The organism is Streptomyces sp. NPDC056128 (genome assembly GCF_042263835.1).
Classification (GTDB): Bacteria; Actinomycetota; Actinomycetes; order Streptomycetales; family Streptomycetaceae; genus Streptomyces.
In genome coordinates, this window is record NZ_JBHJVQ010000001.1 from 109579 (window position 1) to 223380 (window position 113802).

Annotated in this window: 101 protein-coding genes and 5 pseudogenes (2 of these 106 cut by a window edge); 56 read left to right on the top strand and 50 right to left on the bottom strand. The window is 72.5% G+C overall.

The features are described 5' to 3' along the window. On the bottom strand, window positions 1–465 hold the 5' portion of the coding sequence (locus tag ACFC1X_RS00560; RefSeq protein ID WP_376347446.1) for a DeoR/GlpR family DNA-binding transcription regulator. Its footprint begins 291 nt before the window's first position; the window shows 465 of its 756 coding nt (coding positions 1–465); it begins with the start codon at window positions 463–465; its stop codon lies off the left edge, out of view. 61 nt (window positions 466–526) lie between these two features. Then, the gene (locus tag ACFC1X_RS00565; RefSeq protein WP_376347447.1) at window positions 527–1162 is read right to left on the bottom strand and encodes a hypothetical protein; all 636 of its coding nucleotides are present in this window, start codon (window positions 1160–1162) and stop codon (window positions 527–529) included. A gap of 179 nt (window positions 1163–1341) precedes the next feature. Here ACFC1X_RS00565 and ACFC1X_RS00570 point away from each other — a divergent pair, with 179 nt between their 5' ends. The 5 genes from ACFC1X_RS00570 to ACFC1X_RS00590 all read left to right on the top strand — a co-directional run bounded on the left by ACFC1X_RS00570 (window position 1342) and on the right by ACFC1X_RS00590 (window position 5841). Beyond that, window positions 1342–2325 carry a hypothetical protein gene (locus tag ACFC1X_RS00570; protein ID WP_376347449.1) on the top strand — a complete coding sequence of 328 codons (984 nt, stop codon included), beginning with the start codon at window positions 1342–1344 and terminating at the stop codon, window positions 2323–2325. A gap of 87 nt (window positions 2326–2412) precedes the next feature. Beyond that, on the top strand, window positions 2413–3336 hold the full coding sequence (locus ACFC1X_RS00575; protein WP_376347450.1) for an ABC transporter ATP-binding protein: 924 nt from the start codon (window positions 2413–2415) through the stop codon (window positions 3334–3336). Then, complete coding sequence (locus ACFC1X_RS00580; RefSeq protein WP_376347452.1) at window positions 3333–4052, top strand: ABC transporter permease; 720 nt, start codon at window positions 3333–3335, stop codon at window positions 4050–4052. Before ACFC1X_RS00575 ends, ACFC1X_RS00580 begins: the two co-directional genes overlap by 4 nt. Beyond that, window positions 4049–5176 carry a sensor histidine kinase gene (locus tag ACFC1X_RS00585; RefSeq protein WP_376347454.1) on the top strand — a complete coding sequence of 376 codons (1128 nt, stop codon included), beginning with the start codon at window positions 4049–4051 and terminating at the stop codon, window positions 5174–5176. The genes ACFC1X_RS00580 and ACFC1X_RS00585 overlap by 4 nt, the downstream gene beginning before the upstream one ends. Further along, window positions 5173–5841, top strand: coding sequence for a response regulator (locus tag ACFC1X_RS00590; RefSeq protein WP_376347456.1), 669 nt, complete (start codon window positions 5173–5175; stop codon window positions 5839–5841). The genes ACFC1X_RS00585 and ACFC1X_RS00590 overlap by 4 nt, the downstream gene beginning before the upstream one ends. Window positions 5842–5850: 9 nt before the next feature. Here ACFC1X_RS00590 and ilvD read toward each other — a convergent pair whose 3' ends face one another. From ilvD to ACFC1X_RS00620, 6 genes are all read right to left on the bottom strand, one after another. Next, entirely contained in the window at window positions 5851–7497 is a 1647-nt protein-coding gene (ilvD, locus tag ACFC1X_RS00595; protein ID WP_376347458.1) for a dihydroxy-acid dehydratase, read from the bottom strand. Window positions 7498–7547: 50 nt separating this feature from the next. Continuing rightward, window positions 7548–8396, bottom strand: a complete 849-nt coding sequence (locus ACFC1X_RS00600; protein WP_376347459.1) for a fumarylacetoacetate hydrolase family protein — start codon at window positions 8394–8396, stop codon at window positions 7548–7550. A 43-nt stretch (window positions 8397–8439) separates the two neighbouring features. Next, window positions 8440–9801, bottom strand: coding sequence for a hypothetical protein (locus ACFC1X_RS00605; protein ID WP_376347461.1), 1362 nt, complete (start codon window positions 9799–9801; stop codon window positions 8440–8442). A 62-nt stretch (window positions 9802–9863) separates the two neighbouring features. Next, on the bottom strand, window positions 9864–10937 hold the full coding sequence (locus ACFC1X_RS00610) for an N-acetylglucosamine kinase (protein ID WP_376347463.1): 1074 nt from the start codon (window positions 10935–10937) through the stop codon (window positions 9864–9866). Window positions 10938–10970: 33 nt separating this feature from the next. Continuing rightward, a complete protein-coding gene (locus ACFC1X_RS00615; protein WP_376347465.1) occupies window positions 10971–12128 on the bottom strand; it encodes an SIS domain-containing protein in 1158 nt (385 codons plus the stop codon). Beyond that, window positions 12125–13417 (bottom strand): D-tagatose-bisphosphate aldolase, class II, non-catalytic subunit, encoded by a 1293-nt coding sequence (locus tag ACFC1X_RS00620; protein ID WP_376347467.1) that lies wholly within the window; start codon window positions 13415–13417, stop codon window positions 12125–12127. Before ACFC1X_RS00620 ends, ACFC1X_RS00615 begins: the two co-directional genes overlap by 4 nt. A 157-nt stretch (window positions 13418–13574) precedes the next feature. Between ACFC1X_RS00620 and ACFC1X_RS00625 the strand changes: the two genes are divergently transcribed. From ACFC1X_RS00625 to ACFC1X_RS00645, 5 genes and pseudogenes are all read left to right on the top strand, one after another. Next, window positions 13575–14375, top strand: a complete 801-nt coding sequence (locus tag ACFC1X_RS00625) for a GntR family transcriptional regulator (protein ID WP_376347469.1) — start codon at window positions 13575–13577, stop codon at window positions 14373–14375. Window positions 14376–14553: 178 nt separating this feature from the next. Beyond that, a complete protein-coding gene (locus ACFC1X_RS00630) occupies window positions 14554–14922 on the top strand; it encodes a low affinity iron permease family protein (protein ID WP_376347471.1) in 369 nt (122 codons plus the stop codon). A 121-nt stretch (window positions 14923–15043) separates the two neighbouring features. After that, window positions 15044–15598 (top strand): pyridoxamine 5'-phosphate oxidase family protein, encoded by a 555-nt coding sequence (locus tag ACFC1X_RS00635; RefSeq protein ID WP_376347472.1) that lies wholly within the window; start codon window positions 15044–15046, stop codon window positions 15596–15598. A 391-nt stretch (window positions 15599–15989) separates the two neighbouring features. Then, window positions 15990–19208, top strand: coding sequence for an RHS repeat-associated core domain-containing protein (locus tag ACFC1X_RS00640; RefSeq protein ID WP_376347474.1), 3219 nt, complete (start codon window positions 15990–15992; stop codon window positions 19206–19208). Window positions 19209–19651: 443 nt separating this feature from the next. Continuing rightward, window positions 19652–20511, top strand: a pseudogene (locus tag ACFC1X_RS00645) (IS5 family transposase). A gap of 15 nt (window positions 20512–20526) precedes the next feature. On the opposite strand, the gene ACFC1X_RS00650 reads toward ACFC1X_RS00645, so the two are convergent. After that, entirely contained in the window at window positions 20527–20901 is a 375-nt protein-coding gene (locus ACFC1X_RS00650) for a MerR family transcriptional regulator (protein WP_376347476.1), read from the bottom strand. A 68-nt stretch (window positions 20902–20969) separates the two neighbouring features. On the opposite strand from ACFC1X_RS00650, the gene ACFC1X_RS00655 reads away from it, so the two are divergent. Further along, on the top strand, window positions 20970–21305 hold the full coding sequence (locus tag ACFC1X_RS00655; RefSeq protein ID WP_376347477.1) for an EthD domain-containing protein: 336 nt from the start codon (window positions 20970–20972) through the stop codon (window positions 21303–21305). Between the two features lie 444 nt (window positions 21306–21749). Continuing rightward, window positions 21750–23045 carry a hypothetical protein gene (locus ACFC1X_RS00660; RefSeq protein ID WP_376347478.1) on the top strand — a complete coding sequence of 432 codons (1296 nt, stop codon included), beginning with the start codon at window positions 21750–21752 and terminating at the stop codon, window positions 23043–23045. Here the strand turns inward: ACFC1X_RS00660 and ACFC1X_RS00665 are convergent. Next, window positions 23020–24270 (bottom strand): glycosyltransferase family 4 protein, encoded by a 1251-nt coding sequence (locus ACFC1X_RS00665; protein WP_376347479.1) that lies wholly within the window; start codon window positions 24268–24270, stop codon window positions 23020–23022. The two genes, ACFC1X_RS00660 and ACFC1X_RS00665, sit on opposite strands and share 26 nt — an antisense overlap. Window positions 24271–24559: 289 nt before the next feature. Then, window positions 24560–25708, bottom strand: a complete 1149-nt coding sequence (locus ACFC1X_RS00670) for a pentapeptide repeat-containing protein (protein ID WP_376347480.1) — start codon at window positions 25706–25708, stop codon at window positions 24560–24562. A 245-nt stretch (window positions 25709–25953) separates the two neighbouring features. On the opposite strand from ACFC1X_RS00670, the gene ACFC1X_RS00675 reads away from it, so the two are divergent. From ACFC1X_RS00675 to ACFC1X_RS00685, 3 genes are all read left to right on the top strand, one after another. Further along, window positions 25954–26100 (top strand): hypothetical protein, encoded by a 147-nt coding sequence (locus tag ACFC1X_RS00675; protein WP_376347481.1) that lies wholly within the window; start codon window positions 25954–25956, stop codon window positions 26098–26100. Window positions 26101–26461: 361 nt separating this feature from the next. Further along, the gene (locus ACFC1X_RS00680) at window positions 26462–27184 is read left to right on the top strand and encodes a hypothetical protein (protein WP_376347482.1); all 723 of its coding nucleotides are present in this window, start codon (window positions 26462–26464) and stop codon (window positions 27182–27184) included. 21 nt (window positions 27185–27205) lie between these two features. Beyond that, entirely contained in the window at window positions 27206–27631 is a 426-nt protein-coding gene (locus ACFC1X_RS00685) for a hypothetical protein (RefSeq protein WP_376347484.1), read from the top strand. Between the two features lie 381 nt (window positions 27632–28012). Here the strand turns inward: ACFC1X_RS00685 and ACFC1X_RS00690 are convergent. Next, window positions 28013–28784: pseudogene (locus ACFC1X_RS00690) on the bottom strand (transposase family protein). 236 nt (window positions 28785–29020) lie between these two features. After that, complete coding sequence (locus ACFC1X_RS00695) at window positions 29021–29659, bottom strand: TetR/AcrR family transcriptional regulator (protein WP_376347486.1); 639 nt, start codon at window positions 29657–29659, stop codon at window positions 29021–29023. Between the two features lie 118 nt (window positions 29660–29777). Between ACFC1X_RS00695 and ACFC1X_RS00700 the strand changes: the two genes are divergently transcribed. The 6 genes and pseudogenes from ACFC1X_RS00700 to ACFC1X_RS00725 all read left to right on the top strand — a co-directional run bounded on the left by ACFC1X_RS00700 (window position 29778) and on the right by ACFC1X_RS00725 (window position 36041). Beyond that, entirely contained in the window at window positions 29778–30566 is a 789-nt protein-coding gene (locus tag ACFC1X_RS00700) for an SDR family NAD(P)-dependent oxidoreductase (RefSeq protein ID WP_376347488.1), read from the top strand. Between the two features lie 76 nt (window positions 30567–30642). Next, window positions 30643–31140, top strand: a pseudogene (locus ACFC1X_RS00705) (transposase family protein); the annotation flags it as partial. 1117 nt (window positions 31141–32257) lie between these two features. Next, window positions 32258–32608: a hypothetical protein gene (locus ACFC1X_RS00710; protein WP_376347490.1), complete on the top strand. Its 351-nt coding sequence runs from the start codon at window positions 32258–32260 to the stop codon at window positions 32606–32608. Window positions 32609–32906: 298 nt separating this feature from the next. Further along, on the top strand, window positions 32907–34019 hold the full coding sequence (gene rsgA, locus ACFC1X_RS00715) for a ribosome small subunit-dependent GTPase A (protein WP_376347492.1): 1113 nt from the start codon (window positions 32907–32909) through the stop codon (window positions 34017–34019). A gap of 28 nt (window positions 34020–34047) precedes the next feature. Beyond that, the gene (locus tag ACFC1X_RS00720) at window positions 34048–35517 is read left to right on the top strand and encodes a DNA-3-methyladenine glycosylase 2 family protein (RefSeq protein ID WP_376347494.1); all 1470 of its coding nucleotides are present in this window, start codon (window positions 34048–34050) and stop codon (window positions 35515–35517) included. Continuing rightward, window positions 35514–36041: a methylated-DNA--[protein]-cysteine S-methyltransferase gene (locus tag ACFC1X_RS00725; RefSeq protein ID WP_376347496.1), complete on the top strand. Its 528-nt coding sequence runs from the start codon at window positions 35514–35516 to the stop codon at window positions 36039–36041. The genes ACFC1X_RS00720 and ACFC1X_RS00725 overlap by 4 nt, the downstream gene beginning before the upstream one ends. On the opposite strand, the gene ACFC1X_RS00730 is transcribed toward ACFC1X_RS00725, so the two are convergent. Both ACFC1X_RS00730 and ACFC1X_RS00735 read right to left on the bottom strand, forming a co-directional pair. Continuing rightward, on the bottom strand, window positions 36038–36523 hold the full coding sequence (locus ACFC1X_RS00730; protein WP_376347497.1) for a DUF456 domain-containing protein: 486 nt from the start codon (window positions 36521–36523) through the stop codon (window positions 36038–36040). The two genes, ACFC1X_RS00725 and ACFC1X_RS00730, sit on opposite strands and share 4 nt — an antisense overlap. A gap of 84 nt (window positions 36524–36607) precedes the next feature. Beyond that, window positions 36608–37591: a helix-turn-helix domain-containing protein gene (locus ACFC1X_RS00735; protein ID WP_376347499.1), complete on the bottom strand. Its 984-nt coding sequence runs from the start codon at window positions 37589–37591 to the stop codon at window positions 36608–36610. Window positions 37592–39149: 1558 nt separating this feature from the next. Between ACFC1X_RS00735 and ACFC1X_RS00740 the strand changes: the two genes are divergently transcribed. The 3 genes from ACFC1X_RS00740 (at window position 39150) to ACFC1X_RS00750 (ending at window position 42497) form a co-directional block, all read left to right on the top strand. Beyond that, window positions 39150–40193 (top strand): protein phosphatase 2C domain-containing protein, encoded by a 1044-nt coding sequence (locus tag ACFC1X_RS00740; RefSeq protein WP_376347501.1) that lies wholly within the window; start codon window positions 39150–39152, stop codon window positions 40191–40193. 28 nt (window positions 40194–40221) lie between these two features. Further along, the gene (locus ACFC1X_RS00745) at window positions 40222–41964 is read left to right on the top strand and encodes a pyruvate dehydrogenase (RefSeq protein ID WP_376347502.1); all 1743 of its coding nucleotides are present in this window, start codon (window positions 40222–40224) and stop codon (window positions 41962–41964) included. 134 nt (window positions 41965–42098) lie between these two features. Next, window positions 42099–42497, top strand: coding sequence for an ATP-binding protein (locus ACFC1X_RS00750; RefSeq protein WP_352155120.1), 399 nt, complete (start codon window positions 42099–42101; stop codon window positions 42495–42497). Between the two features lie 49 nt (window positions 42498–42546). Here the strand turns inward: ACFC1X_RS00750 and ACFC1X_RS00755 are convergent, their stop codons facing one another. Further along, window positions 42547–43599 carry a DUF2637 domain-containing protein gene (locus ACFC1X_RS00755; RefSeq protein ID WP_376347504.1) on the bottom strand — a complete coding sequence of 351 codons (1053 nt, stop codon included), beginning with the start codon at window positions 43597–43599 and terminating at the stop codon, window positions 42547–42549. Window positions 43600–43879: 280 nt separating this feature from the next. Next, window positions 43880–44725 (bottom strand): (2Fe-2S)-binding protein, encoded by an 846-nt coding sequence (locus ACFC1X_RS00760; RefSeq protein ID WP_376347505.1) that lies wholly within the window; start codon window positions 44723–44725, stop codon window positions 43880–43882. Window positions 44726–44893: 168 nt separating this feature from the next. On the opposite strand from ACFC1X_RS00760, the gene ACFC1X_RS00765 reads away from it, so the two are divergent. After that, window positions 44894–45721 carry a GntR family transcriptional regulator gene (locus ACFC1X_RS00765; RefSeq protein WP_376347507.1) on the top strand — a complete coding sequence of 276 codons (828 nt, stop codon included), beginning with the start codon at window positions 44894–44896 and terminating at the stop codon, window positions 45719–45721. Between the two features lie 42 nt (window positions 45722–45763). Here ACFC1X_RS00765 and secD read toward each other — a convergent pair whose 3' ends face one another. From secD to ACFC1X_RS00785, 4 genes are all read right to left on the bottom strand, one after another. Beyond that, window positions 45764–48112, bottom strand: a complete 2349-nt coding sequence (secD, locus tag ACFC1X_RS00770) for a protein translocase subunit SecD (protein ID WP_376347509.1) — start codon at window positions 48110–48112, stop codon at window positions 45764–45766. Window positions 48113–48195: 83 nt separating this feature from the next. After that, complete coding sequence (locus ACFC1X_RS00775; protein WP_376347511.1) at window positions 48196–48582, bottom strand: hypothetical protein; 387 nt, start codon at window positions 48580–48582, stop codon at window positions 48196–48198. Window positions 48583–48640: 58 nt separating this feature from the next. Then, complete coding sequence (locus tag ACFC1X_RS00780) at window positions 48641–49297, bottom strand: response regulator transcription factor (RefSeq protein WP_125492314.1); 657 nt, start codon at window positions 49295–49297, stop codon at window positions 48641–48643. Between the two features lie 2 nt (window positions 49298–49299). After that, window positions 49300–50253: a HAMP domain-containing sensor histidine kinase gene (locus tag ACFC1X_RS00785; protein ID WP_376348501.1), complete on the bottom strand. Its 954-nt coding sequence runs from the start codon at window positions 50251–50253 to the stop codon at window positions 49300–49302. Window positions 50254–50593: 340 nt separating this feature from the next. On the opposite strand from ACFC1X_RS00785, the gene ACFC1X_RS00790 reads away from it, so the two are divergent. Next, entirely contained in the window at window positions 50594–50920 is a 327-nt protein-coding gene (locus ACFC1X_RS00790) for a TraR/DksA C4-type zinc finger protein (RefSeq protein ID WP_376347513.1), read from the top strand. A 37-nt stretch (window positions 50921–50957) separates the two neighbouring features. Here ACFC1X_RS00790 and ACFC1X_RS00795 read toward each other — a convergent pair whose 3' ends face one another. Continuing rightward, window positions 50958–51746 carry a hypothetical protein gene (locus ACFC1X_RS00795; RefSeq protein ID WP_122618767.1) on the bottom strand — a complete coding sequence of 263 codons (789 nt, stop codon included), beginning with the start codon at window positions 51744–51746 and terminating at the stop codon, window positions 50958–50960. Between the two features lie 161 nt (window positions 51747–51907). Then, entirely contained in the window at window positions 51908–53590 is a 1683-nt protein-coding gene (locus ACFC1X_RS00800; protein WP_376347516.1) for a PucR family transcriptional regulator, read from the bottom strand. Between the two features lie 287 nt (window positions 53591–53877). Here ACFC1X_RS00800 and ACFC1X_RS00805 point away from each other — a divergent pair, with 287 nt between their 5' ends. The 6 genes and pseudogenes from ACFC1X_RS00805 to ACFC1X_RS00830 all read left to right on the top strand — a co-directional run bounded on the left by ACFC1X_RS00805 (window position 53878) and on the right by ACFC1X_RS00830 (window position 61507). Then, window positions 53878–54768, top strand: coding sequence for an FAD binding domain-containing protein (locus tag ACFC1X_RS00805; protein WP_376347518.1), 891 nt, complete (start codon window positions 53878–53880; stop codon window positions 54766–54768). Further along, window positions 54768–55364, top strand: a complete 597-nt coding sequence (locus ACFC1X_RS00810; RefSeq protein ID WP_376347519.1) for a (2Fe-2S)-binding protein — start codon at window positions 54768–54770, stop codon at window positions 55362–55364. The genes ACFC1X_RS00805 and ACFC1X_RS00810 overlap by 1 nt, the downstream gene beginning before the upstream one ends. A gap of 2 nt (window positions 55365–55366) precedes the next feature. Next, entirely contained in the window at window positions 55367–57751 is a 2385-nt protein-coding gene (locus ACFC1X_RS00815; protein WP_376347521.1) for a xanthine dehydrogenase family protein molybdopterin-binding subunit, read from the top strand. A gap of 206 nt (window positions 57752–57957) precedes the next feature. After that, the gene (locus ACFC1X_RS00820; RefSeq protein ID WP_376347523.1) at window positions 57958–59415 is read left to right on the top strand and encodes an NCS2 family permease; all 1458 of its coding nucleotides are present in this window, start codon (window positions 57958–57960) and stop codon (window positions 59413–59415) included. A gap of 52 nt (window positions 59416–59467) precedes the next feature. Continuing rightward, entirely contained in the window at window positions 59468–60619 is a 1152-nt protein-coding gene (locus ACFC1X_RS00825) for an XdhC family protein (RefSeq protein WP_376347525.1), read from the top strand. Window positions 60620–60731: 112 nt separating this feature from the next. Further along, a pseudogene (locus tag ACFC1X_RS00830) lies at window positions 60732–61507 on the top strand (IS5 family transposase). A 4-nt stretch (window positions 61508–61511) separates the two neighbouring features. Here ACFC1X_RS00830 and ACFC1X_RS00835 read toward each other — a convergent pair. Then, entirely contained in the window at window positions 61512–62492 is a 981-nt protein-coding gene (locus ACFC1X_RS00835; protein WP_376347527.1) for an ArsR/SmtB family transcription factor, read from the bottom strand. Between the two features lie 89 nt (window positions 62493–62581). Here ACFC1X_RS00835 and ACFC1X_RS00840 point away from each other — a divergent pair, with 89 nt between their 5' ends. Beyond that, the gene (locus ACFC1X_RS00840) at window positions 62582–63898 is read left to right on the top strand and encodes an MFS transporter (protein ID WP_376347529.1); all 1317 of its coding nucleotides are present in this window, start codon (window positions 62582–62584) and stop codon (window positions 63896–63898) included. 109 nt (window positions 63899–64007) lie between these two features. On the opposite strand, the pseudogene ACFC1X_RS00845 reads toward ACFC1X_RS00840, so the two are convergent. The 3 genes and pseudogenes from ACFC1X_RS00845 to ACFC1X_RS00855 form a co-directional block, all read right to left on the bottom strand. Further along, window positions 64008–64454, bottom strand: a pseudogene (locus ACFC1X_RS00845) (transposase); the annotation flags it as partial. A gap of 110 nt (window positions 64455–64564) precedes the next feature. Further along, window positions 64565–65107 (bottom strand): GNAT family N-acetyltransferase, encoded by a 543-nt coding sequence (locus ACFC1X_RS00850; RefSeq protein WP_376347530.1) that lies wholly within the window; start codon window positions 65105–65107, stop codon window positions 64565–64567. Beyond that, on the bottom strand, window positions 65092–65904 hold the full coding sequence (locus ACFC1X_RS00855) for a hypothetical protein (RefSeq protein WP_376347532.1): 813 nt from the start codon (window positions 65902–65904) through the stop codon (window positions 65092–65094). The genes ACFC1X_RS00850 and ACFC1X_RS00855 overlap by 16 nt, the downstream gene beginning before the upstream one ends. Before the next feature lie 620 nt (window positions 65905–66524). On the opposite strand from ACFC1X_RS00855, the gene ACFC1X_RS00860 reads away from it, so the two are divergent. Continuing rightward, window positions 66525–66938: an ATP-binding protein gene (locus ACFC1X_RS00860; protein ID WP_376347534.1), complete on the top strand. Its 414-nt coding sequence runs from the start codon at window positions 66525–66527 to the stop codon at window positions 66936–66938. Further along, on the top strand, window positions 66935–67147 hold the full coding sequence (locus tag ACFC1X_RS00865; protein ID WP_376347536.1) for a hypothetical protein: 213 nt from the start codon (window positions 66935–66937) through the stop codon (window positions 67145–67147). Before ACFC1X_RS00860 ends, ACFC1X_RS00865 begins: the two co-directional genes overlap by 4 nt. Window positions 67148–67417: 270 nt before the next feature. Here ACFC1X_RS00865 and ACFC1X_RS00870 read toward each other — a convergent pair whose 3' ends face one another. Next, window positions 67418–68281: an endonuclease/exonuclease/phosphatase family protein gene (locus tag ACFC1X_RS00870; protein WP_376347537.1), complete on the bottom strand. Its 864-nt coding sequence runs from the start codon at window positions 68279–68281 to the stop codon at window positions 67418–67420. An 85-nt stretch (window positions 68282–68366) separates the two neighbouring features. Further along, complete coding sequence (locus ACFC1X_RS00875) at window positions 68367–68807, bottom strand: SRPBCC family protein (RefSeq protein ID WP_376347539.1); 441 nt, start codon at window positions 68805–68807, stop codon at window positions 68367–68369. A gap of 307 nt (window positions 68808–69114) precedes the next feature. Between ACFC1X_RS00875 and ACFC1X_RS00880 the strand changes: the two genes are divergently transcribed. Both ACFC1X_RS00880 and ACFC1X_RS00885 read left to right on the top strand, forming a co-directional pair. Beyond that, window positions 69115–70149, top strand: coding sequence for a glycosyltransferase (locus ACFC1X_RS00880; protein ID WP_376347541.1), 1035 nt, complete (start codon window positions 69115–69117; stop codon window positions 70147–70149). A 73-nt stretch (window positions 70150–70222) separates the two neighbouring features. Beyond that, a complete protein-coding gene (locus ACFC1X_RS00885) occupies window positions 70223–71476 on the top strand; it encodes a glycosyltransferase (protein ID WP_376347543.1) in 1254 nt (417 codons plus the stop codon). Here the strand turns inward: ACFC1X_RS00885 and ACFC1X_RS00890 are convergent. Both ACFC1X_RS00890 and ACFC1X_RS00895 read right to left on the bottom strand, forming a co-directional pair. After that, on the bottom strand, window positions 71408–72889 hold the full coding sequence (locus ACFC1X_RS00890; RefSeq protein ID WP_376347545.1) for a cytochrome b/b6 domain-containing protein: 1482 nt from the start codon (window positions 72887–72889) through the stop codon (window positions 71408–71410). The two genes, ACFC1X_RS00885 and ACFC1X_RS00890, sit on opposite strands and share 69 nt — an antisense overlap. Then, on the bottom strand, window positions 72886–73275 hold the full coding sequence (locus tag ACFC1X_RS00895; protein ID WP_376347547.1) for a hypothetical protein: 390 nt from the start codon (window positions 73273–73275) through the stop codon (window positions 72886–72888). The genes ACFC1X_RS00890 and ACFC1X_RS00895 overlap by 4 nt, the downstream gene beginning before the upstream one ends. A gap of 363 nt (window positions 73276–73638) precedes the next feature. Here ACFC1X_RS00895 and ACFC1X_RS00900 point away from each other — a divergent pair, with 363 nt between their 5' ends. After that, window positions 73639–77433, top strand: a complete 3795-nt coding sequence (locus ACFC1X_RS00900; RefSeq protein WP_376347549.1) for a WD40 repeat domain-containing protein — start codon at window positions 73639–73641, stop codon at window positions 77431–77433. 19 nt (window positions 77434–77452) lie between these two features. Here ACFC1X_RS00900 and ACFC1X_RS00905 read toward each other — a convergent pair whose 3' ends face one another. Genes ACFC1X_RS00905 through ACFC1X_RS00915 form a run of 3 tightly spaced genes read right to left on the bottom strand, consistent with a single transcriptional unit; the run spans window position 77453 to window position 78935 of the window. Then, a complete protein-coding gene (locus ACFC1X_RS00905; protein WP_376347550.1) occupies window positions 77453–77791 on the bottom strand; it encodes an Asp23/Gls24 family envelope stress response protein in 339 nt (112 codons plus the stop codon). Beyond that, window positions 77788–78402 (bottom strand): Asp23/Gls24 family envelope stress response protein, encoded by a 615-nt coding sequence (locus ACFC1X_RS00910; protein WP_376347552.1) that lies wholly within the window; start codon window positions 78400–78402, stop codon window positions 77788–77790. Before ACFC1X_RS00910 ends, ACFC1X_RS00905 begins: the two co-directional genes overlap by 4 nt. Continuing rightward, a complete protein-coding gene (locus ACFC1X_RS00915) occupies window positions 78393–78935 on the bottom strand; it encodes an RNA polymerase sigma factor (RefSeq protein WP_376347554.1) in 543 nt (180 codons plus the stop codon). The genes ACFC1X_RS00910 and ACFC1X_RS00915 overlap by 10 nt, the downstream gene beginning before the upstream one ends. A 193-nt stretch (window positions 78936–79128) precedes the next feature. Here ACFC1X_RS00915 and ACFC1X_RS00920 point away from each other — a divergent pair, with 193 nt between their 5' ends. The 6 genes from ACFC1X_RS00920 to ACFC1X_RS00945 are packed head-to-tail and all read left to right on the top strand — an operon-like array spanning window position 79129 to window position 83441. Continuing rightward, window positions 79129–79635, top strand: a complete 507-nt coding sequence (locus ACFC1X_RS00920; protein WP_376347556.1) for an Asp23/Gls24 family envelope stress response protein — start codon at window positions 79129–79131, stop codon at window positions 79633–79635. A 45-nt stretch (window positions 79636–79680) separates the two neighbouring features. Beyond that, on the top strand, window positions 79681–79866 hold the full coding sequence (locus ACFC1X_RS00925) for a hypothetical protein (RefSeq protein WP_376347557.1): 186 nt from the start codon (window positions 79681–79683) through the stop codon (window positions 79864–79866). Then, the gene (locus ACFC1X_RS00930; protein WP_376347559.1) at window positions 79863–80843 is read left to right on the top strand and encodes a DUF6286 domain-containing Asp23/Gls24 family envelope stress response protein; all 981 of its coding nucleotides are present in this window, start codon (window positions 79863–79865) and stop codon (window positions 80841–80843) included. Before ACFC1X_RS00925 ends, ACFC1X_RS00930 begins: the two co-directional genes overlap by 4 nt. Then, complete coding sequence (locus ACFC1X_RS00935; protein WP_376347561.1) at window positions 80840–81424, top strand: hypothetical protein; 585 nt, start codon at window positions 80840–80842, stop codon at window positions 81422–81424. The genes ACFC1X_RS00930 and ACFC1X_RS00935 overlap by 4 nt, the downstream gene beginning before the upstream one ends. Before the next feature lie 5 nt (window positions 81425–81429). Further along, the gene (locus ACFC1X_RS00940) at window positions 81430–82338 is read left to right on the top strand and encodes a YihY/virulence factor BrkB family protein (RefSeq protein ID WP_376348503.1); all 909 of its coding nucleotides are present in this window, start codon (window positions 81430–81432) and stop codon (window positions 82336–82338) included. Further along, window positions 82335–83441, top strand: a complete 1107-nt coding sequence (locus ACFC1X_RS00945) for a winged helix DNA-binding domain-containing protein (protein ID WP_376347562.1) — start codon at window positions 82335–82337, stop codon at window positions 83439–83441. Before ACFC1X_RS00940 ends, ACFC1X_RS00945 begins: the two co-directional genes overlap by 4 nt. A 104-nt stretch (window positions 83442–83545) precedes the next feature. On the opposite strand, the gene ACFC1X_RS00950 is transcribed toward ACFC1X_RS00945, so the two are convergent. The 3 genes from ACFC1X_RS00950 to ACFC1X_RS00960 form a co-directional block, all read right to left on the bottom strand. Next, on the bottom strand, window positions 83546–84328 hold the full coding sequence (locus ACFC1X_RS00950) for a trypsin-like serine protease (protein ID WP_376347564.1): 783 nt from the start codon (window positions 84326–84328) through the stop codon (window positions 83546–83548). Between the two features lie 202 nt (window positions 84329–84530). Further along, window positions 84531–87416 (bottom strand): AAA family ATPase, encoded by a 2886-nt coding sequence (locus ACFC1X_RS00955; RefSeq protein WP_376347566.1) that lies wholly within the window; start codon window positions 87414–87416, stop codon window positions 84531–84533. A 93-nt stretch (window positions 87417–87509) separates the two neighbouring features. After that, entirely contained in the window at window positions 87510–88346 is an 837-nt protein-coding gene (locus ACFC1X_RS00960) for a response regulator transcription factor (RefSeq protein ID WP_376347568.1), read from the bottom strand. Window positions 88347–88470: 124 nt separating this feature from the next. Here ACFC1X_RS00960 and ACFC1X_RS00965 point away from each other — a divergent pair, with 124 nt between their 5' ends. Further along, the gene (locus tag ACFC1X_RS00965) at window positions 88471–90141 is read left to right on the top strand and encodes an AMP-binding protein (RefSeq protein WP_376347570.1); all 1671 of its coding nucleotides are present in this window, start codon (window positions 88471–88473) and stop codon (window positions 90139–90141) included. Next, entirely contained in the window at window positions 90138–91754 is a 1617-nt protein-coding gene (lbuL, locus tag ACFC1X_RS00970) for a linear/branched/unsaturated fatty acid:CoA ligase LbuL (protein WP_376347571.1), read from the top strand. The genes ACFC1X_RS00965 and lbuL overlap by 4 nt, the downstream gene beginning before the upstream one ends. Before the next feature lie 6 nt (window positions 91755–91760). Here the strand turns inward: lbuL and ACFC1X_RS00975 are convergent, their stop codons facing one another. Then, window positions 91761–92777 (bottom strand): hypothetical protein, encoded by a 1017-nt coding sequence (locus ACFC1X_RS00975; RefSeq protein WP_376347572.1) that lies wholly within the window; start codon window positions 92775–92777, stop codon window positions 91761–91763. Between the two features lie 53 nt (window positions 92778–92830). Then, window positions 92831–93508 carry a hypothetical protein gene (locus tag ACFC1X_RS00980; RefSeq protein WP_376347573.1) on the bottom strand — a complete coding sequence of 226 codons (678 nt, stop codon included), beginning with the start codon at window positions 93506–93508 and terminating at the stop codon, window positions 92831–92833. Window positions 93509–93663: 155 nt separating this feature from the next. On the opposite strand from ACFC1X_RS00980, the gene gcl reads away from it, so the two are divergent. Next, a complete protein-coding gene (gene gcl / locus ACFC1X_RS00985; RefSeq protein ID WP_376347575.1) occupies window positions 93664–95448 on the top strand; it encodes a glyoxylate carboligase in 1785 nt (594 codons plus the stop codon). Window positions 95449–96302: 854 nt separating this feature from the next. Here gcl and ACFC1X_RS00990 read toward each other — a convergent pair. From ACFC1X_RS00990 to ACFC1X_RS01010, 5 genes are all read right to left on the bottom strand, one after another. Further along, window positions 96303–96914, bottom strand: coding sequence for a TIGR04222 domain-containing membrane protein (locus ACFC1X_RS00990; RefSeq protein WP_376347576.1), 612 nt, complete (start codon window positions 96912–96914; stop codon window positions 96303–96305). Between the two features lie 64 nt (window positions 96915–96978). Then, window positions 96979–97215: a hypothetical protein gene (locus tag ACFC1X_RS00995; protein WP_376347578.1), complete on the bottom strand. Its 237-nt coding sequence runs from the start codon at window positions 97213–97215 to the stop codon at window positions 96979–96981. A 427-nt stretch (window positions 97216–97642) separates the two neighbouring features. Beyond that, window positions 97643–99106 carry a catalase gene (locus ACFC1X_RS01000; RefSeq protein WP_376347579.1) on the bottom strand — a complete coding sequence of 488 codons (1464 nt, stop codon included), beginning with the start codon at window positions 99104–99106 and terminating at the stop codon, window positions 97643–97645. A 187-nt stretch (window positions 99107–99293) separates the two neighbouring features. After that, window positions 99294–100184, bottom strand: a complete 891-nt coding sequence (locus tag ACFC1X_RS01005; RefSeq protein WP_376347581.1) for a 2-hydroxy-3-oxopropionate reductase — start codon at window positions 100182–100184, stop codon at window positions 99294–99296. A gap of 52 nt (window positions 100185–100236) precedes the next feature. Continuing rightward, a complete protein-coding gene (locus ACFC1X_RS01010; RefSeq protein WP_376347583.1) occupies window positions 100237–101076 on the bottom strand; it encodes a TIM barrel protein in 840 nt (279 codons plus the stop codon). Window positions 101077–101214: 138 nt separating this feature from the next. On the opposite strand from ACFC1X_RS01010, the gene ACFC1X_RS01015 reads away from it, so the two are divergent. From ACFC1X_RS01015 to ACFC1X_RS01050, 8 genes are all read left to right on the top strand, one after another. Further along, on the top strand, window positions 101215–101490 hold the full coding sequence (locus tag ACFC1X_RS01015) for a hypothetical protein (RefSeq protein ID WP_376347584.1): 276 nt from the start codon (window positions 101215–101217) through the stop codon (window positions 101488–101490). Next, window positions 101487–101855 carry a helix-turn-helix domain-containing protein gene (locus ACFC1X_RS01020; RefSeq protein ID WP_376347585.1) on the top strand — a complete coding sequence of 123 codons (369 nt, stop codon included), beginning with the start codon at window positions 101487–101489 and terminating at the stop codon, window positions 101853–101855. The genes ACFC1X_RS01015 and ACFC1X_RS01020 overlap by 4 nt, the downstream gene beginning before the upstream one ends. Before the next feature lie 167 nt (window positions 101856–102022). After that, window positions 102023–102532 (top strand): 2-oxo-4-hydroxy-4-carboxy-5-ureidoimidazoline decarboxylase, encoded by a 510-nt coding sequence (gene uraD, locus ACFC1X_RS01025; protein WP_376347587.1) that lies wholly within the window; start codon window positions 102023–102025, stop codon window positions 102530–102532. Window positions 102533–102534: 2 nt separating this feature from the next. Further along, the gene (gene uraH, locus ACFC1X_RS01030; protein WP_376347589.1) at window positions 102535–102936 is read left to right on the top strand and encodes a hydroxyisourate hydrolase; all 402 of its coding nucleotides are present in this window, start codon (window positions 102535–102537) and stop codon (window positions 102934–102936) included. An 8-nt stretch (window positions 102937–102944) separates the two neighbouring features. Continuing rightward, entirely contained in the window at window positions 102945–103847 is a 903-nt protein-coding gene (gene pucL, locus ACFC1X_RS01035) for a factor-independent urate hydroxylase (protein WP_376347591.1), read from the top strand. Window positions 103848–103944: 97 nt separating this feature from the next. Then, complete coding sequence (locus ACFC1X_RS01040; RefSeq protein WP_376347593.1) at window positions 103945–105357, top strand: nucleobase:cation symporter-2 family protein; 1413 nt, start codon at window positions 103945–103947, stop codon at window positions 105355–105357. A 72-nt stretch (window positions 105358–105429) separates the two neighbouring features. After that, on the top strand, window positions 105430–106818 hold the full coding sequence (locus ACFC1X_RS01045; protein WP_376347595.1) for an 8-oxoguanine deaminase: 1389 nt from the start codon (window positions 105430–105432) through the stop codon (window positions 106816–106818). Window positions 106819–107061: 243 nt separating this feature from the next. Next, on the top strand, window positions 107062–108465 hold the full coding sequence (locus ACFC1X_RS01050; protein ID WP_376347598.1) for a nucleobase:cation symporter-2 family protein: 1404 nt from the start codon (window positions 107062–107064) through the stop codon (window positions 108463–108465). 46 nt (window positions 108466–108511) lie between these two features. On the opposite strand, the gene ACFC1X_RS01055 is transcribed toward ACFC1X_RS01050, so the two are convergent. Further along, the gene (locus ACFC1X_RS01055; protein ID WP_376347600.1) at window positions 108512–109951 is read right to left on the bottom strand and encodes an MFS transporter; all 1440 of its coding nucleotides are present in this window, start codon (window positions 109949–109951) and stop codon (window positions 108512–108514) included. Between the two features lie 98 nt (window positions 109952–110049). On the opposite strand from ACFC1X_RS01055, the gene ACFC1X_RS01060 reads away from it, so the two are divergent. Further along, the gene (locus ACFC1X_RS01060; protein WP_376347602.1) at window positions 110050–110451 is read left to right on the top strand and encodes a winged helix-turn-helix transcriptional regulator; all 402 of its coding nucleotides are present in this window, start codon (window positions 110050–110052) and stop codon (window positions 110449–110451) included. A gap of 15 nt (window positions 110452–110466) precedes the next feature. Here the strand turns inward: ACFC1X_RS01060 and ACFC1X_RS01065 are convergent, their stop codons facing one another. The 5 genes from ACFC1X_RS01065 to ACFC1X_RS01085 form a co-directional block, all read right to left on the bottom strand. Then, the gene (locus ACFC1X_RS01065) at window positions 110467–110889 is read right to left on the bottom strand and encodes an acyl-CoA thioesterase (protein ID WP_376347604.1); all 423 of its coding nucleotides are present in this window, start codon (window positions 110887–110889) and stop codon (window positions 110467–110469) included. A gap of 106 nt (window positions 110890–110995) precedes the next feature. Beyond that, window positions 110996–111646, bottom strand: a complete 651-nt coding sequence (locus ACFC1X_RS01070; RefSeq protein WP_376347606.1) for a hypothetical protein — start codon at window positions 111644–111646, stop codon at window positions 110996–110998. Window positions 111647–111696: 50 nt separating this feature from the next. Then, complete coding sequence (locus ACFC1X_RS01075) at window positions 111697–112296, bottom strand: histidine phosphatase family protein (protein WP_376347608.1); 600 nt, start codon at window positions 112294–112296, stop codon at window positions 111697–111699. Window positions 112297–112305: 9 nt separating this feature from the next. Further along, complete coding sequence (locus tag ACFC1X_RS01080; RefSeq protein ID WP_376347610.1) at window positions 112306–113565, bottom strand: ATP-binding protein; 1260 nt, start codon at window positions 113563–113565, stop codon at window positions 112306–112308. Beyond that, window positions 113562–113802: the end of a response regulator transcription factor gene (locus ACFC1X_RS01085; protein ID WP_376347612.1), read on the bottom strand. 422 nt of this gene lie beyond the right edge of the window; the window shows 241 of its 663 coding nt (coding positions 423–663); its start codon lies beyond the right edge, outside the window — the gene reads right to left on this strand; its stop codon occupies window positions 113562–113564. The genes ACFC1X_RS01080 and ACFC1X_RS01085 overlap by 4 nt, the downstream gene beginning before the upstream one ends.

Consider the following 113802-nt stretch of genomic DNA (forward strand, 5'->3'; position numbering starts at 1 on the left):
CAGGTGCCCCAGCAGGGACATCTCGCGGTGCCTCAGGTAGCCGCCGAGCACGACCGTCGTGACCGTCTCGTGGTGCGCGAGTTCGCCCGCGAGGTGGAGCGAGTTGGTCACCACCGTCAACTCCGGTATCCCGCCGAGCAGCGGGGCGAGCGCCGCCGTCGTGGTGCCGCCGGTGATCAGCACGGTGGCGCCGGGCTGGAGGTAGCGGACGGCCGCCTCGGCCAGTTGCCGCTTCTCCCACGAGGCCACGTCGGTACGGGCGGGACGGTCGGGCTCCACGCTCGACTGCTGGGCGACGGCGCCGCCGTGGGTGCGGTTGAGCAGTCCCTGGTCCTGGAGGTGGGAGAGGTCGCGCCGGATGGTGGACGGGCTGACACCCAGCCGCTCGGCGAGCAGGCCCACCTGCGCCACGCCGGCCTCGCCCACCATCTCCAGCAGCCTGTTGCGGCGTTCGGCGCCCAGCATGTGGTTCCCTCGTCCCTCGTTCCCAGGCCGTGGCGTGTACGGCGTTGTCGTGCAGGAAACCTTACGCGGACGGACGCGTCGACCAGGGGCGTACCCGTCCGAGGACCCCGTCACGGGGCTGCGCGGCGTCCAGGACGCCGAGCGCGGCCTCGGAGATCTCCTCGGCCGTGTGCCACCGCGAGCCCTCCGGCCGGGTCCGCCAGCCCAGCACGAGCAGCCGGCAGCCGGGGGTCGGTCGCGCGTCGGCGGGAAGGAGTGCCGGGCTCCACGGGCCGGCGTCGGCGTCCTCGCCCTCCGGTGCCGCGTGCGCGCTGGTCAGCAGCAGGACCACGGGGTGTCCCGGCGGCACGGCCTCGGTCAGGGTGCGCACGGTGGCCGGGGTGGCGAGGGGGCAGTAGAGCAGGGCGCCGGTGAACGGACTGTCCCGCGCGGCCCGCGACAGCGCCTCGCGCAGTCCGGGCGCCTCGTAGTCGCGGGCCAGCGGCCGTGCCGCGCCGCCGGTGCCGCGCTCCAGGTCCCGCAGGGCGGTGGCGTTCCTGGCCAGCGCGGTGACGGTGGCGCCCCGCGCAGTCGCCGTGCGGGCCGCGGGGAGCAGCGCGCCCGTCGCTCCCGCGACCAGCAGGTGCGGGGTGGCCCGGGGCGCTTCGGTGTTGCCGTTGCCGTTGCCGTTGCCGTTGCCGTTGCCGTTGGCGTCCATGAGTGCTCAGTCTTGGCCGTACACCCTCCTGATGCAAGCCACTCTGCGCATTTTTGCTTGTCTATGCTCATTGACGCGCGTTCCGGGGGTGTGCGACGGTGCCGACGTGGTGCGGGCGGTCAGCCGGCCAGGCGCACGCGCCACCAGATCCTTACGGCCGGCCGCGACGAGGACGCCCCATGGCAGCTGCCCCTTCCCCCTCCCTCACCAGCGCACCCCCGCCCCCGTCGCACGGCGGCATCGGCCTCGCCCAGGGCCGCTACGGCGAACGCGGCAACCTGGAGCTCGTGCTCTGCGACGAGGACGACGGCCTGTGGGTGCTGTGGCACAACACCGACCCCGAAGGCACCGGGACGCCCGAGGGTGCGCCGCCCCCCGGCGAGTGGAGCGGCGGCCTGCACTTCGCCGCCGGCCGCCGCTACGACGACATACGCGTCCTGCAGAGCCGCAACGGGCCCGATCACCTGGAGGTCCTGGCCCGCTCCGGCGACTCCGCGCACCGCCTGCGCTGGAGCCCGGAGGCCGCGTTCACGGCCGAGGAGCCGCCCCCGGCCCGCCCCTTCCCGGCGCTCGCGCTCGCCGAGACCGCCGACGGCGCGCTGTGGACCGTACTGTCCCCGGACCCCGGCACCGCGCCGGGCCGCCTGTACCGGGCCGACCCGGCGGGCTACCCGGACCTGGTCTGGGCCCCGGTCGCGCCACCCGCGCTCACCGGTCCGGACGGGCGGCCCCCGCACGCGGTGGTGCTGGTGGCCGCCCCGGACGCCACCCGCCCCGCCGTCCTGACCGTCTCCCGCACGAGCAGCCACTGGACGGGCGCCGACGGCGTCGCGTCCACCCTGCCGGGCGCCGAGCACGCCGCCGCGGTGCACGGCGCCGACGGCCCGCTGGTGTTCCTGTCGGACGGCGGCGCGGACCTCATCGCCGTCCGCCCCGCCACGGACCGCCGGTGGAGCCTCACGCTCCCCGGCACCGGCCCCGTCACCGCACTGGCGGCCACGCCGGTCCGGCACGATCCCCGGCGCACCGACCTGGTCGTCCGCCGCGGCGACACCCTCTGGCACCTGACCGACCACGGCCCGGGAACGGAACCGGCCGCCCGCTCCCTGGCCAGCAGGGTCCGCCGCGAGGACGGCGGTACGGGGCCGGTGCACCGGCGCTGAGGCCGGTGTGGTCTCCACCCTTGGTGGGAAGCCGGGTTTCGACCGTGGGTGGATGACGGGGAGATCACCACGCCGGAGGCTTCCGGTATGACTCGTTCACGCACATCCGTCGGGGACCCGGCGGCCATCAGGGTCGAAGGGCTGACCAAGCGTTATGGCCGTAGAACGGCTGTCGACGACCTGTCGTTCACGGTCGGATCCGGAAGGGTGACGGGGTTCTTCGGCCCGAACGGGGCAGGGAAGACCACGGCGCTCATGGCGGTCGTGGGACTGGCGCGGCCGACAGCGGGCCGGGCGTTCCTGCGGGGCACGCCGGTCACGAGGATCAGGCCCGACTCCCGCCTGCTCGGCGTGTACATCGAGCCGTGCGGGGCCCATCCCGGCCGGTCCGGTCGGGCGCACCTGCGGTCGCTGGCCGCACTGGCCGGACTTCCCCGCCGCCGGGTCGGTGAGGTCCTGGAGCTCGTCGGCCTGGAGGAGGCGGCCCGGGGCAGGGTCGGGAAGTACTCGATGGGCATGCGGCAGCGCCTCGGGCTCGCCGCGGCGCTGCTGGGCGATCCGGAGATCCTGGTGCTCGACGAGCCGGTGAACGGCCTGGACCCGCAGGACATCCGCTGGTTGCGCACGCTGCTGCGGGACCGGGCCGCGAAGGGCGGCACGGTCCTGCTCTCCAGCCACATGCTCAGCGAGGCGGCCCAGACCGTCGACGACGTGATCATGATCGACCGCGGCCGGCTGGTCCACGCAGGCGCGATCGAGGACCTCGAACGGTCCGGGGCGAGAGCGGTCGTCGTACGCACCGCCGAGGCCGAGCGCCTGTCGGCGCTGGTGGTCGCGGCCGGTGGCCGCACAAGGCGCGATGAGCCGGGCGGGCTGCTGATCGAAGGGCTCGACGCCACGGAGGTGGCACGGCTGGCCCACCGGGAAGGGGTTCTGCTGGAGGAGATCGTGCGGCGGACCGCGTCGCTGGAGGACGCGTTCTTCGGCCTCACGGGAGGGGCGGACCGTTGAGCCATCTGCTGCGAGGCGAACTGATCAAGACCATGACCACCCGGACCGTGCTGGGTTTCGCGGTGGGCGGGGTCGCGTTCGCCGTCCTCAACGTCCTGGCCGTCGCGGTGTGGTCGGGCGACCTGGACGAGGTGCCCGAGAAGCAGGAGGCCCTGTCGGCGCTGCCGATCCTGCTTCTGCTCTGGGGCTTGGTCGGTACCGCCGGGGAGTACCGGCACCGGACGGCCGCACCGGCGGCTCTGGTGAGCCGCCGTCACCGCGGGGTCGTGCTGTCGGCGAGAATCACCGCGTACGCCCTGATGGGCCTCCTGCTCGGTACGCTGACGACCATGGTGTCCCTCGGGCTCGCGCTGCCGCTGCTGAGTGACCACCCGGGTCCCGGTCTCACCGCGGGCGACGTCCTTGCCGTCGTGGCGGGCAACCTCGTGGCGTTCGTCCTGTCCGCGATCCTGGGTGCCGTCCTCGGCGCCCTGATCCGTAGCCCGGTCCTGGGCGTGGTCGTCCTCCTGATCGTGAACTTCGCCGTGGTCCCGCTGCTGTCCGGCGTCTGGGAATCGGGGATCAACCTCACGCCCTTCGGCGCGGCCGGAATTCTGAGCCGGATGACCCACCACACGACCCTGTCGGTGGCCGAGGCCGGATGGGTCCTGGCCGCGTGGACGGTCGCGGTCACCCTCGTCGCGGTCGTCGTCGAGCGACGGCGCGATCTGGCGTGAACCGGCTCCCTCGGTGGGCCCGGGCGGCGTACGACCTGCTGGGCGCACGCCGCCCGGCGCTGTTCGACCTCGCGCTGGCGGTGATCACGACCGCGGTGGAACTGGGGCTGCTCTTCGACGACGACACCCCGGTCGGCGTGATCCCGGTCGTGGTGACGGTGCTTGCCGGCTCCGTCCTGCTCCTCCGACGCCGCGCTCCGCTGGTGGTGCTCGTCGCGGCCTGTGCGGGAGCCGCGGTGCTCGTGCCGCTGGACTACTCGCCGGGCGGGGCGCTCGTCGTGGTCGCCCTCGCCTCGCTCGCCGACCTGCGTGACCGAAGGGTCTCGGTGGCGGCGCTCGCTCCGACGGCGCTGTTCCTGCTGCTGGCGAGCATCTCGTCGCTGCCCATCCCGATCGGCGCGTGGGCCCTCGGCTCGTACCTGCAGACTCGGCGGCGCTACACCGGGGCGCTGGAGGACCGCGCGGCCACCCTGGAACGCGAGCGCGAGCAACTCGACCAGATCGCGGCCCAGCGGGAACGCACCTCCATCGCCCGCGAACTCCACGACATCGTGGCCCATTCGGTCACCGTCATGCTGATCGGCGTGCGCGGCGCCCGGGACGTCCTGCCGACCGAGCCCCGGGTCGCGGCCGAGACCCTGGAACGGGTCGAGGCCAACGCGGAGCAGAGCCTGGCCGAACTCCGCCGGATCCTCGGCCTGCTGCGCACGTCGGACGACAGCGCGCAGTGGCGTCCGCAGCCGTCGCTCGACCAGCTCGCCGATCTGGTTTCCGGATACCGGACAGCCGGGATGCCGGTGCGGTTGGAGCTCACCGGCGAGGCCCGGCCGCTGGCCGGCGGCCTGGAGCTGTCGGCCTACCGGATAGTCGAGGAGGCGCTGACCAACGTGCTCAAACACACCGACCCCACCACGGTCACGGTGACGCTCCACTACGGCCGGACGCGGCTGGACGTCACGGTCGAAGACGACGGCGTCGGCCGCCACCCGCTCCCGTCGGCCGCCGGGCACGGCATCCTCGGGATGCGGGAGCGTGCGGCGGTGACGGGCGGCAGCCTGGACGCCCGCCGTACCGCCCGCGGATTCCTGGTGACCGCCCGGCTCCCCGTCGAGGACGCGGCATGACCATCCGCCTTCTGATCGTCGACGACCAGGAGCTGATCCGCACCGGCTTCCGGCTGTTCCTGCAGACCCAGAACGACCTCGAGGTCGTCGGCGAAGCCGCCGACGGCCACGAGGCCCTCACCCAGGCCGCCGCTCTGCACCCCGACGTGGTCCTGATGGACATCCGCATGCCGCGCATGGACGGTGTCGAGGCCACCTCCCTCCTGACCGCCTCCGGGCCCTCGCCCCGAGTGCTGATCCTCACCACCTACGACCTGGACGAATACGTCTTCGGCGCACTACGGGCGGGCGCGTCGGGGTTCCTGCTCAAGGACGCCTCCCGCGCCCGCCTGCTGGAGGCGATCCGCGTCGTGCACGCCGGGGAGGCCCTGCTGTCGCCGTCGATCACCCGCAGGCTGATCGAGGACTACGCCACCACCCGCACCGCGCCGCTCCGGCCCCCCACCAAGCTGTCGGCCGATCTCACTCCCCGGGAACGGGAGACCCTCCTCCTGGTGGCCAGGGGCATGTCGAACCCGGAGATCGCCGCGCACCTGGTCGTGACCGAGGCGACGGTGAAGAGCCACATCGGCAGCATGTTCGCCAAGCTCCATCTGCGTGACCGCGCCCAAGCCGTGGTGTTCGCCTACGAGAACGGCTTCGTCCTCCCCGGCAGCTCAGGCTGAGCCCGCGGGTCAGACGGTGACCGCGCCGTCCGAGGCGGAGCCCACCGTGGCGACGTACTTGCTGAAGACGCCGCGTTCCGCGAGGCGCTCCGGGCGGGTCCATGCGGCGCGGCGGCGTTCGAGTTCCCCGGCGTCGACGAGGAGGTCGAGGGTCTCGGCGGCCGAGTCGACGGCCACGGTGTCGCCGTCCCGTACCAGGGCGATGGGTCCGCCCTGGTACGCCTCGGGGGCGACATGGCCGATGACCAGGCCGTGCGAGACGCCGCTGAAACGGCCGTCCGTGACGAGCGCGACCGAGTCGCCGAGGCCCTGACCCACCAGCGCGCCGGTGATGGACAGCATCTCCCGCATGCCCGGGCCCCCGGCCGGTCCCTCGTACCGGACGATGACCACGTCACCGGCGCGCACGTGCCCGCCCTGGATGGCCTCGAAGCACTCCTCCTCCGAGTCGAAGACCCGCGCCGGGCCCTCGCGCCGGAAGTCGGCCCGGCCGCCCAGCTTGAGCACGCAGCCGTCGGGCGCGAGCGAACCGCGCAGTACGGCGAGCGCGCCCGGCCCCTTCACGGGCTCGGCGACGCTCGCCACCACGTCCTGACCCGGCGCCTCCTGGGCGTCGGCGGCGACGTCGGCGAAGGTGCGGCCGTCGACGAGGGTCACGTTCTCGCGCAGCAGCCCCGCGTCCCGCAGCCGGGACGCCACCAGCGAGGTGCCGCCCGCCCGCCACAGGTCGACCGCGGTGTGCGGTCCCGAGGGCTTGAGGCCGGTGACGATGGGGACCTGGCGGCAGATCGCGCCGATCTCGTCGATCGCCAGGTCGAGACCCGCCTCGCGGGCCACCGCCAGCAGGTGGAGCACCGCGTTCGTGGAGCCGCCCATCGAGGCGACCGACACGATGGCGTTGTACAGGGCGTCCCGCGTCAGGATGTGCGAGGGGCGCACGTCCCGGGCGAAGACGTCCAGGGCGACCTCGCCCACGTGCTCCGCGGCGGCCTGCTTCTCGGCGGCGACCGCGGGGATGTCACCGACGCCGAAGGGCGCCAGGCCCATGAAGTCGGCGACCGCGCCCATGGTGTTGGCGGTGTACTGGGCCGCACACGTGCCCGCCCCGGGACAGGCGTTGCGGGCCAGGTCGTCCACGTCCTCCTGGTCGAGCCGGCCGACCGCGCGCTCGCCGAGCGCCTCCCACATGTCCTGGATCGTCACGTCGCGGTCGCGCCAGCGGCCCGGCATCATGCTGCCGCTGTAGAGGAGGACGGCGGGGATGTCCAGGCGGGCCATCGCCATCATGGCCGCGGGCACCGTCTTGTCGCAGCCGACGATGCAGACCAGGGCGTCGAAGGCGTGCGCGCGGCCCATCAGCTCGATGGAGTCCGCGATGACCTCCCGGCTGACCAGCGACGCCCGCATGCCCGGCGTGCCCATGGTGAGGTTGTCGGACACGGCGACGGTGTTGAACTCCATCGGCGTGCCGCCCGCCCTGCGCACACCGGTGGCCACGTGCCGGGCGAGGTCGCGGTGGGTGAGGTTGCAGGGCATCGTGCCCGTCCAGGTGGACGCGATGCCCACCGTGGGCCTGCGCATGTCGTCGTCGGTCAGGCCCATGGCGTACAGGTGCGAGCGGGCCGGCGCGCGGTCGGGGTCGTCGGCGATGTTCATCGCGGTCCTCCTGCTGGTGGCGGGACGGTGGGAAGAGGGAGGGGGCGGCGTCAGCCGGTGAGGCGCACCGTGTTGCGGAGCCGGCCGACGTGCTCCACCTCGACCTCCACGACGTCGCCGTCCCCGAGCCACAGCTGCGGGGTACGGCCCATGCCGACGCCGTGCGGCGTGCCGGTGGCGATGACGTCGCCGGGGTGGAGCGTCATGTAGCGGGAGAGGTACGCGATGGTCTCGGCTACCCCGAAGATCATCTCCTTGGTGGAGCTGTCCTGGACGGTGGCGCCGTTGACCTTGGCGGAGATCGCCAGCGCCTGCGGGTCGGGGATGTCGTCGGCACTGACCAGCCACGGCCCGAGCGGGCAGAAGTCGTCGAAGTTCTTGCCGCGGAACCACTGCCCGTCCGAGAACTGGGCGTCACGCGCCGACACGTCGTTGGCGACGGTGTAGCCGAAGACGTGCTCCATAGCCTGCTCGGCGGTCACGTCGCGGGCGGTCCGCCCGATGACGACGGCCAGCTCGGCCTCCCAGTCCAGCTGCTCACTCGCCCCGCGGGGCACGCGCACGTCCGCCGTCGGGCCGGTGAGGCAGTGGGCGGTCTTCACGAAGGCGAGGGGGACCTTCGGGGTCTCCAGTCCGGTCTCGCGGATGTGGTCGGCGTAGTTGAGGCCGATGCAGACGATCTTCTGCGGGGCGGCGAGCGGGCTCAGCACCTCGACGTCGGCGAGCGGCACGCCCGGCACGTCCGCGGACAGCACGTCGTGCGCGGTGCCGTCGGCGATCAGGTCGCGGACGGCGTCGGCCATGAAGCGGTCGTCCTCCGCGACGACCGGGTAAGCGGTGTCGCCCTCGACGCGGGCGGCGAACACCCGGCCCTGGTGGCGGATACGGCTGATCTTCACGTGGTCTCCAAGGGGGTTACGGGGGACCCGCGGCGCGGATCGGTCAGGCGAACTGGGGGAGATGGGCCCGCTGGGCGTCGAGCAGCGCGTCCGTGAGGGCCACGGCCGCGTCCGGGTCGGTGACCGCGCCGTCGGCGATCATCGCCTCGACCACGAGTCCGCGGTCGCCCTTCATCGCGGCCTCCGTCGCCAGTTCCACCGAGGTCAGGCGGCGGGCCAGGATCGAGGTGAGCGGCGCCGAGAGGTCGGGGACCGACACGGGGCGCAGCCCGCGCGCGGTGGCGACCGCCGGGACCTCCAGCGCCGCCTCGTCGGGCAGCCCCGGCACCGAGCCGCGGTTGGGCACGTTGACGGAGAACATCTCGCGCCGGTCGAAGGTGATCGACCGGATGATCGCGATGAGCTGCTCCTGCTCACCGGTGGAGTTCTCGAACGAGGCGGCGTCCAGCGGGGCGTCGTCCTCGGCCTGGGCGCGCATGCCCTGGTAGCGGTCCTCGCCCCACTGGAGGATCTCCGGGACGGAGAACGCGTCGACGCCCAGCTTCTTGCCGTAGTAGTCGCCGCCGGCCCAGCGCTCGGGGAAGAACTCCAGCACGTGCCGGTCGTTGGCGGCCGGGTAGGCGCCGTAGCGGCGGAAGATCTCCCAGGAGAACGGGTTGTGCCACGCCTTGCCGTTCTCCCAGATGGCGCCGATGTCCGCCGGGTCGGCCGGTTCGGCCAGCTCCCGCTCCATCCGCGCGCGCACCCCGGGCCAGGCGTCGCGGCCGTTGTGCCGGAAGTCGTAGATGAAGGTGAGGTGGTTGATGCCCGCGTACAGCGTCGAGGTCTCCTCGAAGGGCAGCCCCGCGAACGCGGCCAGCTCCCGCTGCACGTGGTGCATGCCGTGGCACAGGCCCACCGGCTGGGCGCCGGCGTACCGCGTCATGGCCTGGACGTTGGCCGTCATCGGGTTGCTGTAGTTGAAGAAGAAGGCGTCCGGCGCGAGGTCGGCGATGTCGCGGGCGACGTCCACCATCACCGGGACGGTGCGCAGCAGACGCGAGATGCCGCCGGGCATCACCGAGTCGCCGACCGGCTGGTAGACGCCGTGCTCCTGGCAGATCTCGTGGTCCCGCTGCCACGCGGGGCGTCCGCCCACGCCGACACAGGTCACCACGTAGTCCGCGCCCGGCAGTTCGGTGCGCCGGTCGGCCGAGGCACGGACGGTGATCCGGTTCCCGGCCTCCCGCGCCTCGACCATGCGCCGGGCGAGCCGCGCGGCCACGGCCAGCGCCTCCTCGTTGACGTCGACCAGGCGGATCTCCCAGGACCCGAGGTCGTCCGCGGTGATCAGGTCGGCGAGCAGTCCGCGGGTGAACACGGCGCTGCCCGCGCCGATGAGGACGAGCACGCGGGTGTCGGACATCAGGGGGTTCCTTTCAGCGGGACCGCCCGGTGGTGGGGCGGGGTGAGGGAGTCTTGGCGGCGCTACGGCGCCGGTGGTCCTTCCGGTGACCGCAGTGCGGCGCGGGCCGTGTCGTCCAGCGGGGTGCCGGCCAGTGACGCGGCGTGGAGGGCGGCGCCGACCACGGGTTCGTACAGGGGAGGACGCAGGTCGAAGCGGGCGTCCAGGCGGGTCAGTTCGGCGCGGAAGGCATCGGCCACCGCCTGGGCCCCGAAGACCCCGCCCGAGTACGACACGGGGACCGGCTCGGTCGTGGGGAAGCCGAGCCGTTCCCGCGCCGCGTCGGCCAGCAGCGCCAGCTCCCGACCGGCCCGCGCGAGGATCGCCCCGGCGACGGGGTCGCCCAGCTCGGCGGCCTCGGTGACCCGGCGGCTGAGGGCGGCGACGCCGTCCCGGCCGAGCCCGCCGTACAGCACCCGGCCCACGACGTCGAGGTCCGAGCCGAGGCCCAGCGAGCGGCGCAGTACGTCGGCCAGCGGGCCGGGGGCGAGCCGGCCGTCGCTCATGCGGGTGAAGGCGTTCAGCCCCCGCACGGCGATCCAGTGGGCCGAGCCCTCGTCGCCGAACAGCTCGCCCCAGCCCCCGGTACGCGCGGTCCGCCCCGCCCGTTCGCCGTAGGCCATCGACCCGGTCCCGCTGATCACGTTGATCCCGGCGGCCAGGCCGAGGGAGCCGGCCCAGGCGCAGACCATGTCGTTGCCGACGCCGTACCGGGCGTGGCCCAGCAGGCGGCCGGGCAGCGCGTCGAGGGCCGCCGTCAGCGCGGGCGACTCCCCGTGCGCGGGCAGCCCGAAGAAGGCGTGGGTCACGTCCGCGGGGGCGACGCCGGACTCGGCGCACACCCGCGCCACGCCCTCGGCGAGCACCGGGTAGGTGCCGAACGACCCGTCGTCCCCGGCCTCGTCGGACGGAGAGGTGCCAGGACCCGTCGCCCTGGCACGGACCGTGCCCGAGGCGTCGACGAGACAGAAGGCGGTCTTGGTGCCCCCGCCGTCCACACCGAGGAACACGGAGTCGGGCGCGGGGTGCCGGGCGTCCTTCACGGGCTTCACGGGCTTCACGGGCTTCACGGGCTTCACGGGCTTCACGGGGGCCATGCGGCTCTCCTCTCCGGTCGCGGGCGAACGCGGTCAGCGTCCGGACAGCGGGTACACGGTGACGCCCTGCACGACGCGGTTGACCTCGCCGTCGGGGAAGGGGTTGTCGGGCCGGATGCCGCGACCCAGGGAGGCGTTCAGCGCCACCCGCTGCGCGCACACCACGGCAGGCAGCGCGAGCGCCGCGTCGTCCGCGTCGGCCATGCCCGGCAGCAGCCAGGTGCCGTCGTCCACGGGCAGGCCCTCGGCGCGGCCCGCCACGGCGACCACGCGCCCCGGCGGCAGGGCCGCCCGCATCTCCGCGAGGATGTCCAGGTCGTACCGGCGGGTGTACGGTTCGTTGGAGACGTAGACGACGACCGAGGTGCGGTCGGTGAGGAATGCCTTGGGCCCGTGCCGGAACCCGAGCGAGGAGTCCGCCCAGGACACCACCGCGCCACCGGTCAGCTCCAGGAGCTTGAGCGCGGACTCCCCGGCGAGCGCCTTGAGCGCGCCGCTGCCCAGGTACACCACCCGCTCGGGGGCGTCGGCGGTGAAGGCGTCGATACGGGCGCCGAGCGCGTCGCCGACGACCGCCCGCGCCGCCTCCGCCAGCGGGTCCACGCCGCCCTCGGGGCGCTGCCCGAGGACCAGCAGGACGGCCAGGAGCATGCAGCTCAGGCTGGAGGTCATCGCGAAGCCGCGGTCCTCGGCCTCCGGGGGCATCAGCACCACGTGCGAGTCGGACCGCTCCTGGTGCAGCCGGGCCAGGTCGCCCTCGGCGTTGCAGGTCACGATCAGGTGGGCGCAGGTGCCGAGCAGGGCGGAGGCGGCGGCCGTCGCCGCGGTGCTCTCCGGGCTGTTGCCGGACCGCGCGAAGGAGACCAGCAGGGTGGGCAGGTCCTCCCCGAGGCAGCCGTGCGGGTCGGCGACGATGTCGGTCGTCGCGATCGCGTCCACCCGCCGCCCGGTGTGCGCGGCCAGCGCCGCGCGCAGGATCTCCCCGGCGTAGGCGGAGGTGCCGGCGCCGGTCAGCACGATGCGCAGCCGGGGGTCGGCGAGCAGCGGGGCGAGGAAGGCGTCCAGCCGCGGCCGGTCGTCCGCGACGATCCGGTCGACCCGCCGCCACAGCTCGGGCTGCTGGGCGATCTCCCGGTGGGTGTGCTCCGCACCGGCCGGGGCGGCGGGGGCGGGGCTGAGGGGGGCGGTCACGCGGACTCCTTGATCAGGGGGGTGCAGGCCCGGTCGTAGTCGCGCAGGACGTCACGGACCCGGTCGATGGTCAGTTCGCGCGGGGTGGGCGCGAGTTCGCCCGCGCGGACCCGCCGGTACTGCTCGGGCAGGTGGGCGGAGAGGAGGGGCAGCGGGATGCCGGCGGCGTCGAGGTTGCCGAAGAGCGTGGACTGGGCCGCCGTGATCTCGGAATCCGCCCAGTAGTACCGGATCCGGTCGCTGTAGCTGTAGCGGCGGGCCAGGTAGCGCTCGCGCGTGTCGCCCTCGTAGTACCCCTGCCACCAGTCGGGCCGCTCCAGCATGCGGCGCTCGACGACGGCGGCCAGCCGGGACGCCCGGTCCGGGCCGACCAGCTCGTCCTCGATGGCCGCCAGCGCGAAGAGCGCCTCGCGCAGGGCGAACGTCAGGCCCGGGCCGACCTTGAGGACGGCCCAGTGGTCGGCCACCAGCTCGCCGAGCGCGGCGGCCGACTGGTAGTCGGTCGAGTGGGCCTCGAAGACCATGTCCGGCTCGCCGTCCAGGACCCGGCGCAGCCGGTCCGTCGCGGCCCGCCGGTAGCCGAAGACGCGGTGGTGGTCGAACTCCACGCCCGGCTGGACGACGAGCGCGAGCACCCGGGGCCAGACGCCGGACAAACCCGCCTCGGCGAAGGCGGCGCGGTGCCGCTCCAGCGTCGCCCCGGCGGCCGGCGCGGCGGTGGGCGGGACCTCGTGCAGCGACTCGTGCGCACCGCCGGGGACCGGCACCTCGGTGCCGATCACGTACCGGAGCCCGGCCGCCCGCGGTCCCGCCGTGCGCTCGGCCACGCGGATCAGCCGCACCGCGCGCCGGGCGACCAGGTCGTCGGTGAGCGGTACCGGATCGCCCGCGCAGGAGAAGCTGCAGTCCAGGTGGATCTTGGTGAAGCCCGCTTCGACGTAGGCGGCGACCAGCACCTCCGCCTTGCGCATGGCCTCCTCCGGGGGCAGGGCACGCCAGCGGTTGGGGCCGAGGTGGTCACCGCCCAGCACGCTCCGGTCCGCCGGCAGACCGTGCTCCGCGGCGATCCGGTGGACCAGATCGCGGAAGTCGGCCGGGCGCATGCCGGTGTAACCGCCGTCCTGGTCCACCTGGTTGGAGGTCGCCTCGACGAGCAGGGTGGCGCCGGTGGCCCGCGCCTGGCGGACCGCGGCCTCGATGACCAGGGGGTGGGCCGAGCAGACCGACGCGATCCCCACCGGGATCCCGGACTTCTGGTCTCGTACCAGTTGGTCCCACGGGCTCGGCATGGTGTCTCCGGTTCTGGTGCAGATGAATACGGGGAATACGGGGAAGTGGCAGGTGGTACGGGGTGTGCCGGGACGCTGGACGGGAGGCCCCGGTCTGCCGCGACCATACTGGTATTAATACTGGCCGTCAATGAACAGCATCTGGTATTGTACTGGTATGCCTACTGAGTCGCCGCTCCCGCGCGGCCTTCTCGACGCCGACGCGCTGCCGCTGTACGCGCAGGTCGCCGCGCGCCTGATGGACGACATCACCGCCGGGAGCGCCCGGGCCGGCGACCGGCTCCCCTCGGAACGCGTGCTGGCCGAGCGGTACGCCGTCTCGCGCGTCACCATGCGCTCGGCGCTCGCTGACCTCGCCAACCGGGGCGTGATCGAGTCGTCCCCGGCCCGGGGCTGGTTCCTCACGAGCATGAGTGGTGGCGGCGCGGATGCCGCCGACGCCCCCGCCACCCCGCCCGGGACGGCGCCCGGCGGCCGCTCCGTGCAGGGCTTCGCCGACCACGCGCTGCGCCACGGCCTCGCCGCCCGCACCCGGGTGCTGGCCTCAGCGGTGCGCCCGGCGAGGGTCCAGGAGGCCGAGGAACTGCGCATCGCCCCGGGCGCGCCCCTGTTCGAGATGCGGCGCCTGCGCTACCTCGACGACCTGGTGGTGGTCGTCGAGCACAACAGGCTGCCCCTCGCGCTGTGCCCGCGGCTCGCCGACACCGACTTCGGCACGGCCTCGCTGTACGCCACCCTGCGCACGGCCACCCCGGGGCAGTTCCCCCGCGTCGCCGACTACTCGGTCGAGGCCCGCCAGCCCACCCCGGAGGAACGGGAGTTGCTGGAGATCACGGACGTCACACCGGTCCTGGTCGCCACCCAGCTGGCGTACAACCAGGACGCCCGCCCGCTGGAGCTGACGGTCGCCATCTACCGCGGCGACCGGTACCGCTTCCGGGCCTCGATCACCGACTGAGACTGCCCGGCCGGGCGTCGCGGCACATGCGTTGGCGCCCTTCTCAAGGGGGAGTGCGCCGCCCGCACGATGAGTTCGACCAGCCCCTGGACGTCAATCACAAACTGGTCCGCCTGGTCCGCTGACCACCGGGTACGAGGACCCCACCGACACCCGGCGGCACCGAAAGAGGCGGCACATGACCCTGGAGCACCCGGCCGAACGCGGCGGCAGCAGCCGCGGCCCCTTCGAGCGGTTCGCCGAGCGGGCGTCCAACTTCACCAGCAGCCCGGCGTTCTTCGGGGTCTGCCTGCTCTTGGTCGGCATCGTCATAGGCGTGCACATCGCGAAGGCGCCGCTCACCTGGATGCTGCTCGCCGGCGAGTCCATGACCGCGGTCACCCTCCTGCTGCTGGCGCTGCTGAAGAACAGTGAGCGCCGGGCCGAGCACGCCGTGCAGCACAAGCTCGACGCCATCGCCGCCGCCCTGCTGGAGTCCCAGCAGGGCGAACCCGGCCCGGCCCAGCGCTCTCTGCGCACGGCGATCGGCATCGAGGAGCAGACCTGAGCGAGACGGGTGGCGTGCCCGGAGCGGGGGAGCCGACGGAATGCTCTGCCCTTCCGGCGGACGAGCGTTCCTTCGCTGCAAGCTGCGTAGCCTTGGCCACAAGAGGGGAAGGGAGTTCCGCATGACGCCGAAGCAGCCGAAGCAGCCCATGACCGAACTCGACGCCCGCTACAGCTCCGCGCTCAACCCGCGCCCAGGCGCGGAGAACGTCACCGCCACGGACTGGGCCGAGGCCCAGCGCCGGCTGCGGGCCGCCGAGGTCTTCTGGATCACCACGATCCGGCCGGACGGCCGGCTGCACGTCACACCGCTGATCGCCGCCTGGCACGACGGGGCGCTGCACTTCAGCACCGGGCCGGGAGAGCAGAAGGCGAAGAACCTGGCCGCCAATGCCCACTGCGCACTGACCACAGGGCACAACTCACTCTCCGAAGGCCTCGACATCGTGATCGAGGGCACGGCGGAGCGGGTGACGGATCCGGCGCGGCAGAACGAGGTCATCGCCGCGTTCGAGGCACAGTACGGGGACCACATCACCTCGCCGGAGGGGGTCTTCTACGGCATCGGCGACAGCATCCGCAAGGGCAACGACCTGCTGTTCGCGGTGGCACCCGGCACGGCGTACGGCTTCGGGCACGAAGGCCAGGTGTTCAGCCACACCCGCTACACCTTCTAGCGGGCCTGCGCACAGGGAGCCCCGGCCGTTGCGACAGGGATCGGCGGAGAAAGTTCCAGTTCGCTCAGTTCAGGCCAGATTTTCCCCTGAAGTCGGTAAGGACGCCATCGCCTCCGCCTCCGTTGCCGGATTTTGATCCCCTTTCATGTCGGACTGCCCACCGCAAGCGGCAGGGCTGATTCCGGCCTGCATGCGTCAGTGATTCGGGGGGACGGCGGGTCAATTTGTGCGCTTCTTGTGACAGCTTGTGGGCCTGCGGTGACCGTTGGGGTTGCCGTGTCTGTCTTCCTGTGGGGGGAAGTTGATGCACTCGCGTGCCGCGGGCACGCCGTTTCGGCGTGCCCGCAGAACACACAGAACCGCTCTCGTCTCGGCGATCACGACCGCTGCCGTGGTGATCGCGGCGGCGCCCGGCCTGGCGGCGACGCCGAAGCCGGAGATGCCGGACCCGGAGAGCCCGTGGACGAAGCCGACGAAGGTGGCGGCTCCCGCGACCCCGGCCGGCACGACCAGGGCATCGGCCTCGAAGGCGGAGGCGAAGCCGTCGGCCGAGGTGACGGCCTGGCGGTCGGCGCAGAAGACCCGTACAACCGGTGAGAAGGCCCTCAAGGGGTCGGCATCCCGTGCGGCGGCTGCCGACTACTTGCCCGAGGGGCAGGGCGAGGTGCCCTGGCACCAGATCACCGACACCCGCCTGAACGACGCCCTGGTCGCGCGGGTGAACATCTCCAACGGCAACCTGATGCTGGCCGCCACGGACTTCGACATCGCGGGCGTCGGCCAGAAACTCCAGCTGACCCGCACGTACAACTCCCTGGAAGCCCCGTGGGGCAAGGTCTCGCAGCGCTGGTGGCAGGCGTACGAGCGCTACCTCCAGGTGAACGAGGGCGAGGCGGATGTCTTCGACGCCACCGGCAACCTGATCCGCTTCACCGCCAAGACCGACGGCACCTACACCACGCCGACGGGTTACTCGAAGGACCTGAAGAAGAACGCGGACGGCACCTACACGCTGACCGACCGCAAGTCCGGCTCGAAGGACACGTACGACGAGCACGGCACTCTCACCAAGGTCACGGACAAGAACGACGGCACGATCACCGTCGAGCAGCATGACGACGGCGTCGAGCACAAGGGCTTCAAGCTCACCGAGACCCGCTCCGGCCGCTGGATCGACCTGGTCAAGACGTACCCGAACCAGTGGCAGGCCAAGGACCACACCGGCCGCACCGCCGTCCTCGACCTCGACGGGGCCGGCAACCTGGCCAAGGTGACGGACACCGCGGGCAAGGCCACGGCCTACGAGTACGACGGCTCTCGCCGGGTGACGAAGGTGACCACCCCCGAAGGCACGGTCACCCTGTTCAGCTACGACGGCCACAACCGCGTCAGGTCCATGCAGCGCGCCACCGAGTCGACGTCCGGCGGCCACACGGGCCCGACCTGGACGTACGACTACACGGCCGCCACCCCCTCGGACGCGGGCACGACGACGGTCACGGACCCGGACGGCGACGCCACGAAGTACGTCCACAACGCGGACGGCGAGGTCACCAAGGTCACCGACCCGCTCGGCCACGCCCGCCACTCCACGTACAAGAACCACCTCACCCAGACGGCTGTCGACGCCATGGGCACCGGCGCGGACGGCACGGGCGGCAACACGACGACGTACGGCTGGGACGGCCGCAACAACGCCCTCTCCCAGAAGCTGCCGCTGGGCGCGACGGCGTCGGTGACGGCGTATCAGACGGTGGCGGGCACGGACCTGCCGAACGACTTCACGACCGCCGACGGCCGCAAGGACTCGTTCAAGTACGACGCCAACGGCAACACGATGTCGGTGACCACTTCGGGCACCGCCGGCGGGATCCGGGAGTACACGTACAACGAGGCCACCCCGGAGTGCGGCGGTTTCGAGGGCCAGCGCTGCACGGCGAAGGACGGCAACGGCAAGGTCACCTCCTTCACGTACGACGACCAGGGCAACCTGTGGAAGGTCAAGCCACCGGCCCCGTTGGGGGAGACGACCTACACCTACGACGCGCTGGGCCGGGTGGAGACGGTCAAGGACGGCAGGGGTATCACCACCGTCTACGCCTACGACAACCGTGACCGCGTCCGCGAGGTCTCCTCCACCAACTCCACCGTCACGTACACCTACGACAGCGACGGCAACGTCAAGACCCGCACGGACGCCTCGGGCACCACCACGTGGGAGTACGACAAGCTCAACCGGGAGAAGCGCCGCACCCTGCAGAACGGCGCCCAGACGGCCCTGGCCTACACCCCCGGCGGCGACGTCGACCACTACACCGACCCGACCGGCACCACGGACTACACCTGGGACACGGCCGGCCGCCTCGACCACCTGACGGCGCCGGACGGCAAGAAGACCGACTTCGACTACAACAACAACGACAAGCGCACCAAGACCGTCTACCCCGGCGGCACCACCCAATCGGTGACGATCGACAAGAACGGCCGCCCGGAGAAGATCAGGACCACGTCGGGCACCCAGACGTTCATCGACCTCGCCTACAACTACAAGAACACCGCGGGCAAGGACACCACCAAGATCCGCACCCGCACCGACAACCTCACCAAGTACACGACCACCTACACCTACGACTCCCAGGACCGCCTCACCTACGCCCTGGAAGCCGACTCCGCAGGCACCCGCAAGGCCTCCTGGCTGTACTGCTTCGACAAGTCCGGCAACCTCACCAGCCGCGACGGCAGCAGAACGGCATGCCCCGGCGGCACGACCTACAAGTACAACGACGCATCCGAACTGACCGCCAAGAACGGCACCACGACCGGCTGGTCCTACGACAAGCTCGGCAACGAGACGGCAGCGGCCGGCACCACCTCGCGTACGGGCGAGTCCTGGACCGACCACAGCCAGCTGGCGGGCATCACCGCGGGCGGCAAGACGTACGACCTGGTCCACGCCGGAACGGACAACTCGGAGCGGACCAAGCTGGGCGGGACCTGGTTCCACCACACCGCGCTCGGCCTGGCGTCCACGACCACGAACGGCGTCGACACCGGATTCATCCGCGAGCCTTCGGGCACGCTGAACTCCATGACGACTGGGGGGAAGTCCTCCTACTACCTCACCGACGCCACCGGCAACGTCCTCGGCCTCGCCGACAGCACCGGCAAGCGCACCCACACCTACGCCTACGGACCCACCGGCCTCCCGCGCACCACCCCCACGGAGTCCGTCCCCCAGCCGTACCGCTACGCGGGCGCGTACGCCGACCCGACCGGCCTCTACAAGATGGGCCACCGCTACTACGACCCCACCCTCGGCCGCTTCACCCAGCCCGACCCCTCCGGCCAGGAAACCAACCCCTACCTCTACGCCGCCGGTGACCCCATCAACAACACCGACCCCAGCGGGCTCTTCTCCGTCGGAGACTTCGTCAAGGACACGATCGGGGGCGCTCTGATCGGTGCCGCAGCCGGTTGTGCTTCTGGCGCCATCGGCAGCATATGGACTGGCCCTGGTGCCCTGGCCGGATGCGGGATCGGTGCTGCGACAGGCGCGACCGGCGGCCTCGTCACCGGTGCAGGTACCTACCTGTGGAACGACCTCACGTGATGCCTGCAGAGAGTGGTCGGCACGGCCATAGCCAATGGAAGGCTGAAGATGGACCTCACACTCATTCTCGCCTGCGGAATCGTCGGAGCCGTCTGCGGAGCCATAGCCGTGGTCGTCGTCGGCAGAAGAAGGCGCCGACAGTGACTCGTTGACGCAACCGTGCCGAAGGGGGGGCCTGAGCCTCTGGCTACCACAGGCAAGGCCCCCCAGTCGTACCGGCTGCGCCGGGATGTACCGCTGGCGCCGGGGTGGGCGACGGCGATTTTATTGCAAGTTGCTGCAATCGGACCGCTTGTCGCAAGAACAACCCAAGCAGGTCGGCGTCGTCGATGTCGCTCCGCGCTGTGTCCGCGGCCCGAGCGCAGATGAGGAGACGGATTGACGGCCGGCACACCCGACCGACCTGGCCGCTCGATGCGCCCCCGCGGGGGCCGCATCAACTGATCGTTGGTCCGGGTGTGTCGTTGACTGATGCGCAGTGGGTGCGGATCGAGCCGTTGCTCCCGGACCGGACGCCGAGGCGGGACGGTCGCTGGCGGGACCATCGTGAGGTGATCGACGCGATCGCCTACAAGTTCCAGACCGGGACCCAGTGGGTGCATTTGCCGGAGAAGTACGGCAACTGGCGGGGCGTCTACAACCGCTGCGGATGTGGGCGGTCGACGGCACCTGGGGCGGGTGTTCAGCGCCCTGGTGGCCCAGGCCGACGCGGACGAGGACCTGGTCTGGGCCGTGTCGGTGGACTCCACGATCGTGCGCGCTCACCAGCACGCGGCCGGGGCCCGCAACAAAAGGGGGCCCCGGACTGTGAGCCGGACGACCATGCCATCGGCCGCTCCCGCGGCGGACTGACCACGAAGATCCACCTCGCGGCCGACGGCCGGTGTCGGCCACTGGCGTTCGTCCTCACCGCCGGACAGGCCGGCGACGCACCCGCCTTCTCGGACGTCATGGACCGCCTGCGCGTTCCCCGCCGCCGCGGACGGCCTCGCACCAGGCCGGACATGGTCCTGGCCGACAAGGCGTACTCCTCCCGCGAGATCCGCGACCACCTGCGCAGACGCGGTATCCGCGCGGTGATCCCGGAACGAGCCGACCAGCGGCCAACCGGACCCGGCGCGGACCAGTGGGCGGCAGACCGCCCGCCTTCGACCGCGGGGCCTACAAACAGCGCAACACCGTCGAGCGGTGCATTGACCGCTTGAAGCAGTGGCGTGGCATCGCCACCCGCTAAGAGAAGACCGCGACCATCTATCTGGCCGGGCTCCACGTCGCGGGCATCTTCCTGTGGGCCGCCCGCTGATTCGAACGCCCCAGGTCACGAATCGTCCTCCGCCGACCGTTCCAGGTATGCGTGGTTGTCCTCGATGAGGTCGTCCAGCGCGTCCCTGGCGGCGGCGAGGCCGTCGATGGCCTCAGACAGCCGGGCCCGCTCGCGGCCCATGATCTCCAGAGCCTGCCGCGCCCGGCCCTCATTCAGCTCGGCCATGCAGGGCACCATCTCGGCGATGGTGCCACTGGACATGCCCGCCGCCAGAAACGCCTGCACGAGGCGCACCCGCTGGACGTGCTCGTCCTCGTAGTGGCGCTGTCCGCTGGGCGAACGGGAGCTGACGAGCAGGCCCTGTTCCTCGTAGTAGCGCAGCGACCGACGGCTGGCTCCCGTCCGGGCGGACAGGTCACCGATCCGCATGCCGAACTCCCCCCCAGGCTCCTGACCCACTTGCCCCTGACATTGATGTGAGCTTTTAGGTTAACTCCATGCTGAAGCTCATCTTCATGATCAACCGCGCCGAGGGAATGTCGTACGAGCGTTTCGTCGAGTACCACCGGGACCGGCACGCGCCGCTGTTCACCTCCATCCCGGAGGCGGAAAGCTACGTGCGCAAGTACACCGTCTCCCACCCGGTCCCCGCCGAGAACTACCCGCCCCGGGCCTACGACGGCCTGACGGAAATCTGGTTCGAGGACTGGGAGGACCATGATGCCTTCTTCGCCTCCGAGAACTACCGGACGCTGGTCAACCCCCACGAAGCACGCTTCATCGACATGGACTCAGTGGCCGTGATGGTCACCGAGGAGAAGAAGGTCATCTGACGGACCGACTCGACAGACGGACACCGGCTCAGCTCTTACGGCCGGCCCCCGCGTACACGTCGACGTCGGCGCCCGTCACATCGTTGACGTACTGGGCCCGCGGCGCATCAGTCCAACGACGCACCCGAACCTACGATCAGAGATCCGAACGAAACGGCCTAACCGCGACGCCGCTGTGGGCGCACCACACCCGGCCAACCCTGCCCACACCGCAGCAGGGCCGGACTGAACGTCGCCCAGCGCGGCTATTCCGGCCTGGCTGCTTGCCAACGAGCGGCGTCGTCGACGAGCGGGATCCTGCACGCCCGGCAGAAGAGTCTCTATCGGATCCGCAGACTTCGAGGCCTGCTCCGGGACGGTGTCGCCGTTGCGCGGGTCGTCTGCGCTGTCAGTGCCCCGCCATAAAGTGCGGGGAGAGACGTTGTGGGTGATGAGGGGGCAGGGATGCACAGGCCGGTCTCGGGCGAGGTCCATGTTGATTACGGCCAGATCTACGTCGAGAGCGATCCAGGTGGCTCCGGACTCGGCCTGTCGGAGGCGTTCGGTGGGCAGAGCTCCGGGTTGTGTGGAGCGGCGGTACAGGGTGCGCTGTGGCTGCAGACCGGCCTGCACACCGGCCATGTCGGCTTCAGCGTCGAGGTGCACCGTCAGGCTCCGCCCCTGGATCCGGTGTGGGAGGACGTCGTGGAGGCGTCCTTCCGTCCCGCGTCGACCGGTGCCGCTCTCGTGGAATGGGGAGGCGGCGGCGCGTGGGATCTCGGTCTGCAGGAGATCGACTATCGGGTGCGCTACTGCGCCAGAGGCATGGACGACGCGCGCCGGCAGGACGTACGGCTGGACGAGCAACCGCAAGTGGACTGCTATCTACTGCAGTTCTGGCCCGCCGAGCCCGCGCCGGACCGCGTACTGAAACAGACCTCGACGACCGCCGCGTACTGGCACGGCTACGCTCGCGAACAGCCGGCCCCGCCGACACCCGCCGAACGAGCCGAGGCCGAACGCCGGGCCCGCCTCGCACAGGACCGAGCCAAAGAGGAACGCCGACTGGCCTACGAACGATGGGAGTGGGGCGGGCAACTGCCCACCCAAACCCTGCGCGATGTGGGCGGTAACGTACGCGGCCTGCTCTTGTTCGATCCGGACCTCGTCCACCGCATCGACGCCGCCGAACCGCGGACTCAGCGTGCGATATCCCTGTTGGCGGCACGCCGCGCATGCGAGGCGGCTGGTCTCGACCAGCTTGAATGGGTTGCCGCGGGACTCGCTGCCCTGGAGGAGGGCCGCCCGTTGCCGCCGCCCCTGGACGACCCGGACCGGGTGTGGCGGGTCCTGGCGGCCGATCCGCAGGTGCCACAGCGGACCGTCGGCCAGGCTGTTCCGCCCGAGCGGCCTCCGTTCCAGCCGCCGGCCGGGCACGCCGCAGGCCTGCCAAGACCCGAGCCCGCTTCGGCCCCTCGCATCGTCGGCCCCGCCTCGGCCGGGGTGAAGCCCGCGAGCCCTCCCGCATCGACAATGCCGCCCGCGGACGGGGCGGGGCTAACGGTGACAATCACACTCGGCGCGCCGGATGCTGACCTGCGCATGTCCCAGCCTCACATTGCGCTTCCCGCGCTCCTTGCCGCTGGTGTGGCCGACCCGCTCCAGGCGGCGCTGGACGCCGTGTACGCGGCTGTGGCCGCGTACGGGGAGGACTACCGGACTGTGCTGGACGAAGTCAGGTCCCTGTGCCGGAAGGAGTGAATGCTCGGCGATCGAGGATGGTAAACGGCTTCTGACAGCAGGGAGTATGCGCGTCCGCGAGGTCGAGGAGCTCGGCGACGCCAGGAGTGTGCTGGTAGGGCTGGAAGCGGGTGAGGAGGTCATCAACGAGGCTGATGCAGCGCAGACGCCGATGACGAGGTCGGTGGCGAAGTAGGTGTCCCGGCCGATGACGGCACAGCCGATGGTGGCCCGGTGGGACAGGACGCTGCCTTGTCCGATGACGCTGCGGGAGATCTCGCAGCCATAGCCGATGTGGACGTCGCCGGATATGACCGTCCGGCCGCGTACGGCCGAGTACTCGTGGACGCGCGTGCCGGGCCCGATCACCACGTCGTCGTGCACGTTGGCCAGTGGGGAGACGTAGGCGTCCGGATGGATGCGCGGCTGGTCGCCCAGACAAGCGCTGACGAGCTCGTACACCGCACCGGATACATCGCCGATCCCGGCGATGGGCTCGCCGTCGAGGACGGCTGTACCCCACTCCTTCAGCTGGGGGTCGTCGGCTCACAGCGCTGCTGCCAGGGAACGCGGCTGCTGCCCCATGACCAGCGTCAGGTACTGGGCGGCGCAGCGGCCGGGCGTATACCAGGCTTCGCTCGGCCTGTCCGGCGACGAGGTCGCTGGGGTCGTAGACCATGCCGGTGAGGCCGTCGAGGACGAGTTCGGGGCTGGCGCCGGCGTTGGGGACCAGGGAGGGGGTTGCGACTCCGGCCGCGTCGATGACGGCTCGTCCGAAGCCTTCCTGAACGGCAGCGCTGGCGAGCAGGTCATAGCCGCCCAGTCGCTGGGGCAGGTCGTCCACGTACCCCAGGAACCGCACCGGTGCGGCCAGTTCGTTCGCGAGCCGGGTCAACTCCGTCTGGTGGGAGCCGGAATCGCCGAAGATTTCCAGCCGTACGGCGGTCGACAGGCGCGGGTCGGCGACCGCGCGCACCAAGTGGTCGACCGCTTCCACGGCACCGTGCGGGCGACCGAGGCGATGAGGAGCCGCCCGGTGTCCGGCCGCCTGCGGGTGGGGGGGGGTGGGGGGGCTGCCGGGATGGCCACACCGTTGTGGATGGTGCTGACGTACCGGGCCTGTGGGGCGTGCTTGCGCAGGGCAGCCGATGAGGCGTGGGAGATGCCCACCCACACGGGTACGGCAGACAGCAGTTCCCAGGGGAGGGTGCCGACGGTCCGTTCGACCATGGCGCCGGCTCGACACGGTCCCACCGGTCCAGATCCTTGGAGACGACGAGCGTCGTTCTCATGCATCGGACCAGAACGGCTGAGAGGTCGCAGAGGGGGCCGCTGACCTGCGGGGTGTCAGGTTGAGGTGGGACGTGTTTTGGGCTCAATTGGGGGTTCCGGAGGCTGCGCCAGCGAGCCGAACCAGCGTCTCGTCGATCATGACGAGTTCCAGTGTCTGGACCAGGGTTGTGTCATGAGGATGAGGCGCTTGCTGCCAGACTTCTCAAGCAAGGTGACAGTCTTCAGTCGGATCTTCTGTATCCCTATGTGGCCGGCCGGGACCACCTTTCGGGCAGTAGCAGGCTCGGCGGGAGCGGTCGCCCATCCTCTGTCGGCAAGTGAATCGGTGCGTCACCTATGGTGCGTCGTAGATCAACCTTGCCGCCGGTGAACTGGGCGTGTTGGAAGTCAACCTGGCCGCCGGTGAACTCCGCCTTGTCGAAGGTGATCTCGGCGCCGATGAACTGCGCGCCTCTGAAATCGAGCTGGCCGTCGGAGACCTGTGCGCCATCGAAATAGATCCGGCCGCCGGAGAACTGTGTGGCGAGGAAGGAGACCTCAGCGCCGGAGACCTGCGCGTCGATGAAGGTGATCTGGCTGCCAGAGAATGTCGAGTTGGAGAAGTTGACCCCGCCGCCGGTGAACTGCGCATTGGTGAAGGAAACGCTGCCACCGGTGAACTCCGTGTTGGCGACGGAGAAGCGGCCACTGAAGACCGCGTTCCGGAAGGATACCCAGCCGCCGGTGAACCGTGCGCCGGACAAGGCGCCGCCGTCGAAGACGACGTTGGTGAAGTCGAGGTCATGGCCTTGCCAGCAGCGAGGGTCGTCGGCCGGCAGGCTTAGATGATCTCGGATGAGGCGAATGATGGTGTGGCGGACTTCCCGTAAGGACAGATAATTGTGGCGCGTCGCCGGGTCGCCAGAGTCGGGGCCGGGATCGGGGGCGTAGGGGAGCCGAAGGTAGGCGCACAGGACGTCGATGCAGGTCTGGCGGAGTTCCTTGGTGGGGGCATCGTCAGCGAGTCCGGACAGCGCGTGTACTCCGCCGAGGCGGACGGCCGCCGAGGCGTCGCCGAGCTGGGAGACCGCGGCGGTGAACCGTTCGGTGTGCAGTCGTGTGGCTTCTCGGAGCGCGCCGTCCTCGTCGACGCGCTGTCGACGGTAGGCGACCACCAGAGCGACGAGCGCGCCTGAGCCAGCCACCACCCCGAAGGAGAGTTTCACCAGGTCGAACAGCGTCCTTGAGGTCAACTGCGTCTCGGTCTTCAGCTGGCGGACACCCAAGAGCTCCACCAAGCTCCAGAACACTCCGCCCGCCACGGCGACCGCAGCAAGGAAAACCAGGGCGAGAACACCGCCGACCGGCCATAACCGCAACCCCCGCTGCCATCGGGCTCCCCTATCTGCCATGGCGGCGACTGTACGGAGCGCTGTCCCATCCTTCCAGAGGACTGTGGGACGGCTCGGTCTCCGACGCCTGTGCCGAGATGGCCCTGTGCGGGGCTGTCCCACTGCTGCCGCCAATCAGACGACCGATGTATGACCGGGCGGCGATGCCCGCCAGTGAGCGAAGCCTCGTGTTTCACAGCTCGCCATCGATCAAGGGACATGAACAGGTCCTCAGCCTCAGTGGTAGCTGCTGGGGCGCTCTGCCCATGCGCCGGGCTGCCCTCGTGGCCGTGCTGTTCGGCTCCGGAATCCGCTCGTTCGAGTGCGTGGACGCGTCCAGGGTCGCGCTGGAGCCGGTCCGTTCCGAGCCGTCGTCGCGGGTGACGCTGACCTACGCCGTGCGGCCACGGTAGTCGCGCGTTGGGCCCCCAGCGGAAACGGTTCGAACCTCATCGAATCCTTCAGGGCATGGCGAACTCCCGGGATACCTTCTGTCTGCGACCGGGTCGTTCGACCCAGAACCTAAAGTTCATTCGGGAACGCGTGGGGGAAATGCTGATGGCGCCACAAAGACGCACGGCCAGAAGTCGTCGACTCGTCTTAGCTGGTACCGCCATCGCATGTGTTGTCCTGGCGCTATCAGCAGATATGTACGCGATCTCCGACCCTCCTTCCAGTACACCTGCAAGCCCGTCGCACTCAAGGTCGCGTGCACCCACAGAGCAAGAGAAGAGCATTCTGCACGCGGCAGAACAGGTCCTTCTCCGTGACTGCATGGAGAAAAAGGGATTTGAGTACGTACCCGTCAAGGAAAGGCCGATAACGGAGGCCCGTGACTTCCCGTACGTCATCGACGATGTCGCCTGGGCGCGGAAGCACGGCTACGGGACAGACGTGGAGCGCGACCTCGCCGAGTTGCGACGGACGGATCCGAATCAGCGCTACTTTCGCGATTTGCCTGCCGATCAGAGAGAAGCAGCTCTCAAGGCAGCCAACGGCCCTCAGCCGTGGAGCATGACTGCCAAGGCCCCGGACGGCATGCTCTTCGAACGAAGTCCCGAGGGCTGTCGATCAGAAGCCGAAAGGGAGCTCTACGGAGACCTCGAGAAGTGGTTTCAGGCCAAGGTGACAGTTGACACCCTGGCAGAGATCAAGCGTACCCGCGTCATCGCGGATCCAAGGTTCACTGAAGCCGTAAAATCATGGGCCTCCTGCATGCGGGCGGTCGGCCACCGCTATTCCAGTCCCATCGAACTGCGGGCGACATTCTCCCCGGCCAACAAGTCTCTTCCCAGAAGTAAGGAGATCAGCCTGGCCGTCGCCGAAGCGAAATGCGCGATAAGTTCCGGCCTGGCGAGAACGGCGAGTGAACGGGACGCACACTATGCCGAGAAGCTCCAGGAACAGCATCAGTCTCACATTGAAATCCAACGGAAACTGCAATTGAGCGCTCTACCTCACGCTCGCTCGATCGTAAAAAGAAGTCCGTCGACATGAGAAACCGCAACGAGGAGAGATATGAGCTGGACACGTAAAATCTCGATCGGCACGGCACTCGCCTCGCTGGCACTCGGAGCCATGCCTCTCACCGCGCAGGCGGCGGACACCGCTCCGTCTGCGACGCCCAACGCTGCCCCCACCGGGTTCCTGCACGTCTACCAGGACCTCGGTTACGGCCGCTGGTGCGACGACTGGTCGGGAGAGGCTCCGGACTGGGGCTACTGCCGCAACAAAGTCAGCTCGCTCCACAACAACGGCTACCCCGGCAACCTGGACGACATCTGGGTCTACTGGGGGCTCAACTACACGGGCGCGCGCCGGGGCGTACATCAGGGCGTAGGCCTCAGAGACCTCCGCTCCTACAGCTTCGACGCCAATACGGGACCTGGATCGGGAGAGTCCCTCGACAACAACATCTCGTCCCACAGGTGGACCAACCTCTGATCTGTTGAACCGAGTTCTCGGTTCACTCGGCGACCGTCGCGCGCCGGTCACCGCCGACGGCCGCGCCGGCCGCCGCCCACCGGCGCCCCGTCACCACTCGCTGCATCCAGACGATCGAGCATCCGCCTGAGGCAGTCGACAAGGAGCAACCGCATCCAGTGCAGAGGCTAGTAACCCGTTGGTCCGGCCGGGCCACTCAGCCGGGCCTGGATACTCGCCGGAGATCTGCTCCAGGGTGCGCCACATGTCGGTGATGGCCTCTTGGAGGGCGCGGCCGGCATCGGTGAGACTGACGATCACGACCATGCGGTCTCTCACGACTAAAGGGTGTTGCAGAAGGCCGTGATTACGCAGGCTGAAGCGGTGTTCGGGCCTGTGGGGTCATGCGGCGAGGGCGAGGTTGTGCATGCGGGCGACGGCCTGGACGGCGTGATGGAGGCCGTCGCCGCGTTGCCGACAGTCGCGGAGGATCTTGTAGTTCTTCATACGGGAGAAGGTGTGCTCGACACGGGCGCGGACCTTGCGATGCTGCGCGTTGTCCTCTTCCTCCCCCTTCAGCAAGGAGCGTCCAGGGCGTTTGCGGTGCGGGACGATCAAGCTGGTGTTGATGTAAGCGCCGTCGCCGAGGACCGACGCACTTTCGCACTGCGTGGGCCAGGCCGGAGTTCCGCCAGGCTTTCGCATCCGTCGTGTTGCCGGGCACCGGCCGGGCCGCGGCCACCACCAGCCGTGTCTCCGCGTCTACGATGACCTGCACGTTCGCCGAGAACCGGTAGTTGCGGGAGGACGCTCCGACCGTGCGGTCGCGGACCGGGATGAGGGTGCCGTCGACGATCCACAGATGGTCGGTGGTATCAGCGCTGGCACGGGCCGGCTCGAGAGCGAGCAGTGGGCCGATCCGCTGGATCACCCAGCACACGATCGCCGGTGAGACGCCGAACAGCGGGGCGAGCTGCCGCATGGTGAGGTTCGTGCGGTAGTACACGGCCACCAGCAGGACCCGCTCGGCCAAAGGAAGCCGCCATGGGCGACCCCAGCCGCAGCCCTCGCCGCCACGTTCCCGGACCGCTTTCAGCAGCCGGCCGAACTGGTCGACCCGCAGCCCCGTGAACGTCTCCACCCAAACTCGCTCGGCCCTCAACACCCCAGCCATACAACGGAGATGCCCAGTTCACGGCCTTCTGCAACACCCTTAAGGGCTGTCCCGCAATCCGCCTTTGGCTTCGATCGACTGCAGGGCCGCGGGCTATCGGGCGCGACTCAATCGTGAAGGCGGCAGTTCCAAGGAGCTGCGGCACTATGTGTGAGCGATTGCGTACTCGACGGGATCGAGGGCCTGCCTGTGCGGGAGGTATGAGGTAGTTGGGCAGAGCGGTGGGGCCTGGTGTCTCAGGTGCCGTGGGTCCCCGGCGCGCCGTATCGGGCGAGCATGGTCAGCACCGCTTGATCGACCGCGTTGGTGATGGCGGTGTCGTCGGGCTCCCAGCGTGCGAGCAGCATCCGCGGCCAGAACACGTAGTTGGAGATCATCCCGAGGAATTGGGTCGCCGCCATCTCCGCATCGTCGAGTCGGGCTGCACCAGCGGCGTTCTCCGCCGCCAGGTAGCGGCGGACCGATTCGAAGTAGGGCATCTTGCCGAGCTTGAACTGGGTCTCGCCGAGCTCCGGGAAGCGCGGTACCTCGGCGATGACGATGCGGAAGAGGGCAGCCATGCCGGGCTGGGTGAGAAGGGCCACGTATCGGCGTCCGATGGTCTCAAGCCCTGCGCGGAGGTTCCCTGACTCGGGGAGGGGCGCCTCCCCGTCGTCGACCTTCCAGTATTCGGTGACGATCGCCTCGAACAGGGCCGCCTTGGTCGTGAACTGCTTGAACAGAGTCGCCCTCGACACTCCGGCCGCCTCCGCGATGCGGGCCAGCGAGGTGCCGTCGTAGCCGGAGTCGAGGAACAGCTTCGTCGCTGCCTCGACGATGGACGTCCGCTTCTGCGCTGCCACGCGCCGGTGGTACTCCGAAGGCTGTGCCGTCATGCCCTCCAGTATGCCCCTCACTACGAGGTGAGTCACTTGACTCACCTCTAGCCCTGCTCCTACCTTGAGAGAGGAGGTGAGTCACTCAGCTCACCATGAAAGCCCGGAAGGAAGCATCATGGAACGCTTTGAGGGCCAGACCGTCATCGTCACCGGCGGCAGCGGGGGGATGGGCAGCAGTCATGTGCGGGGCTACCACGCCGAGGGGGCGAACGTCGTCATCGCCGGCCGCGACGTCGACGCCGGCCGCGATCTCGCCGCTCAGCTCGGTCATCGGGCTCTGTCCGTTCGCCTGGATGTCGCCAGCGACGACGACTGGGCGGCACTGGTGCGAGAAGTTGAAGGCCGCTTCGGGCCGGTCACCATCCTGGTGAACAACGCGGGAGTCCAGAACCCGGCGGCCCCTATCGAGCACACCGAACTCCGCACCTGGGAGCACACCTTCAGCGTCAACGTCACCGGCCAGTTCCTCGGCATCAGGGCCGTGGCTCCGTCGATGCGCAGGGGCGGTGGCGGAACCATCGTCAACATCGCCTCGACCATGGCCCACGTCGGCACGGCCTTCTACGCCCCCTACACCGCAAGCAAGTGGGCCGTGCGCGGGCTGACCAAGACGGCCGCGCTGGAGCTGGGGCGGGACAACATCCGGGTCAACTCCATCCACCCCGGCGTCGTCTCCACACCGCTGATCAACGAACCCACCGTCGCGGGCCAGCCGGCCATCGCCGACTTCTACTCGCCCGAACCCTTCGCCATCCCCCGCCTCGCCGAACCCTTCGACATCACCCGCCTGCTGCTCTTCATCACCTCCCAGGACGCATCCTTCGCCACGGGCTCGGAATTCGTCCTGGACGGGGGCCTGCTGCTCGGCCCCGCACTCCAACCCGAATCCGACATCGCAGCTTGAGCCGACCTTGCAAGTACGGAGGATGCAGTCGCGGGCGCCCATCTTGTTCAAGGTGAAGCGATCTTGCCTTGCGACGATGACGGGCTGTGGCAGTTGTGATCACGGCGTCCGAGCTGGGCTGAGCCTGCGCTGCTTCGGCAGGTAGGTGGCCGCGTTGCGACGGGAGGGCGCGGATGCGGTGCGGCGGGGCCGTCCGTGGAGTCTGCCGCTGGAAGACCGCGTACTGCTCGTGACAACGTACTGGTGCACAAACTTGACGCTGCGCCAGTTTGCCGCGCTGTTCGGCATCTCGAAGTCCGCGGCCGACCGCATCATTGCCCACCTCGGCCCTCGGCTCGCGCTCCAGCCTCGTCGGCGGTTCCGCAAGGAGACCGTGCTCATCGTGGACGGCACCCTGGTGCCCACTCGCGACCATTCGATCGCCGAACAGTCCAAAAACTACCGCTACTCGACCGCCCATCAGGTCGTGATCGACGCCGTCACCCGCTTGGTCGTCGTGGTCGGTCGACCGCTGCCCGGCAATCGTCATGACTCCCGCGGCTGGGAGGAATCCGGCGCCAAGGCCGCCCTGGGCACTCGTCGGCGACCACGCCGGCCAGGCATCGGACGTCCGCCTGGAGCGCCCTGGCTGTCTCGAAGAGCCTGCGGGCGCTATCTACATCAGACTTCCTGCCTGCCAAACGGTGCTTCTCCTCGACCATGGTCCTGAACGGCCAGACTAGAAGGACGTAGTCATGCTAGTTGTGCCTGGTCGCGCTGAGCGTGAGGGGGTAATTGGGTACTTCCGGGTGGGCAGGCAATTTCGAGGACGGCCGGAACGATCTACCTCCTGGTGTCACGCGGAGCAGATGAATCCTTCCATGTCTGCGATGGCTCTGAGCATCTGGAGCCTCTCGTAATGCGCGGGAGGTCGAGTTCCTGGGAGTTCATGGAGCAGCTGGACGCGGTGAGGCTCGCGCTCCTTGCCGCCGGAGGTCCGGGTGAGGGCATATTGCACTACGGCGGCACGTGCTTTACGACGCTGTCTGGTATCGAAGTGAGCTACCGAAAACCGCTGCTAGAACTCTGCCACTTGAAGCCTCCGGATCGGCAAAACTTGCGACTGGCGGCATGACCAGGAGCTGCGTGACGCTATTCCTCCCAGTGGCGCTGGCCAAGCTCAAGTTCCAGACCGAGGCTGCCGACATCAAGCGGAACCAGTTGAGCACTGGAATGCCTGGCGACGAACTGCAGGTTGATGCCGTATGTCTCCGATTCGGTTTATCCACGGCAACCTCCTTTTCGCAGTCCAGACAGGTCCACTGCTCGGCCGGTACGGCCAGAGCCCTCGCCAGACCGGGCAGCTCGGACGCTGGAATGGCGTCCAGGCCGCGGGCGGTCTGCTCACGGACGAGGGGTCGGGATCGGAGACCAGCGGTCGAGCGTCGTGGTTCCGTAGCCCGTTGGCGAGGGCCGCCGCATTGGCCCTGGCTGCTCCGGCCCGGACGATGGCGTTGTCAGGCAGGGCGAGATCGGGCCACTGGCAGGCAAGGAACTGGGCTGTGCGCATACGGGTGCGCGGGGTGAGGCCGATCAGTCCCGTGTCGCAGGGCTCGGATGAGTAGGCCGTCGTCGATGGGGATGGAGACGTGTCCGGGTGCGGGGGCAGGGGTGCTGGGTCGATTAAGAAGGCTCCAGTCGGCTCTTTCGGGGTGCTCCTGGTCCAGGGCGCGCAGCTGGGCGCTGATCAAGGTGCTGTCGAAGCCACAGGACTTGAGGACGAGGCGGAGAAGGCTTCGGGTCGGGTCCGGCTGCTGTCGTACCGCAGCAGCCGCGGCCTTCACCGCTCCGCGAGTCTCGATTCCGAGGACTTTGATGAACGCAGCCGCCTCGTCGAGCACTGTCGTGTCCTGGGCTCCTTCGGCCACCCAGGTCAGGGCATCCGAGCTCCCGCGCTGTCGGATGGTATCGAGGGCGACCGAGTGGCCCAGTTTCGGGAGCTCCACCTCCAGCCGATCCAGGGTGTCCAAGGTGATGTGGGTGCCGATATTCGCGACGGCTGAGACCGTCTCCGGTCGTCGGGGCACGAGGTGAGCGACGGCGGTCCCTCTGCTCGTACCGGAGGACCGCGCGGTAAATCGTTGGTGAGCCTCGCGAGACGCCGCTAGAGTTCTGTTCGTTCCGGCGGCTGCTCTGCCGCTGCTGCTCGCTGTGTGTGACCCGGGAGGTGTTGACCGATGGCTGTCGTTGCGAAGGGCGCTGCCCGCATCCAGGAATCCATCAAGTCCACCTCTGTGGCCGCCGGCTGACACCATTTTCTGCAGTTTTTCCGGCCGGGGCCGCCCCTCGAAGGGTCACCCCTTGTCTTCCCACACTTCCACCTCGTCCACCTCCCTCTCCTCCGCCCTGACCTCCTACGGCTGGGACGAGGACTGGGCCGACGTCTTCTCCCCGTACGCCGCCGAAGGGCTCCTGCCCGGTCGCGTCGTACGGGTCGACCGGGGCCAGTGCGACGTCGTCACCGCCGACGGCACCGTGCGGGCCGACACCGCGTTCGTCACCCCGCACGACCCCCTGCGGGTCGTCTGCACCGGCGACTGGGTCGCCCTCGAACCGGACGGCAACCCCCGCTACGTACGCACGTATCTGCCGCGTCGTACCGCCTTCGTGCGCTCCACCTCCTCCAAGCGGTCCGAGGGGCAGATCCTCGCCGCCAACGTCGATCACGCGATCGTCGCCGTGTCGCTCGCCGCCGAGCTTGACCTCGCCCGGATCGAGCGGTTCCTCGCGCTCGCCTGGGAGTCCGGGGCGCAGCCCGTGGTCGTGCTCACCAAGGCCGACCTCGTGCCCGACCCGGTGACCCTGTCGCATCTCGTCCAGGACGTGGAGACCAGCGCGCCCGGCGTGCCGGTGCTCACCGTCAGCGCCGAGCAGGGTGAGGGGCTCGACGTGCTGGGCGCCGTCGTCGGCGGCGGCACGGCGGTGCTGCTCGGACAGTCCGGCGCCGGCAAGTCCACGCTCGCCAACGCCCTGCTCGGCGAGGACGTCATGGACGTCCAGCGGATCCGGGACGTCGACGGCAAGGGACGGCACACCACCACCACCCGCAACCTGCTCGCCCTGCCCGGCGGCGGCGTGCTGATCGACACCCCCGGGCTGCGCGGCGTCGGCCTGTGGGACGCGAGCAGCGGCGTCGGGCAGGTGTTCGCCGAGATCGAGGAGCTGGCCCGCGACTGCCGGTTCCACGACTGCGCCCACGAGCGCGAGCCGGGCTGCGCCGTCCTCGGCGCCCTCGACTCCGGCGAGCTGCCCGAGCGGCGGCTGGAGAGCTACCGCAAGCTGATGCGGGAGAACCAGCGCATCGTCGCCAAGACCGACGCCCGGCTGCGGGCCGAGATGCGCAAGGAGTGGAAGCGCCGGGACGCCATGGGCCGGGCGGCGATGGAGGCCAAGCGGGGCGGCGGCCCCCGGTAGCCACCTCCTCCGGCCACCCCCGGATGCCATGTCCGATTTCCGCCAGCCCGGTCCGCCGGACTGGCGGAGACTGGACAGCGTGACCGAGACAGCACAGCGCACAGCGCACGAGGACAGCAGGTACGAGGCCGTACGCAGCCGGGACGCCCGGTTCGACGGCGCGTTCTTCTTCGCCGTGCGCACGACCGGCATCTACTGCCGACCGAGCTGTCCGGCGGTCACGCCGAAGCGGCGCAACGTGCGGTTCTTCGCGACGGCGGCCGCCGCGCAGGGCTCGGGGTTCCGGGCCTGCCGGCGGTGCCGCCCCGACGCCGTGCCGGGCTCGGCGGACTGGAACGTCCGCGCCGACGTCGTCGGCCGGGCCATGCGGCTGATCGGGGACGGCGTCGTCGACCGCGAGGGCGTCGCCGGACTCGCCGTCCGCCTCGGCTACAGCGCCCGCCAGGTGCAGCGGCAGCTCACCGCCGAGCTGGGCGCCGGGCCCGTCGCCCTCGCCCGGGCCCAGCGGGCGCACACCGCGCGCGTCCTGCTGCAGACCACCGGCCTGCCGGTCACCGAGATCGCCTTCGCCTCCGGGTTCGCCAGCGTGCGGCAGTTCAACGACACCATCCGGGCCGTGTACGCGGCCACCCCGAGCGACGTCCGCGCCGCCGCCCCGGCGGCCGACCGGGCCGCCTCCCGGCGCACCGCCACCCCGTCCGCCGGCGTCCCGCTGCGCCTCGCCCACCGCGGCCCCTACCAGGCCGGACCCGTGTTCGACCTGCTCCAGCGGGAGGCCGTCGCCGGCGTCGAGGAGGTGAGCGGCCCGCCCGGCCGCCGCCGCTACCGGCGCACCCTGCGGCTGCCGTACGGCACCGGCATCGTCGCCGTCGAGGAGCGCACGGGCGCCCAGGGCAACGGCGGCGGCTGGCTCGACGCCCGCCTCCACCTCACCGACCTGCGCGACCTGACCACCTCCGTGCAGCGCCTGCGGCGGCTGTTCGACCTGGACGCCGACCCGTACGCCGTGGACGAACGCCTCGGCGCCGACCCCCGCCTCGCCCCCCTGGTCGCCGCCCGCCCCGGGCTGCGCTCACCCGGCACCGCCGACCCCGACGAACTCGCCGTCCGGGCCCTGGCCGGGCGCGCGGCCGCCGAGCGGCTGGTCCAGCGGTACGGCAAGGCCCTCGACGCGCCCTGCGGCACCCTCACCCACCTCTTCCCCGAACCGGCGGTGCTCGCCGACGCCGAGCCGGACGGCCCCGTGGGCGCGCTCGCCGCCGCCCTCGCCGACGGCACCGTACGCCTGGACCCGGGCGCCGACCGGGACGACGCCGAACGCGCCCTGCTCGCCGTGCCCGGCATGGACGCCCGGACGGCCGCGGTCGTCCGCACCCGCGCCCTCGGCGACCCCGACACCGCCCCGCCCGACCCGACCGTGCCCGACAGCTGGCGCCCCTGGCGCTCGTACGCTGTGAACCACCTGCGCGCCGCAGGAGACTGGGAGCAGGACCGATGACCACGACCACCACCGGCACGTCCGTGACGTACTGGACCGAGACCGACAGCCCCGTCGGACCGCTGCTCCTCACCGCGGCCCCGGACGGCGCGCTCACCTCGCTGTCCGTGCCCGGGCAGAAGGGCGGCCGGAGCGTCCAGGACGGCTGGCGGCACGACACCGGGCCCTTCCGGGCGGCCGAGGAGCAGCTCGCCGCCTACTTCGCCGGGGAGCTGACGGACTTCCGGCTCCCGCTGCGCGCCGAGGGCACCGCCTTCCGGGAACGGGTGTGGGCCGCCCTCGACGACGTCCCCTACGGGGCGACCACCACGTACGGCGAGATCGCGGCACGCATCGGTGCCTCCCGGCCCGCGGTCCGCGCGGTCGGCGGCGCGATCGGCGCCAACCCGCTGCTCATCCTGCGCCCCTGCCACCGGGTGATCGGCGCCGACGGCTCCCTGACCGGATACGCGGGCGGCCTGGACCGCAAGACCCGGCTGCTCACCCTGGAGGGCGCCCTCCGGGAGCGGTCCGGCCGTTCCTAGCCGCCGGCCACTACCGCCCCCACCCATGCCCCGGTGATCAGCAGGCAGGCGAACAGCTCCGCCAGTACGTCGGCACCGCCCGAGCGCATCGCCGTCCGCAGCGCCGCCTTCGCCTCGCCGTGCCGGCCGAGCCGCAGCCGCTCGGCGAGGTAGATGCCGCCCATGAAGCCGGGGATCGCGCCGAGCACCGGGAGCAGGACGAAGCCGATGACCGCGCCCGCGCCGCCGTACGCGGTGAGTCGGCGCATCGCCTCGTCCCGGCGGCGCCTGCGGGTCGGCAGCGCCCAGCGCACCGCCCGGGACAGCAACAGGACGACGGTGGCGCCGACGAGCACGGCCCACGCGAGCGGCTGCGGATCCTTCAGCGCCCACCACAGGATCCCGGCCCACACCAGCCACGACCCGGGCACGCCGGGAAACAGGACGCCGCACAGCCCGAGCAGAATGACCAGGCCGGTCAGCAGGAGGTCCCACGCTCCCATCTGTCCAGGGTGCAGGAGTCCGGCCCGGTCCGCAGATGTCCGGGGCGGGGACGGGGACCGGGTGGGGTCGGGCGCGCTCGGGGGTCAGGGCTTCCTGGCCACCCAGCCCCTTTCGTACGCGTGCCAGCCCAGCTGGAGCCGGGTCGTGACCCCGGTCAGTTCCATCAGGCGCTTCACCCGGCGCTGTACGGTTCGCAGGCCCAGGTCGAGCTGTTTGGCGACGCTGGCGTCGGTCAGGCCGGCCAGCAGCAGGGAGAGGATCTCCAGATCGGTGCCGTCGGGGGCGTCCGGGCCGTGCTCGGTCACGCCGGAGGCGCCCAGGCGCAGCGGCAGCGCCTCCCGCCACACCGCCTCGAACAGGCCCGACAGCAGCTCCAGGAGCCCGCTGGCGTGCACCACCAGCGCGGCGGGCTCCGAGGAGCGCGCGGTGAGCGGCACCAGGGCGAGCGCCCGGTCGGCGACCACCAGCTTGGTCGGCACCCGGTCCACCACCCGCACCTGCTCGTCGCGGCCCAGCGCGGCGGTCAGCTCGGTGATGCCGGTCGGCTGGTCCAGCACCGACCGCTCGACCACCACGCGGTAGCGGACACCGCGGCCGGTGGCCTGCTCCTCCGCGTCGTTCTCCATGCCGGTGACGGCGACCGGGTTGCCGGTGACCAGCGCGCACACCTCCTCGGTCGCGCCCAGCTGGAGCTGGAGGAAGCGCTGGGCGACCGCCGCGCCGCCGGTCACCACCTCCACCAGGTCGTGCACCGCGGGCTCGGCCGCCGCCGCGCGGTACTCCTCGGCCAGCAGCGCCGCCGCCAGCTCCGCCTTCTCCAGTTCGTGCCGCTGCTGGGTGAGCAGCGCGCCCAGCGCCACCCCAGGCGGCGCGGCGACCCAGCGGCCGGGGCGGCCCGAGGACTGGGCCGCCAGCCCGTTCTGCTCCAGCCTGCGCAGCGCGCGCTCGGTCTCCCGCTCACCCAGCGCCAGCCGCCTCGCCAGGTCCGGCACGTCGGCGGCGCCCAGGGACACCAGCGCCCGGTACGCCGACTCGTGCGTGTCCTCCAGCCCCAGCACTCCCAGCATCAGCCGTCGTCCCTCCCCGAGAACCAGCGTCCGTGGCGGAAAACGGCCACGGCGCAAACCCGCCTCCGCACATCATCGCCGTACCGCCGGTCACTCTGCCAAGGTGGCGACGCCGAGCGGTTCTCCCGTGGGGGGTGGGACCGCTCGGCCACTTCACCTCGTAACCCTGTTCGAGCCGTCCCGCGACACGCCGCCCGGCGCGGGCCGGTCCGCCGGAATTTCCCGATGCCCCGTTTCCATCTCGCTCCGTCGGTGGACAATCAGGAGCATGAGTCAGCAGGGGGGAAGGCCCACCGGTCCTGAGGACGACTGGTGGGGGCAGCTGTACGACGACTCCACCGACGACACCGGCCCCACGGCCGCACCGGATTCCCTGGACGACCGCTTCGCCTCGGCGTCCGGCACGGTGACGGACGGCTCGGGCAACGGCCCGCCCGCCGTCCCCGGCCCCCGGGCCGGCTCCCGTTGGGAGCCGGCGCCCACGCCACCGGCCGCCCCGTCGAACTCCCCGCCCCCACCCGCGGGGAGCCCGGCGCCCTCGCGCCCGGACCACCCGCGATCCCCTACGCCACCCGCCGCCCAGCCGACGGACGGCTTACACCCCGCCGCACCCCGCGACGGCGCACAGCCCGCGGACGGCCAGGGACCCGCCCCCTCCCCGGACGCCTCACGACCGCCAAGGCCCCCGGACGCCTCACGGCCGCCAAGGCCGCCGGACGCCTCACGGCCGCCAAGGTCGCCGGGCGATTCGCGGCCCCCGGCCCCACCACGATCCGCGGCGCCCCCGGCGGGCCCACAGCCCGCGCCCCGCCCGGGCCCGGCGACGCCCCCGGCTGACCTGCGGCCCCCTGCCCCTCCGCGCTCCGCGACGCCCCCGGACGCCCCGCGGCCCTCGGCCCCACCCCGCCCCGAGACGTCGTCTCCCGCGCGCCCGCAGCCCGCGCTGCCCTGGCAGCCCCTGCCGTCCGCGTCCCCGCAGCCGGAGCCGCCTCGGCAGTCTTCGGCTGCGCCGCCTCCGCAGCCTGAGTCGCCTCGGCAGTCTCCGCCGCCCTCGCGCCCCGAGCCGCCTCGGCAGTCTTCGGCTGCGCCGCCCCCGCAGCCCGCGCTGCCCTGGCAGCCCCTGCCGTCCGCGTCCCCGCAGCCCGAGCCGCCTCGGCAGTCTTCGGCTGCGCCGCCCCCGCAGCCCGCGCCACCCTGGCAGCCCCTGCCATCCGCGTCCCCGCAGCCCGAGCCGCCCCGGCAGTCCTCGGCTCCGCCGCCTCCGCAGCCTGAGTCGCCTCGGCAGTCTCCGCCGCCCTCGCGCCCCGAGCCGCCCCGGCAGTCCCCGGCTCCGCCATCCCCGCAACCCGAGCCGCCCCGCCAGTCCCCGCAACCCGACCCGCCCCGGCAGCCCCCGGCTCCGCCATCCCCGCAGCCCGCGCCGCCCCCGTCACCATCGGCACCCGACGCGGCACCCGGCCCGCCGCGTGGCCGTACCGCCTCCGGGAGTGGGCCCGCGGATCTCCGGGAGCCGCCGGAGGTGGGGCTGCCGCCGTTGCCGCCGCCGTTTCTTCCCGCGGTGGCGCCGCTGCCGGAACCGGGTGCCGAGCCCGCGCGGGACTTCGTCGGGTCCGGGCCGCCCACCTATGACGCCGAGCCCACCGCGCTGCCGGCCGCCGACCCCGACGGGCTCGACGACCTGGTGCCGGACACCGTGCTGGACGGGGCCCGGTACGGGACGTGCACGCTGCGGGCCGTCTCGGTGCGCGGCGACTCCGCCCGGTACCGGGGCGAGCCGCGGCGGGACGCGCTGCTCGTCGCCCGGTTCGGCGCGGGCGAGCACGCGCTGGTCCTGGTGGCGATGGCCACCGGCACCCGTGCGACCGCCGGGGCGCACCGGGCGGCGGCCGAGGTCTGCCGGTGGATCGGCGGCGCCGTGGGCCGCAGCCACGCCCGGCTCGCCGAGGACCTGCGGGCCGCCCGGCGCGGCGACCTCAAGTCCGGCCTGCACCGCCTCACCGACCGCAGCCTCGGCCGGCTCCGCGCGGGCGCCGCCGAACAGGGCCTGTCCCCGCAGGAGTACGCCGCCTCCCTGCGCTGCCTGATACTTCCCGCCGACCCCGCCTGCCGTACCAGGGTGTTCTTCGGCGTCGGCCCCGGCGGACTGCTGAGGCTGCGGGACGGCGCCTGGCGGGACATGGAGCCGAGCGCGGGCGACGTCACCGGTGAGCCCGTCCTCGGCTTCGGCTCGCCGCCCAGGGGCACGCCAGGCACGCCAGGCACGCCCGCCGACCGGCCGAGCGAGACGCCCGACGGCGACCGGCTCACCATGGACCTCGGCGTCACCGCGCCCCCGGGCCCGTACGACGCGCCGCCCCCCGACGAGCCGCCCCGGCGGCCGTTCCGCTTCCGGGCCTCCGTAGCCCGCCCGGGTGATGTGCTCCTGATGTGCACCACGGGCCTGGCCGAGCCGCTGCTGACCGAGCCCGAGCTGGGCGGACTCCTCGCGCGGCGATGGACGGGCCGCCCCCCGCCCGGACTCGGGGACTTCCTCGCCGACACCGGCGTCCGGGTCAAGGGGTACGCGGACGACCGTACGGCGGCCGCCGTTTGGGAGGCGTGAGGCCGCTCGCTGTGCCATACGTAGAGCCATGGCCAAACAGAACGTCGCGGAACAGTTCGTCGACATCCTCACCCGCGCCGGGGTCGAACGCCTCTACGGAGTCGTCGGCGACAGCCTGAACCCGGTCGTGGACGCCGTGCGCCGGCACAAGGGCATCGAATGGGTGCACGTCCGGCACGAGGAGACCGCCGCCTTCGCCGCCGGCGCGGAGGCCCAGATCACCGGGAAGCTGGCCGCGTGCGCCGGCTCCTGCGGCCCCGGCAACCTCCACCTCATCAACGGGCTCTACGACGCCCACCGCTCCATGGCCCCCGTCCTCGCCCTCGCCTCGCAGATCCCGTCCAGCGAGATCGGCCTGGGCTTCTTCCAGGAGACCCACCCCGACCAGCTGTTCCGCGAGTGCAGCCACTACAGCGAGCTGATCTCCAGCCCGAAGCAGATGCCCAGGCTGCTCCAGACCGCCATCCAGCACGCCGTCGGCCAGGGCGGCGTCAGCGTCGTCTCGCTGCCCGGCGACATCGCGGACCAGCCCGCCCCGGAGAAGGCTGCCGAGACGGCACTCGTCACCTCCCGGCCGACCGTCCGCCCCGGCGACGAGGAGATCGACCGCCTGGTGCGGATGATCGACGACGCCGACAGGGTCACCCTGTTCTGCGGCAGCGGCACGGCGGGCGCGCACGCCGAGGTGATGGAGTTCGCCGAGAGGATCAAGTCGCCGGTCGGGCACGCGCTGAGGGGCAAGGAGTGGATCCAGTACGACAATCCGTTCGACGTGGGGATGAGCGGTCTGCTCGGCTACGGCGCGGCCTACGAGGCCACCCACGAGTGCGACCTGCTGATCCTGGTCGGCACGGACTTCCCGTACAACGCCTTCCTGCCCGACGACGTGCAGATCGCCCAGATCGACGTCCGGCCCGAGCGCCTGGGCCGGCGTTCCAAGCTGGACCTCGCGGTGTGGGGCGACGCCCGGGAGACCCTGCGCTGTCTGATCCCGCGGGTGCGGGAGAAGCACGACCGGCGCTTCCTCGACCGGATGCTCAAGAAGCACGCGGACGCGCTGGAGGGTGTCGTCAAGGCGTACACCCGCAAGGTCGACAAGCACGTCCCGATCCATCCCGAGTACGTGGCGGCCGTGCTGGACGACCTGGCCGACGACGACGCCGTGTTCACCGTGGACACCGGCATGTGCAACGTCTGGGCCGCCCGCTACATCTCGCCCAACGGGCGGCGCCGCATCATCGGCTCGTTCTCGCACGGCTCGATGGCGAACGCGCTGCCCATGGCGATCGGCGCCCAGTTCACCGACCGGCGCCGGCAGGTCGTCTCGATGTCCGGCGACGGCGGGTTCACCATGCTGATGGGCGACTTCCTCACCCTGGTCCAGCACGATCTGCCGGTGAAGGTCGTCCTCTTCAACAACTCCTCGCTCGGCATGGTCGAGTTGGAGATGCTGGTCGCGGGCCTGCCCTCGTACGGCGTGGCCAACAAGAACCCCGACTTCGCCGCCGTCGCCGAGGCGTGCGGCGCCTTCGGGGTGCGGGTGGAGAAGCCCAAGGATCTGGCGGGCGCGCTGAAGGCCGCGTTCAAGCACAGGGGCCCGGCCCTCGTCGACGTCGTCACCGACCCCAACGCGCTGTCCATCCCGCCGAAGATCAGCGCCGACATGGTCACCGGCTTCGCCCTGTCCGCCTCCAAGATCGTCCTGGACGGCGGGGTCGGGCGCATGGTCCAGATGGCCCGCTCGAACCTGCGCAACGTACCGCGGCCGTGACCGGACGTGGCGGTCGCCGCCAATCGGTATGACTGCCGGGTGCCCGAACGGGCAAGGCTTCCCCCGTGAAGATGTTCGACCGTGAACATGCTCGATCAGAAGGGGGAGACGACATCAGCACGCCGACGGGGGACATGAGGAAGCGGGCGGCGCCGGACCTCAGGCGGCGGCTCGGCCGGGCGGACCTGCGGGCGGTGCCCGAGGCCCGGCGGGCCCTGCGCGAGCTGCTGCGGCACTGGGGCGGGCCCGGACAGTCGGAGATCGCCGAACTGCTCACCAGCGAGCTGGTCACCAACGCGCTGGTCCACACCGACGAGGGCGCCGTCCTGACCGCCACGGTCGGCCCGCACGCGCTGCGGGTCGAGGTGCGGGACTACGTCGGGCGGCCGCCCCGGCCGCGCACCCCGGACCCGGAGGAGAGCACCAACGGCAGAGGCCTGGTCCTGGTGCGGTCCCTGGCCGACGACTGGGGCGTACGGCCCTGCGAGGTGGGCAAGTCGGTCTGGTTCGAACTGGACGCCGAAGCCGCCTGAGCGCCGGGGAATCCGGTGCTCAGGCGGCTTCACAGCCGCGGACCGCGCGTCAGCCGAACTGCTGCTCCAGGTCCTTGAGCTTGCGCTCCAGGGAGTCCAGGCGCGGCAGGGCCTGGGTGTCGTCCTCCGCGGTGAGGTCGACGGTGACCTGGTCGGTCGTCCCGCCCCGCACGGGTTGGAGGGAGGGGCGCTGGCGTACCGGCAGCTCCGGAGCCGATATCGCAGGCTCCGCGGTGGCGCGCTCGGTGCCCCGCTCCACCTGCTGCACCTCGACCTCGACCTGACGGCCGCCGCGGCCGGGGAAGCCCCGGTGGCCGTGGCCCCGGCTGATCGCCTTGAGCTGGGCCCGCTCCAGGCGCTCCTGCTCGCGCCGCCGCTGCTTGGTCTCCTCCTTCTGGCGCCGGTCGTCGCGCACCTCCTCGACCGCCTCGTCGAGGCTGCGCACGCCTTCGAGGAGCATCAGCGACCAGGCGCGGTACGTCTCCCGGGGCGCCCGCAGCCAGCGGACCATGCGGATCTGCGGCAGCGGACGCGGCACCAGGCCCTGCTCGCGCAGCGCGGCCCGGCGGGTCTGCTTGAGGGCCCGGTCGAACAGCACGGCCGCCGACAGGGACATGCCCGCGAAGAAGTGCGGGGCACCCGCGTGGCCGAGGCCGCGCGGCGCGTGCACCCAGTTGAACCAGGCCGCGGCGAACGCGAAGGTCCACACGAGTATGCGCGAGCCGAGCGCCGCGTCACCGTGGCTGGCCTCGCGCACCGCGAGCACGGAGCAGAACATCGCCGCCCCGTCGAGGCCGAACGGGACCAGGTACTGCCAGCCGCCGCTCAGGCCGAGGTTCTGCTCGCCGAAGCCGACCAGACCGTGGAAGGAGAGCGCCGCGGCGACCGCGGCACAGCAGAAGAGCAGGACGTAGGAGACGGTGCCGTACAGGGCCTCCTTGCGCCTGCGCCGCTCCTCCATCCGCTCCCACGAGTCGTCCGCGCCCGCGTCCTTCCCCGGGGAACGCTTGCCGCGCGCGAGCACCGCCACCGCCGCCAGCATGCCCAGGAGCAGCACGGCGCCCGGAAGCAGCCAGTTCAGCGATATGTCGGTCAATCTCATCAGGGGTCCCTTGCAGTGGGATAGGGCGTAACGCCCGCCATGGTGGCCCAAACCCAGCGGCCCTCAGAGGGTTTCGGGGCAAGAGGCCGCCAAGGGAGTGCGAGGGGGTGCCCAGGGCGGCGTTCTGCTCGAACTTCCGCATGACGGGCGGGAGTTGAGTTCGAATAAGACTACCCGTACGAGTGGTTCGGCGGAAACCTGCCGCGACGCGTGGGGGAGTTGTGAATCGACGTCGGGGATCCTAGCCGACGATCTTGGAGAGGAGGGTGCGGGGTACCGCTCAACCCGCCGTGGCGAGCAGCTTGTTCACCCGGTCCGCGTCGCAGGTGCGCGGGCAGGTGGCGCAGGTGTCCTCGGGGCGCAGGGTGTAGAACATGCAGCAGCTCGCCCGGTCCCGGGTGTGCAGCGGTTCGCCGTCCGGCCCCTTCAGCTCGCGGAAGGCCGCGTCACCGACGTACGGCTTGGTCGCGCCCGGCAGCAGCAGTTCCAGCTCGTGCCGCGCCCGCTCCTGCTCGCCCAGCAGGTGGGCGACGTACCACAGGCCCTCCACGACCTCGTCGGTCGCCATGCCCCACAGGGCCCGTCCGCGCCGCCGCATGCGGGGGCCGAATCCGGCCAGGACCGGCTCCAGGTGCTCGGCGACCGAGGCCCGAACCTCGGCGCGCAGCGCCTCCTCGTCGGCGACCACGCGGGCGCCGGGCAGCGCGGCGGCCGGGTCCCCGGGCAGACAGGCGAAGCCCGCGCCGCGCACCGCCATCCGGCCCAGCGGGAGACCGTCGGCGGTGCGGTCGTAGGCGACGTGGGCCGCGGGGTAGCGGGGCACCCTGCGGTGCAGGAACCACGGCACGGTGATCAGCAGGCAGGCCGGCCAGGCGTACCGGTGCAGTCCGAAGCTCGCGATCACGTCCGGGCGGGCCCGCTGCCCGTAGTCCCGCAGCACCTGCGCCTCGTCCCAGGCGAGGAAGTCCGCCAGCTCCGCCCCGCCCGCGGCGAGCGCGTCGCCGCTGACCCAGCCGCCGCCCCGCGGCACCTCGCCGTCGGCGTCCAGCTCGGTGACGCCCAGTCCCGGAAGGGCCTCCGACAGGCGCGCGTAGGCGTCCGTGAGGGCCGTGCGGGCGACAGGCATGCGGGACCACCGATCCGGGACGGAAGAACGGGCTGCTCAAAGGCAAGCCTTACCTTACCCAAGATGTTTGGGATTTGAACTGACGGCCCCTGCCCTTATGGTGCTTGACGGACAGGTGACAACCCGCCGTAATGACCCCAAGTACCGACACGTCCCACAGGAGGACCCGTGAGGCCCAGCGCGCAGGGTGCCCCTGAGGCGGAGGCCGCCGCCGCCCAGGTGCGGGTGCCGGCCCAGCCACGGGCCGCGGACGTGGACCGGGCGGCGAACGGGGACCGGGTCAGGGCGCGCGGCGTCGGGGAAGGGGAACCGGTCGCCGCTGCGCGCGGCGAGCACACCCACAGCGAACCCCCGCCGCCCCGCCCGCGCCCCCTCGTCCAGCGCTCCTCCGTACGCGGGCAGATCCTCGACGCCCTGCGCACCGCGCTGGTCACCGGCGAGCTGCGGCCCGGCGAGGTCTACTCGGGGCCCGCGCTCGGCGAACGGTTCGGGGTCTCGGCCACCCCCGTACGGGAGGCCATGCAGCAGCTCGCCCTTGAAGGCGCCGTCGAGGTCGTCCCCAACCGGGGCTTCCGCGTCGTCGAGCGCGGCGACCGCGAACTGGCCGAGCTGGCCGAGGTCCGGGCGCTGATCGAGGTCCCGGTGTGGCTGCGCCTGGCCCGCACGGTGCCCGCCGAGCGCTGGGCGGAGCTGCGCCCCCTCGCCGAGGCCGCCGTCCGGGCCGCGTCCGCCGGCTGCCCGGCCACCTACGCCGAGGCCGACCGCGCCTTCCACCGCGCGGTGCTCGCGCTGGCCGGCAACGACCAGCTCGTGCACATCGCCGGCGACCTGCACCGCCGCGCCCAATGGCCGCCGGCCGGCATCCCCGCGGTACGCGGCCGGGCCGACCTGATCGCCGACGCGCACGAGCACACCGCCCTGCTGGACGCGCTGATCGCCGGCGACCAGGACCTGGTGCGGACCCTGGTGGGGGAGCACTTCACCGGGGCCCGCTGAGCGAGGGCGCTCCGGGGGGAGCCCCCGCCTGACCGCCGGTCGCTACGGGACCTCCTGCCGTTCCGTGCGGCTCGCCGGTACGCGCTTGCCGTTCTTCCTCTTGCGTCCCTCGCGCCGCGCTGCGCGGGACCCCGCGGCGCGGCCGTGCAGCTCGATGGCCAGCGGGGAGGCGGTGAAGACCGAGGAGTACGTGCCGACCGCCACGCCGATCAGCAGCGCGAGCGCGAAGTCCGTGAGCGAGCCGTCGGCGAGGACCGCCAGCGAGGCGAGGATGAGGACCGCGCCCATGCCCGTGTTGACCGTGCGCGGCAGGGTCTGCAGGATCGCGTCGTTGGTCAGCCGGTCGAACGGCGCCTTCCGCTCCCGGCCCAGCAGCTCCCGGACGCGGTCGAAGAGGACCACCGAGTCGTTGACCGAGTAGCCGATCACGGTCAGCAGCGCGGCCAGGAACACCCCGTCCACCGGCTTGCCCAGCCAGGCGAACACGCCCACCAGGACGACCACGTCGTGGGCGAGCGCGCCGACCGCCGCCGTGCCGAACAGCAGGCGGAACCGGGCCGCGAGGTACGCCAGTTGGGCGGCCAATGCCAGGCCGAGGGCGATCAGGGCGTCCCGGCGCAGCTCCTCGCCGAGGCTCGGGCCGATCAGTTCGTCGCGGACCTTCTCCGTCTCGCCGCCCAGCCCGGCGACGGCCTCGGTGACGGTCGCCGCCTCGGCGTCCGTCAGCTCCTCCGTGCGCACCGTGAGGTCGCCGTCACCGGAGGACTGGACGACGGCGCGCGGAAAGCCCGCGTCGGCGAGGGCGTCGCGGGCCCGGTCGGGGTCGACCCGGACGGCGGTGGAGTACTCGATGAGCCGCCCGCCGGTGAACTCGATGCCGAGGTTCAGGCCCCGCACCAGGATGCCGGAGCCCGCCACCACGAGGACGACCAGGGAGGCCGCCAGCCAGCGACGCGGCCGGCGCATCAGGAACGGATCGCGGCGCAGCAGGGCGTCACGGACCGGACCGGTGGAGGAGATGCCGGTGACGCGCGGGCGGCGGAGGACGGCCGGGCGGCCCGCGGCGAACTCGGCCAGCACGCGGGTGATCACCAGGGCGCTGACCATGGAGGCCAGCACACCGATCCCGAGGGTGACGCCGAAGCCCTTCACCGGGCCGGAGGCCAGGAGGAACAGCAGGGCGGCGGCGATCAGCGTGGTGATGTTGGAGTCGGCGATCGCGCTGAAGGCGCTGCGGAAACCGGCGGTCAGCGCCGACCGCGCGCTCGGACGGGTACGGGCGGCCTGTTCCTCGCGGGCCCGTTCGAAGACGAGGACGTTGGCGTCCACCGCCATGCCGATCGCCAGGACGAAGCCGGCCAGGCCGGGCAGGGTCAGGGTCGCGCCGATCGCGGCCAGAGCGGCGTAGGAGATCAGGCCGTAGCAGAGCAGGGCCACGGTGGCCAGGGCGCCCATCAGCCGGTAGGCGACGATGATGAACAGCGCGGTCAGCGCCGTGCCGATGACGGCGGCCCGGGCGCCGGCCGAGATGGCCTCGTCGCCCAGGGTCGCGCCGATGGTGCGCTGCTCGATGGTCTCGACCGGCACGGGCAGGGCGCCGCCCTTGACGAGCAGGGCCAGTTCGCGGGCCTCCGCGTCGTCGAAGGAGCCGGTGATCTGCGTGGAGCCGCCGGTGATGCCCGCCCCGCAGGCCACGGAGGGGTCGACCTGCGGCGAGGAGATGATCTTGTTGTCGAGCACGATGGCGACCCGGCGCTGTGCGTCGCCGGCCGGGTGGCAGGCCGCCTCGCCGGTCACCCGGGCCCAGCGGTCGCCGCCGGCGTCCTTGAAGTCGACGGTGACGTGCCAGCCCGCGCCGCTCTGCTGGTCGAATCGGGCGTCGGCGCCCTCGACGTCCTGCCCGGTCAGCGTGGCGTCCTGCAGCCGCAGGTACTGCCCGGACTCGTCCGGCAGCACCCGCTCGCCGTCCTCGGCGTCCGTGGCGTTCTGCGCCGCGCCGAGCACCGGGTGGACGGTGAGCTGTGCGGTGCGGCCCAGCACGTCGGCGGCCCGCTTCGGGTCCTGGACGCCCGGCAGCTCGACGACGACGCGGTTCTCGCCGGAGCGGACGATGGTCGGCTCGGCGACACCGAGGGCGTCGATGCGGCCGCGCAGCACCTCCACGGTGCGGTCGGTGGCCTCCCGGTCGGCCTCGGTGGTCTCGGTGGACTGGGTCTCCAGCACGATCTGGGTGCCGCCGCGCAGATCGAGCCCCAGGCGGATCGGCGTGGTCAGGGCGATGGCCACGGACGCGGCCATCACGGCGAGCGCGACGAGCGCGCGGACATTCAGGGAACGGGAACGGGACCCCGAGCACGTACGAGGGCGCGAAGGGGGACGGGAGCGTTTCAACACGGGCCTCCGGCGGGCACACCGCGGCGGCGGCCTAGCGCGGCCGCGGCGGAAGAAGGTGAAAGGTCGGGGTTCGAGGTGGCTCACAGGCCGGAGGAGAGGGGCGGTGCCCGACCGCTGTCGTGGCTCGTGCGGCCGGGGGAGACCGGCACCGGACCGGGCGCGGCCGCGGTCCGTGTGTGTGCCCCGGAGGCAGTGCCCGCGCCGTGCGCGGTGGTGGTCGCGTGGTGGTCCGGTGCCGTCGGGCCCTCGCCCGGTTGGTCGTGCCGGGCCCGGGGCTGGGCGGCGCAGACCGGTGTGCACCCGTCGTCCGCGTGCGGGTCCAGGACGGGGTGCGGTACTGCCGTGGCGGTGGCCGCCGCGAGGGGACCACCAGGGCCGACGTGGACGCCGGCGGCGGGCCAGGCGGGGACCAGGGGCAGCAGGACGCTGAGCAGGACGGTCAGCACCGTCGCGAGCCGCCGGCGCATGCACCGTCCTCTTTCGTTGTGGGTGGCCGGGCCGGGGAGCCCGGGGCTCCGGGGGCTGTCAGGGCTCGATGAGACCGGCGCGGATGGCGTACCGGGTCAGGTCCAGGCGGTCGCGCAGGCCCAGCTTGTGCAGCAGGTTGGCCCGGTGCCGCTGGACGGTCTTGACGCTGATGAAGAGGATCTCGGCGATCTCCTTCGAGGAGTGGCCCTCGGCGACGAGCTTGAGGACCTCCTCCTCGCGCGGGGTGACGACGTGGTCGGCGCTCTCCTCGCCGTGCCGGACCCGGTCCAGGTAGTTGCGGATCAGGGCGGTCACGGCGCCCGGGTACAGGAAGGGCTCGTCGCGCATCGCGGCGCGGCAGGCGGCGACCAGGTCGCGGTCGGCGACCGACTTGAGCACGTAGCCGCAGGCCCCCGACTTCAGCGCCTGGAACAGGTACTGCTCGTTGTCGTGCATCGTGAGCATCAGGATGCGCAGCTCCGGCCGGAGCGCGGACAGCTCGCGGGCGGCCTGGAGGCCGGTGAGGCGGGGCATCGCGATGTCCAGGACCGCGAGGTCTGCGTCGTGGGCGCGCGCCATGTCGATGGCCTCCGCGCCGTCCCCGGCCTCGGCGACCACCTCCAGGTCCGGCTCCCGGTCGAGGATGAGGCGCACCCCGCGGCGTACCAGCGCGTGGTCGTCGGCGAGCAGGATGCGGATCTTCGGGTCGGGCATGGTCACGGCTGCTTCCTGGTGACGGGTGCGGTGAGCCGGATGCGGGTGCCGGCGCCGGGGGCCGAGGCGATGTCGAGGGCGGCCCCGACGAGCAGGGCCCGCTCCCGCATGCCGCGGATGCCGGCGCCCTCGCACGCCGCCTCGATGCCGCGGCCGTCGTCGGCGATGGTGAGGGTCACCGCGTCGCCGGCCCGGGCCAGGCTCACCTCGACCCGCGTGGCGTCCGCGTGCCGGGCGGTGTTGGTCAGGCCCTCCTGCGCCACCCGGTAGAGGACCAGTTCGGTCTCCGGGGCCAGGGCGGGCAGGTCGGGGTCGAAACGGCGCAGCACCCGCAGCCCCGTATGGGCGGCGAAGTCGTGCGTGAGCGAGGACAGCGCGCTGATCAGGCCGAGGTCGTCCAGGACGCCGGGCCGCAGCCGGCGCACCAGGCGACGGACCTCGTCCAGGCTCTCCCGGGTGATCTCCTGCGCCTGCTGCAGCTCGTCGCGCAGCGGCTCGTCGGCGTCGTCCGCGGCGCGCCCCAGGACCAGCAGGATCGCGGTCATGCTCTGCCCGACCTCGTCGTGCAGCTCCTGGGCGATCCGGCGCCGCTCCGCCTCCTGGGCGAGCAGCACACGGGCGCTGCTGGTGGCCCGCTCGTTCTCCAGCCGGTCCAGCATGGCGTTGAAGGTGCGGACCAGCTCGGGGACCTCGCCGCCGCCGGACACCGGCAGCCGCTGGCCGGGGCGGAGCAGGTCGACGGTGGTCATCAGCTTCGTGACCCGGTCCAGCGGGGCCAGGCCCCAGCGCAGCAGGGCGCCGTTGGCCACCAGCATCACGGCCAGGCCGCCCACCAGGATCACGGCCTCGGTCAGCAGCACCGGCACGGACACGGTCACCGGAGCCAGCAGCAGCAGCGCGGTGGCGAAGCCCAGCACCACCGCGTTGAGCCCGAAGATCCGCCAGAACAGGGACACCGGGGGGTACGCCTCCTTCTGCGACGCGTCGACTGCCGCGCCTCCACTGTCGGTCATCGCGCGCACCCTCGGCGGGAGCCGCGGCCCAGGTCGCGGCCGGGCGGACCACCAGCCTGCCCCGCCCGCACCCGCCGGGTCGATGGGGGCCGACCCCCATTTCCGGGGCGCGACGCACCCATACGGCCGCCCCGGCGCCGCGTCCGGTGGGCCCCGCGTCCGCGCGCAAATGGGGCCTGCGCCCGATGGGCTTCCGCACGCGGCCCGGCCATGGTGGGGGACGACCGGGCCCCTTCGGCCCGGTGTCCGCCGTACCGCGGCCCTGCCGAGAAAGGGACTCACCGTGTCGCTCGACGCTCCCCGCACCGAACCCCGCCCCGAACGGCTCACCGCCGACGACGCGCGACTGCGCCTCGACCACGCCCGCACCACGCGGTTGATCCAGCTCCGGGCCCTCGACGAGAGCGGCCAGGCGGACGACCAGCTGATGGCCGCGCAGCAGGCCGCGATCGGGCGGGTGCTCAAGGAGATCGACGAAGCCTTCGCCCGGGTCGAGGACGGCACCTACGGCGCCTGCCTCGGCTGCGGCAAGCCCGTCCCGGGGGAGCGCCTGGAGATCCTCCCCTACACCCGGTACTGCGTCGCCTGCCAGCGCCGCGCGGCCACGTGAGGGTCCGCGCGGCGCAGAGCGTCCGGCGTCGGCCCGGTCAGGCCGTCGCCGCGTCCGGGGCCGGCGGGGCGAGCTGCTGGGCCAGCCAGGTCGGTACGCCGCCCAGCAGCCGGAACAGCCGTCGGGCCTCCTCCCGCAGCCGGGACGCCTCCGGTTCCGTCTCCGCGTCCGCGAGGGACGCCAGCGCGGGCGCCGTACCGACGAGGTACCCCAACTCCTCTCGGATCCGCAGGGACTCGGCGAAGCCGTGCCGCGCCTCGGCCAACTCGCCCTCCCGCAGGGCGAGTCCGGCCAGATGCCGCCAGGTGAAGGACAGCAGCAGCGGCTGCCCGTGCGCGGTCGCCCCGGCGTGCGCGCGGCGGTACGCCGCGCGGGCGGACTGCGGTGAGCGGCTCAGGTTCTCCGCGACCAGTCCGCGCCGGAAGTCCAGCAGCGCCCGCCCGCCGGCCCCCGGCGCGATGAGCGCCGCGGCCCGGCCCAGCGCGGCCCGCGCCTCGTCGGCCCGGTCGCGCACCTGGTGCACGGTGGCCGCGTAGGCGAGCTGCCCGCGTTCACAGGCGGCGGCCCCGCGCTCGTCGTCGCTGTGGGCCAGCGCCTCCGCGGTGCGCAGCGCGTCCTCGGCCTCCGCCCAGCCCTGCTCGGTGTACAGGCACCGCTCCACGAGCAGCGCGGTCCGCTGCAGGGCGGTGGCCGCGGTGACCGGCTCCAGCAGGGCCGCCGCGTCGGCCCAGCAGGCGCGCGAGCGCAACCGCCATACCGCGGTCTGGAGCGGATCGTCACCCTCGGTCGTTCCCCAACCAGAACCAGCCATGGCGGAATGCGCCACGTCGCCCTCCCCTTAGCACGCCATCGAGCTCTCGAGTGGTGGCCGCATCTCAGCACGGATCCGGCGGCCCGGCCAAGGGGATGGGTGAAAGATTTCACAAAGTCGTGGGACTTCCCGCGCCCGAGGTTTGGGGATGCCCCGGGCCCGAAAGCGCCCGCGCCTCAGCTCATCCGCAGTGCGAGGAAGAAATCCAGCTTGTCCTCCAGGCGCGACAGATCACGCCCCGTCAACTGCTCGATCCGCCCGACGCGGTAGCGCAGCGTGTTGACGTGCAGGTGGAGCCGGTTCGCGCAGCGCGTCCACGAGCCGTCGCTGTCGAGGAAGGCCTCCAGCGTCGGGATCAGCTCGGCGCGGTGGCGGCGGTCGTAGTCCCGCAGCGGGTCGAGCAGCCGCGAGGTGAAGGCGCGCCGCACGTCGTCGGGGACGAAGGGGAGCAGCAGCACGTGCGAGGCCAGTTCCTGGTGGCCCGCCGCGCAGACCCGGCCGGGCCGCGCCGCGGCCACCCGCCGCGCGTGCCGGGCCTCCTCCAGCGCCCCGCGCAGCCCCTCCGCCGAGTGCACGGCCGCGCTGACGCCGAGCGTGACCCGCCCGTCCCCGTCCAGCCCCGCGGACAGCGGCTCCCGTACGGACTCCAGCAGCGCGTCCGCGAGGACGCCGGTCTCGGAGCCGTCGTGCTCGGTGGAGACGGCCGGCAGCGGTACGAGGGCCACCGCCTCGTCACCGGTGTGCGCCACGGCGATGCGGTCGGAGTGCTCGGGGCCCGTGGCGTGCGGGTCGACGAGGATCTCCTCCAGCAGCGACTGGGCGACCGGGCCGGTCTCCGTCGCGCCGTCCTCCCACTCGACGCGGGCCACCACGACCTGCCAGTGCGGGGCGGCGCCGAGTCCGGGCAGCAGCACCGGCGCCGCCACCCGCAGCCGGGCCGCGATCTCGGCGGGCGCGGCGCCCGTCTGCACCAGCTCCAGGACCTCCTGCGCCAGCCGCCGCCGCACCGTGCGCGCCGCGTCCCGCCGGTCCCGCTCGACCGCGATCAGCTGCGTGACGCCGTACAGCAGGTCGAGCCGCTCCTCGGCCCAGTCCCCGGCGTCCGCCTCCACCACGAGGAGCCAGTCCGACAGCACCGTCTCCCGCACCTCCCGGGACACGCCCACCGCCTGCGGGGCGCGGGCGCCGGCCCGCACCGGGAAGACGCTGTACGTGCTGCCCGCCACCGGCACCCGGTGCGGTGCCCGCCGGCCCGCGCGGGTGGCCGCCAGGTGCTCCGCCGCCAGCCGCGCGCACACCTCGGCGGGCAGCGCGGGGCCCGCCGCCTTCGAGCCCGCGACCGGGCGCCCGGTCGGCGACAGCACCCAGGCCCGCAGGTCCAGGTCGGAGCCGAGCAGGTCCAGGACCACGTCGGGGCCGCCGCCCGCGGGGCCCGAGGTCATCATCCGGCGGTGCCGGTCCACCACGGCCGCGAGGTCGCCGGCCCGCTCGCCCGAGACCTGCCGGACGACGTGCTCGGTGATGGTCGCGAAGGCCACCGACTCGTGCACCGCGAACAGCGGCAGCCGGTGCCGCACGCAGGCCAGCACCAGGTCCTCCGGCACGCTCCCCAGCTCCGCCTCACCGGCGGCCAGGGCGCTCACGCCGGACTGCACCAGGAGACGCACGAAAGGCTCGGAATCGTCGGCGTCCCGACGCCAGGCCAGGCCGGTCAGCACCAGCTCACCGCCCGAGAGGTAGCGGCTGGGGTCCCGCAGGTCGGTGGTCATCACGCCGCGGACCGATCGGTCCAGCTCGTCCTCGCCGCCGAGCAGCTTGAGGCCCAGCGCGTCGGTGTCCAGCAGTGCGCGCAGCCGCATTCTCGTCGCCGCCGATCTTTGTCTCGAAGTGTTCCAGGTCACGCGGCTGTGGCGCGCGGTTCCGGAGGAAAACGAGGAGGTTACTGAGGACCTCCTTTCATACGAATCTACAAGATGCCCGCCCTGGCCAGCCAACTCCTTCATGGTTTCTGCGACTGACCCCGGTGGAGCACAGAGCGGTGTACTGAGGCCAATCCACGTGAACAGCACATGAACGAGCCGGGCCCGCCGCACACGGATTGGCTCAATCTGTACGCCCCACAAGTAGACGAAGAAGAGAGCCGGTCATGGACTTCCTTCGCCCCGCCAGCTGGGAGGAGGCGCTCGCCGCCAAGGCCGAGCACCCCACCGCTGTGCCGATCGCGGGTGGCACCGACGTGATGGTCGAGATCAACTTCGACCACCGCCGGCCCGAGTACCTCATGGATCTCAACCGCATCGGCGACCTCTTCGAATGGGAGGTCGGCGAGGACTCCGTACGGCTCGGCGCCTCCGTGCCCTACACCAGGATCATGGAGGACCTGCGCGCCGAGCTGCCGGGTCTCGCCCTCGCCTCGCACACGGTCGCCTCCCCGCAGATCCGTAACCGCGGCGGCGTGGGCGGGAACCTCGGCACCGCCTCCCCGGCCGGCGACGCCCACCCGGCGCTGCTCGCCGCCGGCGCCGAGGTCGAGGCCGAGTCGGTGCGCGGCAGGCGCCTGATCCCGATCGACCAGTTCTACAAGGGCGTCAAGCGCAACGCCCTGGAGCCCGACGAGCTGATCCGCGCGGTGCACGTGAAGAAGGCCGACGGGCCCCAGCAGTTCTCGAAGGTCGGCACCCGCAACGCCATGGTCATCGCCGTGTGCGCCTTCGGCCTCGCCCTGCACCCCGGCAGCCGCACGGTCCGTACCGGCATCGGCTCGGCCGCCCCCACCCCCGTGCGGGCCACGGCGGCCGAGGAGTTCCTGAACGCGGCGCTCGAAGAGGGCGGCTTCTGGGACAGCGGAAAGATCATCACCCCGTCGGTCGCCAAGCAGTTCGCGCAGCTGTGCTCCGCCGCCTGCAACCCGATCGACGACGTCCGCGGCACCGCGAACTACCGCCGCCACGCCGTCGGCGTCATGGCCCGCCGGACGCTGACCTGGACCTGGGAGTCGTACCGCGGCACCCGCAACGCCACGGAGGGAGCTGCGTAATGCGCGTCAACTTCACTGTCAACGGACGTCCGCAGGAAGCCGACGACGTGTGGGAGGGCGAGTCCCTGCTGTACGTGCTGCGCGAGCGGATGGGCCTGCCCGGCTCCAAGAACGCCTGCGAACAGGGCGAGTGCGGCTCCTGCACGGTCCGCCTGGACGGCGTGCCGGTCTGCTCCTGCCTGGTCGCGGCCGGCCAGGCGCAGGGCCGCGAGATCGTCACCGTCGAGGGCCTGGCGGAGTTCGCCAAGGACCGCGCCGAGGGCTGCGCCACCGGCGCCTGCGGAAGCGACGCCGGCCAGGGCACCACCCTCGACCAGGCCAAGCGCTGGCAGGCCGGCGGCACCGACTCGCAGACCGGCGAGGGCACCGAACTGGCCCCGATCCAGCAGGCGTTCATCGATGCCGGCGCCGTCCAGTGCGGCTTCTGCACGCCCGGACTGCTGGTCGCCGCCGACGAGATGCTGGAGCGCAACCCGAACCCGTCCGACGCGGACATCCGTGAGGCGCTGTCGGGCAACCTGTGCCGCTGCACGGGCTACGAGAAGATCATGGACGCGGTCCGCCTGGCCGCGGCCCGTCAGTCCGAGGGGGTCTGAACATGGCTGCCACCGGCGCACCCACCAAAATCACCCAGGGTTCCCAGACCAAGGGCGGCATCGGCGAGTCCACGCTCCGCCCGGACGGCACCCTCAAGGTCACCGGCGAGTTCGCGTACTCGTCCGACATGTGGCACGAGGACATGCTCTGGGGCCAGATCCTGCGCTCCACCGTCGCGCACGCCGAGATCGTCTCCATCGACACCGGCGAGGCCCTCGCGACAGCCGGCGTCTACGCCGTGATGACCTACGACGACCTGCCCACCGAGGTACGCAACTACGGCCTGGAGATCCAGGACACCCCCGTCCTCGCCCACGGCAAGGTCCGCCACCACGGCGAGCCGGTCGCCATCGTCGCCGCCGACCACCCGGAGACCGCGCGCCGCGCCGCCGCTAAGATCAAGGTGGAGTACCGGGAGCTGCCCGTCATCACCGACGAGGCCTCCGCGACGGCGCCCGACGCGATCCTCGTCCACGAAGGGCGCGACGACCACCACATCGGCCACGTCCCGCACCCCAACATCGTGCACCGCCAGCCGATCGTCCGCGGCGACGCCGACGCGGCCGCCGCGCGCGCCGACGTGATCGTCAAGGGCGAGTACTACTTCGGCATGCAGGACCAGGCCTTCCTCGGCCCCGAGTCCGGCCTCGCGGTGCCGTCCGAGGACGGCGGCGTCGAGCTGTACGTCGCCACCCAGTGGCTGCACTCCGACCTGAAGCAGATCGCCCCGGTCCTCGGACTGCCCGAGGACAAGGTGCGCATGACGCTGTCCGGCGTCGGCGGCGCCTTCGGCGGGCGCGAGGACCTGTCCATGCAGATCCACGCCTGCCTGCTGGCGATGCGCACCGGCAAGCCGGTCAAGATCGTCTACAACCGCTTCGAGTCCTTCTTCGGCCATGTGCACCGCCACCCGGCCCGTCTCTTCTACGAGCACGGCGCCACCAAGGACGGCAAGCTCACCCACCTCAAGTGCCGGATCGTCCTGGACGGCGGCGCCTACGCCTCCGCCTCGCCGGCGGTCGTCGGCAACGCCTCCTCGCTCGCCGTCGGCCCCTACGTGATCGACGACGTGGACATCGAGGCCATCGCCCTCTACTCCAACAACCCGCCCTGCGGCGCCATGCGCGGCTTCGGCGCGGTCCAGGCGTGCTTCGCCTACGAGGCGCAGATGGACAAGGTGGCCAAGGAACTCGGCATGGACCCGGTGGAGTTCCGCCGGATCAACGCCATGGAGCAGGGCACCATCATGCCCACCGGCCAGCCGGTCGACTCCCCGGCGCCGGTCGCCGAACTGCTGCGCCGCGTCAAGGCTATGCCGATGCCGCCGGAGCGCCAGTGGGAGTCCAGCGAGGGCGCCGACGTACGGCAGCTGCCCGGCGGTCTGTCCAACACCACGCACGGCGAGGGCGTCGTCCGCGGCGTCGGCTACGCGGTCGGCATCAAGAACGTCGGCTTCTCCGAGGGCTTCGACGACTACTCCACCGCCAAGGTCCGCATGGAGGTCATCGGCGGCGAGCCGGTGGCCACCGTGCACACCGCCATGGCGGAGGTCGGCCAGGGCGGCGTCACCGTCCACGCGCAGATCGCCCGCACCGAGCTGGGCGTCACCCAGGTCACCATCCACCCGGCCGACACCCAGGTCGGCTCGGCCGGCTCCACCTCGGCCTCCCGGCAGACGTACGTCACCGGCGGCGCCGTGAAGAACGCCTGCGAGCTGGTCCGCGAGAAGGTCCTGGAGCTCGGGCGCCGCAAGTTCGGCTCCTACCACCCCGCCTGGGCCACCGCCGAACTCCTCCTGGAGGGCGGCAAGGTCGTCACCGACGGCGGCGAGGTCCTGACCGACCTCGTGGACGTCCTGGAGGGCGAGGCCGTCGAGGTCGAGGAGGAGTGGCGGCACCGGCCCACCGAGGCGTTCGACCTGCGCACCGGCCAGGGCAACGGACACGTCCAGTACTCCTTCGCCGCGCACCGCGCCGTCGTCGAGGTCGACACCGAACTCGGCCTGGTCAAGGTCATCGAACTGGCCTGCGCGCAGGACGTCGGCAAGGCGCTCAACCCGCTCTCCGTCATCGGACAGATCCAGGGCGGCACCACCCAGGGCCTGGGCATCGCCATCATGGAGGAGATCGTCGTCGACCCCAAGACGGCGAAGGTCAGGAACCCCTCCTTCACGGACTACCTGCTCCCCACCATCCTCGACACGCCGACGATCCCGGTCGACGTGCTCGAACTCGCCGACGACCACGCGCCGTACGGGCTGCGCGGCATCGGCGAGGCCCCCACCCTGTCGTCCACCCCGGCGGTCCTCGCGGCCATCCGGAACGCGACGGGGCTGGCGCTCGACCGCACGCCGGTACGGCCGGAACACCTCACCGGCACGGCGTGAGCTGAACCTCCGGGCGGCGCACGGAACGTCACACACTCCGCGCCGCCCGGAGCACCGACCGGGTCCCGTCCCGCTCGCGGGCCTCGAAGTACCACCCACATGCGTTCGTCTCGGGCCGTCCCCCGGGTCGTCGTGCACATCCCAAATCCCCGCGGCCGCCCCAGCGGACCGCGAGGGTGCCCCTTTGAACCTTGGGAGACGGCCCCATGACCCAGCAGTCAGTGGAGCCCAAGACCACCGCCGAGGACGCGGGCGCGGGTTCCCGCGTCCCCTCCGGCCGGTCTTGGCTCGACCGGTACTTTCACATATCGCACAGAGGATCCACGGTCGCGCGTGAGGTGCGCGGCGGCATCACCACCTTCATGGCGATGGCGTACATCGTCCTGCTCAACCCCGTCCTGCTCGGCGGCAAGGACGTCGCGGGCGACACCCTGAGCCAGAAGGCTCTGATCACCGCGACGGCGCTCGCCGCGGCGGTCACCACGCTCCTCATGGGCTTCGTCGGCAAGGTGCCGCTGGCCCTGGCCGCCGGACTCTCGGTGTCGGGCGTCATCGCCGGCCAGGTCGTCCCCCAGATGACCTGGGGCCAGGCCTTCGCCATGTGCGTGATGTACGGCGTGGTCATCATGCTGCTCGTGGTCACCGGGCTGCGCGAGATGATCATGAACGCGATCCCGCTCGCCCTCAAGCACGGCATCACCATGGGCATCGGCCTGTTCATCGCCATCATCGGCCTGGTCAAGGGCGGCTTCGTGCACGCCGGCGAGGCGACCCCGCTGACCCTCGGCCCCGCGGGCGAACTGGCCGGCTGGCCCGTGCTGCTCTTCGCGGGCACGCTGCTCCTGATCTTCATGCTCCAGGCGCGGAACACTCCCGGCGCGATCCTGATCGGCATCGTCACCGGCACGATCGTCGCGCTGGTGCTGAACGCCGCCGGGGTCATCGACCCCAAGCAGTGGGCGAACGGCGCTCCGGAGCTGCACGGCAGCGCGGTCTCCATGCCGGACTTCTCGCTCTTCGGCACGCTGGAGTTCGGCGGCTGGGGCGAGGTCGGCGCGATGACGGTCGGCATGATCGTCTTCACGCTGGTCCTGGCCGGGTTCTTCGACGCGATGGCCACCATCATCGGCGTCGGCACCGAGGCCAAGCTCGCCGACGACAAGGGCCGGATGCCGGGCCTGTCGAAGGCGCTGTTCATCGACGGCGCCGGCGGCGCCATCGGCGGTGTGGCGGGCGGCTCCGGCCAGACCGTCTTCGTGGAGTCCGCGACCGGCGTCGGCGAGGGCGCCCGCACCGGGCTCGCCTCGGTCGTCACCGGCGCGTTCTTCGCGGCCTGCCTCTTCTTCACGCCGATCACCGCGATCGTGCCGCAGGAGGTGGCCTCCGCCGCCCTGGTCGTCATCGGCGCCATGATGATGATGAACGCCCGGCACGTGGACTGGGCCGACCGGGCCACCGCGATCCCGGTCTTCCTGACCGTCGTCCTGATGCCGTTCACGTACTCCATCACGGCGGGTGTCGCCGCCGGAGTGATCTCCTACGTCGCCATCAAGGTCGCCCAGGGCAAGGCCCGGGAGATCGGCGCGTTCATGTGGGCCCTGACGGTGATCTTCGTCGTCTACTTCGCCCTCAACCCGATCGAGAGCTGGCTGGGCGTGCACTAGCCGCCACGACGGGAACCCTTTCACGTACCCCTTGTCTCAGGAGGACCGACAGATGCTGGACATCGCCGAAGAGCTGAACCGGTGGGTCGAGCAGGGACGCGACTTCGCCGTGGCCACCGTGGTGGCCGTCGGCGGCAGCGCCCCCCGCCAGCCCGGCGCCGCCCTCGCGGTGGACGCCGGGGGCACGGCGATCGGCTCGGTCTCCGGTGGCTGCGTGGAAGGGGCCGTGTACGAGCTGTGCCGGCAGTCGCTCGAGGACGGCGAAACCGTCCTGGAGCGCTTCGGCTACAGCGACGAGGACGCCTTCGCCGTGGGTCTGACCTGCGGCGGGGTCATCGACATCCTCGTGACACCGGTACGGGCGGCGGACCCCGTCCGGCCGGTGCTGGCCGCCGCGCTGGCCGCCTCCGCACGGGGGGAGGCGGCGGCGGTGGCGCGGGTCGTCAGCGGTCCGGCGGAGCTGATGGGCCGCGCGCTCCTCGTCCACCCGGACGGTTCCCGTGCCGGCGGCTTCGGCGCCCACCCCGAACTGGACCGGACGGTGGCCGCCGAGGCGGGCGCCTTCCTGGACGCCGGCCGCACGAGCACGCTGGAGATCGGCGAGCAGGGCTCGCGCTGCGGGGCACCGCTCACGCTGCTGATCGAGTCCTCGGTCCCCGCGCCCCGCATGATCGTCTTCGGTGCGATCGACTTCGCCTCCGCGCTGGTCCGCGCCGGAAAGTTCCTCGGCTACCACGTGACGGTGTGCGACGCCCGCCCCGTCTTCGCGACCCGGCTCCGCTTCCCGGACGCCGACGAGATCGTCGTCGAGTGGCCCCACGAGTACCTGCGGCGTACGGAGGTCGACGCGCGCACGGTGCTGTGCGTGCTGACCCACGACGCCAAGTTCGACATCCCGCTGATCAAGCTGGCGCTTCGGCTGCCGGTGGCGTACATCGGCGCGATGGGCTCGCGCCGCACCCACCTGGACCGCAACGCGCGCCTGCGCGAGGTCGGCGTGAGCGACCTGGAGCTGACCCGCCTCAGGTCGCCCATCGGCCTCGACCTCGGCGCCCGCACCCCCGAGGAGACGGCCCTCTCCATCGCCGCAGAGATCGTCGCCACCCGCCGCGGCGGCACGGGCGCCTCCCTGACCGGCGCCCACACCCCGATCCACCACGACGGCCCGACGGCACCGGCGGGGCGGATCGGGTCGGTGGCCTAAGAACTCCTAACGAAATGATCTTCGAGGTGGTTGGATCACTCCGGGACTGTTGATCCGGGGGTGCGGAGTGGCGCGGCCGAAGCGGTGGGAAGTCGACGACGAACTGTGAACGGTGATCCAGCCGCTGCTGCCGAAGGTAGAGCGCAGAGCCCGCCATCCCGGGCGGAAGCGGCATCCGGACCGGCTGGTGTTCCAGGGCATCCTGTTCGTGCTGCATACCGGGATCGCCTGGGAACACCTGCCGCAGGAGCGCGGCTTCGGTTCGGGGATGACGTGCTGGAGGCGCCTGTCCCAGTAGACTGAGGCCGGTGTGTGGCCCCGGCTGCACGAGGTCCTCCTCGCCAAACTTCGCAGTGCGGACGCCCTGGACTTCTCCCGGGCCGCAGTCGACGGCTCCCAAATCCGCGCGCGAAAGGGGGCTCCAAGACGGGACGAAGCCCTGTTGACTGGGGCAGAAGCGGCAGCAAGCGCCATCTGGTTATCGACGCCACCGGCATGCCGCTCGCGGTCACCCTGACCGTTGGCAACCGCAACGACGCTATCCGGCTCATCCCGCTGCTTCAAGCGGTACCACCCGTGCGCGGCAAGCGCGGTCGACCGCGCCGCCGCCCGGACGTCGTACTCGGAGACCGTGGTTACGACCACGACAAGTACCGCCGGCTCGTCTGGAACCTCGGCGTGAAGCCGGTCATCGCCCAACGCGGCACCGAGCACGGCTCTGGCCTCGGGACCCAACGCTGGGTCGTGGAGAGCGCGTTCGCCCACCTGCACTGGTTTCGCCGCTTGCGGATCCGCTGGGAGAGACGGGACGACATCCACGAGGCTTTCCTCACCCTCGGCTGCGCAATCCTCTGCTGGCGGCGCCTCAAAAGAGCAGTGCTGATCTGAGCCCTCAGCCCGTACCGACGACCAGTGCCTCGCCGAGCGGGGTGCGGCGGTAGAGCACGGACCGTCCGGACCGGGCGCGGACGAGCAGTCCCGCGTCTCGCAGGATGGCGAGGTGGTCTCCTACCGCGCCAGGTGCCATGGCGAGGCTTCGGGCGAGGTGGCTGGTACTGGCCGGGGCGTCCAGCGCCAACAGCAGCCGGGCTCGGGCCCGGCCGACCAGAGCGGTCAGGGCATCCGGCCGGGGGACGCTCTCCTGTTCGCCCCACAGGGCGGCGGTGCCGCGGGCACGATAGATCAAGGTCCTGGGCCAGGGGGTTTCCAGGTGCGCGGCGATATTCGCGACGAATACCGAAGGGATCAGCAGGAGCCCGTCGCCGGCGAGGCGGACTGTTCCGACTTCGGGGAAGTGGCCGATCTCGATACCGCCGGCTTGCCAGGCGATGCTCGGGTGCAGGCTCTCGATGGTCGTGGCCCATCCGTGTTCGCCGATCACACCCACCCGGTGCACGACGTCGCGCTCACAGATCGCGCGCAGTTGCGGCCAGTCCGTGGCGAGCAGTTCGTGCCATGCCTGGTTCATCGCCTCGGCGATCCTGGAGACGGCATCCGTCGAGTCCAACACTGCGCGTACGCGGGGATCACGGGCTGATGGGCCGGTCGCGTTGGCGGCGATTTCGTGGCGGGCGGCTTCCAGCGGTGTGGCCCGGATCATGGCTAGGTCGTCTGCCCAGGTCTGGTTGAGGCCGCGCGGGGGCGGGGCGACGAAGTTCGGTCCGGATTGCGGGGTGTGCAGGGCGAGGGCGGCGTTCAGTTCGCTCTCGCGGCGAAGCCGTTCAAAGGCTGGCAGGAGCCGGGTGGCCCAGGCTCGCGGCAGCGGCCTGTCTTGGCCGGTGAGCGAGCGCAGCAGGAAGCACAGGTCCATCGCGGGGGACAGGGCGAAGCGGCTGCGCAGCAGGTCCTCGACGGAGACTTCGAAGCGGAGCACCGCGCCATGCTACCGAGGGACGTCTGTTCCGATTCGTCCAGCGACGAATCATTGGTGAGTGGTGTGGGCGCATCGCGAGGCTGCTCGTCATGACCTCAACCGCCGAGCCCGCGCAGGGCAACCACCGTGCCACCTACCGGGAGGTGCTGGCCGAGCCGCGATTCCGGCTGCTCTTCTCAACCCGTACCGTCGCGATCACTGCGGACGCACTGCGGATCACCACGTTCTCGGTTCTAGTCTTTTCGGCCACCGGATCCCCGCTGCTGAGCGCACTGGCCTTCGGTATCGGCTTCATCCCGCAGCTGTTCGGCTCGCTGCTGTTGGGCTCACTGGCCGACCGACTGCCGCCCCGCGCGCTCATCACCGGCGGCTATGCCTTGACGTGCGCCGCCGCCCTGCTGCTCGCCCTGGTGCGGATGCCGATCGTGGCAAGCCTTGGTGTCGTGGCGCTGGTCGCCCTTGCCACACCGGTGTTTCATGGCGCGTCGAGTCGGCTGGTCGCGCAGTCTCTGGAGGGCGACGCCTATGTGCTGGGCCGTTCACTGAACAACATCGCTGCCTCCGGCGCGCAATTGTTCGGTCTGGCGCTGGGAGGTGCGGTCGTCGCGGCACTTGGCCCGCACCGGGCGCTCGCGGTCAGCGCCGCCCTCTACCTGGGCTGCGCGCTTGCTATCAGCATCCGGCTGCCCCGGCTGCAGCCCGGAGAGTTCGGCGGCACACCCGGCAGCGCTCGGGGCGATGGCGGGGCCGTCCGGGCAAGCCTGCACGGGGCCGGCCTGCTGCTGCGCGGACACACGGTGCGACGACTGATGCTGGCCCAGTGGCTCCCGCCCGCATTCGTCGCTGGCGCGGAAGGCCTGATCGTCGCCTACGCGGGAGGACGCAACTTCGCGCCCGGCTGGTACGCGGTGCTGATGGGGTGTCTGCCGGTCGGCATGCTGGTCGGTGACCTTCTGGTGGGCCGACTGCTACGGCCGCCCACCCGGGAGCGACTGGTAGTCCCGTTGATTGCGCTGATGGGACTGCCGCTGGTCGGTTTCGCCGCCGAACCCGGAGTGGGCGTCTTGTCCTGTCTGCTGCTGCTCTGCGGATTGGGATTTGCCTACGGTCTTGGCCTGCAACGGCCGTTCCTGGACGCCTTACCGCCAGATGGCCAGGGCCAGGCCTTCGGTCTGCTCGGCTCCGGCAGCATGACGCTGCAGGGCGTCGGGCCGGCCTGCTTCGGCGCGGTGGCCGCAGGCATCGGAACAGGCGGTGCAATCGCCCTGGCAGGCGGTGCGGCGGCGTTTACCGCCGGCTGGATTCTCACCTGGCACCCGCCCACCTCCCCGGTCCCCGTCCCGAACTGCTCAACGGGATCAGAGAACGACACCGAACAGCATGCGTGTGGCTCTCCTGCGCAGTAACCGTCGCAGGTCGGGTCGGCCGCGAACCGCCACACACTGCACCCCCACGCCTCCCTGACAGGCAGCCATTCCCGATAGCTCATTGTGTGAGGAGTTCTAAGCTTGACGTTTAACCACGCTGCTGTACGTGTTCCTTGATTGTTTCGGCGCGTTTCGCGGTCTTGCCGACGTTCTGGATGCGGGCCTTGTGCTGGTTGTGGCTGCCGGGCGGGCGTCCAGGGCCGGGCCTGCCCGGTTTCGGTGCGGCTGGGGACGGGCCGCCTTCCGGCGGAGGTTGCGAAACCCTCGCCGGACGCGGGCCGGAGACAACTGTTCGGCCTTCACCAGGCGTTCCCGGGCGGCGCAGGTCCTCGGCGAGGCGGAGTTGGGTGTGCGCGGCGATGATCATCCAGGTCCACAGGTCGGCCGCGGCGGGGGTGCGGACACGTGGTGCGGTCCAGCCGAGCGTCTGCTCGATCATTCTGAAGGTGTGCTCGATGTCGAACCTGCGCAGGAACGTCCGCCACCACAGGTCCACGGTGGCCGGGGCGGGGCCGGTCGCCGAGGACCACAGCCAGGCCTTCGCCATGGTGGCGCGAACAGCTCTGGAAGACGAGGGCCATCAGCCCTGATCAGTTCTCCAGGTTGATGATCAAGCCCACCAGGGCAGCCTCATCCCGAGATGCTTCACCTATCCAAGGGCAGCTCGGCCAGCATGACGGCGTACACCGGGGAGTCCGGGAAGGGCTGGCGGTCCCCGACCTTCCGGAAGCCCCACGACTCGTACATGTCCTGCACCTTGGGGTGTTCGAGGTCGACGAGCAGCACCACGAGGTCCTCGTCCCGACCCTTCAGGAGCGTTCGGCTCACCAGCTCCGCCGTCCCGGTCTTCCGCCACTTCGTCCGGACCGTCAACTCGGAAAAGGAGAAAGTCCGGCTCTTCTCCGGGGCGGGCTGCATGTGCTCGCGCCACCACTCGCGCTCCGGGTTCGCCGGGGCTCCGTAGGCGAAGGCCACCGGTTCCCCGCAGTCGAAGGCGATCACGCAGGCGAAGCCGGGGTGACCGCCCCAGTGATCCACGAACCAGGGGAAGCGCTGGTTGAACTCGTCGTCCATCGCATCGGCGTAGGCGTCGGCGTGCACGTCGATCAGGGCCTGGCGGATCTGCGGGAGATCCTCGTGGGTGAAACGGCGGACGTCCAGATCAGCGGCGCTCAAGCTCGCCTCCATTCGGCTCGATAGCGGTCTCCCCACTCTCGTGCGACTGCCGCGTCCGGCGCAAGAGTGATCAAGTCGCGGTAGTAGTCACCGAGGAGGGACCGCATCCTTCCCGGCAGCGGCGAGCCCTTCATCAGCTCGAAGACGCTGGAGGCGGTGGCGCAGGCCTGGTCGATGTCCCTCTGGTGGAGCTGGGCCAGGGCGAGTCGTGCGATGGCCAGGGCCCGGTTCCTGCGGAACTGCTCGGGGATCGTCCCCAGAGCCTTGTGGGAGGCGGCCTCTGCCTCGGCGGCGTCCCCGATCCGGTCCCGGACGATGGCCGTCATCGCGGTCAGCTCAGCCGGCCCGTAGAAGGCCATCCAGCTCGGCCTGGGCTGGTCTGGCTCCGCCTTGCCCAGAGCCTCTTGGGCATGCCCCAGAGAGCGGATGGCGGCCTGGCGATCACCGAGGTTCGAGTGGCCGATGGCTGCACGGGCGTGGGCCAGGGAGGCGAAGAGCGGGTCCCGCTTGGTGATGGAGGTCGCCTGCGCGGCCTGGGCGGAGTCGACGGCTTCCGTGTGCTCTCTGCGCTGGTGGGCGAGCATGGCATACGAGTTCCAGACCCTCAGCTCCGCCACCCGGTCCTGGGCAATCCCGGCCAGGTACAGGGCCTTCTCCAGCAGGTCGCATGCACGGTCCGACTGACGGGCATCGAGGGCACTCCAGGCGGCCGTAGCGGTGTAGTCGGCGGCGAGGGAGAAGAGCCGGAGGCGGATGCGCTGGGTGGCCCCGAGCTTCTGCTTCTCCAGGGCCTCGGCGGCTCCGGCCAACGCGGCTCCTTCCAGTCCTTCATGGCCTCCCCTGGTGTCGTCCAAGACCATCAGGGTGTCCAGGCCACTGCGGAGCCGGAGGACATCGGAGGTGCCCACCTGCGGCGGTGCTCCGACGAAGGGGACCGCCACAGCGGCGGTAGTGCCGCTGGCGGCTGTGAGGAGGTTCCGGCGCCTCACTGGGTCCTCCGCAGGGTTCGAGGTTCGTCGTTTTCGCACCGGTGGGCGGAAGCCCAGCTCTCCGGCGATACAGCCGAATACTGCCTCTAACGCCTCGCGTTGCCGGGGATGGGGCCACCCTGTTTTTCCAGTCAGCCAGTTTCGCACGGTGCGGTCGCTGACCGTCCCCTCGTGCCCAGCACAGATCAGATGCGCGTTCACCCTGTCGGCCAACTCGGCCTGGGTGAGCCCTCTCTCCTGCATGGCGCTGTCGAGGCTCTCGTTCCCCTGCACATACCTACGGTAGTGACTGAGTGCCCATCAGTAGCAGGGATGACGAAGAAATTTCCGGTCGGAGTGGATGCACACAGCGCGCACTTTTCCTGCCCCTGGGAAGCAGTTGGCCGTTCACTCAGGTAAGGCCACACCGCAACCGCACCCCAGAGGTCCTGATGACTGTGATGGCAACGCCACGCCCCACGGGGCACCCCGGATACTCCGAGACCCTCCCCCGAGAGCCGGAGAGCGCAGCCGTCGCCCGTAGGCTAGTCCGGACTGCTCTGGCCGCCTGGGGCCTGGAGGACCACATCGACGATGCCATGGTGGTCATCACGGAGCTGGTTTCGAACGCCGTGGACCACGGTCGTCTCGCCTCGATCCGGGTGGTCGTGTCGCGGCCCACCGAGACCTGGGTCCGCCTCGGGGTGACCGACCGCTCGAAGGCCATTCCGTTGATGCGGATCGACTCCAACGGAGACCAGGTCCGAGGCCGTGGCCTCGTCCTGGTCGACTCCCTGACCGAGCGCTGGGGCACGGATCTCTACCAGTGGGGCAAACAGGTCTGGGGCGAGCTGAAGTGCGAGCCGGCACAGTGACCGAGGAGCAGACCACAGCGTGGGTGGGGGATCAGGTCTTCGACGAGGAGGCCTGCAGGGAAGGCATCGTCTCCGACGTGAAGCGGGACGGTACGTACATCCTGCGGGAGGTCTGCTTGTGGGCCCTCACATGGACGGCCCAGGACCCCGACAAGCTGACCGTCACTGTGCCGCGTGAGGAGCGGATCAAGAGGGAACGGAAGGCGTAGCCGTGCACAGCAGCGCGTTCCCGTGGCTCAGCCGCCTCACGGACGAGCAGGCGTACGGCCACATCCGCCGAAGCGATTGACTCTGCCGGCTCGACCTGGTCGCCTACCGGCGCCGCAACGTCCGGACCGCCGCCCACCCCGGTCGGGTCCCTGTCTCGTCAGCGGCGCCTGTGGGGACGAGCGTCGGGTATCGGTCGTGCTTCCGGTGCCGTCGGCCGGTCCCCGTCGGCGTTGCCGCGACTCAGTGAATCCGGGCGGGCCCCCGCCCACTCAGCGGCGCGTCAGCGACACGTCCGCCACCACTGGCCGGTGGTCCGAGGCCACCGCTTCCTCCGGTACGGCGGCGCCCCGCACCCGCACGCCCTTGCCCACGGTCACGTAGTCGATCCGCTTCACAGGGGCCGCGGCCGGGAATGTGCCACCGGTGCCCGTTCCGGCGTCGCGCAGCTCCCGCCACAGCGGCCCCAGCTCGGGTGCCGTGGGTTCGGCGTTGAAGTCGCCGAGCAGCACCTGGCGTGCCCCGGGCCGGGCCGCCCGCTCCCGGGCCATGATCCGCCGCGTGTCGGCGACCTGCGCGACCCGCACGGCCGGGTCGGCCCGGTAGTCGAGGTGGGTCACGAACACCTGCACCGGCACCCCGCGCACCTTGAGCGTCACCTCGCCGAACCCGGGCGCGGGAGCCGGTACCGGGTTCTCGTCCTGCGTGGACAGGCGCGTGATCTCGTGGTTCGCCTCGGACCGGATCGGGAAGCGCGACAGCACCGCCACGCCGTACTCGCGCCGGGGACTGCCCGCCGTCACGGGGTCGAGGCTGTAGATCGGCGCGAACGACACCCGCATCCCGAGCCGCCGCGCCAACTCCCCGGCCACGTCGAGCCCTTGACTGCGGTCTCCCCAGTGCACGTCGACCTCCTGGAGGCCGATCACGTCCGCGTCGAGGGCACGCAGCGCGGCGGCCTGCCGGTCGAGGTCGAAGACGCCGTCCGAACCCGTGCCGGCGTGGATGTTGTAGGTGGCGATGCGCAGCGGGACGGTGTGGCCCTGCCCGGCGGAGGCGGGCGGTGCCGCCACGGCCAGCGTCAACAGGGCTCCGGCGACGGACAGTTGGACGAAGGTGCGCGCTCTGGCAGACATGACGGCACGGTACGCGGGAATCGGGCGCCGCGAGCCGCGCCGCGCGAACTCGTCGCCGGCCCGTACCTCGTCCGCCACCCCGGGTTCACGGGCGCCGCAGCAGGTGGTTGACGGCGCGGCCGAAGACGTAGCGGCCCGAGCCGCCGAGCGCGCGGTCGAAGGCCGACGGCATGAGCCGGACGTCGAGTTCCTCGCGCCACAGGACCCGGGTCCGGCCGCCGGGACCCGGGCGCACCTCGATCTCGGCCCACCCCCGCACCAGCCGGCCGCGCTTCTCCAGACGGCACCGGCCCGGCGTGTCGTCCCCGGGCGGCTGCCAGACGGTGACCTCCATCCGGTCGTCGAAGGCGAACGGACCGCCGCCGGTGCGGGCCACGATCACCGTGCCCCGGCGCGTGGGCCCGGGCGTCTCGACGGTGACCCGGGTCAGCGGTACGGCGTCGCCGTGGCGGGACCAGGTGGTGAGGCGCCGCCACGCCTCGTCGAGGGTGAGTGGGGCGGTGCGTTCCAGCGAGAAGGTGACCACGCGACGATCGTAGGGAACACGGGCCCCGGGGTGGCGTCGGCCGGTCCGGGCGGTGCCGCGCCCACCAGCAGTCCATCCAGAGGCATCACGCTCGGTGACATGTGGACGTATGTCCGGAAACGGAGTGCGTCCATGAGCGTTTGAGGCGAACGCGCCGCGGCACCCGCGAAGCCGAGACGGACCCCCGCGACACCTCGCCGCTCGGAGCACCCCTCATGCGCAACCTCGGTACCGACGCCACCTCCCACGACCCGCGCCACCCGCTGAAGCGCCCCGGCACCGCGGCGCGCCGGGGGAGGGCGGCCGCATGAGCGCCGGACACGGCGGCGCGGGCCCCGGGAACGGCTACGCCGTCGTCGTCCCCACGCTCGTCCGCGACACCCTGGCCGACTGCCTGGCCGCGCTGGCCGCCGCGACCGGTCCAGGACCCGACGAGATCGTCCTGGTCGACGACCGGCCGGGGCCCCGCGCCGACCCCGGCGCGCTGGAGCACCCGCTGACCGTCCTCGGCGACCTGCGCGAGCGCACGGTGGTCCTGCGCAGCGGCGGACGGGGCCCCGCCGCCGCCCGCAACACCGGGCTCCGCGCGGTCACCGCGCCCTGGACGGCCTTCCTCGACGACGACGTCCAGGTCGGCCCGCACTGGTGCGGCCAGCTGATCCAGGACCTCGCCGAGGCGGCTCCCGACACCGGTGCCGTGCAGGGCGTGATCGCCGTCCCGCTGCCCGGCGAGCGCCGCCCCACCGACTGGGAGCGCGACACCGCGGGGCTCGCCCGGGCCCGCTGGACCAACGCCGACATGGCGTATCGCACCGTGGTGCTCCAGCAGGTCGGCGGCTTCGACGAACGCTTCACCCGCGCCTTCCGGGAGGACGCCGACCTCGCGCTGCGCGTCCTCGACGCCGGGTGGCGCATCCGGCGGGGCCGCCGCACCACCCGGCACCCCGTGCCGCCCGCCGCCCGCTGGGTGTCCCTGGGGCAGCAGCGGGCCAACGCCGACGACGCCCTCATGCGACGACTGCACGGCCCCGACTGGTGGGCCAAGGCGGTGGCGACCCGGGGCCGGATCCGACGCCACGTCGCGATCACCGCGGCGGGCGCCGCGACCGTGGCCCTCACCGCCGCCGGGCGGCCCCGCGCCGCGGCGGTCACCGGCCTCGGCTGGGCGGCGGGCACGGCCGAGTTCGCCTGGGCCCGCATCGCGCCCGGCCCGCGCACCCGCCACGAGGTCACGACCGTGCTGGTCACCAGCGCGCTCATCCCGCCCACCGCGACCTGGCACCGGCTCAGCGGCCTGTGGCGCCACCGCAACGCCCCCGCGTGGCGGGAGACGCCCGCATGAGCCCCCCGAAGCCCGACCGCCCCGAACCGCCCGACCGTCGGCGCCGGGACCGGCCCCCCAAGGAGGTGACCCGATGAGGATCGCCATGGTGTCCGGGCACGCGAGCCCCCTCAGCGAGCCGGGCAGTGACGCCGGCGGGCTGAACATCTACGTGGCCCGCCTCGCCGAGGAGCTGGCGGCGCGCGGCCACGACGTCACGGTGCACACCCGCCGCGACGCCGACGACCTGCCCGCCCGGGTCGCGCTGCCCGGCGGCGTGGTCGTCGAGCACGTGCCGGCCGGCCCGCCGGAGGCGCTCCCCGTGGACGCGCTCCTGCCGCACATGGGCGGCTTCGGCGCCCACCTGGCCCGGGTCTGGGCCCGGGAGGGACCCGATGTGGTGCACGCCCACTTCTGGCTGTCCGGCCTGGCCGCACGGACCGGCGTACGGCCGCACGGCATCCCCCTCGTGCAGACCTTCCACACCCTCGGCACCGACACCGGCGGCCCGCCCGAACGCGTCGGCGCCGAACGGCTGCTCGGCCGTGCCTGCCGACGCGCCCTGGCCGTCAGCACCGACGAGGCCGACGCGCTCGGCGCCCTGGGCGTACCCGCCCGCCGCGTCTCGGTGGTGCCCTGCGGGGTGGACGCCGAGCACTTCCACCCCGCCGCCGACACCGGCCGCACCCCCGAACGCCGTCAACGGCACCGGCTGCTCGCCTGCGGCCGGCTGGTGCCCGGCAAGGGCTACGACCAGGCCGTCCGCGCCCTCGCCGAGGTCCCCGACGCCGAACTCCTCGTCGCGGGCGGCCCCCCGGCCGGTGCCGTGGCGGCCGACCCGGAGGCACGGCGCCTGACCGCGCTGGCCCGCCGCACCGGAGTCGCCGACCGGGTCCGGCTGCTCGGCGCGGTCCCCCCGGACGACATGCCCGCCCTGCTCCGCAGCGCCGACCTGGTGCTGTGCACCCCCGTCCACGAACCGTTCGGCTTCGTGCCGCTGGAGGCGATGGCGTGCGCGGTGCCCGTCCTCGCCACCGACGTCGGCGCCCACCGCGACTGCGTGGCCGACGGCAGCACCGGCCGCCTGGTCGCGCCGGAGGACCCCGGCGCCCTCGCGGACGCCGTCCGCGCACTGCTCGCCGAGGAACGGCTGCGCCGCCAGTACGGCAGGAACGGCCGCGAACGGGTGCTGCGGCACCACACCTGGGCCCGGGTCGCCGACGCGGTGGAACAGGTCTACCGCCTGGCCCTGCCCGAACCGCCCCCGGCGGCCGGCCCGTCAGCGCCCGACGACCGGCTCGAAGGCCCCGCGCACGTCGGCGTCGGAGGGCGTGACGGCCATCCGTGACGGCAGACTGCCGAAGTATCCGAGCCGGCCCGGGCAGCTCTCGCCGCCCATCTGCACCTTGCGGTCGGTCACGAGCTTCCCGGTCCGCAGCGCGTACGCCTTCACCCGGACCGCCAGCTTGTTGAACCTGACACTGCCGATGCGGCCGTTGTGGTCCCGGTACTGGCACGTCTCGACGACGTCCCCCGCCTCCGTCTCGTCCGCGCACACCACCAGCGCGGCATCGGCCGCGTCGCCGGCCTTCCACGCCTCGGGCAGCTTGTCGGTGTACTTGGTGGCCTCGGTGTCGCCGACGAACAGGGCGCGGCTCTTCCCCTCGCGGTATGCGGGCGCCCCGGCGTACTTCGCCGGTTTCCGGCAGTATCCGGTGCTCATGCTCTTCGCCTCCGTCACCAGCGACCTGACGTCGCTGAGCTGGATGGCCAGGCCCGCCTTCCTGATGCCGCCGCGCGCGTCGTCCGCGCGGCCGTCGCCGGGATGCTCGTCGAGCAGCCGCTGGTACATGTCCTGCGCGTTCACCCACTGCTCGTCGGCCAGCAGGGCGTCACCGCACTCCTTGAGCGCCCCCGGAGCTACCCGGGCCGCGGTGGCCGAGGAGGGGCCGTCGAGGGCCTTCGGCCCGGACTCGCGCTCCCGCAGCCAGTCCGCGATGTCCATGGTCCGACAGCCGTCCTCGGTCGGCAGCCCCTTGAGGAAGTCCGACAGCGTCGCCCCGACCGCCCGTTCGTTGCCGGGCTCGCCGAGCACCGCGCCGAGCCGTCCGAAGCCGGTCTCCAGCGCGTCCAGGTCGCCGGTCAGCCCGGTGCTCAGGTATCCGGCGGCCGTGTCCAGGCGCTCGCACGCCTCGACCACGGCGTCACCCCGGGCGGCCACCGGCGCCGCGGCGAGCCGGTGGCGGAACCCCACCCCGTCCTGGGCCGCCACCGCCTCCCCGCAGTCCCCCCGCGCGCGGGCCCCCGCCACGGCGTCCTCGATGCCGTGGGTGTCGAACCGCACCCACCCGGCGGCCACCAGCACCGGCAGGGCGAGGCCGAGCGCGAGCACCCGCTGACCGGCCCGGGGCCCCGCCGCGGGATGCCGCCGCGCCAGCCACAGGCCGTGCGCGACCATCACCGCCCACCACAGCAGCAGGAGCACCTCGCACCACGTCTCGGCCGTGGAGTACGTCAGCCGCAGCAGCGCGACCGTGACCACCGCGCCGGCCCAGAACAGCCACTGGCGCCCCAGCATCAGATAACCCGCCCCGAGCAGCGAGGCGTTGCCGACCGCGACGGCCAGGGGGTCGGGCTCACGCGGCGTCCGGGGCCCCGAGGGAGGCCGGGGCTCCCACCCGGGGTCCCAGTACCCGGGCAGGTCCGGCCCCGGCCGCGCGCCCTCGGGCTGCTCCGGGCCCTCGTACGGCGGCCGGGTCACGCGTCGAACTCCTCGCGCACGCGGAGGTGGTCCTCGCGGGCGCTGACGTAGTCCTCGGCGGCCGGGCGGTACAGCAGGACCACACCCGGGACCGCGAGCAGCGCGCCGAGCAGCAGTGTGAAGCCGCCGTACAGCGCGTCCTCGAACGCGAACGTCGCCCCGAGCACGAAGATCACACCCGTCAGAACGGTCACCGTGGTCCGGGCTGTGCGCCGTCCCCGGCCGGCCCGCACCGCGAACCAGAAGCAGACCGCCAGGAGCAGGAGCGCCAGCGTCCCCGCCTCCTCCGGGCCGGTCGCCGCCGTCGTCGTGACGAGCGTTCCGAGCATCACCAGCACCACCGCCAGCGTCACGCTCGGCGGGCGACGGGTCGCCTCGGCGGTCATCGGATCACTTCCCTCGTCTGTCCGTCCCTGAGCCCGGCGCACGCCGATGACTGACGGCGTACGCGAGGCGCCTGCGGGGTGGCGCGGCCACGAGCGGCGCGGCGTGCGCCACCCCGCAACTCCCCCGAGCACCGATTCCACCCCGCGGTGGTGTTGTTCAGCAGCCCGGCCGCCGCCCTGAACAATGCGGAACCGGCGCGCGGCGGGCCGGGCGGCGCCCGACCATGCGGAACCGGAGTGAAGACACCGTGAACTCCGCGTGCGCCACCGGCGGATGCCCGCCCCCGTGCTTGCCGCCCCTCCCGCGCGTGCCTACCGTGGGCGCCCGGACGGGGACCGGGAGCTACGGCGGGGCGGGGATACGTGAGCGGACGCGGAGTGGGACGCCGGGAGCGACGGCTCGACCCGGGAGCCGGACCGGTGCAGCGGTTCGCCGCCGAACTCCGCGCCCTGCGCGAGTCGGTGGGGCGGCCGACGTACCGGACGATGGCGGACAAGGTGCCGTTCTCGGTGACCGCCCTGTCCCAGGCCGCGGCCGGACGTCAACTCCCCACGCTCGCCGTGACCCTCGCCTACGTCGACGTCTGCGGCGGCGACCCCGAGGAGTGGGAGCGCCGCTGGCGGGCGGCGAGCGCGGAGGCCGCCGCCCTCGCCGCCGCCGAGGAGGAGTCCCGTCCGCCCTACCGGGGCCTGACACGCTACGAACCGGACGACGCCGCCCTGTTCTTCGGCCGCGACCGGCTGGTGGACCGGCTGACCGGACTGACCCGCCGGCACCGCTTCACCGCCGTCTTCGGCCCCTCCGGCAGCGGCAAGTCCTCCCTGCTGCGGGCCGGGCTCATCCCGCGCCTGCGCACCCCGGAGACCGGCCCGGACGCACCCCCCGCCCCCGCGGCCGTCCGCGTCCTCACCCCCGGCGCCGACCCGCTGCGCACCCACGCGGACCGCCTGGACCCCGTCCCCGGCGCGGCCGAAGGGGCGGACACCTGGCTGATCGTCGACCAGTTTGAGGAGCTGTACACCCTCTGCGCCGACCCCGCCGAACGGAACGCCTTCGTCGACCGGCTGCTCGCCGCCGCCGCGCCGGGCGGTTCCCTGCGCGTGGTGATCGCCGTACGCGCCGACTTCCTGGGACGCTGCGCCGAACACCCCGCCCTCACCGCCGCGTTGCAGGACGCGACCCTGCTCGCCGGTCCGATGAGCCGCGAGGAGCTGCGGGAGGCCGTGGTCCGGCCGGCCGCCGCCGAGGGACTGGTCGTCGAACGCGCCCTGACGGCACGGCTGCTCGACGAGGTCGAGGACGCCCCGGGCGGACTGCCGCTGATGTCGCACGCGCTGCTGGAGACCTGGCGGCACCGCACCGGCCGGACCCTCACCGAGACCGCCTACGAGACCGCCGGTGGCCTGCGCGGCGCCGTCGTACGCACCGCCGAGGAGGTGTACGGCGAACTCACCCCGCCCCAGGCCGAACTGGCCCGCCGGGTCCTCCTGCGGCTCGTCGCGCCCGGCGACGGCACCCCCGACACCCGCCGGCCCGCCGAACACGCCGAGCTCGACCTCGGCGACCCGGACGGCACCCGCGCCGTCCTTGACCGGCTGGTCCGCGCCCGGCTGCTCACCCTCGACGACGGCACCGTCGAACTCGCCCACGAAGCCCTCATCACCGCCTGGCCGAGGCTGCGCGGCTGGATCGACGCCGAACGCGACCGGCTGCGCGTCCACCGCGCCCTCTCCGAAGCCGCCCGCACCTGGACCGGCCTCGGCCGGGAGAACGCCGCGCTCTACGCGGGCTCCCGCCTGGCCGCCGCCCACGACGCCTTCCCGCCCGGCCACCGCGCCGAACTCACGCCGACGGAAAGCGAGTTCCTGGCCGCCTCGACCGGCCGGCGGCGCCGCGCGGTGTGGCTGCGGCGCGGGCTGTCGGCCGCCCTCGCCCTGCTGGTGCTGGTCGCCTCCGGCACCGCCGTCGTCGCCCTCAGACTGCGCGACACCGCCCGGGCCGAGCGGGACGACGCCGTCTTCGGCCGGATCACCGCCGAGGCCGACCGGCTGCGCCCCACCAGCACCCCCCTGTCCGCCCGGCTCGACGTCGCCGCGCTCGGCATGCGCACCACCCCCGACCTCAGGACCGCGCTCACCACGGACGCGGGCCGGGTGCTGTCCACCCGGCTGCCCGGACACCAGGACATCGGCAGCGCCGTGGCCTTCGCCCCCGACGGGCGGACCCTCGCGAGCGGCGGCCACGACGGCACCGTACGGCTGTGGGACACCTCGGAGCCCGACGCGCGTGCACAGCTCGGCGAGCCGCTGCGCATCGCCGGCGGTGACGTCGGCGCGGTGGCCTACTCGCCCGACGGTACGCTGCTCGTCGCGGTCGGCCACGGCGGCGGCATCCGCCTGTGGGACGTACGCGACCGCGCGCGGCCCCGCCCGCTGGGCCGGCCCCTGGTGAGCCACGAGGGGAAGTCCGTCACCTCCGTCGCCTTCGCCCCCGACGGCCGCACCCTCGCCACCGCGGGCGACGACGGCACCCTCCGCCTGTGGGACGTCCGGGACCCGGACCGGCCCACGCCGCTCGGCGACCCGGCCCGCGCCGACACCCGCAGCGTCCGGGACGTCGCCTTCGCCCCGGACGGCCGCACCCTCGCCACCGCCGGGCACACCGGGACCGTACGGCTGTGGCGGGCCGACGGCGCCGACGGGCCGGCCCCGCTCGGCGAGCCGCGGCGCGCGCACGACGAGGCGGTCTGGTCGGTCGCGTACTCCCCGGACGGCGACACCCTGGCCACCGCCGGCTACGACGACACGGTGCGCCTGTGGGACGTCTCCGGCGGCGACGCCCTGCGCCCCCTGGGCGAACCGCTCACCGCGCACTCCGCCGCCGTGTGGTCCGTGGCCTTCAGCCCCGACGGACACACCCTGGCCAGCGCCGCGCAGGACGACACCGTGATCCTGTGGAACGTCGCCAACCCCGCCTACCCGCAGCAGATCGGCGAACCGCTGACCGGGCACACGGAGGGCCTGTGGGACCTGGCGTTCGCCCCCGACGGCCGCACCCTCGCCACCACCGGCGCCGACCGCGGCGTCCGCCTGTGGCACCTGCCGGAGAACGTCCTCACCGACTTCACCAACCCGCTCACCGCCGTGGCCTACGCCCCCGGCGGCCGGCTGCTCGCCGCCGCGAGCACCGACGACGCCCTGGTCCGGCTCTGGGACGTCGGCCGCCCGGGACACCCGCGCAGACTGCCGCGCGTCCTCACCGGCCACGAGGCCGCCGTCCTCACCGTCGCCTTCTCCCCGGACGGCCACACGGTCGCCTCCGGCGACGAGGACGGCACCGTACGGCTGTGGGACGTCTCCGACCCGGCCCGTCCCGCCCCCGCGGCCACCCTCCCCGACGCACACCCGGGCGGCGCCCTCACCGTCGCCTTCGCCCCGGACGGCCGGACCCTCGCGACCGGCGGCGCGGACGAGCGGGCCCGGCTGTGGGACGTACGCGACCCCGACGACGTACGTCCCGTCGGGGCGCCGCTGACCGCCCACACCGACTGGGTCGGCTCCGTCGCCTTCTCCCCGGACGGGCACACCCTCGCCACCGGCAGCCAGGACAAGACGGCCCGGCTGTGGGACGTCCGCGACCGCGACCGGGCCCGGCCGCTGGGCGCACCCCTGACCGCCCACGGGGACTGGGTCAACTCCGTGGCCTTCGCCCCCGAGGGGCACGTCCTCGCCACGGGCGGCCGGGACCGCACCGTACGGCTGTGGGACGTCACGGAGCCCGGCCGGGTCCGGCCCCTGGGCGAGGAGCTGACCGGACACCGCGGCGGCGTCACCTCCGTGTCCTTCGCCCCCGACGGGCGCACCCTCGCCAGCGGCGGCGAGGACCACGCCGTACGCCTGTGGAACGTGGCCGACCCCGCCCACGCCGAGGCCTTCGGCGGCCCCCTCACCGGGCACCTGGACACGGTCACCTCGGTCGCGTTCGCGCCCGGCGGCGACACCCTGGCCTCCGCGGGCAACGACCTGACGGCCAGGATCTGGACCCTGGACACGGACCGCGCCGTCCGGCACGTCTGCGCCCGCACCGGCGGCGACCTCACCCCCGCCCGCTGGCACGAACTGCTGCCGCGACTCGCCTACCGGCCCACCTGCCGGTAGCCCGAGGGCGGGGGCCGGCTCACAGCGCGTTGGTCACGGTCACCGTCACCTGCGCGCCGGGCGTCGTCTCCGCCAGGGCGGCGGTCACGGCGTCGCGCACCGCGCGGGCGACGGTCAGGGCGCGGTGGTCGCGGCGGACGACGATCTGGACGTCGACCTCCCACGGCCCCGCCCCGGAGGCCCGGGTCACCCGCACGCCCGCGGGCGCCCGCCCGGCCGCGCGCGGCGGTCCGGTGCGGGCGGAGCCCCGGACCAGGTCCGCGAGTCCCGGGCGCAGGAAGGCGACGCCGGGCACATCGGCGGTCACCCGCGCGACGGTGCCGGCGAGTGCGTCACGGCCGGTGGCGGCAGCGGTCACGGTCGGATCCCTTCTTCCGCGCCGGCCGGCTCCGGCTCCACGCCGGCCGGGTCGGTCACGTCGGTGATGTGCACGTCCACGTGGTCCACCGGCAGCCCCAGGGCGTCGTCGGCCGCCCCGTGCACCCGCCGCCGGATCTCCTCCGCCAGGTCGCGCAGGTGCGCCGTGAGCGGGACGACGACCTCCAGCCGCACCCGGACCGGCCCGCGCGAGGGCCCGGCGCCGGACTCGGCGGGCCGGATCCGGCAGGAGCCCGCCCGCACGCCCGGCACGGTCTCGGCGGCGGCCCGCAGCGCCTTGGCCGCCATCGCCTCCCGCACCCACAGGTCCTCCGCGCGCTCCCCGAGGGGCAGCGGCCGGCCGGGCCGCAGCTCCAGCCGGACGACGTCCATGACCCGCTCGGTCAGCGCCCCGGCGTCCCACTCCGGCTCCCGCCCGCTCCCCGCCTCGCGCACCGCGGCCCCGAGCAGGTCCAGCTGCCGGACGGCGGCCGAGCAGTGCGGGCACTCCCGCAGGTGCGGGTCGTCCGCGGCGTCCTCCCAGGACTCCCACACCGCGGACAGCAGCCGCCCGCATTCCAGCCGTTCGTCGTCGCCGGTGTTCATCGCCATGCGGTCATCGCCTCCGTCAGGCAGCGTCGTGCGCGGAACACCCGGCCACGGGCAGCCTCGGGGCTGATCCCGACCGTCTCCGCGATCGTCTCGTACGACTGGCCCTCCAGCTCCCTGAGCACCCAGCAGACCCGCTGCTCGGGGGAGAGGTCGGACAGCGACCTGCCCAGCGCCACCGCGGCGGCGTGCGACTCGGCGGCCCGTGCGGGGGAGACCGCGTGGTCCGGCGCCTGCGGCTCGGGCACGCTGTCGAGGTCCGTGACGGGGCGTCTGGAACGCAGCATGTTCAGGCACCGGTTGACGACGATGCGGTGCATCCAGGTGCCGAAGGCCGACTGCCCGCGGAACTCCGGGAGCCTGCGCCACGCGCTGACGAACGCGTCCTGCACCGCGTCCTCCGCCTCGGAGGGGCTGCCCAGCATGCTCGCCGCCAGCCGCAGCAGCCCCGGCGCGTGCCGGCGCACGAGCGCCTCGAAGGCGTCCTCGTCGCCCTCGGCGGCCCGTACCGCGAGCAGTCCGTCGTCGCCCGGCACGTGCGCTCCCTTCCGTCGTTCCCCACGGTTCCCCTGGGCGGGTTCCCCGGTTGGACACGCCGACCGCTCCCGGCGTTACGCGAAGAGGTGAAGCCGCGGGAAAAAAGAAATCTTCCGGCACCGCGTAACGCCGCACCGCGACCCGTGTCCAACGTCCAGCAACACCAAACGACCACCGTTGACGGAGGACACCATGACGACCACACCGCAGACGGCCACGATCGAGAAGAAGAGCGGCGGCACCGGCATCGGCGCGCAGAGCGGGGCGACCACCGTGAGCGGCGGCTCCACCGGCGCCACCGAACCGGCCGGTACGCGGGGCCGTACGTCCATCGCCGACGTCGTGGTCGTCAAGATCGCGGGCATGGCGGCGCGCGAGATCCCCGGCGTGTACGACATGGGCGGCGGCCTGTCCCGCACCATCGGCGCGGTCCGCGACCGGGTGCCCGGCGGCCGGCCCAACGTGGGGCGCGGCGTGAAGGTCGAGGTCGGCGAGCGGCAGACCGCGATCGACCTGGACCTGGTCGTGGAGTACGGCGTCCCGATCGCGGACCTCGCCCGGGACGTACGGGAGAACGTGATCGACGCCGTCGAGCGCATCTCCGGCCTGGAGGTCGTCGAGGTCAACATCACGATCAACGACGTCCACCTGCCCGACGACGAGGACCCGGAGCGGCCGGTGGAGGCGCGCGTGGAGTGAGCAGCGGTTTCCGGAGCATGAGCAGGTACGAGGCGGAGGTTGGGGATGAGCAGAGCGGTGATCGGCATGCTGGTGGGCATGGCGCTGGCCTTCGCCGGGTATTTCGGCGGGTTCGGGGCGTTCCTGCTGGTGGCCGCGCTGGGCGCGGTCGGCGCCGTGGTGGGGCGCCTGATCGACAACGGCACGGACTGGCGTGAATTCCTGGCACCCCGGGACCGGAGGATCAGGTGACGGCGGCGCCGGCCGAACGCGGCAGGACCGTCGTCGCCGACCGAGCCGTGCGCCGCATCGCCGAACGCGCCGCCACCGAGGCCGACCTCGGCGGGCGGCGTGCCCGGGTGACGCACGGCACGGCGGCGGTCCACGGGCGCCACGCCGACGTCCGCGTGGACGTACGGCTGCCGTATCCGGCGGCGCTCGGCGAGACGGGGGAGCGGGTCCGGGGCCGGATGGCCGACCGGGTCGCCGAGCTGAGCGGACTGACGGTGCGTGCGGCGACGGTCCGCGTCCAGTCGCTGGCCGCGGACCGGACGGCCCCGCCGCCACCCCCGGCCGACGGTGCCGGTCCCTCGCGCCGGGCCCGGCGGCCCTGGTCGGCACGCCGGGTCCCGGCCGCGCTGGTGGCCCTCGTCGGGACGGGCGCGTGCGCGCTCCTGCTGTACGACGTCCTGGCCGTGCACGTCGCCGACCGCGGCCCCGCCTGGCGCACGGATGCGGTCGACTGGCTGGCCACGCACGGCCCCGGGGACACCCCGGTCGTCGCGGGCGGCGCCGTCGCGGCCGTCCTGGGCGCCTGGCTGCTGTGGCTGGCGCTCACCCCGGGCCTGCGCGGGGTGCTCCCGATGGCCCCGGTGCCCGGGAGCGGCCCGCAGCGGGCGGTACTGGAACGGCCGGCGGTGGCCGAACTCCTCCGGGACGCCGTCACCGCCGTACCCGGGGTGACGGACGTCCGCGTGCGCTGCGGCCGACGGCGCGTCCGCGTCCGCGCCCGCCTCGGCTTCGGCGACCGCACCACGACCCACGCGGCCGTCCGCGACGCCACCGCCACGACCCTCGACGCCCTCGGCCTGACCCGCCCCCTCAAACCCCGCGTCACCCTGCGCCCGGAGCCCCACTGGCGCCCACCGGAGGCGACACCGACGGAGCCGCCCGCCGAGCCGGGGCCCGCCACCGAGCCGCCGCCGCCCCCGAAGGAGACCGATTCGTGAACCCGTTGCGCAACGCCGTCAACCGGACGCTGCTCGCGCTGACCGGAGCGGCCCTGCTGGCCGGCGGCGGATGGCTCGGGCTCAGCGGCGGCGGGGTCGCCGACCGGCTGCCCGGGTGGTGGCCCCGGCCCGAGGACGGCACCGTGCTGCTGGACCGGGCCGGCCTCGCCGACCTGCGCGGCGAGGACTGGTGGACCCCCGTGGTCGTCGCCGGTACGGCCGCCGCGCTGCTGCTGTGCCTCACCTGGCTCCTCGCCCAGCCGCGCCGGGGCGGCGACCGGCGGCTGCCGCTGGCCGGCCCGCCCCTCACCCTGCGCTCCCGCGCCCTGGCCGACGCGGTCGCCCACCGCACCGAGGCCACCCCGGGCGTCGCCCGCGCCCACGTACGGCTGCCCGCCGGCCGGAAACGCTCACGGGCCCGCGTACGGCTGCTGCTGGAACCCGGCGCCGCCCCCGGCCGCGTCCTCGAACAGCTCACCCACGGCCCGCTCGACGAGGCCCGCGCCTCCCTGGCGCCGCACCCGCTGCGCACCCACGTCCGCATGGGCGTACGGACCCGTCGCGAGCGGCGTACCCGATGACCACGATGACGGCGTACCTGGAGACCAGACTGACCCGGCTCCGGAAGCGCTCCGTGCCGTGGACCGGCGCGCTGCGCCGGGTGCCGCGCGCGATGTGGGACGACAACGTCTCCGACTGGGCGGCGGCCCTCACCTACTACGCCGTCCTCGCCCTGGTGCCCGCCCTCGTCGTCACCGCGTCCGTCATCGGCCTGGTCGCGCCCGACCTGACGGACCGTCTGATCGACGACGTGACGTCCTGGGCGCCCGCCCAATCCGGCGCCGAACTGCACCGCACCCTGCACGAGATGGCGGGGGAGCGCTCCGCCGCGCTGACCGTGGCCGTGGCCGGCGGCGTCGGTGCGCTCTGGTCGGCCTCCAGCTACCTGGCGGTCTTCCGGCGCGCCCTGCACGAGATGCACGGCCTGCCCGACCGGCGCCCCCTGTGGCACCGGCTGCACCGCATCGTCCTCACCGCGCTGAGCCTGCTCGGTCTGCTCGTCGCCAGCGCCCTGGTCCTGCTGCTGACCGGACCGCTGGCCCGGGCGCTGGGCCGGCTGGCCGGCATCGGCGCGACGGCGACCGCCGCCTGGTCCCTGCTCCGCTGGCCGCTGCTGCTGTGCCTGGTCGCGCTGCTGGTCCTCGTCCTGTTCCGGACCGGCCCCGCCCCGGCCCGCCGCAGCCGGGAGGCGGTGCCCGGCGGCGCCCTGGCGGCACTGCTGTGGCTGACCTCCTCCGCGGTCTTCTCCCTCTACGCCTCCGGCATCGGCACCTACGGCCGCCTGTACGGCTCCCTGGCCGGGGTCGTGGTCTTCCTGGTGTGGCTGTGGGTCTCGCACCTGTCCCTGCTGGCCGGTGCCCGTTTCGTCGTGGAGCTGAGCCGGGCCGATCGCGGACAGAACCCGTCCGCAAGCCCCGCTACCGTGCACCCATGACGACCAAGGCAGGCACGAGCGCCCCCGTCCTCGGCATCCGCGCCCTCAACCGCGCCACCCTCGCCCGGCAGTTGCTGCTGCGCCGAGCGGCCATGTCCGCCGAGGCCGCCGTCGCGCATCTCGTCGGACTCCAGGCCCAGAACGTCAAGCCCCCGTACTACGCGCTCGCCGCCCGCCTCGACGGCTTCACGCCCGAGGAGCTGTCGGCGGCGATGGCCGGCCGACGGGTCGCCCGCCTCGTCACCATGCGCTCGACCATCCACACCCACACCGCCGACGACTGCCTCACCCTGCGCCCCCTGGTGCAGGCCGCCCGGGACCGGGAGCTGAACGCCTTCCGCAAGGGCCTGGCGGGCGTCGACCTGGACCGGCTCGCCGAACACACCCGCGACCTGGTCGAGGCCGAGCCGCGCACCATGGCCCAGTTGCGCGAGGCCCTGCTCGCCGAGTGGCCCGACGCCGACCCGCACTCCCTGGCCGTCGCCGCCCGCTGCCGCCTCCCCCTCGTGCAGGTCACCCCGCGCGGACTGTGGGGCAGGAGCGGCCAGGTCACGCTCACCACCGCCGAGCACTGGCTGGCCCGCCCCGCACGGCCCGCGCCCGCACCGGACGAGACGGTCCTGCGCTACCTCGGCGCCTTCGGACCCGCCTCCGTGAAGGACATGCAGACGTGGGCGGGCCTGACCCGGCTGCGGGACGCCTTCGAACGGCTCCGCCCCCGCCTCGTCACCTTCCGCGCCCCGGACGGCACCGAACTCTTCGACCTCCCGGACGCGCCGCGCCCCGACCCGGACACCCCGGCCCCGCCGCGCTTCCTGCCCGAGTTCGACAACCTGCTGCTCTCCCACGCCGACCGCACCCGCGTCGTCCCGCCCGCCCACAAGGGCCGTACCTGGACGGGGAACCAGGCCCACCGCGTCCTCCTCGTCGACGGCTTCGTGGCCGGACTGTGGAAGCCGGCGGACGACGCCCTCGTCGTCGAACCCTTCGACCGCCTCCCCAAGGAGCGCCGGGCCGAGGTCGTGGCCGAGGGGGAGCGGACGCTGGCCGTCATGCAGCCGGAAGCCGCGTACGGCGTCCGCTTCGGGACGGTACGCGGCTGACGCGTTGGAGAGGGGGCGTTGCGGGCCGCTCGTGGAGGCTCGCAACGCCCCCTGGCTTGCACCTGAGGGGTACTCAGGAGATCAGGAGACCTGCCGGGGCGGGGCTACGAGGTGACCTGCGCGGTCACCTGGTCCGAGAACGTGGTCAGCCGGGAGTAGACCCCCGGATAACCGGCCCTCGCGCAGCCCTCGCCCCAGGAGGTGATCCCTGCCAGGACGCCCCCGATGATCAGGGGTCCGCCGCTGTCGCCCTGGCAGGTGTCCACGCCGCCGGACGGGAGCCCGGCGCACACCATGTCGCTCGCGACGAAGTCGGAGCCGTACGAGCCGCCGCAGTCCGAGTCAGACACGACCGGCACGGTCGCGGTCCGCAGCTGGTTGGAGGAGCTGCCGTTCTCCCGGGTGGTGCCCCAGCCGAGCACCCGGGCCTCGTTGCCGGCCGCGTAGACCGAGGTGTCCGAGGAGGAGACGTACTTCGCCGGTTTGTACGGCATCGACGACGCCAGGGTCAGCACCGCCACGTCGTCGCCGTTGGTGGCGTCGGTGTAGTCCGGGTGCACCCAGATCCGGCTGACCCGGGCGACCGTGCCGTCCGAGCCGTTGAGGTAGGTGCGCCCGCCGACCACGCGGACGTTGCGGGCGCTCTCGCCGACCATGCAGTGCGCGGCGGTGACGACCTTGGTGGGTGAGACGAGGGTGCCGCCGCAGAACTGGTTCTGGGAAGCGTCGGTGACCTGCATCACGAACGGATACGCGCCCGTCGTGGTGGTGGTGCCGCCGACGATCGGCTGCGGCGCGGCGACGGCGGAGGGGGCGGTGAGCAGCGCGGCTGCGCCGGCGGTGGCCAGGACGGCGGCTGCCGATCTGGCGCGGGTGAGCCCGAACATGAGTCTCCTCAAGGGGTTGCCGGTGGGGGGTCGCACGGGCGTGGGGGGTTGCACGGGGGTCTCGGGACAGACCCCCGTATGCCCGGGCGAGCGGCACGTGTTCACGCTAGAACCGGCGGTCGGGGCACCCCAATGAGGGAACCCCCTAGGGGAGGCGGGCAGGGAAAACCCTCGGTGCGTGGCCGGTAAACCCCCGCCGTTCTCAGTCCGTTCGCCCGCCCGCCGCCAGCCGGACGAGGTCGACCCGGGACCGGATCCCGAGCTTGCGGTAGACCCGGGTCAGGGTCGCCTCGACGGTCTTGACGCTGACGAAGAGCCGCGCGGCGATCTCCCGGTTGGTCGCGCCCTCCATGACCAGCGCCGCCACCTGACGCTCCATCGCGGCCAGCCCCGCGAGACCGTCCGGCGTGGCGGCCGGTGCCGGGGACGGTCCCGCCGACCGCGCCGCGACGGCCGCCTCCACCAGCCGCAGCCAGGGCAGCGCCCGGCAGCGCCGGAACAGCCGCGTCGCCTCGTCGTACGACGCCGCCCCCGGCGCCCGGCCCGGCCGTTCGGCGTGCAGTTCGGCCAGCGCGAACGCCGCCCGCGCCTCCTCCAGGCCGTACCCGAGCCCGGCCAGCCGCTCCCGCGCCGACGTCAACCGGGCGACGGCCGCCCGGTGTTCGCCCCGGCCCGCGCGCACCAGGGCCTCGGCCCGGTCCAGCACGGCGAGCACGCTGCCCCGCCCGAGCCGCAGCGCGTGCGCGCGGCTGACCTCGATGACGTCCATCGCCTCGGCCGGCTCGCCGGTCCGCACCAGCGCCTCCGCCAGATCGCCCTGCCACCGGCCGCGCGCCGGGTCGGTGATGCCCGCCCCGGCCTCCAGCTCCCGCACCCGGCGCAGCGCCCGCACGGCCGCGCCCGCGTCGCCCGCCACCAGGTTCGCGTGGCCGAGCGCGGCCAGCGCCCGCGACAGGTACACGGCGTCGCCGTCCTCCTCCGCCCGCCGCACCGCCTCCCGCGCCAGCTCCAGGGCCCGGTCCGGATCGCCGCCCGCGGCCTCGGCGAGCGCGGCCTGCATCGCGCCGGCACCCTCGCCGATGCCCGCGTCCCGGGCCAGCGTCAGGCTCTCCCGCGCCAGCTCCAGGGCCCGGCCGCAGTGCCCGGAGTGCAGCTCGGTCTCGGCCAGGAAGCGCAGATAGTGGACCTCGCTCTCGGCCATGCCGCGCCGGCGCACCTCGCGCAGCAGCGTGGTGACGGTGGCCCGCGCCTCGGCCAGCCGGTCGCTCATCACCAGCCACCGGAACCGCGACGACCCGGCGCCGTTGTGATGGCACGCCACCCGCGGGTCCTGCGGCTCGGCCAGCGCCCGCCCGATGGTCGCCGGGGCGTCCGGATGGCCCATCAGCGTCTCGCACTGGGCCTGGAACGCCAGCGCGAGCAGTTCGGTGCGCCGGTCGGCGCCCCGCGCCGCCAACCGGGCGGCGTGCGCGGCCTCCTCCCGGCCCTGGGCGAAGTCGCCCTGCACCACCAGGGAGCGCCAGGCCAGCTGGTAATGGACCTGGGCGAGCAGCCGCGGATCGTCGCCCGCGTCGGCCAGGGCCTGCGGGAAGACGGCGTCGACCTCGCCGATGGCCTGCCCGGCGGCCTCGATCACCACCATCCAGGCGCGGACCCGGTCACCGGGGGCGGTGGCCCGGGTCAGCACCTCGCGGGCGATGTCCCGGGCGAGATCCTGCTCGCCCGCCGTGATCGCGTCCTCGGCGGCCGCCACCCGGCGTTCGTCCGGTCCCGGCGCGCTGTCCGCCGGGGTGTGCCGGGCGGCGAGCAGCCCGAGCGAGGCGGCCACCGACGGCGCCCCGCGGTCCCGGGCCAGCGAGGCGGCCTCCGCCAGCCGCGCAGCGACCTCGGGGTCGGTGCCGGTGGTGGCGAGGGCGAGGTGCCGGGCGCGCTCGATCGGGTCGGAGGCGGCCGTGGACAGCGCGGCGTGCGCGGCCCGCCGCTCGGGTGCCGGGGCCTCGGCGTACAGCGCGGCCGAGATCAGCGGATGCGCGAACCGTACGGTCGGGCCCTCCGGGTCGGTCGCCAGCAGACCCAGCGCCGCCGCCTGGGCCGTCTCGGCCTCGGCGTTCTCCCGGCCGGCCGCGCGCAGCAGGGCGGGTGTCGGGCGGGCGCCGGCGCTGGCCACCAGCAGGGTGCGGCGGGCCTCGTCCGACAGCATCTCCAGGCGGGAGAGGACCAGGGCGCGCAGCGAGGTCGGCACCGGCAGCGGCTCGCCGGGCCGGGGCGCCGCGGGGCTCTCGGCCAGCGCCCGGCCGAGTTCCAGGGCGAAGAGCGGATTGCCGCCGCTGGTGCGGTGGATGTCGCGGACCGTGGCCCGGTGCAGGCCCGCGTAGCCGCGTTCGCCGAGCAGCGTCGCGACCTGGGCGCGGGTCAGCGGGCCGAGGCGGACCGCGCGGGTGTCCGGCGGGGAGGCGCGCAGATGGCGGTCGTACTCGGCGTCCTCCGTCTCGGGCCCCTCGGTCCGCACCGCGCACAGCAGCCGCACCGGGGTCTCGCCCAGGCGCCGGGCGGCGAAGCCGAGGAGTTCCGCGCTGGCCGGATCCAGCCACTGGAGGTCGTCGGCGACGACGAGGACGGGGCCCGCGGCGGCGAGGGCGCGCAGGGCGGACAGCACCGCCAGCCGCAGCGCCAGGCCGTCGCGCTGGAGGGTGGACTCGCCGCGGCCGGTGAGCGCCGACTCCAGCGCGGTGCGCTGCGCGGCGGGCAGCGTCTGGGACACGTCGTCCAGGACCAGGCCCAGGAGGTCGGCCAGGGCGAGGAAGGGGAGATGCGATTCGGACTCGGTGGCCGAGCAGCGCAACACGGTGTGCGAGGTGCGGGCATATTCCGCCGCCAGGGTGCGCAGGACGGTCGACTTTCCAATTCCGGCGGGCCCGTGCAGCAACACACTGCCGCCCCGGGCCAGCTGCTCACGTGCCGCGCCGAACGACTCCTCCCGCCCGATGACCAGGTCGGAGCGGCATCCGGCAGACTCCGCGAAGTCCCGTGGCACGGTGACCGCTCCCTCCGAGTGTCGTGTCCGGGCCAATGTTAGGCAACGGGCCATTGGATTAAGGAGGGACGAGGAGGTGAGGCAAATAACAAACCGGCGGGCACGGAAATCAAAGAGCCGCGGGAAATCCCCGGGCCGCCCCGCACCCTACGGCAGCCATCCCGTCCGGCGGGCCCGGGCGACCGCCTCCGTGCGGGTGCGGGCGCCCAGCTTGCGCATCGCCGAGCGCAGGTAGCTCTTCACGGTCTCCGCGCCCAGCCCGAGCCGCTCCGCCGCCTCGACGTTCGTCGCGCCCGCGGCCACGCAGGCCAGCACGTCCACCTCGCGCGGCGCGGGCCGGGGTCCCGGTCCCGGCTCGCCCCCGGCCGCCAGCAGGCCGCAGGCGCGCAGCAGCTCCTCGCGCAGCGCGGGGTCCGCGATCCGGGGCGCCAGCGCCCGCAGCGCCGCGTGCGCCTCCCGTACCTGCTCCCAGCCCGCCGCGTCCGCCGGGTCGTGTCCAGGGCCGGGCCGGGCCGCCGCCAGCAGCTCGTCCGTCTCCTCCCGCAGCACCAGCGCCTGCTCCACGTCCCGGGCCGCCGCCACGGCCGCGCCCAGGGTGCGGTCGCCCAGCGGCTGCGCGGTGCGCAGGGCGCCGTACAGCACCCCGCGCACCCGTCGCCTTACCACCACCGGGACCGCCAGCACCGAGCGCAGCCCCTCGGCGGCGACGGGCCGGTCGTACTCGTGGCTGATCTGCGCGGAGACGGAGTAGTCCGTCACCGCGCAGGGCCGCGACAGCGCCACCGCCCGGCCGCCCAGCCCGTTGCCCGAGGTCACCGCGAGGGCGCTGAGCGCGGCCGTCGCCGTGCCGCTCAGCTCGCTGATGCGCACCTGCCGCCGGCCCGCCTCCACCAGCCCGCCGAAGGCGACCGGCAGCCCCGTCGCCCGCCGCAGCCGCACCAGCGCACCCCGGATCTCTCCTCCGTCGGCCGAGTCCACCGCCACCCGTTCCGCCCTTCCTCGCGCCCGTCCCGGGGCGCACACCCCCGTTCGGGGGTAGTGAGACCTGCATCACGGATTACACGATGGCAGAGAGCCGCCCGGCAAGGTCCGGCACGAAGGAGGACAGATGACGACGGCCACGGAGCTGTTCCGCAGCGCGCGGGACTTCCTGCTGGAGCACCGTACGGACTACACCGCCGCCTACGAGGGCTTCACCTGGCCCCGCCCCCGGGACTTCAACTGGGCGCTGGACTGGTTCGACGTCATCGCCGACGGCAACGAGCGCACCGCGCTGCACATCGTCGAGGAGGACGGCTCGGAGGTCCGGGTCTCCTTCGCCGAGATGTCCGCCCGCTCCGACCGGGTCGCCAACCGGCTGCGGGAGTGGGGCGTGCGTGCCGAGGACCGCATCCTCGTCATGCTCGGCAACCAGACCGAGCTCTGGGAGACCGCGCTCGCCGCGATGAAGCTCCGCGCCGTCGTCATCCCGGCCACCCCGCTGCTCGGCCCCGCCGACCTGCGCGACCGCGTCGACCGCGGCAAGGTGCGGCACGTGATCGTCCGCGCCGAGGACGCCGGCAAGTTCGACGACGTGCCCGGCGACTACACGCGCGTCGCCGTCGGCGGCACGGCACCCGGCTGGCTGCCCTACGCGGACGTGTACACCGCCGACGCCGCCTTCACCCCGGACGGCCCCACCGCCGCCGACGACCCGCTGATGCTGTACTTCACCTCGGGCACCACCGCCCGCCCCAAGCTGGTCGAGCACACCCACGTGTCGTACCCGGTCGGGCACCTGGCGACCATGTACTGGATCGGTCTGCGGCCCGGCGACGTGCACCTGAACATCTCCTCGCCCGGCTGGGCCAAGCACGCCTGGTCGAACCTGTTCGCGCCGTGGAACGCCGAGGCGACCGTCTTCCTGTACAACTACACCCGGTTCGACGCGGCCCGCCTGATGGCCGAGATGGACCGGGCCGGGGTGACCACGTTCTGCGCCCCGCCGACCGTGTGGCGCATGCTCATCCAGGCCGACCTCACCCAGCTCGCCCACCGCCCGCGCGAGGTCGTCGCCGCCGGCGAGCCGCTCAACCCCGAGGTGATCGAACAGGTCCGCGAGGCCTGGGGCGTGACCGTCCGGGACGGCTTCGGCCAGACCGAGACCGCCGTCCAGGTCTCCAACAGCCCCGGACAGGTGCTGAAGACCGGCTCGATGGGCCGCCCCAGCCCCGGCTACCGCGTCGAACTCCTCGACCCGGTGACCGGTGCCCCCGGCGCCGACGAGGGCGAGATCGCGCTGGACCTGTCCGCGCACCCCGTCGGCCTGATGACCGGCTACCACGGCGACCCCGACCGCACGGCGGAGGCGATGGCCGGCGGCTACTACCGCACCGGCGACATCGGCTCCCGGGACGCCGACGGCTACCTGACCTACGTCGGACGCAGCGACGACGTCTTCAAGGCGTCCGACTACAAGATCTCCCCGTTCGAGCTGGAGAGCGCCCTGCTGGAGCACGAAGCGGTCGCCGAAGCGGCGGTCGTGCCGGCCCCGGACGCGCTGCGCCTCGCCGTACCGAAGGCGTACATCGTGCTGGCGGCGGGCTGGGAGCCGGGACCGGACACCGCGAAGGTGCTGTTCGAGCACTCCCGCGAAGTCCTCGCCCCCTACAAGCGCCTGCGCCGCCTGGAGTTCGGCGAGCTGCCCAAGACCGTCTCCGGCAAGATCCGCCGCATCGAACTGCGCGAGGCCACCGCGGCCGGTTCCGCGAACGAGTACCGCGAGGAGGACTTCCGGTGACCCCACCCCTGTCGTACGCCCACGGCACCAGCACCACCCCGCTGCTCGGCGACACCATCGGCGCCAACCTCGACCGGGCGGTCGCCGCCCACCCGGCCCGCGAGGCCCTGGTCGACGTACCGTCCGGACGCCGGTGGACCTACGCCGAGTTCGGCGCCGCCGTCGACGAGGTGGCGCGCGGACTGCTGGCGAAGGGCGTCGCCCAGGGCGACCGGGTCGGCATCTGGGCGGTCAACTGCCCCGAGTGGGTCCTCGTCCAGTACGCCACCGCCCGCATCGGCGTCATCATGGTGAACGTCAACCCGGCTTACCGTGCGCACGAGTTGGAGTACGTCCTCAAGCAGTCGGGCATCACCGTCCTCGTCGCCTCCCTCGCCCACAAGGGCAGCGACTACCGGGCGATCGTGGAGCAGGTCCGCGGCCGGTGCCCCGCGCTGCGCGAGACGGTCTACATCGGCGACCCGTCCTGGGACGCGCTGACCGAGGGCGCCGCGCGGGTGCCGCAGGACCGCCTCGACGCGATCGCCGCCGGGCTGAGCTGCGACGACCCGGTCAACATCCAGTACACCTCCGGCACCACCGGCTTCCCCAAGGGCGCCACCCTCTCCCACCACAACATCCTCAACAACGGCTACTGGGTGGGCCGCACGGTCGGCTACACGGAGCAGGACCGGGTCTGTCTGCCGGTGCCCTTCTACCACTGCTTCGGCATGGTGATGGGCAACCTGGGCGCCACCTCGCACGGCGCGTGCATCGTCATCCCCGGCCCGTCCTTCGAGCCGGCCGCCACCCTGGAGGCGGTGCAGCGGGAGCGGTGCACGTCCCTGTACGGCGTCCCCACCATGTTCATCGCGGAGCTGAACCTCCCCGACTTCGCCTCGTACGACCTCACCTCCCTGCGCACCGGCATCATGGCGGGCTCGCCCTGCCCGGTGGAGGTCATGAAACGGGTGGTCGCCGAGATGCACATGGAGGAGGTCTCCATCTGCTACGGCATGACCGAGACCTCCCCGGTCTCCCTCCAGACCCGCATGGACGACGACCTCGAACACCGCACCGGCACCGTCGGCCGGGTCCTGCCGCACATCGAGGTGAAGGTTGTCGACCCGGTGACCGGGGTGACCGTGCCGCGCGGCGACGCCGGTGAACTGCGCACCCGCGGCTACAGCGTGATGCTCGGCTACTGGGACGAGCCCGAGAAGACCGCCGAGGCGATCGACGCGGGCCGCTGGATGCACACCGGGGACCTCGCGGTGATGCGCGAGGACGGGTACGTGGAGATCGTCGGCCGCATCAAGGACATGATCATCCGGGGCGGAGAGAACATCTACCCGCGCGAGGTCGAGGAGTTCCTCTACGCCCACCCGAAGATCGCGGACGTCCAGGTGGTCGGCGTACCGCACGAGCGCTACGGCGAGGAGGTCCTCGCCTGTGTCGTCCCGCGCGACGCCGCCGACCCGCTCACCCTGGAGGAGCTGCGGGCGTACTGCGACGGGCAGTTGGCGCACTACAAGGTGCCCAGCCGCCTCCAGCTCCTCGACTCCTTCCCCATGACGGTGTCGGGGAAGGTGCGCAAGGTGGAGCTGCGGGAGCGGTACGGGGAGCCTGCCTGAGCCGGGCTACTGGACCAGCTCCAGGTGCGGGTGGTCCGCGGACACCGGGCACACGTGGAGTTGCAGGGCGTAGCCCCCGGCGACGACGACCCGGGTGTAGTTCGCCGGGGGAACGCCGGGGGGAAGCGGGTCGCGGGCCTGGTCCCCCTCGGGGGCCCAGCTCCCCGTGCCCTTGTTCCATTCGGTCGAGGCGATGGTCAGCAGCGGGTCCATCGCGGTGCCGCAGGCGGCGCAGGTCCGGGGCATGGGATCGGTGAGACCCCAGCGGGACCAGCCGCCGGCCTTCCAGCCGGGAGAGACGGACAGCCGGCTCGTGTAGAACTCCTGCGGCGCGACGGCGTAGGCGCTGTCCACCGCGTCTCCGGCCGCCTCCCACCTGCTCCAGTCCGCCAGCTGCTCCCGCGACTCCTTGTCCAGCTCCATGAAGTGGGGGTACTCGGTGACCTCCTCCGGCGAGAGCAGGCACGGCTGGGGTACGTAGTCGGAGAACTGGACCGCGGACGGCTCCGGAGGTGAGTCGAGGACGTCGGTGACCTCGGCCGCGGACCGCCAGTACAGCGCGGTCCTGGGGTGGTCCGGGTGGTCGAAGGGACACCACAGCACCTGGAGCAGATCGGCGTCGGCCTGCCCGGGCGGGCGCAGCAGGGGGACGTCGCGCACGTACAGCTGCGCCACGGGCAGCATGGCGACCGGGCCCTCGGGCCAGGGACGACCGGCGTTGATCCGCTCGAGGGTCGCCCGCTCCTCGGGCGTGTACCCGGACGCCGCGGCCTCGTTGATGCGCCGCCGCACCCGCACGTCCTCCGGCGACGTGGGCTCGTTCACCCCGTCCCACTCGTGCGGGCCGTCGCAGTACGGCCACGGCTCGTCGGCGGGCCACAGCAGCGGCCCGCCGACCGAACTGTCATGCCGCGACGGAGACCCGGCCCGAGGGTGCAGCCGGGTCGCCGTGCGGGCCAGCGGAGCCAGTTGAGGGAAGAGCGCGGTGACGTCGAACGGCCGCGGTGGGGTGGTACGACTCATTCCGGCTCCCGGTGACGCGCGACAGGTGCAGTTCACGATACAAAGGGGCGCCTTCAGTCGGCCGTGGCGTCCAGCGCCACGGCCGACTCGTTCACCGGGCGCGGCACTCCCGTCGGGTCGAGCACGAACAGCGCCACCCCGAGCAGGTCGGCGCGGACCCGGGCGTCCTCGGCGTATCCGGTGAGGGAGAAGTAGACGCACCGCGCGGACTCCGCCATCGCCGTCAGCCACAGGCACTCCACGTCCCGCACCGAGGCCGGGCCCACCGTCGGATCCACCTGGACGACGAGGCCGGCCGCGGCCAGCCCGATGCCGGACAGCGGCCGCTGGTCGGCGCGGCGCACGTCCCGGTGCCCCAGCCCGCGCAGATACAGCACGGCCGCGGTGACCGCGTCGCGCGCGGTGCGGATCGGGACCGCCCGGTGGGCCGGGACCCGTGACCCTGGGGCGCGCCCGGACCGGCCCGGGGACGCGTCGTCCACCGGCACGCACAGCGTCGTCCCGCACGGGCACCCCAGCTCCGGCCGCGGCCACCGGCTGCGCGCCCCGCAGGCCGCGCAGCGCACGCCGACCCACTCCTCCTCCCACGCCCGGTGGGTGACCGCGGTCGCGGTCCCCTGCGGATCGAGCGCGGGCGCGACGGGCTGCCCGCACGCGCACGGATACGAGGGTGCCGTGTAGCGGTGCCGCCGCCCGCAGGCCGTGCAGCACACCGAGATGGTCTCGGACATGACCCCATCGTCCTCTCTTGACTGCCCTCGGCCGCCCACTTACATTACTTCCAGATCGTAGAAAACAAATTTCGCTATACGGAAGTTGCTACGGAAGAAGCTCACCGCGGGGCGCGACGGGAGTGCGAATCCGACAGCCGGAGCAGGAGTACTCGATGGCTCGTATGACCGCTGCCCGAGCGGCAGTTGAGATTCTCAAGCGCGAGGGCGTCACCGACGCGTTCGGTGTGCCGGGCGCGGCGATCAACCCCTTCTACGCGGCGCTCAAGGCGTCCGGCGGTGTCCAGCACACCCTCGCCCGCCATGTCGAGGGCGCCTCGCACATGGCCGAGGGCTACACCCGTACCCACCCCGGCAACATCGGCGTCTGCATCGGCACCTCGGGACCGGCCGGCACCGACATGATCACCGGCCTGTACTCGGCGATCGGCGACTCCATCCCGATCCTGTGCATCACCGGCCAGGCGCCGACCGCGGTGATCCACAAGGAGGACTTCCAGGCCGTCGACATCGCCTCCATCGCCAAGCCGGTGACCAAGATGGCCGTCACCGTCCTGGAGGCCGCCCAGGTCCCCGGCGTCTTCCAGCAGGCGTTCCACCTGATGCGCTCCGGCCGCCCCGGCCCGGTCCTGATCGACCTGCCGATCGACGTCCAGCTGACCGAGATCGAGTTCGACCCGGAGACCTACGAGCCGCTCCCGGTCTACAAGCCGGCCGCGACCCGCGCCCAGGTCGAGAAGGCGATCGGCATGCTCAACGCCGCCGAGCGCCCGCTGATCGTGGCCGGCGGCGGTGTCATCAACGCCGACGCCGCCGACCTGCTGGTGGAGTTCGCCGAGCTGACCGGCACCCCGGTCGTGCCGACCCTGATGGGCTGGGGCCTGCTGCCCGACGACCACGAGCTGAACGCCGGCATGGTCGGCCTCCAGACCTCGCACCGCTACGGCAACGCGACCTTCCTGGAGTCCGACTTCGTCCTCGGCATCGGCAACCGCTGGGCCAACCGCCACACCGGCAAGATCGACGTCTACACGGAGGGGCGGAAGTTCGTCCACGTCGACGTCGAGCCGACCCAGATCGGCAAGATCTTCGCCCCGGACTACGGCATCGCCTCCGACGCCAAGGCCGCGCTGGCGCTGTTCGTCGAGGTGGCCAAGGAGCTGAAGGCAGCCGGCAAGCTGCCCGACCGCTCCGAGTGGGCGGCCTCCGCGCAGGAGCGCAAGGCGACCCTCCAGCGCCGTACGCACTTCGACGACATCCCGATCAAGCCGCAGCGCGTCTACGAGGAGATGAACAAGGCCTTCGGCCCGGAGACCCGGTACGTCTCCACCATCGGCCTCTCCCAGATCGCCGGCGCCCAGATGCTGCACGTCTACCGTCCGCGGCACTGGATCAACTGCGGCCAGGCGGGCCCGCTCGGCTGGACCGTCCCGGCCGCGCTCGGCGTCGCCAAGGCCGACCCCGACGCCCAGGTCGTGGCACTCTCCGGCGACTACGACTTCCAGTTCATGATCGAGGAACTGGCCGTCGGCGCACAGCACAAGATCCCGTACGTGCACGTCCTGGTCAACAACTCCTACCTGGGCCTGATCCGTCAGGCGCAGCGGGCGTTCGAGATCGACTTCCAGGTCAACCTGGAGTTCGAGAACATCAACTCGCCCGAGCTGGGCGTCTACGGCGTCGACCACGTCAAGGTCGCCGAGGGCCTGGGCTGCAAGGCGATCCGGGTGACCGACCCGAACGAGCTGGGCGCGGCCCTCGAGCAGGCCAAGAAGCTCGCCGCCGAGCACCGGGTGCCGGTCGTTGTCGAGGCGATCCTGGAGCGCATCACCAACATCTCGATGTCGGGCACCAACGACATCTCGAACGTGGTGGAGTTCGAGGAGGTCGCGACCGAGCCGGGCCACGCCCCGACCGCGATCCGCACCCTGAAGGTCTGACCCCTCCGCAGCCCCAAGAGCGGCCCGTTCCTACCGAACGGGCCGCTCTTGCGCGTGGGCCCGTTTTCGTGGGCCCGCCCTGCGCGAGCCCGTGCCCGCCGCGCGCACCGAGGCCCGGTCCCCGGGCAACGGTGGCACCGCCGCGTCGGCCGGGGCCCACGGCGCGAGCCTGTGCCCGCCGCGCGGGCCGGGGCCTGACCTTCGGGCAGCGGTGGCACCGCCGCGTCGGCCAGGCAGTTGGCCCGCCTGCTGTGCCAGCCCGTGCCCGCTGCGTGGGGCCGGGGCCCGACCGCCGGGCAGCGGTGGCACCGCCGCGTCAGTCGGGCAGCGAGCCGGGGCCCGCCGCGCGAGCCCGTGTCCGCTGTGTGGGCCGGGGCCCGGCCTCCGGGCAGCGGTGGCACCGCCGCAGCGAGCTGGGGCCCGCCGCGCGAGCCGAGGCCCACGGCGCGAGCCTGCGCCCGCCGCGCGGGCCGGGGCCCGACCGCCGGGCAGCGGTCGCACCGCCGCGTCGGCCAGGCAGTTGGCCCGCCTGCTGTGCCAGACCGTACCCGCTGCGTGGGGCCGGGGCCCGACCGCCGGGCAGCGGTGGCACCGCCGCGTCAGTCGGGCAGCGAGCCGGGGCCCGCCGCGCGAGCCTGTGCCCGCTGTGTGGGCCGGGGCCCGACCTTCGGGCAGCGGTGGCGCCGCCGTGTCGGCCGGGCAGCGAGCCCGGCCGCCGTGCGAGCCCGTGCTCGCTGTGCGAGCCCGCCCGTTGCGCGGGCCGGGGCCCGGCCTCCGGGCAGTGGTCGCGCCGCTGTGGCGGCCGGGCGGCACCGGCCACGTGCCCGAGCGCGTGCCCGCCGGTTCGGTCCCGCTCAGTCGGAGCCGCCGCCGCCCCCGCCTCCGCCGCAGTAGAACGGGTTGGACGCGCCGCTCGGGCCGCCGCGCGGTGAGTGTCGGCGCAGGCCCCGGTCCGCCACCTCCACGTGCTCCAGCAGCCCGGCCCGGAGGGCGAAGCGGGGGAGCAGGAGGAGCAGGGCGGCCTCGTCGTGCAGGGCGACGGCGAGCAGCCGGTCGTCGGCCGTGAGTCCGCGGCGGCTGCCGGGCAGCGGGTGCCGCTCCCGCAGGACCCGCACGCGGCGGCGGGCGTCCCGGGTCGGACCGAGCAGCGGGTAGCGCAGGAAGCCTTCCTCCGCGAGCGGGATCCGCATCAGGGCCACCGCCAGGCGGACGTCCGGGTGCCGGGTCAGCTTCCGGATGCCCAGCGGCTCCTCCAGACTCCACCGCACCGCCTCGGCCAGCGGCGGGAGGGGCGTCGCGGCCGTCCCCGGCTCCGCCGCCAGCGCCCGTACGGTGCCCGGCGGGCCGGCTTCCACGGCGCCCCGCAGATACAGGTCGACCACCGCCACCGTGACGGCGGCACGCGGCCCGCCCCGCAACAGCGCCACCTCGTGAGGTTCCAGCCGGACCGGCCAGTCGTCGTACATGACACCACCCCCGTGCCCCCGTGTTGCCGGGTTTGTGCCCGCCCCGGGGGGTGCCTACGCCTGGTCAGCCCTCGTGGTGTTCGTGCAGCCCCGGCCAGTCGTCCGGGCCGCCGCCCTGCCACTCGACGAGCGCGTCGTCGGCCACGTCGGTCACGTACAGGTCGGCCAGGCGCAGCAGTTCGGCGACGTCGTCGATGTGCGAGGCGACGCCGAGTGTCTCGTCGCCGGAGGTGACCCGGCGGGAGCCGTCGAGGGCGGGGGAGTGGACGACGATGTGCGGATGCTCCGGTGGATGTGCCATGACTTCAGGCTGCTGCGGGCGCCCGCGATCCGCACCCCGGCGAACGCCGGAAAGCGCCGGATGCGGGACCGTCCGCATCCGGCGCTCTCCAGCCGGTGAAGGTTCTTCACGTGGTGTCCGTCCGGCGGCGCGAGGCTGGGCGCGACAGGTCGTTCGCGCCGCCGGACGGAGTCTTGGGGCCTCTGTGAAAGCAGAGGCGGGTGTGGCTGGGACCGCGGCGGTGCGACGGGCCCGGAACGCGTCTCCCCTCAGGTCGTAGGAGAAACGTCCGGCCCTTCACCACCGCACTGGCTCGCCTGCCGCCGCGGTCCTCGCCCTGCCCGCGCCGGCACCGGGCACACACCCCTCATCCGGGCTGCTCGGTGCCTGCGCGGGCCGCGCACACGGCCCCGGCCTCCCCGCCGGGTTCCGTGCGCGAGCCGGTGGGTCAGTCCTCGCGCAGGGCGCGGACCGCCTCCTCGACGCGCTTGCCGTACTCGGTGTCGGCCGCGTGGAAGTGCGCGAGGTTCTTCTCGACCACGTCGTTGCGGGAGACCTGGGACAGGCCGCCGGCGATGGTCGCGATCAGCCGCTTCTTCTCGTCCTCGGTCATCAGCCGGTACAGCTCACCGGCCTGGAAGAAGGGGTCGTCCTTGGTGTGCAGCGGCGCCTCGTGGGTGCCGGCGTGACCGGAGACCGGGAGCGGCGCGGCCAGCGGACGGCCGGTCTCGGCCGGGCCGTCGTAGGAGTTCGGCTCGTAGTTCTTGGCCTCGCGGCCCTGGGAGTTGGCGGCCATGAGGCCGTCCCGGCCGTAGTTGTCCGCGCCGCCCGGCACCGCCTTCGGGGCGTTCACCGCGAGCTGGGTGTGGTTGACGCCCAGGCGGTAGCGGTGCGCGTCCGCGTAGGCGAACAGGCGGCCCTGGAGCATCTTGTCGGGGGAGGGGCCGATGCCCGGAACGAAGTTGTTCGGGGAGAACGCGGCCTGCTCGACCTCCGCGAAGACGTTGTCCGGGTTGCGGTCGAGCACCAGGCGGCCCACCCGCTTGAGCGGGTAGTCCGAGTGCGGCCACACCTTGGTCACGTCGAACGGGTTGAAGCGGTAGTTCGCCGCCTCGGCCACCGGCATCAGCTGCACGTGCAGCGTCCAGGACGGGTACACGCCCCGCTCGATCGCCTGCACCAGGTCCGTCTGGTGCGAGGTCGGGTCCTGGCCCGCGATCTCGGCCGCCTGCTCGGCGGTCAGGCAGCGGATGCCCTGGTCGGTCTTGAAGTGGTACTTGACGAAGAAGGACTCGCCCTTGGCGTTCGTCCACTGGTAGGTGTGCGAGCCGAAGCCGTCCATGTGGCGGTACGACGCCGGAATGCCGCGGTCGCCCATCAGCCAGGTCACCTGGTGCGTGGCCTCGGGGGAGTGCGCCCAGAAGTCGAAGACGTTGTCCGGCTCCTGACGCCCCGTGAACGGGTCGCGCTTCTGCGAGTGGATGAAGTCGGGGAACTTGATCGGGTCCTTGATGAAGAACACGGGGGTGTTGTTGCCGACGAGGTCGTAGTTGCCCTCCTCGGTGTAGAACTTCACCGCGAAGCCGCGCGGGTCGCGGACCGCGTCCGCGCCGCCGAGCGAGTCGGCCACGGTGGAGAAGCGCAGGAAGACCTCGGTGCGCTTGCCGACTGTGTTCAGGAAGTCGGCGTGCGTGAAGCCGGTGACGTCGTCGGTCACCTCGAAGTGGCCGTAGGCGCCGGAGCCGCGGGCGTGCACCACGCGCTCCGGGATGCGCTCGCGGTTGAAGCGCGCGAGCTTCTCGATGAGGTGCTGGTCCTGGATCAGGAGGGGGCCGCCGATGCCGGCGGAAGCGGAGTTCTGGTTGTCGGCGACCGGGGCGCCGGACTCGGTGGTGAGCACGCGCTGCGACATCGTGGACCTTCCGTGGTCTTCCGTGCGAGATTCAGCGGAAACTTGTTTCCGCTTCGTGGAGCCTAGATTTGGGGCGAAGGCACGTCAACAGTTTGTTGAAGTGGGTTCCGGGCGGCGCCGCCGCTCGGGCGCGACAGGACAGGTGTCAGCGGCGGCGCCACCCGGAGGTCTGGTGAGGTGCGTACGGTCAGACCTGGGCGCCGGACAGGCGCTCCACGGCCCGCAGCAGGGCCGAGTGGTCCAGGCCGCCGTCACCCTGGGCGCGCAGCGACGCGACCAGCTGGGCGACCGTGGCGCCGACCGGCAGGGCCGCACCGACGTTGCGGGCGGCGTCCGTGACGATGCCCATGTCCTTGTGGTGCAGGTCGATCCGGAAGCCCGGCTTGAAGTCGCGGTTGAGGAAGTTGTCCTTCTTCCGCGTCAGCACGGTCGAGCCGGCCAGGCCGCCGTTGAGGACGTCGAGGGCGGCCTTCAGGTCCACGCCCGACTTCTCCAGGAAGACCACGGCCTCGGCGCACGCCTGGATGTTCACGGCGACGATGAGCTGGTTGGCGGCCTTCACGGTCTGGCCCGAGCCGTGCGGCCCGCACAGCACGATGGTCTTGCCGAGCGCCTCCAGGAGCGGCTTGGCCTCGTCGAAGTCGGCCTGCTCACCGCCGACCATGATGGACAGCACGGCCTCGATCGCGCCGGCCTCGCCGCCGGAGACGGGGGCGTCCAGGACGCGGATGCCCTTGTCCTTGGCGGCCTTCGCGAGGTCCACGGAGGTCTGCGGGGTGATCGAGGACATGTCGACCAGCAGTGCGCCGGACTTCGCGTTCTCCAGGATGCCGTCGGGGCCGTAGGCGATGGCCTCGACCTGCGGCGACGCGGGGACCATGGTCACGACGACGTCGGCGTCGCGCACGGCCTCGGCGATCGAGCCGGCCACGGTGCCGCCGGCGGCGGACAGGCGGTCCAGCTTCTCCTGCTCCAGGGTGAAGCCGGTGACCTGGTAACCCGCCTTGATCAGGTTCTCGGACATGGGGGAGCCCATGATGCCGAGACCGACCCAGGCGACCTTGGGGAGGGAGCTCATGATGGGTGCCTCTCTGAAAATCTGAAAGTCTCGAAAGTTCCTGTGGGGGCGCTCAGCGGGCCGCTCGGGCCTCGGCCGGCAGCCAGGAGAAGGACTGGGCGCTGGGGTCGTCGCCGGGCTTGTACTCCAGGCCGACCCAGCCGTCGTAACCGGCCTTCGCCAGCTGGTCGAGCAGCTCCTCCAGCGGGAGGGAGCCGGTGCCGGGGGCGCCGCGGCCCGGGTTGTCGGCGATCTGCACGTGGCCGGTCTTCGCGGCGTACGCGTCGATCACCCGCGGCAGGTCCTCGCCGTTCATGGACAGGTGGTAGAGGTCCATGAGGAACTTGGCGTTGCCCAGTCCGGTGGCCTCGTTGACCTGGTCCACGACCGCGATCGCGGCCGGCGCCGACACCAGCGGGTAGAGCGGCGACTCGGGCTTGTTCAGCGCCTCGACCAGCAGGATCGCGCCGATCCGGTCGGCCGCGCGGGCGGCGAGGACCAGGTTCTCCAGCGCGAGCCGGTCCTGCTCGGCGGGGTCCACGCCCTCGACGCGGTTGCCGTAGAGCGCGTTGAGCGCCGTGCAGCCCAGCGACTGCGCGAAGCCGGCGGCCACGTCGATGTTGGCGCGGAACCGGTCCGACTCCTCGCCCGGCACCGACAGGGCGCCGCGGTCGGGACCGGGCAGCTGTCCGGCGTAGAAGTTCAGCCCGGTGAGCTGGACGCCCGCGTCCTCGATCGCCGACTTGAGGGCGTCGAGCTCGGACTGCTCGGGGGTGGGCGAGTCGATCCAGGGCCACCACAGCTCGACCGCGGTGAAGCCGGCCGCGGCGGCGGCCGCGGGGCGCTCCAGGAGCGGGAGTTCCGTGAAGAGGATCGACAGGTTGACGTTGAAGCGCTGATCTGCGAAGCCCATCGGGTGCCGCGCTCCCTTCCGTTCGATCGTGTTCCGCATTACGGAAGTTCGTTTCTGCTTAATGGAAGATTGCCGTCGAGGTTCCGGGCTTGTCAAGAGGGGGCGGCGGAAACGGTCACCCCGCGTTAGGTTGACCGCGTGCGATTGAGAGTGGAGTTCACGACCGAACCCTTCGACCTGGACGAGGCGCCCGCCCATGCGGTGGTGGCCCGCGAGGTCGTCGAGGCCGCCGAGCTGGACGCGGTCGACGTCGGCCCGTTCGGCAACACCGCCGAGGGCGGCGCCGACCAGGTGCTCGGCGCCGTGGACGCGCTGCTGCGCCGGACCCTGGAGGCCGGTGCCACCAGGATCTCGCTCCAGGTCAACGTGGTCGACGGGGTCGACGGGAGCCGCGACGGGGAGGGCGAGCGGTGACGGGCCCGGGGGAGGAGCCCTTCATCGCGGCCGTGAAGCCCCTGGTCGACGCCATCGGCGGTGAGATGCTCCCGCCGGACGAGGCCGGCCAGGACGACGTGGTGCTCTCCTGGGAGGGCGCCGACGTCGTCGCCGTACGCCTGCCGCAGCTCGCCGACTCCCTGGACCACATCCTGGCCGCCCTGGAGCGCCGGCAGGGCATGCCGCTGGCCGACCTGGACCGCAGGGCCAAGCAGGAGGTGGTGCGGATGCTGGAGGCGCGGGGCGCCTTCTCGGTGCGCCACGGCGTCGAGACCGTCGCGGGCGCCCTCGGCGTCAGCCGGTTCACCGTCTACAACTACCTCAACCGCGAGAAGGGCGCCTGAGTCGAGGCACGCACCTGACCAGGCACAACACTCTGAACAGCGAGCCGCCGTCCGGTAACCGGGCGGCGGCTTTCGTCACCCCGAATTTTCAACAAAGTGTTGACGGCTTGTTTCCGAGGGCGTTAGCTATCGGCACGCCCGTTCAGCACAAGGCCACGGAGGCTCCCGTGACGTCCACATCCGCGTCGGGCCTGGCCCGATTCAACACCCTCGAGGAGTCCGCGGCACGCGCCGAACTCCACGAGGCGTGCGCCTCCACGGCTTGGGCCCGGCAACTGCTCGCCGCCCGCCCCTTCGCCACCCCCGAGGACCTGTACGCCGCCAGTGACGCCGCCATGGCCGCACTGACGGCGGAGGACCTCGCGGAGGCGATGGCCGGGCACCCGCCGATCGGCCGCCCCAAGCCCGGCGACCCGACCTCGTCCCGCGAGCAGGCGGGTATGGCCGGCGCCGCCGAGGAACTCAAGGCGGAGATGCTCGAACTCAACCTGGCCTACCAGGACAGGTTCGGCCACGTCTTCCTCATCTGCGCCACCGGCCGGACCGGCGAGCAGATGCGGGACGCGGTCAAGGAGCGGATCGGCAACTCGCCCGAGCAGGAGCGGGAGATCGTCCGCACCGAACTGGGGAAGATCAACCGCATCCGCCTGACCCGACTCGTCGAACAGGACGCCTGACCATGAGCACCAGCACCACCGCCTCCGTGTCCACGCACATCCTGGACACCAGCGTCGGCCGCCCCGCCGAGGCCGTCGCCGTCCACCTCAGCGCCCGCTCGGGCGGCGAGGCGGACTGGCAGCGGCTCGGCGGCTCCGCGACCGACGCCGACGGCCGGTGCAAGGACCTCCCGGCCCTGCCGCAGGGCACCACCCACGTACGCCTCGACTTCGACACCGAGACGTACTTCGCCAAGAAACAAGCCGCGGCCCAGCAGGACGCCCCCGCGCTCCGGGACAGCGAGAACGGCCGGCCCGTGTTCTTCCCCGAGGTCACCATCACCTTCGCGGTGGTGCCCGGCGAGCACTACCACGTTCCGCTGCTGCTCAACCCGTTCGGCTACTCCGTTTACCGAGGGAGCTGACCGAAGCAATGACCCGTTTCGTCCTGGGACAGAACCAGTACGGCAAGGCGGAGAACCGCGTTGTCAAGATCACGCGTGACGGCGACACGCACCACATCAAGGACCTCAACGTCTCCGTCGCCCTGTCCGGCGACATGGAGGAGGTCCACCGCAGCGGTTCCAACGCGAACGTCCTGCCGACCGACACCACCAAGAACACGGTGTTCGCCTTCGCCAAGGAGCACGGGATCGAGAGCGCCGAGGACCTCGGCGTCAAGCTCGCCCGCCACTTCGTGGACAACAACGAGCCCATCAAGCGGGCCCGCATCCGCATCGAGGAGTACGGCTGGGAGCGGATCGAGACCTCGAAGGGCGGCGCCCGCTTCGTCGGCTCCGAGGAGATCGCCCACTCCTTCGTCCGCACGGGCCAGGAGACGCGCGTCGCGGAGATCACGTACGACGGCCACGGCATCCAGGTGCTCTCCGGGTTCAAGGACCTGACCGTCCTGAACTCGACCAACTCCGAGTTCTTCGGCTACCTGAAGGACAAGTACACGACCCTCAAGGAGGACTACGACCGGATCCTCGCCACCACCGTCTCCACCTGGTGGCGGCACAACTGGGACGGCGTCGACTCGCACGCCCCGGACTGGGACCGCTCGTACCACGGGGTGCGCAAGCACGCGCTCCAGGCGTTCGCCGAGACCTACTCGTACTCGCTCCAGCAGACCCTCTTCGAGATGGGTGTGCGGGTGCTGAACTCCCGCGACGAGGTCGACGAGATCCGCTTCTCCATGCCCAACAAGCACCACTTCCGCTCCGACCTGTCGCCCTTCGGGATCGACAACGAGGCCAAGGACGGCGCCGTGTACTACGCCGCCGACCGCCCCTACGGCCTGATCGCGCCCACCACCGGGCGCTCCGGCGCCTAGAACACCAGCCGGGTCGACTTGACCAACCTCTGACGGGGGACGCGCGCCGCCGGCCCGGCCACCGAGGCCGGCGGCGCGCCACACCGGAGGGAACACCATGGCACTGCCTGCACCGGAGCCGGCGAAAGGCTCCTGTTCCACCCCGCCGGTGCACACCGAGGACGCCGTCACGTCCGTGCACCCGGTGGACGAGAAGCTCCACCCCTCGCGGCTCGTCCCCGCCGCGCTCCAGCACATCGCCGCCATGTACGCGGGCGTCGTCACCCCTCCGCTCATCATCGGCCAGGCCGTCGGACTCGACCTGGAGGGCCGCACCCGGCTGATCGCCGCGAGCCTGCTCATCGCGGGCGTCGCCACCCTGCTCCAGACCCTCGGCGTCAAGGGCTTCGTCGGCAACCGGCTGCCCTTCGTCAACGCCGCCTCCTCGGCCGGCATCGCCCCCATCCTCGCCATCGCCGAGACCAACGGCGGGGGCGGTCAGCTCCCCGCCATCTACGGCGCGGTGATGGTCGCGGGCGTGTTCTGCCTCGCCGTCGGCCCGTTCTTCGGCCGGCTGCTCCGCTTCTTCCCGCCGCTGGTCACCGGCGTGGTCATCACCCTCATCGGCGTCACACTGATGCCGGTCCCGGTCGCCTGGGCGCAGGGCGGCGACAAGGCCGCCGCCGACTTCGGCTCCATGCGCAACCTCGCGCTCGCCGCCTTCACCCTCGGCGTCATCCTCGTCGTCCAGCGGTTCGGCAGGGGCTTCCTCAAGCAGGTCGCCCTGCTCTTCGGCCTGCTCATCGGCACCCTCGTCGCCCTGCCCCTGGGCATGGCCGACCTCGGCGCCCTGAAGTCCGCGCCGGTCGCCGCGCTGCCCACCCCGTTCGCCTTCGGCGCCCCCGAGTTCCAGCCCGCGGCCGTCCTGTCGCTGTGCATCGTGATGCTGGTCCTGATGACCGAGTCGTCCGCCGGCATGCTGGCCCTCGGCGAGATCTGCGACCGCCGCGCCGACTCCAAGGTCATCACCCGCGGCCTGCGCACCGACGGCCTCGCCACCCTGATCGGGCCGGTCTTCGGCGGCTTCCCCACCTCCGCCTTCGCGCAGAACGTCGGCGTCGTCTCGCTGACCCGGGTGCGCAGCCGCTACGTCGTCGCCGTGGCCGGCGCCACCCTGCTGGTCCTCGGCGCCTTCCCGGTGCTCGGCGCGGTCGTCTCCCTGGTTCCGATGCCGGTCCTCGGCGGCGCGGGCATCGTCCTCTTCGGCTCCATCGCCGTCAGCGGCATCCGTACGCTGTCCGAGGCGGGACTGGACGACAGCTCCAACATCATCCTGGTGGCCGTGGCGCTCGGTGCGGGCATCATCCCGCTGGCCGCACCGGCCTTCTACGCCGAGTTCCCCGCCTGGGCGCAGACCGTCCTCGGCTCCGGCATCAGCGCCGGCGCGCTCGTCGCGGTCTCGCTCAACCTCTTCTTCCACCATCTCGGCACCCGGAGCCGCCAGCCGGTTCCGGCACTCAAATCCTCCTAGGGTCCTGCCGTGCCCTCCCCGTGGGTACTCGAATCCCCGCCCACGGGCCCCACTGAAAGACAAGGAAGCAGCATGGCAGCATCATCGGCAGCCGAGCGCACGGTCATCGAGAACTGCGCGATCGCGACCGTCGACGCGGGCGACACCGAGTACGCCTCGGGTCATGTCGTCATCGCCGGCAACCGGATCGAATCGATCGGCGCGGGCCGGGCACCGGAGGGTCTGGAGAACGTCGTACGCCGGATCGACGGGACCGGACACCTGGTCACGCCCGGTCTGGTCAACACCCACCACCACTTCTACCAGTGGATCACCCGGGGCCTGGCCACCGACCACAACCTGTTCAACTGGCTGGTCGCGCTGTACCCGACCTGGGCCCGCATCGACGAGCCCATGGCGTACGCCGCGGCCCAGGGGTCCCTCGCCATGATGGCCCGCGGCGGCGTCACCACCGCCATGGACCACCACTACGTCTACCCGCGCGGCTCCGGCGACCTGTCCGGCGCGATCATCCGCGCCGCCCACGAGACGGGCGTCCGCTTCACCCTCGCCCGCGGCTCCATGGACCGCGGCGAGTCGGACGGCGGGCTGCCGCCGGACTTCGCGGTGGAGAGCCTGGACGGCGCGCTCGCCGCCACCGAGGCCACCGTCAAGGAGCACCACGACTCCTCCTTCGACGCGATGACCCAGGTCGCCGTCGCCCCCTGCTCCCCCTTCTCCGTCTCCACCGAACTGATGCGGCAGGGCGCCGAGCTGGCCCGCCGCCTCGGCGTGCGGCTGCACACCCACGGTTCGGAGACCGTGGAGGAGGAGAAGTTCTGCCACGAGCTGTTCGGCATGGGCCCGACCGACTACTTCGAGTCCACCGGCTGGCTCGGCGAGGACGTGTGGATGGCGCACTGCGTCCACATGAACGACTCCGACATCGCCGCCTTCGCCCGCACGAAGACCGGTGTCGCGCACTGTCCGTCCTCCAACGCCCGCCTGGCCGCTGGCATCGCGCGGGTCCCCGACATGCTCGCCGCCGGCGTCCCGGTCGGCCTCGGCGTCGACGGCACCGCCTCCAACGAGTCCGGCGAACTCCACACCGAACTGCGCAACGCCCTCCTCATCAACCGCCTCGGCGCCCACCGCGAGGCCGCGCTGAACGCCCGCAAGGCGCTGCGCCTGGGGACCTACGGCGGTGCGCAGGTCCTCGGCCGGGCCGCCGAGACCGGCTCCCTGGAGGCGGGCAAGCTCGCCGACCTGGTGCTGTGGCGGATGGACACCCTCGCCCACTCCGCGATCGCCGACCCGGTGACCGCGCTGGTCTTCGGCGCCGCGGCCCCGGTCACGGCCTCGTTCGTGAACGGCCGGCAGATCGTCGAGGACGGCCGCCTGCTGACCGTCGACGAGGACGCCATCGCCCGCTCCACCCGCGACGAGGCGCAGCGCCTGGCGCGGATCGCCGCCCAGGCCTGAACACCGCACTACCGAACACCACTTGATCTCCGGCCGGGAGGGACGGCTCCCGGCCGGTAGCCGTGGACCCGAGCGGGGCCCACGGCGGCCGACTCCGGGGCGTGCGCGCCCATGCGCGCGCCCCCGGAGCGGTCACCGTTTCCCCAGACGGTCCGTCACGGTCCCGCACGACCGTCACCACCAGCACCACCTCCATGACACCCGCGTCAGAGCCGACGCGTAACCGACCGGAGGGACGCCGCCGTGGCCGACCACCCAGTAGACGAGAAACTTCCGCCCCTGAAGATGGCGACGACCGGCCTGCAACACGTGGCCGCGATGTACGCCGGAGTAGTCGCACCACCCCTGATCGTCGGCGCGGCCATCGGGCTGTCCGCCACCGAACTCACCTTCCTCACCGGCGCCTGCCTGTTCACCGCGGGCCTCGCCACCTTCCTGCAGACCCTCGGCATCTGGAAGATCGGCGCCCGGCTGCCGTTCGTCAACGGCGTCACCTTCGCGGGTGTCGCCCCCATGACCGCCGTGGTCGCCTCCACCGACGACAAGTCCGACGCGCTGCCGATCATCTTCGGCGCGGTCATCGTCGCCGGACTCCTCGGCTTCGTCGCCGCGCCCTTCTTCAGCAAGGCGATCCGCTTCTTCCCGCCGGTCGTCACCGGCACCGTCATCACCCTCATAGGCATATCCCTGCTGCCCGTGGCCTTCGGCTGGGCGCAGGGATCCAACCCCGACGCGGACGACTTCGGCTCGGCCACCAACCTCGGCCTGGCCGCGATCACCCTCGTCATCGTCCTCCTGCTGCGCCGCTTCACCCGGGGCTTCGTCAAGCAGGTCGCCGTGCTGCTCGGCCTGGTCGCGGGCACGCTCATCGCGATCCCGTTCGGCGTCACGGACTTCGGCCCGGTCGCCGACGCGGACGTCATCGGCTTCCCGACGCCGTTCCACTTCGGTGCCCCGCAGTTCCAGATCGCCGCGATCATCTCCATGTGCGTGGTGATGGTGGTCTCGATGACCGAGTCCACCGCCGACATGCTCGCCCTCGGCGAGATCGTGGACCGCCCGGCCGACGAGAAGACCATCGCGGCCGGCCTGCGCGCCGACACCCTCGGCTCGGCGATCAGCCCGGTCTTCAACGGCTTCATGTGCAGCGCCTTCGCACAGAACATCGGCCTGGTCGCGATGACGAAGATCCGTAGCCGCTACGTCGTCGCCGTGGGCGGCGGCTTCCTGGTGCTGATGGGCCTGTGCCCGATGGCCGCCTCGCTGATCGCCGTCGTCCCCCGGCCCGTGCTCGGCGGGGCCGGCGTGGTGCTCTTCGGCTCCGTCGCGGCCAGCGGCATCCAGACCCTGGTCCGGGCGAGCCTCGACAAGGACAACAACGTCCTGATCGTGGCGGTCTCGCTGGCCGTCGGCATCATCCCGATCGCGGCCCCGGAGTTCTACCACGCGTTCCCGGAGAACGCGAAGATCATCCTGGACTCGGGCATCTCGACGGGCTGTGTGGCCGCCGTCGTACTCAACCTGCTCTTCAACCACATCGGCGGCCGGGCACGGGAGGCGGAGGACGTGACCCACCCGATGGAGGCGGGAGAGGAGATCACCGAGTCATCCCGGGAACGCGGCCACGCCGTCACCCCGGGCACCTGACACGAACCGGGCCGGCGCCTCTCCCGGAGGGACGCCGGCCCCGCCGTCATCGGGCACGCCGGCCCGTGCCCTCCCGCAGCACCACCGCCGCCAGCACCAGCGCTCCCACTGAGACCGCCACCGCCACCCGGAACGCCAGCTGGTACCCCTCGGCCGTGGCCGCCACCGGTCCGGCGCCCTGGCCGAGCAGTGCGTCGGTCCGCGCGGCCGCCAGCGTCGACAGCACCGCGAGCCCCAGCGAACCGCCCACCACCTGCGTGGTGTTGAACAGCCCGGACGCCAGCCCCGCGTCCTCCTCCCGCACCCCGGTCATCGCCAGCCCCGTCAGCGCGGGCATCGCCGCGGCGAACCCGACGGCGAGCAGCAGCATCGGTGGCAGTACATCGGCGAGGTACGCGCCGTCGACCGGGGCCCGGCTCAGCAGCGTCAGCCCGGCCACGATCAGCGCCAGCCCGGCCAGCAGCACGCGGTACGCCCCGAACCGGCCGACCGCACGGGCCGACCAACCAAGCATCAGCACCCCGATCGCCACCGGCGCGGGCAGGAACGCGGTACCGGTCGCCAACTCGCCGTACCCCAGCACCCTTTGCAGGTACAGGGCGCCGATGAACTGGAAGCCGTACATCGTCGCGACCATCAGCACCTGCACGGCGTTCGCGCCGGCCAGCAGCCTGGAGCGGAACAGTCGCAGCCGGAGCAGTGGGCGGGCGGCCCATGCCTGGCGGACGCCGAAAGCGGCGAACAGCGCGAGCGCGAGCCCCGCCAGGAGGACCGTGGTGGACGAGCCGTGCGCACCGGCGCCGATGATCGTGTACACCGTCAGCATCAACGCACCGGTGACCAGCGCCGCACCCGGGTAGTCGGCACCCCGGCCCGCGTCGGCGGCGTCGTCCGGGGCGAGGACCCGGACCGCCGCCAGCCACGCGACGACGCCGATCGGCAGGTTGATCAGAAAGATCCAGTGCCAGTTCAGCGCCTCGGTCAGGGCCCCGCCGAGAAAGGTGCCGAGCGCCCCGCCCGCGGCACCGACCGCGCTGAACACCGCGATCGCCCGGGCACGTTCGGAGGGTTCGGGGAAGAGCGCGACCACCATGCCGAGCACTACGGCCATGGTCATCGCACCGCCGGCACCCTGGACGGCACGCGCGGCGATGAGCATCCCCTGGCCGGTGGCCACCCCGCACATCACGGACGCCACGGTGAACAGGGCCAGCCCCGTGGTGAACATCCGTCTGCGGCCCACCAGGTCGCCGAGCCGGCCCGCCAGCAGCAGGAGACCGCCGAACGGGATGAGGTAGGCGTTGACCACCCAGGCCAGCCCCGGGCCGCTGAAGCCGAGGTCGGCCTGGATGGCGGGCATCGCGACGGTGACGATGTTGCCGTCCAGGATGGTCATCAGGGCGCCCGCGCACAGGACGACGAGCGACCACCAGCGCGAGTGCGTGCTGCTTCGTGGTGGCGCTGGGGACTCGATCGTGGTCGTCATGGCGACGTGGCCTCCGCTCTCCGCATGCCTCTTGGTGCACGACTTGTAACGGAGGCCATCGTGGGTAACCCTGGAGGCCGGCGTAAGGAGGAAGTTCGATGTCCCAGAGGAACACCGGTGTTACCTCCCAGGTCGTGAACGCGCACGCGTGCCCGGTCCGCGAGGTTCTTGACAGGGTCGCGGGCAAATGGAGCGTCCAGATCCTGGTGGCGGCGGCACATGGCCCGATCCGCTTCACGGAACTGGAGCGCGGCATCGAGGGCATCAGCCGCCGCATGCTGACCCTGACCCTGCGCAACCTGGAGCGTGACGGCCTCGTCACCCGCACCGTCCACCTCACGGTGCCGCCGAAGGTGGAGTACGAGCTGACGCCCGTGGCGCGCGAACTGCACGAGTCGCTGCAGCAGCTCACGGCCTGGGCCGAGCGCAACCGGCTGTACATCGCCGAGGCCCGCGCGTCCTACGACACCGAGCACCGCCCGGACCTGCTGGACGCCTGACGCCGCGCCGGGTTCCTAGAGCCCGAACAGCCCCGGATCCGCGGCCAGTTCCTTGAACCGCTCCCGCGGATCGGTCACCAGCTTGCGTGCTCGTAGGTCCATGAGGCCGCCGACGCCCTCCACTTCGGCGGCCACGGTGCCGTCCGGCTTGCGGATGATCTGGTGGATGCGGAAGGTCTTGCCCTCGCCCCACTCGAACGCGCAGGTCACCTCGACCTCGTCCCCGGCGAGCAGTTCGCGCTGGAAGCGGATGGTCGTCTCCAGGGCGACCGGTCCCACGCCGCGGGCGACCAGATCGGCCTGCCGGATGCCGGCCGCGCTGAGCAGCGACCAGCGGGCGTGCTCGGCGTAGTTCAGGTACACGGCCTGGTTGAGATGGCCCTGGGTGTCGGTCTCGTACCCGCGGACCGTCACGGGTACGGAAAACGGCTCACTCACCGCTGCTGCCTCTCCTCTTGTGCGTACGGATCTTGTACGTACGGACTTGTGGACGTACTGGCTCGTGGACGTACTGACCGGTCGATCCTGGCACGGCGGGGGAGCGTCACACCTTCCGTGGGGAGGCCAGCAGGTAACGGGCCCGGGTGCGTGGCTCGGTGTGCTCGCCGACCTGCCACCCCGCCCGCTCCAGGGTCTGCGCGCAAGCCCGCCGCGCGGTGTCGTCCGGCTCGTGCACGGCGACGGCCTCCGGCTGCGGGGTCGCGCGCACCCGGTACCCGTCGTCGCCCTCCGGGCCCGCCGGACGGTGCCCGGCCGCCTCCAGCGCGAGGGCGGCGGCCCGCACCAGGTGGGTCCGCTCCCACGCGCAGGGCAGCTCCGTACCGCCGTCGGGGCGCGTCATCCGGCGTAATTCGAGCAGTCCCTGCCAGGCGCCGCGCACCTCGCGCAGCCGGGCGGGTCCCGTACGCTCCGGCACGTCCTCCTCCCCGCCCACCCGGGCGGCGAACACGCCCCCGTCGGACTCGGCGGCCGGAGCGGGCTCCGGTCTTCCCGGTGGGTCCGGCTCGGCGACCGCGTCCCGTATCCGGTGCCCGGCCGGAGTCAGGAAGTGGTCGTGCGGCGGGCGCGGGTGCCGGAAGGCGAGCCCCCGCTTCACCAGCGCCGCCAGCTGCGTCTCCGACCCCCTGAGACGCCCGGTGGCGGGATCGGCGGCGTCGATGACCCGCCGCTGCGCGGCGGTGGGCGACAGTGCCATGGCGTCCTCCCTTCCCCTCACCGGTGACGCCTTCGGTGACGCTTCGAACACTACGACGGGGGTCTGACATTCCACGCGGCGATCACCGGCCGCGCGTGCTCCGTGCCCAGTCGGCACAGGGTCCCGGTGCCCAGCTGGAACAGCGCCCCGTGCGAGGGCGGCAGCCCCAGGTGCCGTGCGGTCAGCACCCGCAGGAAGTGCCCGTGCGCGACCACCACCACGCACCCCTCGGTGTTCGCGAACGCCGCCTCCACCCGGGCCAGCACCCGGTCCGCCCGCTCCCCGACCTGCTCCGGGGACTCCCCGGGATGCTCCGGCGGCCCGGGCACGACCCCGTCGCTGAACAGGAACCAGTCCGGACGGGACCGGTGGATCTCGACCGTCGTGATCCCCTCGTACCCGCCGTAGTCCCACTCGTGCAGATCCGGGTCGACCCGCACCTCGTGCAGTCCGATCAGCTCCGCCGTCTCCCGGGCCCGCTGGAAGGGGCTGACGAAGGCGGCCCCGATCCGGTGCGAGCGGATCAGCGGCACCAGACTCCGCGCCTGCTCCCGCCCGTGCTCGGTCAGCGGCACGTCCGTCAGCCCGGTGTGCCGGCCCGACCGCGACCACTCGGTCTCGCCGTGCCGGACCAGAAAAAGATCACCCATGTCTCCAGGCTACGGTCCCGGGCAGGCCGCGGCCTCGCGGACCTCGGCCGCGGCCGGCAGCTCGATCCGCACCGTGAGCCCGCCCCGGAGGTTCGCCGCCGCCGTGGCCCTGCCGTGGTGGGCCGAGGCGATCGACTGGACGATGGCCAGGCCGAGACCGTGGCCCGAGCGGTCGCTTCCGACCCGGGGCCGGGCCCGGTAGAAGGGTTCGAAGAGCCGGTCCAGCACGGCCTCGTCGACCGGCGGGCCGGTGTTCTCGACCTCCAGCACCACCCCCCGCGCCGCCCCTTCCCGGAAGACGCAGACCTGGACGCTGCCGTTCTCGGGCACGTTGTGGGCGAGCGCGTTGTCGAGGAGGTTGAGGACGAGCTGCCGCAGCAGGGTGGCGTTGCCGGTGACCTCGTGAAGCTCACGGCCGTCACCGGTGTCCACGTCCAGGCGGACACCGAGGGCCGCCGCCCGCCCGGCGCGCTCGGCCGACGCCAGCTCCACCAGCCCGGCGAGGTCCACCGGGTCCGGGTCGAAGGGGCCGAGGCCCGCCCCGGCCAGGTCGAGCAGGGCGCGTACGACGCTGATGTTGCGCTCGTTGGTCTCCCGCAGCAGCGGCACCAGCTCGGCGAACTCCGCGGGGGTGGGTTCGTCCCCGACGACCTGGAGGGCGGCCCGGGTGGTGGCCAGCGGGGTGAGCAGCTCGTGCGAGGCGTTCGCGGCGAACCGCTGGTGCGCGGTGAACGACTCCTCCAGCCGGGCCAGCATCGTGTCGAAGGTGTCGGCGAGCCGCTTCAGCTCGTCCTCCGGCCCCCGTGCGTCGATCCGGTCCTTCAGATTGCCGTCCGCCGCCTTGGCCGCGGCCTCGCCGATGGTGTGCAGCGGCGTGAGCAGCCGCCTGGTGAGCAGCCATCCGGCGCCGAGTCCCAGGGCCGTCACCAGCACCACGCCGCCGACGGACACCAGCAGGACCGTGTTCCAGACGTCCTCCTTGCTGGAGATGTCGCCGAGGTTCATGGTCTTGGAGCCCTGCTGGATGTCGGGGCTCGCCCCGCCCGTGGGCAGCGCGTCGACGGTCCCGCGCGGGGGCCGGGTGTCCGCGGAGCCGGCGGGGACGACCACGGTCTTGCTGAGGTCGTACGTCGGCAGGAAGCGCATCCCGACGTAGGTGATCGCGACCATCAGCGTGGCGCACACGCCGAGCACCGCCCCGAAGCCGAGGTAGAGACGGGCGTGGATGCCCAGGGCCCGGGGGCGACGGGGACGGCGGACGCGGTTCACTCGGTCCCCAGGTAGTAGCCGGCGCTGATCGCGGTCCGCACCAGCTGCGGGTCGCCCAGCTTCCGGCGCAGGGTGTGCACGACCAGGCGCACCGCGTTGGTGGAGGAGTCGGTGTACGCGTTCCACGCCTTGTCCAGGAAGTACTCGGCACTCAGCACCCCGCCGTCGGCCCGCATCAACAGCTCCAGGACGGTGAGTTCCTTCGGGGTGAGGCGGATCTCGGCGCCCGCGCGGGTC

Excerpts from the sequence above, each read along its gene's own strand:
- ACFC1X_RS00565 (WP_376347447.1), bottom strand. The coding sequence starts at position 1,162 with ATGGACGCCAACGGCAACGGCAACGGCAACGGCAACGGCAACGGCAAC.
- ACFC1X_RS00570 (WP_376347449.1), top strand. The coding sequence starts at position 1,342 with ATGGCAGCTGCCCCTTCCCCCTCCCTCACCAGCGCACCCCCGCCCCCG.
- ACFC1X_RS00575 (WP_376347450.1), top strand. The coding sequence starts at position 2,413 with ATGACTCGTTCACGCACATCCGTCGGGGACCCGGCGGCCATCAGGGTC.
- ACFC1X_RS00590 (WP_376347456.1), top strand. The coding sequence starts at position 5,173 with ATGACCATCCGCCTTCTGATCGTCGACGACCAGGAGCTGATCCGCACC.
- ilvD (WP_376347458.1), bottom strand. The coding sequence starts at position 7,497 with ATGAACATCGCCGACGACCCCGACCGCGCGCCGGCCCGCTCGCACCTG.
- ACFC1X_RS00605 (WP_376347461.1), bottom strand. The coding sequence starts at position 9,801 with ATGTCCGACACCCGCGTGCTCGTCCTCATCGGCGCGGGCAGCGCCGTG.
- ACFC1X_RS00610 (WP_376347463.1), bottom strand. The coding sequence starts at position 10,937 with ATGGCCCCCGTGAAGCCCGTGAAGCCCGTGAAGCCCGTGAAGCCCGTG.
- ACFC1X_RS00620 (WP_376347467.1), bottom strand. The coding sequence starts at position 13,417 with ATGCCGAGCCCGTGGGACCAACTGGTACGAGACCAGAAGTCCGGGATC.
- ACFC1X_RS00625 (WP_376347469.1), top strand. The coding sequence starts at position 13,575 with ATGCCTACTGAGTCGCCGCTCCCGCGCGGCCTTCTCGACGCCGACGCG.
- ACFC1X_RS00630 (WP_376347471.1), top strand. The coding sequence starts at position 14,554 with ATGACCCTGGAGCACCCGGCCGAACGCGGCGGCAGCAGCCGCGGCCCC.
- ACFC1X_RS00635 (WP_376347472.1), top strand. The coding sequence starts at position 15,044 with ATGACGCCGAAGCAGCCGAAGCAGCCCATGACCGAACTCGACGCCCGC.
- ACFC1X_RS00650 (WP_376347476.1), bottom strand. The coding sequence starts at position 20,901 with ATGCGGATCGGTGACCTGTCCGCCCGGACGGGAGCCAGCCGTCGGTCG.
- ACFC1X_RS00655 (WP_376347477.1), top strand. The coding sequence starts at position 20,970 with ATGCTGAAGCTCATCTTCATGATCAACCGCGCCGAGGGAATGTCGTAC.
- ACFC1X_RS00660 (WP_376347478.1), top strand. The coding sequence starts at position 21,750 with ATGCACAGGCCGGTCTCGGGCGAGGTCCATGTTGATTACGGCCAGATC.
- ACFC1X_RS00670 (WP_376347480.1), bottom strand. The coding sequence starts at position 25,708 with ATGGCAGATAGGGGAGCCCGATGGCAGCGGGGGTTGCGGTTATGGCCG.
- ACFC1X_RS00675 (WP_376347481.1), top strand. The coding sequence starts at position 25,954 with ATGCGCCGGGCTGCCCTCGTGGCCGTGCTGTTCGGCTCCGGAATCCGC.
- ACFC1X_RS00680 (WP_376347482.1), top strand. The coding sequence starts at position 26,462 with ATGGAGAAAAAGGGATTTGAGTACGTACCCGTCAAGGAAAGGCCGATA.
- ACFC1X_RS00685 (WP_376347484.1), top strand. The coding sequence starts at position 27,206 with ATGAGCTGGACACGTAAAATCTCGATCGGCACGGCACTCGCCTCGCTG.
- ACFC1X_RS00695 (WP_376347486.1), bottom strand. The coding sequence starts at position 29,659 with ATGACGGCACAGCCTTCGGAGTACCACCGGCGCGTGGCAGCGCAGAAG.
- ACFC1X_RS00700 (WP_376347488.1), top strand. The coding sequence starts at position 29,778 with ATGGAACGCTTTGAGGGCCAGACCGTCATCGTCACCGGCGGCAGCGGG.
- ACFC1X_RS00720 (WP_376347494.1), top strand. The coding sequence starts at position 34,048 with ATGTCCGATTTCCGCCAGCCCGGTCCGCCGGACTGGCGGAGACTGGAC.
- ACFC1X_RS00725 (WP_376347496.1), top strand. The coding sequence starts at position 35,514 with ATGACCACGACCACCACCGGCACGTCCGTGACGTACTGGACCGAGACC.
- ACFC1X_RS00730 (WP_376347497.1), bottom strand. The coding sequence starts at position 36,523 with ATGGGAGCGTGGGACCTCCTGCTGACCGGCCTGGTCATTCTGCTCGGG.
- ACFC1X_RS00735 (WP_376347499.1), bottom strand. The coding sequence starts at position 37,591 with ATGCTGGGAGTGCTGGGGCTGGAGGACACGCACGAGTCGGCGTACCGG.
- ACFC1X_RS00745 (WP_376347502.1), top strand. The coding sequence starts at position 40,222 with ATGGCCAAACAGAACGTCGCGGAACAGTTCGTCGACATCCTCACCCGC.
- ACFC1X_RS00750 (WP_352155120.1), top strand. The coding sequence starts at position 42,099 with ATGAGGAAGCGGGCGGCGCCGGACCTCAGGCGGCGGCTCGGCCGGGCG.
- ACFC1X_RS00755 (WP_376347504.1), bottom strand. The coding sequence starts at position 43,599 with ATGAGATTGACCGACATATCGCTGAACTGGCTGCTTCCGGGCGCCGTG.
- ACFC1X_RS00760 (WP_376347505.1), bottom strand. The coding sequence starts at position 44,725 with ATGCCTGTCGCCCGCACGGCCCTCACGGACGCCTACGCGCGCCTGTCG.
- ACFC1X_RS00775 (WP_376347511.1), bottom strand. The coding sequence starts at position 48,582 with ATGCGCCGGCGGCTCGCGACGGTGCTGACCGTCCTGCTCAGCGTCCTG.
- ACFC1X_RS00780 (WP_125492314.1), bottom strand. The coding sequence starts at position 49,297 with ATGCCCGACCCGAAGATCCGCATCCTGCTCGCCGACGACCACGCGCTG.
- ACFC1X_RS00800 (WP_376347516.1), bottom strand. The coding sequence starts at position 53,590 with ATGCGGCTGCGCGCACTGCTGGACACCGACGCGCTGGGCCTCAAGCTG.
- ACFC1X_RS00805 (WP_376347518.1), top strand. The coding sequence starts at position 53,878 with ATGGACTTCCTTCGCCCCGCCAGCTGGGAGGAGGCGCTCGCCGCCAAG.
- ACFC1X_RS00810 (WP_376347519.1), top strand. The coding sequence starts at position 54,768 with ATGCGCGTCAACTTCACTGTCAACGGACGTCCGCAGGAAGCCGACGAC.
- ACFC1X_RS00815 (WP_376347521.1), top strand. The coding sequence starts at position 55,367 with ATGGCTGCCACCGGCGCACCCACCAAAATCACCCAGGGTTCCCAGACC.
- ACFC1X_RS00820 (WP_376347523.1), top strand. The coding sequence starts at position 57,958 with ATGACCCAGCAGTCAGTGGAGCCCAAGACCACCGCCGAGGACGCGGGC.
- ACFC1X_RS00825 (WP_376347525.1), top strand. The coding sequence starts at position 59,468 with ATGCTGGACATCGCCGAAGAGCTGAACCGGTGGGTCGAGCAGGGACGC.
- ACFC1X_RS00840 (WP_376347529.1), top strand. The coding sequence starts at position 62,582 with ATGACCTCAACCGCCGAGCCCGCGCAGGGCAACCACCGTGCCACCTAC.
- ACFC1X_RS00850 (WP_376347530.1), bottom strand. The coding sequence starts at position 65,107 with ATGGAGGCGAGCTTGAGCGCCGCTGATCTGGACGTCCGCCGTTTCACC.
- ACFC1X_RS00860 (WP_376347534.1), top strand. The coding sequence starts at position 66,525 with ATGGCAACGCCACGCCCCACGGGGCACCCCGGATACTCCGAGACCCTC.
- ACFC1X_RS00870 (WP_376347537.1), bottom strand. The coding sequence starts at position 68,281 with ATGTCTGCCAGAGCGCGCACCTTCGTCCAACTGTCCGTCGCCGGAGCC.
- ACFC1X_RS00880 (WP_376347541.1), top strand. The coding sequence starts at position 69,115 with ATGAGCGCCGGACACGGCGGCGCGGGCCCCGGGAACGGCTACGCCGTC.
- ACFC1X_RS00885 (WP_376347543.1), top strand. The coding sequence starts at position 70,223 with ATGAGGATCGCCATGGTGTCCGGGCACGCGAGCCCCCTCAGCGAGCCG.
- ACFC1X_RS00895 (WP_376347547.1), bottom strand. The coding sequence starts at position 73,275 with ATGACCGCCGAGGCGACCCGTCGCCCGCCGAGCGTGACGCTGGCGGTG.
- ACFC1X_RS00910 (WP_376347552.1), bottom strand. The coding sequence starts at position 78,402 with ATGGCGATGAACACCGGCGACGACGAACGGCTGGAATGCGGGCGGCTG.
- ACFC1X_RS00920 (WP_376347556.1), top strand. The coding sequence starts at position 79,129 with ATGACGACCACACCGCAGACGGCCACGATCGAGAAGAAGAGCGGCGGC.
- ACFC1X_RS00925 (WP_376347557.1), top strand. The coding sequence starts at position 79,681 with ATGAGCAGAGCGGTGATCGGCATGCTGGTGGGCATGGCGCTGGCCTTC.
- ACFC1X_RS00940 (WP_376348503.1), top strand. The coding sequence starts at position 81,430 with ATGACGGCGTACCTGGAGACCAGACTGACCCGGCTCCGGAAGCGCTCC.
- ACFC1X_RS00945 (WP_376347562.1), top strand. The coding sequence starts at position 82,335 with ATGACGACCAAGGCAGGCACGAGCGCCCCCGTCCTCGGCATCCGCGCC.
- ACFC1X_RS00950 (WP_376347564.1), bottom strand. The coding sequence starts at position 84,328 with ATGTTCGGGCTCACCCGCGCCAGATCGGCAGCCGCCGTCCTGGCCACC.
- ACFC1X_RS00955 (WP_376347566.1), bottom strand. The coding sequence starts at position 87,416 with ATGGCCCGTTGCCTAACATTGGCCCGGACACGACACTCGGAGGGAGCG.
- ACFC1X_RS00965 (WP_376347570.1), top strand. The coding sequence starts at position 88,471 with ATGACGACGGCCACGGAGCTGTTCCGCAGCGCGCGGGACTTCCTGCTG.
- ACFC1X_RS00975 (WP_376347572.1), bottom strand. The coding sequence starts at position 92,777 with ATGAGTCGTACCACCCCACCGCGGCCGTTCGACGTCACCGCGCTCTTC.
- ACFC1X_RS00980 (WP_376347573.1), bottom strand. The coding sequence starts at position 93,508 with ATGTCCGAGACCATCTCGGTGTGCTGCACGGCCTGCGGGCGGCGGCAC.
- gcl (WP_376347575.1), top strand. The coding sequence starts at position 93,664 with ATGGCTCGTATGACCGCTGCCCGAGCGGCAGTTGAGATTCTCAAGCGC.
- ACFC1X_RS00990 (WP_376347576.1), bottom strand. The coding sequence starts at position 96,914 with ATGTACGACGACTGGCCGGTCCGGCTGGAACCTCACGAGGTGGCGCTG.
- ACFC1X_RS00995 (WP_376347578.1), bottom strand. The coding sequence starts at position 97,215 with ATGGCACATCCACCGGAGCATCCGCACATCGTCGTCCACTCCCCCGCC.
- ACFC1X_RS01000 (WP_376347579.1), bottom strand. The coding sequence starts at position 99,106 with ATGTCGCAGCGCGTGCTCACCACCGAGTCCGGCGCCCCGGTCGCCGAC.
- ACFC1X_RS01005 (WP_376347581.1), bottom strand. The coding sequence starts at position 100,184 with ATGAGCTCCCTCCCCAAGGTCGCCTGGGTCGGTCTCGGCATCATGGGC.
- ACFC1X_RS01010 (WP_376347583.1), bottom strand. The coding sequence starts at position 101,076 with ATGGGCTTCGCAGATCAGCGCTTCAACGTCAACCTGTCGATCCTCTTC.
- uraH (WP_376347589.1), top strand. The coding sequence starts at position 102,535 with ATGAGCACCAGCACCACCGCCTCCGTGTCCACGCACATCCTGGACACC.
- pucL (WP_376347591.1), top strand. The coding sequence starts at position 102,945 with ATGACCCGTTTCGTCCTGGGACAGAACCAGTACGGCAAGGCGGAGAAC.
- ACFC1X_RS01040 (WP_376347593.1), top strand. The coding sequence starts at position 103,945 with ATGGCACTGCCTGCACCGGAGCCGGCGAAAGGCTCCTGTTCCACCCCG.
- ACFC1X_RS01045 (WP_376347595.1), top strand. The coding sequence starts at position 105,430 with ATGGCAGCATCATCGGCAGCCGAGCGCACGGTCATCGAGAACTGCGCG.
- ACFC1X_RS01055 (WP_376347600.1), bottom strand. The coding sequence starts at position 109,951 with ATGACGACCACGATCGAGTCCCCAGCGCCACCACGAAGCAGCACGCAC.
- ACFC1X_RS01060 (WP_376347602.1), top strand. The coding sequence starts at position 110,050 with ATGTCCCAGAGGAACACCGGTGTTACCTCCCAGGTCGTGAACGCGCAC.
- ACFC1X_RS01070 (WP_376347606.1), bottom strand. The coding sequence starts at position 111,646 with ATGGCACTGTCGCCCACCGCCGCGCAGCGGCGGGTCATCGACGCCGCC.
- ACFC1X_RS01075 (WP_376347608.1), bottom strand. The coding sequence starts at position 112,296 with ATGGGTGATCTTTTTCTGGTCCGGCACGGCGAGACCGAGTGGTCGCGG.